Source organism: Saccharopolyspora hordei, from assembly GCF_013410345.1.
Lineage (GTDB): Bacteria > Actinomycetota > Actinomycetes > Mycobacteriales > Pseudonocardiaceae > Saccharopolyspora > Saccharopolyspora hordei.
Genome location: NZ_JACCFJ010000001.1, coordinates 1 through 114,875 on the forward strand (window position 1 = coordinate 1; position 114,875 = coordinate 114,875).

Consider the following 114,875-nt stretch of genomic DNA (forward strand, 5'->3'; position numbering starts at 1 on the left):
GGTCGGGTCCGGGACCGGCACCGAGGACAGCAGCGCCTGGGTGTACGGGTGCTGCGGGTGCTCGTAGATCTGCTCGTCGGTGCCGACCTCCACCATCTTGCCCAGGTACATCACCGCCACCCGGTCGGACAGGTGGCGCACCACCCCGAGGTCGTGGGCGATGAAGATGTACGACAGGCCGAACTCCTTCTGGAGGTCGCCGAGCAGGTTCATCACCTGCGCCTGGATGGAGACGTCCAGCGCGGACACCGGCTCGTCGCAGACGATCACCTTCGGCCGCAGCGCCAGCGCCCGCGCGATGCCGATGCGCTGCCGCTGACCGCCGGAGAACTGGTGCGGGTAGCGCTGGATGTGCTCGGGGTTGAGCCCCACCACCTCCAGCAGCTCCTGCACCTTGCGCCGCCGCTCGCCCTTCGGCGCCACCTCGGGGTGGATCTCGAAGGGCTCGCCGACGATGTCGCCGACGGTGCGCCGCGGGTTCAGCGAGGTGTACGGGTCCTGCAGCACGATCTGCAGGTCGCGCCGCAGCTTGCGCAGCTCCGACCCGCGCATCTTGAACATGTCGCGGCCCTCGAACAGCGCGCTGCCGCTGGTCGGCTTCTCCAGCCGCATCAGCACCTGCGCCAGGGTCGACTTGCCGCAACCCGACTCGCCGACCACGCCGAGGGTCTCGCCCTTGTGCAGGTCGAACGAGACGCCGTCGACGGCCCGCACGTGCCCGATGGTCCGCTTGAACAGCACGCCCTGCGTCACCGGGAAGTGCTTGACCAGGTCCTTCACCTGGAGGATCGGCTCAGCCACGGCTCATCATCTCCTCCGCGAAGTGGCAGGCGCTGATCCGCCCCAACCCCAGCTGGTGGTACTCCGGGACCTCGGTGCCGCACCGCTCCTCGGCGCGCGGGCAGCGCGGGTGGAACGGGCAGCCCGACGGTACCGCCAGCAGGTTCGGCGGCAGGCCCTTGATGGTCTCCAGCTCCTGGCCCTTGAGGTCCAGCCGCGGGATCGACCTCATCAGCCCCTCGGTGTAGGGGTGGCCCGGCTGCTTGTACAGCGAGTACGCGTCGGAGGACTCCACGATCCGCCCCGCGTACATCACCACGATCCGGTCCGCGACCTCGGCGACCACGCCCAGGTCGTGGGTGATCAGGATCAGCCCCATGCCGCGCTCGCGGCGCAGCTCGTCGAGCAGGTCCATGATCTGCGCCTGCACCGTGACGTCCAGCGCGGTGGTCGGCTCGTCGGCGATCAGCAGGTCCGGGTCCAGGGCCAGCGACATCGCGATCATGGCGCGCTGCCGCATGCCGCCGGAGAACTGGTGCGGGAACTCCTTCACGCGCTGCTTGGCGTTCGGGATCTTCACCTGGTCCAGCAGCTCGACCGCCCGGGCCATGGCGTCCTTGCGGGACATCCCGCGCCGCATCCGGAGCTGCTCGGCGATCTGGAACCCGACCGTGTAGACCGGGTTCAGCGCCGACAGCGCGTCCTGGAAGATCATCGCCATCGACTCGCCGCGCAGCTCGCGCCGCCGCTCGTCGGAGGCCGTGAGCAGCTCCTCACCGCGGTAGCGGATCGCGCCCCCGGTGACGGCCCCCGGCGGGACGTCCAGGATGCCCATGACGGTCTGGACGGTGACGCTCTTGCCGGACCCGGACTCCCCCAGGACGGCCAGCGTCTCGCCCGCGTCGACGTGGTAGCTGACGCCGTTGAGGACCTTGGCCACCCCGTCGCGGGTGCGGAACTCCACGTGCAGGTCGTCGACCTCCAGCAGGCGCTCCCCCGCGGTCTTGTCGTCCACAGTAGACAAAGGGTCTCTCCTACTTCTGCTTCGGGTCGAGCGCGTCGCGCACGGCGTCCCCGAGCATGACGAACGCCAGCACGGTGACCACCAGGAACGCCGCCGGGAAGAACAGCAGGTGCGGCGAGGTCTGGATGTACTGGCGCGAGTCGGCGATCATCACGCCCCACGACACCACCGGCGACCGCAGGCCCAGACCGAGGAACGACAGCGTCGCCTCGAGCGCGATGAACGTCCCGAGCGCGATCGTGGCGTACACCAGGACCGGTGCCAGGCAGTTCGGCAGCATGTGCCGCAGGATGATCCGCACCGGCCCGGCGCCCAGGGCGCGCGCGGCCTTGACGTAGTCCTGGTTGACCGCCGAGATCGCCGCGGAGCGCATGATCCGCATCGAGATCGGCCAGGACAGGATGGAGATCGACAGGATCACCAGCGACGTGATCTTGAAGGTGTCGGGGACCTCGGTGGCCGGGTTCAGCGTGGTCAGGATGACGATCGCGCCGAGCACGAACGGCAGGCCCAGGAAGATCTCGCCGAACCGGGACAGCAGGCTGTCCAGCCACCCGCCGAAGTAGCCGGCGATCAGGCCGATCACCGACCCGAGCAGCACCGTCAGCAGGGTCGCCATGACGCCGACGATGATCGAGGCGCGGGCGCCGTAGATGCACCGGGCGAAGATGTCCCGCCCCTGCGTGTCGTAGCCGAACCAGGCCTCGGCCGACGGCTCCTGCCGGGACCGCGACAGGTCCATGTGGTTGGGGTCGACCGAGGTGAACAGCTGCGGGAAGAAGGCCATCACCAGCAGCACGAAGATGATCACCATCGAGGCCAGGAAGATCGGCCGGCGGCGCAGGTCGCGCCAGGCGTCGCTCCACAGCCCGCGCGGCTTCTCGGTCTTGCCCGTGGGCTCGGCCACCGCGGCCGCCGGCTCGGTCGGAGCCGGTTCTGAGGTCAGACTGGAGGTGCCTTGTTCAGTCATATCGGATCCTCGGGTCGAGAACCGCGTAGAGCATGTCCACGAGCAGGTTCATCAGCAGGTACACCAGGACCAGCAGGGTCACGATGCCGACGACCGTGGTGCCTTCCTTGGTGAGGATGGCCTTGTAGACCAGACCGCCGATGCCCCGGATGTTGAAGATGCCTTCGGTGACGATGGCACCGCCCATGAGCGCGCCGAGCTCGGTGCCCAGGAAGGTGATCACCGGGATCAGCGAGTTGCGCAGCAGGTGGATGCCGACGACCCGCTTGGGCTCGAGCCCCTTGGCCACGGCGGTGCGCACGTAGTCGGCCCGCTTGTTCTCCATCAGGCTGGTGCGGGTCAACCGCGCCACGTAGGCCATCGAGGTGCTGCCCAGCACGAAGCCCGGCACGATCAACTCGCCCCAGGTGGCCTGCGAGCTCACGCTCGGCTTGATGATGCCGAGCTCGGTGCCCAGCACGACCTGCAGGATGAAGCCGGTGACGAACACCGGCAGCGAGATGAGGAACAGGGTCGAGACCAGCACGAGGTTGTCGGCGAAGCCGCGACCGCGCAGACCGGTCAGGATGCCCGCGCCGATGCCGATCAGCGCCGCGAAGGCCAGTGCCACGATGGCCAGCCGCAGGGTGATCGGGTAGGCGTCGGCGACCAGCTGGTTGACCGGGATGCCCGAGTAGGTCTCCCCGAAGTCGCCCTGCAGGATCTGCCCGAGGTACTTGAAGTACTGGACGATGATCGGGTCGTCCAGGTTGTACTTCTCGGTCATCTCCGCGATGTACGCGGGCGGGCACGGCCGGTCCCCGCAGCGGCCGGCGAACGGATCGCCGGGCAACGCCCAGATGAGGGCGTAGATGATGAACGTCGTCCCGATGAAAACCGGGATCAGCTGCAGCAGCCGCCGCAGCACGTAGCGTCCCACGTGAACCTCCTCCAGGACGCAAGCCGGGTCCGACCCGTGCGGGCCGGACCCGGACTCACCCGATCAGGACTTGAGCTTGACGGTCTCGAAGTTGAGCGTCCGGTCAAAGGTCACGGTCGCACCATCGAGCCGCTCGGACCAGCCGACCGAGGCCTTCTGGTTCCAAAGCGGGATGGACGGCATGTCCTTGGCCAGGACCTTCTCCGCCTCGCCGTAGAGCCGGTTGGCCTCGTCCTCGGTGGGCGCCTGGTCCGCGCGGTCCATCGCGGCGTCGAACTCCGGGCTGGAGTAGCGCATGTAGTTGGACGACGCAGCCGTGCGGTAGATCTTGCCCAGGAAGGTCTCCGCCGCCGGGTAGTCACCCAGCCAGCCGAAGCGGAACGGCCCGTTGTGCGCGTTCTCGTCGTGCATCTTCAGGAACTCGGAGAACGTTGGGACCGGGTTAAAGACGCAGTCCACGCCCAGGTTGTTCTTGATCTGGCCGCAGATGGCCTCGATCCACTCCTTGTGGCCACCGTCGGAGTTCGAGGTGATGGTGATCGGCCCCTGGAAGCCGGTCTCGGCCAGCAGCTGCTTGGCCTTCTCCGGGTTGAACTCGCACCACTCACCGCAGCCGCCGTCCTGGTAGCCCGGGATGACGCCGCCCGGCACCCAGCCGTTGGCCGGCTCGTAGGTGTTCTGGAAGACGGTCGAGGTGATCTGCTTGCGGTCGATCGCCATCGAGATGGCCTGCCGCACCCGCGGGTCCTTGTACTTGTCGTCGTACAGCGGCACCTGGAGCGCGTTGTTGCTCAGGATCGGCTTCGACTCGCCACGGCCCTGCAGGTCGGTCTTCCACTTGTCACCGACCATCGCCGACGGCGGCAGCTGGTCGATGAAGTCGAGGTTGCCCGAGACCAGGTCCTGGTAGGCCGTCTCCAGCTCGTTGTAGATGCGGAACTCGATGCCGTTGATCTGCGGCTTGTACTTGCCCGCGTACTGGTCGTACTTGCTCAGCTTGATGTAGGCGTTCGGCTGCCGCTCCTCGAACTTGAACGGGCCGTTGCCGATCGGGTGCTCCTCGAACGCCTTCGGGTCCTGGAAGAAGCTCTCCGGCAGCGGCGAGAACGCGGTGTAACCGAGCATCACCGGGAAGGTGGCGAACGGCGCCTTGAGGGTGACCTCGAAGTTCAGGTCGTCGATCACCTTCAGGCCGGACATCTCCGTGGCCGTGGGCGGCGGGCCGCTGCCCTCGGCCTCCTCCCCGCCCGGGTTGACCTCGTCGTAGCCCTGGATGTGCTCGAAGAAGGACGTGGTCGACTGGCCGTTGGGCCCGTAGGCGGCGTAGTTCCAGGCCTTCACGAAGCTGTTCGCGGTGACCGGGCTGCCGTCGTGGAAGGTCCAGCCCGGCTTGAGCTTGATCTTGAAGACCTTGTTGTCGGTCGTCTCGATCGACTCGGCGACCTCGTTGTACGGCTCGGAGGTCTTCTCGTCGTACGCAACCAGGCCGGTGAACATCGCCTTGAGCACGTTGCCACCACCGGTCTCGGTGGTGTTGCCCGGCACCAGCGGGTTCTCGGGCTCAGTGGAGTTGACCGAGACGATGCCGTCCTCGGCCGCGCCACCGCCGCCACCGCCGCAGCCACTGGCGAGCAGCCCCACGACGAGTGGGGCCGCGACCCAGGCGGCCAAGCGTCGTTTCCGCATTTAGCGTCCTCCTGTTTCCACGCGCGCCCCGGGCGTCGATTCCCCGAGCATCACGCGCGGCGGATCAATCACCGCCGCGTCAGACGAGCGTAAACATAAGGGAGAACCAGATCACGGCGATGCACTGTCACAAAGCCGTCACTTTCTGATTCGATCCAGAACAGATGTCACCCAGAAGTTGGAAGCAGTTTTCCGCATCCTGAGAACTAGCTGATAGACAGGGCAATACCGTCGAGGATGTCGTGCTCACTGACAGTGACGCCCGTGATGCCCGCCCGCTCGGCCAATTCCTCGGCGAGGACCTTGACCACCAGCGCACCGCCGCCGATCACGTCCACCCGCCCGGGGTGCATCGACCCGATTGCGGCGCGTTCGTCGTGCGACATGCCGAGCAGTTCTTCGGAGATGCGTTCGACCCGATTCTGGGAAATGTGGGAAAGGTGAATTGCCACCGGGTCATATTCCGGGAGGTCTTGCGCGATCGCCGACAACGTGGTCACGGTCCCGGCCACCCCGACCCACGTCGTGGCGCCGGAGCAGTCCACCGCGGCGAACGCCTCGTCGAGCACCTGGCGGGCCACCTTCTCGGCCTCCCGCACCTCGTCCGCGGTGGGCGGGTCGGAGTGCAGGCAGCGCTCGGTCAGCCGCACGCAGCCCACGTCGGCGGAGTGCGCGGCCGCGACGTCGGCGCGCACGCCGTCCCAGGTGCCGACCACGACCTCGGTGGACCCGCCGCCGACGTCGGTGACGACGAACGGGCCGTCCAGCGGGTCCAGGTCCCCGACCGCCCCGGTGAACGACAGCCGGGCCTCCTCCTCGCCGCTGATCACCTCCGCGTCGACGCCGAGCACCTCCCGCACCATCGCGAAGAAGTCCTCGCGGTTGGACGCGTCGCGGGTCGCCGAGGTCGCCACCATCCGCACCCGCTCGACGCCCTTGCGGGCGGCCATCGCGGCGTAGTCGACCAGCGCCGCCCGGGTCCGCTCCAGCGCCTCCTCGGCGAGCCGGCCGGTGGCGTCCACGCCCTGGCCGAGGCGGACGATCCGCATCCCGCGGTAGATGTCGCGCAGATCGCGGCGCCCGTCGTCGTGCTCCGTCACATCGGCTACCAGCAGCCGGATCGAGTTCGTCCCGCAGTCGATCGCCGCCACCCGTGACATCCGAGTCCTCCTCCGCGTCGCGCAGCCCGACGTCCACGCTACTTGCCGGGACGCGGGCAGGTGCCCGGGCCTCAGGCCACCGGGACCGTGCACGTGGCGACGACGCCCGGGGAGCCGTTCACGTACACCTCCTGGCCCGGCGCCACGGCCGCGGGATCGGTGGTGCCCGGCGCGATCGCCGCGCCGGGGGCCGGTGGGGCGAGCGCGAACTCGCCGCGCCCCAGGACCGCCGGATCGCAGGCGCCCAACGACTCGACCGGCCGTTCGCCCGTTGGGGGCACCGGCTCGGTGACGGTCGGTGACGTCGAATCGGCCCCGGTCGTGGGTTCAGCCGACGGTGTGCCGGTGCTCGGCGGCGGGGTCCCCGGCTCGGTCCCCGACGACGGCGGCGCGGTGGACGACGGCGGGGTCCCGGGCTCGGACGGCGGCTCGCCGGGCGCGGTGGACGACGGTGGTGGCGTCGTCGACGACGGCGGCGCACCGGGGGTCGACGACGGCGGCGCGGTCGGCCCCGGCGTGCTCGGGTCGAGCGGCGGGGTGAGCTCCGGCAGCGTCGGTTCCGGGACGGGCGGGAGGTTCACCTCCTCCGGCTTCGGCAGCAGCCCGCCGGGCGCCGGCTCCCCGGACGGTGCCGGGGCGGCGGGCGGGAGCGGAGGCCGCTCGGCCGGCGGTACGGGGGCGGCCGGCGGCGCGGGAGCGGGTGGCGGTGCGGCCGGGGCGGCCAGCACCGCGGGCCCGTCGGGCAGCCGATCCCCGGCGAGCACGTCGTCGACCTCCGGCGCCAGCTCCGACGGCGTCGGCGTCACGCCGCCGTCGTAGGCCGCCGCCCAGACCAGCACCGTGCGGACGTAGCTCTCGGAGTGGTTGTAGCGGAACACCGCCGACACCAGGTCCCGCGCCCGGCGCAGGTCCCCGCCCCCGCTGCACAGGTAGTCCCCGGCCGCGGCGGTCGCGTCGTGGACGTTGTGCGGGCTCGCCGTGCCGTCGGCGTTGCCGTCCACCGCGTACTTCCGCCACGTCGACGGGATGAACTGCATCGGCCCGACCGCGCGGTCCCACACCGGGTCGCCGTCGAGCCGACCGCCGTCGGTGTCCGGGACCGCCGCGATCCCCGGACCGCCGGACAACCGCGGGCCGAGGATGGCGCGCGCCGTGGTGCCGGCCGCGTCGACGCGGCCGGCGCGGGCGTGCCCCGACTCGACGCGGCCGATCGCGGCCAGCACCGACCACCGCAGCCCGCAGCCCGGGTTGCGGTGGTTCGCCGCGTCGGCGGCCCGGTGGTAGGCGGTGAGCACGACCTCCGGGATGCCGAGCGGCCCGGTGGGCAGGTCGAGCGCCGGCTCGCCCTCGGCCAGCTCGCGCGGGTCGTCCGCCTGCTCCAGCAGGTCCGGGCCGGGGCGCGGGGCGCGGGGCAGGCTGCCGGTCACGCCCAGCTCGCGCAGGTCCGCCTCCGGCGGGTCCTGCTGCTCGCTCACGAAGGAGCTCGACGCCGCCACCAGCGTCAGCGGGAGCAGCACGGCAGGAGCGAGCGCGGTGATCGCGACCCACCTCCGCGCCCGGTCCTTCGCCACCCCGCCGAACCGCGAGACCGTGTCCTGCTTGCCGTGGCGCTTGCTGCGAGACGTCACCAGTCCATCCCCCGACGTGGACCAACACCCCAGAAATGCGAATGGCCTCCTGGATACACCAGCCGGGAGCGGATCGCCGGACGGCGAGCCGGGACGTCACCCGGACGACTGGCGGTGGCCGACCGCTGCTCCGACCGGGCGGTCCGGTCCGCTGTCTACCGGTCCCGGCGACGATCTGCCTACGCTGCGCGGCATGACGCTCATCGACGAGTCGCGCGTGCACAGCACCCACCAGGTGACCAACCAGCCACCGCCGCTGTCCGGATTCGACCCGCTCGCCTGCGACCCGGCGCTGGGTGCGGCGCTCACCCGCTACGCCGTCGGGGACCTCACCGCGCTGGCGAAGGAGGCGGGATCGGAAGAGGCCCGTGAGCACGGCAGGCTCGCCAACGAGAACCCGCCGCAGCTGCGCACCCACGACCGCTACGGCCACCGCGTCGACGAGGTCGAGTTCCACCCGTCCTGGCACTGGCTGATGTCGCGCGCGGTCGAGCACGGCCTGCACGCCGCGCCGTGGACGTCCGGCCCCGGCGCGCACCTGCGCCGAGCCGCCGGCTTCTACCTGTGGTCGCAGGTCGAGGCCGGGCACGGCTGCCCGATCTCGATGACCTACTCGGCGGTGCCCGCGCTGCGCTACCAGCCGGAGCTGGCCGCCGAGCTGGTGCCGAAGCTCGCGGCACCGCACTACGACCACGGGTTGCGCCCGATCGCGGAGAAGGCCGGGCTGCTGGCCGGCATGTCGATGACCGAGAAGCAGGGCGGCTCGGACGTGCGGGCCAACACCACGACCGCCGAACCGCTCGCCGACGGCACCTACCGGCTCGTCGGGCACAAGTGGTTCACCTCGGCGCCGATGAACGACGTGTTCCTCACCCTGGCGCAGGCGCCCGGCGGGTTGAGCTGCTTCCTGGTGCCGCGGGTGCTGCCGGACGGCAGCCGCAACGAGATCCGCGTCCAGCGGCTCAAGGACAAGCTGGGCAACAAGTCCAACGCCTCGGCCGAGATCGAGTACACCGGCGCGATCGGGCACCTCATCGGCGAGGAGGGCCGGGGCGTCCGCTGCATCATCGAGATGGTGTCGATGACCCGGCTCGACTGCGTCCTGGGCTCAGCGGCCAACGTCCGGCTCGCGCTGTCCGAAGCGGCGCACCACGTGCAGCACCGCAGCGCCTTCGGCGAGCGCCTGGTGGACCTGCCGCTGATGCAGAACGTGCTGGCCGACCTGGCGCTGGAGTCCGAGGCGGCGACGACGCTGGCGATGCGGCTGGCCGCCGCGGTGGAGCAGGGCGAGCACGACCTGCTGCGCCTGGCGCTGCCCGCGACGAAGTACTACGTCTGCAAGCGCGCCCCCGCGGTCGTCGCGGAAGCGCTGGAGTGCCTGGGCGGCAACGGCTACGTCGAGGAGTCCGGCATGCCGCGGCTGTACCGGGAAGCGCCGCTGATGTCGATCTGGGAGGGCTCGGGCAACGTCACCGCCCTCGACCTGCTGCGCGCGCTGGCCAAGCAACCGGCCGCGCGGGACGCCGTCGAGGCGGAGCTGGACGCGGCGTCCGGCGCGGACCGGCACTTCGACGACGCGCTGCGCCGCCTGCGCGCCGAGCTCGACGACCCGTCCCCGGGCAAGGCCCGGGCCCTGGCGGAGCTGCTGGCCCTGACCCTGCAGTCCGCGCTGCTGCTGCGGCACGCCCCGTCGCACGTCGCGGAGGCCTTCACCGCCACCCGGCTCGGCGCCGCCGGACGCACCTTCGGCTCCACCCCGATCGCGGGCGCCCGCACCCTGCTGGAGCGCGTCGCGCCGAACCGCTGACCCGCCGTGGGCCGCGCCCCGTCGCGCAGGCGGGGCGCGGTCAGCGGTTGAGCAGGGAGCGGTGCTCCGGCCAGCGCTCGGCGATGAGCTCGACGGCCTCGTCGCCGAACGGGTTCACCCCGGGCCCCTTGGCCAGCGCGTGCGCGACGTGCACGTGGAGGCACTTGACCCGCCCCGGCATGCCGCCCGCGCTGACCTCGGTGCCCAGCGGCTCCAGGGCGTCGCGCTCGGCGAGGTAGGACTCGTGCGCGCGGCGGTACTGCGCGGCCAGCTCCTCGTCGGTGGCCAGCCGGGCCTGCATCTCGCGCATCACGCCCTCGGCCTCGAGGGTCGAGGCGTGCGACACGAGCTGCGGCGAGGTCAAGTAGTACAGCGTCGGGAAGGGGGTCCCGTCCTCCAGCCGCGGCCAGGTCTGCACCACCGTCGGCTCGCCCGCGGCGTCCCGCGCGGCGATCGCGTGCAGGCCGCGCGGCGGGCGGCCCAGCTGCCGGCGGACGCACTCCCGGTCGGCCTCGCTGACCGTCGCGTCCGGTTTCACCGTCACGATTCCTTCCCCATGAGCGAGTTCCAGAGCTCTTCGTACCACGGCAGGCCGTCGTCGACGGACTCCGCCGGGGGTGGTGGCGTGGTCGGCGCGGTGGGCACCTCCACGATGTACGGCGTCTCGCCGGGCCGGACGTAGCCGAGCCGGGCCCGCGCCTCGGCCTCCAGCTGGGCCGGGTCGGTGAGCTCCTGCTTGCGCTTCTCCAGCTCGTTGACCTGCTGCACCAGGGCGGCGCGCTGCTGCTCCTGCGCCTCCAGCTCGGCGCGCTGGCTCAGGTAGGTGCGCAGCGGCACCGACACGCTCAGCGCCATCACGCAGAACAGCATCGCCAGCCCGGCGGCCCGCCTCGTCGAGGAGAGCTTGAACGCGCCTGCGGTGCTCGACCGGGGGCGGCGGGACCGGGACGCCGACTGCCGCCCCGGTCTCCCGCCCGACTTCCCCGCGGTCCCGCGGCGGGCGCGCTCGGTCCGGCGCTGCGCCGGGGTGCCCCCCTGGCGGCGCCGCCGCGGATCCGGTGCGCGCCCGACCGGCATGGCTCAGCTCTCCGGGCTGAACCGCGGGAACGCCAGCTCGCCCGCGTAGCGGGCCGCGTCACCGAGGGCCTCCTCGATGCGCAGCAGCTGGTTGTACTTGGCAACCCGCTCGCTGCGGGCCGGAGCACCGGTCTTGATCTGGCCGCAGCCGGTGGCCACCGCCAGGTCGGCGATCGTGGTGTCCTCGGTCTCGCCGGAGCGGTGGCTCATCATGCTCTTGTAGCCGCACGAGGTGGCCAGGGCGACCGCGTCCAGCGTCTCCGACAGGGTGCCGATCTGGTTGACCTTGACCAGCAGCGCGTTCGCCGCACCCCGCGAGATGCCCTCCTCCAGGCGCTCCGGGTTGGTCACGAACAGGTCGTCACCGACCAGCTGGACCTGGTCGCCGACCTGCTCGGTCAGGCTGGACCAGCCGTCCCAGTCGTCCTCCGACAGCGGGTCCTCGATGGAGACCAGCGGGTAGGCGCCGAGCAGCTCCTGGTAGTACTCCGCCATCTGGTCGGCGGTGCGCTGGGAGCCCTCGAAGCTGTAGGTGCCGTCGGCGAAGAACTCGGTGGCGGCGACGTCCAGCGCCAGCACGATGTCGCGGCCCAGCTTGTACCCGGCCTTCTCCACCGCGGAGGCGATCAGGTCCAGCGCCTCGCGGTTGTTCGGCAGGTCGGGGGCGAAACCGCCCTCGTCGCCCAGGCCGGTGGCCAGGCCCTTGGACTTGAGCACCGACTTCAGCGCGTGGTAGGTCTCCGCGCCCCAGCGCAGCGCTTCCGAGAAGGTGTCCGCACCGATCGGCGCGATCATGAACTCCTGGATGTCGACGCCGGTGTCGGCGTGCGCACCACCGTTGAGGATGTTCATCATCGGCACCGGCAGCACGTGGGCGTTCGGGCCGCCGACGTAGCGGAACAGCTCCAGGCCCGAGGCCTCCGCGGCGGCCTTGGCGACCGCGAGCGACACGCCCAGGACCGCGTTGGCGCCCAGGCGGGACTTGGCCGGCGTGCCGTCCAGGTCGACCAGCTTCTGGTCGACGACGCGCTGCTCGGTGGCGTCGAGCCCGACCAGCTCCGGCCCGATCTCGTCCAGCACCGCCGCGACCGCGTTCTCCACGCCCTTGCCGCCGTAGCGGCCGGCGTCGCCGTCGCGCAGCTCGACGGCCTCGTGCTCGCCGGTCGAAGCGCCCGAGGGGACCGCGGCGCGGCTGAGCGTGCCGTCCTCCAGTGCCACCTCGACCTCGACGGTGGGGTTCCCGCGGGAGTCCAGGATCTCGCGGGCACCGACCTGCTCGATGATCGCCACGTGTGCTCCTAACCAGCTTTCGAACTATGGACGAAGCGGGCCGCCCCGACGTTCCCGGCGAACCGGCCGGGCGCCCGACGACCGCCTACGAGCCTAACCGGGCCGCTAGCACGACCGCCGGAGACTCGCACGCCTGTCGATCGCGACGGCCGCGGCGCGGGCGCCGACCAGCGCCCAAGACCATCCGGTCGGACGTCTCGGAACACCGCTCTGGCACGTAACGTTGTCCCCGCCATGACGACCGAAGGCACCGTCGGAGCGTTCCGCCGAGCGGAGGAACTGCTCGCGCAACGCCGTCCGCTCGAGGCGCTCCGCGTCCTCGAGCCGGTCCTCGAGGTCGACGCGGACAAGCCGAGCGTCCAGCTGCTGCTCGGCCGCGCGTACTACTTCTCCGCCCAGCTGCGCCGCGCCGAGCGCGCCTTCCTGCGGGTGCTGGAGTTCGACCCGTCCGACCACTACGCGCGGCTGGTGCTGGGCCGCACGTTGCAACGGCTGGGTCGCCTGCACGAGGCGCGGGCCCAGATCCGGCTGGCCGCGACGATGTGCCCGACGCCCGCCTACCAGGAAGCCCTCGGCGAGATCAACGCGCACATCGCGGCCCGCGGCTGAGCGGTCAGCGGCGGCGGTTGCCCGCTTCGGCGTAGGACTCGGCGAGGGCGAACACCTTCTGGGCGTACTCCACCGAGTTGTTGTAGGACAGCACCCCGGACCACCAGCCGCTGCCGGTGGTCATGTCGCGACCGCCGACGCAGAGGTAGCGGGCGGCGGCCACCGCGGCGTCGTCCAGGTTCTGCGGGTCGCCGATGCCGTCGCCGTTGCCGTCGGTGGCCCACTTCCGCCAGGTCGACGGGATGAACTGCATCGGCCCGACCGCCCGGTCGTGCACCGGGTCGCCGTCGAGCAGGCCGCGGTCGGTGTCCGGGATCTCGCGGACCCCGGGAGCGCCGTTGAGCGGCACGCCGACGATCGGCTTGGAGGGCCGGCCGTCCTCGCGGAGCAACCGGCCGGCGTAGCGCCCGTGGTTGGACTCCACGCGACCGATGCCCGCCAGCGTCGCCCAGGAGATCCGGCAGCCGGGCTGGTGCTGGCGCATCGCCAGGTCCGCGTTGACGTAGGAGACGATGGCGCGCGCCGGGACGTCCACCTCGGTCGCCACCTCGTCGGCCCACGCGCGCACCGGGTCCGCGCCCGGTTCGAGCTGCGCCGGGTCCACCCCGAGGACCGGCTGCGGCAGCGGTTCCTCCAGCGGCGGCGCGGTCGACCCGGGCTGCACCGGCGCGGGCTCGGGTTCCCGCTCCACCGGCGGGCCGGCCCACGGCGCGGCCGGCGGCGCACCGAGGACGTTGACCAGGCCGACGCCGACGACCGTCGCGGCGAGCAGGCCGCACGCGGTGACCAACCGCCCCAGGGCTGCGACGACGCCCGACGTGGCTCTGATCACCCGGACAGGCTACTCGGCGGTAGGCCCGTTGATCCAGACTCCGTTCGATCGGTCACCGGACGCCGCGGACCTACTCACCGCTGAGCGCGGCGACCCGGTGGCTGGACCTGCCGTAGTGGTCGGCCCAGTCCAGCACCTGCTGGCCGTAGGAGCGGCTCCGGTTGTAGACCAGCAGCGCCTGCCAGAACCCGTCCTCCTCGCGCAGGTCACCGCCGACCTCGCAGAGGTAGCGGCCCGCGGCGAGCGCCGCGTCGTCGATGTCCTGCGGGTCGGCCACGCCGTCGCCGTCGGCGTCGACCTGCCAGTCGCTCCAGGTGGTGGGGATGAACTGCAGCGGGCCGACCGCCCGGTCCCACACCTGGTCGCTGTCGAGCTCCCCGCCGTCGGTGTCCGGGATCCGCTTGACGCCGTCGCTGCCGTCCAGCGGCAGCCCGACGATCGGCCGGCTCGGGCGGCCGGTCCGGTCCAGCCGGGCGCCGCCGTACCGGCCGTGGTTGGACTCGACGGCGCCGATCCCGGCCAGCAGCGTCCAGGTCAGCCCGCAGTCGGGGACGCTCTCCTCGAGGGCACGCTGCACGTAGCCGTAGGCCTGCAGCGCGGCGCGCGGGACGTTGAGCTCGTCGGCCAGCGACTCGGACCAGTCGGCGAGCTGGTCCTGCGGCCGTTGCGACGGCGGCCGCGGCGGGCTGTCCGGCGGCAGCAGCTCCACCTCGGGCGGGGCGGTGCCGGGGTCCGGTGGTGCGCTGGCCGGCGGCGGGGAGACCATGTCCAGCGCCCGCGGCGACACCGGGAGCGAGCACGAGGCCACCAGGGTGAGCGCAGGGCACACCAACAGCCAGAGCCGACGCGGCACGAACCTTCCTCCTCCGCACACCCGGGTGGTCACGGGGCGCCGACCCGAGCGGACCGCCCGACCGTGGACATCGCCGCCGTCGCCGCGTTCGTCACCCGGCACCGCGGGCCAGTGTGCGTCACGACTCAGCCCGCGCGGCGACCGGGGCGGACGGGTCGGACATGAGCTCGCGCCAGTCGTCGGCGCTGAGCTCCGCCGGTTCCCGGCCGGACTCGCGGGCCCGCCGCTCGGCCGCGCGCACCCGCTCGGCGAACGCCAGCGCCACCGCGCGCAGCTCGTCCTCCGGGTCGCCGCCGGCGAGCCGGGTCCGCGCGGCGAGGTCGAACAGCGCCTCACCCGGAGCGTCCCCGCGCGGCAGCACCTCCGCGGGGATCCCGGCGCGCTCGGCGCGCTGCACCAGCTTGGCGGCCAGCGCCACCGCGGGCTGGCCCAGCGCCACTCCGTCCACGATGGACTCGCGCTGCTTCTCCTGCTGCTTGAGCTCTTCCCAGCGGGCGTGCTGGGACTCGGCGTCCAGCACCGCCTCGCCGTCGCCGAAGACGTGCGGGTGCCGCGACACGAGCTTGCTGACCAGCCGCTCGGCGACGGTGTCGATGTCGAACGGGTCGGTCGCGTCCTCGGCGGCGACCCGCGCGTGGAACAGCACCTGCAGCAGCACGTCGCCGAGCTCCTCGCGCAGCGCTTCCCGGTCGCGGTCGGCGATGGCGTCGAGCAGTTCGTAGGTCTCCTCGACGAGGTACTTGCGCAGCGAGTCGTGGTCCTGCTCGGCGTCCCACGGGCAGCCGCCCGGCGAGCGCAGCCGGTCCATCACGGTCACCGCGTCCAGCAGCTCCACGCCGGGCGGGGCGGTCGCCCGGACCACCCGGGCACCGGCGGCGCGCAGCGCTTCGGCGTCGGTGCAGCCGAGGTCGCCGACGAACAGCACGACGGGCTCGCGCTCGGCCTGCGCCAGCAGGTCTTCGGGCGGTTCCGGCGCGCCGAGCGCCTCCCGCGCGGCGGGCGCGAGACCGGGCTCGGCGTAGACGGCGGCGCCGCGCAGCAGCGGCACGGCCGCGGCGGGGACGACGTCCCCGAGCCGGTCGTCGACCAGGACCACCGCTGTGCCTTCGGCCACCCGCGTGTCGCTCATGGGTGCGATTGTCCCAAGGCTCGCGCGGCCCGGTGACCGCTCCCTCCGCGGACCGGTCACCGGGCCGCGGGCGTCACGACTGCTGGGCGTGCGGCAGGAAGCGGAAACCGGTGGTCTCGCCCTCGCTCGGCACCGCCGCCATGCTCACCGGGTCCCACACCCCGTAGCGCGGGCTGAGCTCCACCCCGACGCGGTCGGCGGTGATGCCGAGCAGGTGCGTGCCGAACTGCTGGAGCGCCTCCTCGGCCGCGCTGCCGGCCAGCTGCGGCGGGGCGGCGGGGTCGACCGCGCGGTCCTTGATCCGCGCCACCAGCCACTGCCCGCTGTTCGGCGTCTGCTCGAAGGCGAGCACGGTGCCGGGCGCGGCGCCGAACAGCGGCGTGGCGGCCGCCAGCTGCAGGCTCTCCGCCGGGCGGAGCCTCTGGTCGGTGCCGGACAGCAGCCCGGCCGCCTTGTCCTCGGCGACCAGCTGCGCGGCCTGCTCCGGCCCTTGCGCCATGCGCCGGGCCTTCTCCTCGGCCTCCCGCCGGTTGCTGGCCGACGTGAGGTCGAAGGTCACCGTGAGCCGGTCGATGTACTTGCGGCCCAGTTCCGCGGTCAGCAGCTGGGTGCGGACCATCTCCCCGGCCTCGTGCGGACCGTAGATCATGCCCTCGGTGGCCGCCTCCGGTCCGCCGAGCTGCCGGATCCGCTCCGCGACCTGCTGGTCGGTCACCCGGAGCCGCTCCTCGCGCGCGACGCGCTCGACCAGCTCCTCCCGCACCAGCTGCCCGGCGAGCTGGCGCCCGAGGTCGTCGAGCGCGCCCTGCTGCTCCAGCCTCGTCCTGATGTCGGGCTGCCGGTCGAGCAGCTCGGTGAACCAGCTCTGCACCTCGGTGACCGGGATCCGGGTGTCACCGACGATCGCGGCGGCACCGGCGTGGCTGGGCCCGGAACCGCATCCGGCGAGCAGCAGTCCGGCCGCGACGATCGAAGCGAAGAAGCGCCCGTGGCGCGTGCGGAAGCTCACACCCGAACCTTCTCACGAGATGATCTCCAGGTGAAGCCGATCCGGCGATTCCGCTGGTCGGTTCACGCTCCAGAGCGGCCGGACCGCGTGCCGGGTCAGCGGCCGAGGGGACCCGCGGCCATGGTGACGACGACCTTCTCGCCGACGACCACGACCTCGGGGTCGACGCCGGTGGTCGACTCGGCGGTGCCGGGCGAGGTGTCGTTCACCGCCCCGCGGAGAACGGGTCTCCGGGACGGCTACCGGGAGCCCTGCCGGCGCGGGCCGATCGGGGCGCTGGTGATGGAGCGGAGGGCGTCGGCCAGCCGCTCGCGGTGCTCGGCCAGGACGTCCGGGTCCACCCCGTCCGCCGTGAGGACCACCAGCTCGTCGGTCGCCTCGCGCAGGGCCGCGCTCACCGCGGCCGCCAGCATCCGGACCTCCAGAGCTTCCCTCGGCGCGCCCAGGCGCTCGGCGAGGACGTCGACGAAGGTCGGCTCCGCGCGCTCCCGCAGCACCAGGTAGAGCGCGCGCAGCGTGGGCTCGTCGTGGGTCATCCGGATGATCTGCAGGACCGCTTCGACGTCGGTCTGCGAGGACTCGGGCACCAGCGTGTAGGCCTGCCGCAGGTGCTCGGCCAGCTCCAGCTCGGGCGGCCAGCTGCGCAGCACGTCCTGGAAGGCGTCGATCGTCTTGGTCAGCAGCGGCTCGACGCAGCTCTCCTTGGTGTGGAAGTGGCGCCACAGCGTCCGCTCGGACACGCCCGCGACCTTCGCGATCTGCTCGCCCGAGGTCGCCGCCACGCCCTGCTCGCGGAACAACCGGACGGCGTGGCGGGAGATCTCGAGGCGCTGCTGCTGGCGGCGCTCCTCGCTCACCGGAGGGCGCCCACGGCGGGCCGGCGGCGGGACCATCGGCACCTCCCACGGGCGGTTCGGCGTTGACACACCTTACCCGACCGGAGGATTATTGACAGTACCTGCCAAAAAATAATCACGCGGGATCCCAGGAGATGCCATGAGCGTTGCCGCCGAACGTCTGCAGTTGCCCCTCACGAGGCCGAACGTGCTCGACCTCGCTCCCCTCTACGAGGTGCTGCGCCGTGAGGCGCCGATCGCCCCGGTCACCACTCCCGCCGGAGACCCCGCGTGGCTGGTCACGCGCTACGACGAGGTCAAGCAGCTGCTCGGCGACAAGCGGCTCGGGCGGTCCCACCCGGAGCCCGAGCGCGCCTCGCGCATCACCACGGCGGCCGTGCAGGACGGGCCCACCGGCAACTACGAGACCGAGGAGGCCGACCACAAGCGGATGCGCCGGCTGCTCACCCCGGCGTTCTCCGCCAAGCGGATGCGGATGCTGTCCGGTCACGTGCAGGAGCTGGTCGACGGCTACCTCGACCAGCTCGACGCCGAGCGCGCCACCGCGCCGGGCGGCGTCGTCGACCTGCACACCGGGCTCGCGTTCCCGCTGCCGGTCGCGGTCATCTGCCGCCTGCTGGGCGTGCCGGAGAGCGACCGGGAGCACTTCCACGCGCTGTCCGAGCGGATGGCCAGCCCGGGTGAGGGCAACGAGGCGCACGAGGCGCGCGCGGAGTTCAGCCGCTACATGGTGGGCCTCGCCGAGGCCAAGCGCCGCGAGCCGGGCGAGGACGTCATCTCCGACCTGGTGCGCGCCCAGAGCGAGGACGAGACCTACGACTACGACGAGATGATCCGGCTGTGCGTCGGGCTGCTCTTCGCCGGGCACGAGACCACCGTCAACCGCATCGGCCTGGGCGTGCTGTTCCTGATGAAGCACCGGGAGCAGTGGGAGAAGCTGACCGCCGACCCGGACGGGCGGGTGGACGCCACCGTCGAGGAGATCATGCGGCTGGGCGCCCCCGGCGACCTCGGCCTGCTGCGCTACGCGCACACCGACCTCGACGTCGCCGGGGTGACCATCCGCACCGGGGACGCCGTGATCCTGTCGATCAACTCCGCCAACCGCGACGAGGGCGCCTACGCCGACGCCGAGTCCTTCGACCCCGACCGCGCCGAGCGCAGCCACCTCGGCTTCGGGCACGGCGCGCACTTCTGCATCGGCGCCAGCCTCGCCCGCACCGAGCTGCGCGTCGTGTTCAAGACCCTGGCCCAGCGCACGCCGGGCCTGCGCCTGGCCAAGGACATGGACGAGCTGCCGGTGCGCCCCACCATCACCGGCGGTGTCGCCGAGCTGCCGGTGACGTGGTGAGATCCGGACCCGAGACCGAGGAGGACCCCATGAAGGTGACCGTGGACCAGGACAAGTGCGTCGGCTCCGGCCAGTGCGTGCTGACCTCGGAGGCCGTGTTCGACCAGCGCGACGAGGACGGCATCGTCGTGCTGCTCGACCCGACCCCGCCGGAGGAGCTGGCCGAGGACGTGCGCCAGGCGGCCGCGATCTGCCCGGCCGCCGCCATCACCGTCGAGGAGTGACGGACCGGGGGTGACGGGCACCTCCCACCGCCGGTGGGAGGTGCCCCTCCCGGGTCAGCGGGTGTCGTCCGGCTCGTCGGCGACGGGGCCGACCTCCAGCTGGAACTCGCCGTGGCGCTCGGTCCCGGCGATGACCGCCTGCTCCAGCACCTCCGCGCCCTTGAGCTCGCGCTGCATCATCGGGTCCTCGCGCAGGTCCTTCATCAGCGCGACGCACAGCAGCACCATCACCACCGCGAACGGCGCGGACGCCAGGAACGTCAGGTTCTGGATGCCGCTGAGCGCGTCCTCACCACCGATGACCAGCATGATCGCGGCCACCGCACCGGTCGCGGCACCCCAGAACACCACGATCCACCGCGCCGGTTCCATCGAGCCGCGCTGGGACAGCGTGCCCATCACCACCGAGGCGGCGTCCGCGCCGGAGACGAAGAAGATCGCCACCAGGACCATCACCAGCACCGTGGTGATGACCGACAGCGGCAGCGTGTCCAGCACCGCGAAGGTCTGCGCCTCCTCGCCGTCGCTGCGGAAGACGTCCACCCCGCGCTGCTGCACGTTGATCGAACTGCCGCCGAAGATGGCGAACCAGACCAGGCTGACCACGCTGGGCACCATGATCACGCCGCCGACGAACTGGCGGATGGTGCGGCCGCGGCTGATCCGGGCGATGAACATGCCGACGAACGGCGTCCAGGAGATCCACCACGCCCAGTAGAAGATCGTCCAGCTGGACAGCCAGTCGTTCATCGCGGCACCGCCGGTGGCACCGGAGCGGGACGCCATCGACCCGAAGTCGCGGAGGTAGACGCCGAGCGAGGTGGGCAGCAGGTCCAGGATGAACACCGTCGGGCCGACGACGAACACGAAGACCGCCAGCAGCGCCGCCAGCACCATGTTGATGTTGGACAGCCACTGGATGCCCTTGGCCACGCCCGACACCGCGGAAGCGATGAAGCACACCGTCAGCACCACGATGATGAGCACCAGCACGGTGTTGCCGACCGAGCCGATCCAGCCCGCGGCCTGCATGCCGCTGCGGATCTGCAGCGTGCCCAAGCCGAGCGAGGCCGCCGAGCCGAACAGCGTCGCGAACAGCGCGAGGACGTCGATCAGCTTGCCGATCGGGCCCTCCGCGCCCCGCTTGCCGATCAGCGGTGTGAACACCGCGCTGATCAGCTGCTTGCGGCCGCGGCGGAAGCTGCCGTAGGCGATGGCCAGCCCGACCACCGCGTAGATCGCCCACGGGTGCAGCGTCCAGTGGAACAGCGACGTCGCCATCGCCGTCTCCACCGCCTCGTCGCTGAGCGGCTGCACCGTGCCGGGCGGTGGCTTCACGAAGTGCGCCAGCGGCTCGGCGACGCCGAAGAACATCAGGCCGATGCCCATGCCGGCGCTGAACATCATGGCGATCCACGACACGGTGCGGAACTCCGGCTGCTCGCCGTCCTCACCGAGCGGGATCGCGCCGTAGCGGCTGAACGCCAGCCACAGCGCGAACACCACGAACCCGGTGGAGGCGAGCACGAAGCCCCAGCCGATGTTGGTGACCAGCCAGGACAGCAGCGAGTTGGACACCACTGCCAGCGACTCGGTGGACACCGCGCCCCAGCCGACGAAGACCACCGTGATGACCGCGGTGACGCCGAAGACCAGCCAATCGATGCGGTGTCCGGCGCGGGCGCGCGGGGACTGCGAGATGCGTGCGCCGGATTCGTCCGGTTCAACGGCCTTCCTGGACATGATCCGCGCCTCCTCCTGGCCGATGAAGGGCCGGATCAACGGTCACGCCACCCGCGAGCCACGGCAACTCAAGGCGCCCAGCACCACCGGGAGAGGCCGCCCCGCACCCCGTCGCAGGTCAGGCGGCGGGGGCGGGGACCTTCGTGAGGTCGTCCAGGAACGTGGTGCACCACTCCAGCAGGGCGTCGTCGCGCAGCGGCGGGGCGCCCATGCGGCCGCCGGCCGCGCCTTCCGTCGGGCGCGGCACCGACACCGTGCGCACCGCGGGCTTGTAGTGGGCCTTCGGGTACAGGCGCTTGAGCCGCACCTGCTTGGAGTCGGCCAGCTCCAGCGGCGCCAGCCGCAACGACGTGCCCTGCAGCGTCACCTCGCGGACGCCGTGCTCGCGGCAGCGCTGCCGGAACCGCGCCACCGCCAGCAGCCGCTCCACCGGTTCCGGCAGCGGCCCGTAGCGGTCCTCCAGCTCGGAGCGCACCGCCGCCAGCGCGTCCTCGTCGGCGGCCGCGGCGACCTTGCGGTAGGCCTCCAGCCGCAGCCGCTCCCCCGGCACGTAGTCGTGCGGGATGTGCGCGTCGACCGGCAGGTCCACCCGGACCTCGGTGAGCTCCTCCTCGGTCTCGCCGGGCTCGGCACCGGCGTGCTTGCGGAAGGCCTCCACGGCCTCGCCGACCAGCCGCACGTACAGGTCGAAGCCCACGCCGGCGATGTGCCCGGACTGCTCGGCGCCGAGGATGTTGCCCGCGCCGCGAATCTCCAGGTCCTTCATCGCCACCGCCATGCCCGCGCCCAGCTCGGAGTTCTGCGCGATGGTCGCCAGCCGGTCGTGCGCGGTGTCGGTCAGCGGCTTGTCCGGCGGGTACAGGAAGTACGCGTACCCGCGCTCCCGCGCGCGCCCGACGCGGCCGCGCAGCTGGTGCAGCTGGGCGAGGCCGAGCAGGTCGGAGCGGTCCACGATGAGCGTGTTGGCGTTGGAGATGTCCAGGCCGGTCTCGACGATCGTGGTGCACACCAGCACGTCGTGCTCGCGCTCCCAGAACCCCTGGATGATCTTCTCCAGCCGGTCCTCGTTCATCTGCCCGTGCGCGGTGACGATCCGCGCCTCCGGCACCAGCTCGCGCAGGTGCCGCGCCACCTTCTCGATGTCGTTCACCCGGTTGTGGACGAAGAACACCTGGCCGTCGCGCAGCAGCTCGCGGCGGATGGCCGCGGCGACCTGCTTCTCGTCGTAGGCGCCGACGTAGGTGAGCACCGGGTGCCGCTCCTCCGGCGGGGTGAGGATGGTCGACATCTCGCGGATGCCCGCCATGCTCATCTCCAGCGTCCGCGGGATGGGCGTCGCGGACATGGTCAGCACGTCCACGTGCGTGCGCAGGGCCTTGATGTGCTCCTTGTGCTCGACGCCGAAGCGCTGCTCCTCGTCGACGATGACCAGGCCCAGGTCCTTGTAGCGCACGCCGGTCTGCAGCAGCCGGTGCGTGCCGATGACGATGTCGACCTCGCCGTCGGCCAGGCCCTTGATCGTCTGGTCGGCCTCCAGCGGGTCGGTGAACCGGGACAGGCCCTTGATGCTCACCGGGAACGAGCGCATCCGGTCGGTGAAGGTGTTGAGGTGCTGCTGCGCCAGCAGCGTGGTCGGCACCAGCACGGCCACCTGCTTGCCGTCCTGCACCGCCTTGAACGCCGCGCGCACCGCGATCTCGGTCTTGCCGTAGCCGACGTCGCCGCAGATCACCCGGTCCATCGGCACCGGGCGCTCCATGTCGGCCTTGACCTCGTCGATCGCGGCCAGCTGGTCCCCGGTCTCGGTGTAGGGGAAGGCGTCCTCCAGCTCCCGCTGCCACGGCGTGTCCGGGCCGAAGGCGTGGCCGGGCGAGGACTGCCGCGCCGCGTAGAGCTGCACCAGCTCCGCGGCGATCTCCTTGACCGCCTTGCGGGCCTTGGCCTTGGTGTTCTTCCAGTCCGAGCCGCCGAGCTTGTTCAGCGTCGGGGTCTCGCCGCCGACGTAGCGGCTGACCTCGTCCAGCTGGTCGGTGGGCACGAACAGCCGGTCGCCGGGCTGGCCGCGCTTGCTCGCCGCGTACTCCAGGACCAGGTACTCGCGGGTGGCGCCGCCGACGGTGCGCTGCACCATCTCCACGTACTTGCCGATGCCGTGCTGCTCGTGCACCACGAAGTCGCCGGGCTTGAGCGCCAGCGGGTCGACCGCGTTGCGCCGCCGCGACGGCATCCGCCGCATGTCCCGGGTGGACGTCCCGCCGCGACCACCGGTGAGGTCCGCCTCGGTGAGCACCACCAGCCCGACGTCGGGCGCGGCGAAGCCGTCCTCCAGACCGCCGCGCACCACGGTGACGACCCCGGTGCCGGGTTCGGCGTCCAGGCCTCCCTCGGCCAGGCGGGCGGGCAGCTCCGCCTCACGCAGCTGCTGCGCCGCGCGCTGCGCGGTGCCCGCACCGGCCACCACCAGCAGCGCCGCGCCGCCCGAGGCGGTGTGCGCGCGCAGGTCCGCGAAGGCGCGCTCGATCTCGCCGCGGTAGGCCTCCACCTGCTTCAGCGACAGCCGGACGGTCTCGTCGTCCTCGGCCTCCTCGCTGGTCAGCTGGGTCAGCGGCCACCACGGGAGACCGAGGGACACGGTGTGCTCGGCGACCTCGGCCAGGCTGCGGTAGGCCGACGCGCCGAGGTCGATCGGCGCCTGGCCGCCGTCCGCGGCGACCATCCAGGAGGCCTCCAGGAACTCCTGGCCGGTGCGCACCAGGTCGGCGGCGCGGGCGTGGATCTTCTCCGGGTCGGCCAGCACCACGTGCGTGCCCGCGGGCAGCAGGTCCGTGAGCAGCTGCATCTCGCCTTCGCACAGCGCCGGGATGAGCGCTTCCATGCCCTCGACCGGGGCGCCGCCGGCGATCGTGCCGAGCATCTCCGCGAGGTGGGAGTCGGTCTGGTGCTGCTCGGCGAGCTTCGCCGCGCGCTCCGCGACCTGCTCGTCGATCAGCAGCTCCCGGCAGGCCGGGGCGAACAGCTCGGTGTCCTGCGCGCCCGGCAGCGAGCGCTGGTCGGCGACCGAGAACGGGCGGATCTCGGTGACCTCGTCACCCCAGAACTCCACCCGCAGCGGGTGCTCCTCGGTCGGCGGGAAGACGTCGACGATGCCGCCGCGCACCGCGAACTCGCCGCGCTTCTCCACCATGTCGACCCGGTCGTAGGCGAGCGCGGCGAGCTGTTCGACGAGCTCCTCGAAGTCGTGCTCGGCGCCGACCGACAGCCGCACCGGGCGCAGCTCCCCCAGACCCGGGGCGATCGGCTGGATCAGGCTCCGCACCGTGGTCACCAGGACCCGGACCGGCCCGTCGGCGTGCTCCTCGGGGTGCGCGAGGCGGCGCAGCACCGACAGCCGCCGGCCGACCGTGTCCGCGCGCGGGGACAGCCGTTCGTGCGGCAGCGTCTCCCAGGACGGGAAGACCTCGACACCGCCCGGACCGAGCAGGTCGGAGACCGCGGCGGCGGCTTCCTCGGCTTCCCGGCCGGTGGCGGTGACCAGCAGCACCGGACGGCCGGCGCCGTCCTCGGCCGCCAGCGCCGCAGCGGCCAGCGAGCGTGCCGCGACCGGTCCCTCCAGGACCAGGCGCGGGCGGTCTGCTGCCTCGACGAGCTGCTGGAAAGCAGGGTCGCGCAGCACGACGGAGAGCAATCCGCGCAGGGGACCGGCCTGGCTCATGGAGCTACCTCGCAGCAGAGATCGCGAAATGCGGACACACCCCTGCCCGGGAACGGCGCCACGCCGGGAGGGGCGACGGCATCCAGACTACGACCCGGGCCCGACACCGGACACGATGACCCGAGGCACACGCCGACCCGGCACCCGCGCGCGGTGCCCGGTGTCACACTGGTCCCGTGCTGCTGCGCCGACTCCTCCCACCGCTGCTGGTCCTCGGCCTCGTGAGCTGCGGCGCCGACAGCGTGAGCCGCCCCGCCCCGGCCACCACCGCACCGCCGGAGACCGGCGCGCAGCTGCGCGTCGAGGTGGTCGCCGGCGGCCTCGAACACCCGTGGGACATCGGCTTCCTGCCGGACGGGACCGCGCTGGTCACCCAGCGGCCCGGCCGGCTCGCGCTGCTGGCCGACCACCGCGCCGGCGCGCTGGTGCACCCGGTGCAGGCGGACTTCGGCGACGTGCTGGCCACCGGTGAGGGCGGGCTGATGGGCCTGCTGGTGCACCCCGACTTCGCCGCCGACCGGCAGTTCACCACCTGCCAGACCCACCAGGTGGGCGGGAACGCGGTGGACGTCCGGCTGGTCACCTGGCGGCTGTCTGAGGACGGAGCCCGCGCGGACCGGGTCGGGGACCTGCTCACCGGGCTGCCGGTCAACCCCAGCGGGCGGCACTCGGGCTGCCGCCTCGCGCTCGCCGCGGACGGCGCGCTGCTGGTGGGCACCGGCGACACCGCGCGCCCCACCGTCGCCCAGGACCGCACCTCGCTGGGCGGCAAGGTGCTGCGGCTCGACCTCCACACCGGGGCGCCGCTGCCGGACAACCCGTTCGCCGCCGCGCCCGACCCGCGCGAACGGCTGGTGCACACGCTGGGCCACCGCAACGTGCAGGGGCTCGCGGTGCGGCCGGACGGGCAGGTGTTCAGCGCGGAGCACGGCCCCGACGTCGACGACGAGGTCAACCTGCTGCGCCCCGGCGCGAACCACGGCTGGGACCCGTCGCGGGGCGGGACGGTGGTGGGGTCCTACGACGAGTCGGTCCCGATGACCGACCTGCGGCGCTTCCCGGACGCGGTCCCGGCCGTCTGGTCCTCGGGCGACGACACCGAGGCGATCTGCGGGGCGGCGTTCCTGAGCGGCCCGCAGTGGGGCCGCCTCGACGGGGCGCTCGCGGTCACCGCGCTCAAGGGCAGCAAGCTCCTGCTGCTCGCGGTGCAGCCGGACGGCACGGTCCGGGAGGTGCTGGTGCCGCCGGAGCTGGACGGCACCTTCGGCCGCCTCCGGGCGGCCCGCACCGGCCCCGACGGCGCCCTCTACGTCTCGACCTCCAACGGCGACGACGAGGTCGTGCGCATCAGCCCGTCCTGACCCGAGCACCACTCCTGGTCCGGTTCACCGGGGATCAGCCGTCCGACTCCCACTGGGATCGCGACCACCCGCGCGGGCGGAGGCCGGTGGTGGGGTCACTTGGTGCTCAGGCGGGGCTTGTGCTCCAGGTTGGACAAGCCGTTCCAGGCGAGGTTGACCAGGTGGGCGGCCACCTCCTCCTTCTTCGGCTTGCGGGCCTCCAGCCACCACTGGCCGGTCAGCGCCACCATGCCCACCAGGGCCTGGCTGTAGAGCGGGGCCAGCTTCGCCTCGTAGCCGCGGGCGCTGAACTGCAGCGCGAGGATGTGCTCCACCTGGCTGGCGATGTCGTTGAGCAGGCTGGAGAAGGTGCCGCTGTTGCTGGCCACCGGGGAGTCCCGGACCAGCACGCGGAAGCCGTCGGTGTTGCCGTCGATGTAGTCCAGCAGCGCCCGGGCCGCCTGCTCCAGCAGGTCGCGGGGGTGCCCCGCCGACAGCGCGGAGACGACCAGGTCCAGCAGCGAGCGCATCTCGCGGTCCACCACGACCGCGTACACGCCCTCCTTGCCGCCGAAGTGCTCGTAGACGACGGGCTTGGACACGCCGGCGCGGTGCGCGATCTCCTCGATGGAGGTGCCGTCGAAGCCCTTCTCCGCGAACAGCGCGCGCGCCACGTCGAGCAGCTGCTGGCGGCGTTCCTTCCCGGTCATCCGCACCCGTGCCGTGCGGCCCGAGGTCTGCGCTACCGGTTCGGGCGCGTTCCGCCCGCGTCGTCGTGGAGCCACTCGCACCACCCTAGGTCTCGACGCTGGTCGCCGTGTGCCGCCCCACGAAGAAGGGCCCGCGCGACCACCGCCGCGCAGGCCCCCGTGGACGCCCGCCGATCAGCCCTTGTACTCGGTCACCGCGATGCGGGCGAGGCGCTTCTCGTTGGGCCAGCGGACCTTCCAGGCCCAGCCGACCTTCTCGAGGAACCAGATCACCCGCGCCGAGATGTCCAGTTGACCACGCAGCACGCCGTGCCGGGCGCAGGTCGGGTCGGCGTGGTGGGAGTTGTGCCAGGACTCCCCGAAGGACAGGATCGCCAGCGGCCAGAAGTTCGCCGCCTTGTCCCGGCTCTTGAACGGGCGCTCACCGATCATGTGGCAGATCGAGTTCACCGACCACGTGATGTGGTGCAGGAACGACACGCGCACCAGACCGGCCCAGAAGAAGGCCGTCGCCGCGCCCCACCAGGACCAGGTGATCAACCCGCCCAGCAGCGCGGGCAGCAGGAAGCTCAGCGCCGTCCACAGCGGGAACAGCTTGTTCAGCACCACCAGCGTGCGGTCCTTGCGGAGGTCCGGCGCGAACCGGTCCTCGTTGGTCATCTCGCGCTTGAGCATCCAGCCCATGTGCGAGTGCCAGAAGCCCTTGACCAGCGCGAAGGCCGAGGTGCCGAAGAGCCACGGCGAGTGCGGGTCGCCCTCCCGGTCGGAGAAGGCGTGGTGCCTGCGGTGGTCGGCGACCCAGGTGATCACCGGCCCCTGCACCGCCATCATCCCGGCGATGGCCAGGGCGATCCGCACCCCGCGGTTGGCCTTGAACGACCCGTGGGTGAAGTAGCGGTGGAAGCCGACGGTGACGCCCAGACCGCTGATCACCCAGAACACCACGGCCAGGGTGATGTCGAGCCACCCGATGCCCCAGCCCCACAGCACGGGGACGGAGGCGATCAGCGCGGCCATCGGGATCAGCAGGAACGCGTACACGAGGGACGCGCGTCCGGCCGACTGCGACCCCGATGTCAACGGTTTGGGTCCGGAGCCGGCCTGCGGAGGAGCAGTGCGCTCGGAGACTGCGGTCATGCTCAATACCTCAGATGTCTTGGGGAGGTGAGGAACAGCGTCTTCGCTGGGAAGCAGGCCCCGCGACACCTCCACCTACGGGACCGTAACCTACGCAAGCGTAAGTTGTCCGATGCAGAATCGTCACCCCCCAGCGGCAAATTCACGGTGTGTCGCACCCGTCCGGGCGTGTCCCACCCACCGAGCATCACCCGATCGGATCGATCAACTGCGCAACCGCACGCCGTCCGGGTACGTCCCACGTACGTGTCAGGACGCACCGGAACCCCGAACTCCGCAAGCCCACCGCGTTCCCGCTGCGACCGCCGTGTCACGATGTCGCCCGGGCACCACCGCCTGCCGTCCTGGGCCGGTAAGCTCGGGCAGCGGTGCCGGGCAGCCGGCACCGGGAGGCGACGACGCCCGATCCGCCGTGGTGTAAAGGCAGCACCTCGGATTTTGGTTCCGATGGTCCAGGTTCGAATCCTGGCGGCGGAGCGAGCGGTCCTCCCGGGCCCGTCGCCGCGCGCGATGGGCACCACCCGGGAGGCAGGGTGAACAGGGGGTGTGCGCCGCTGCGCGACGACTCGACCGCCGTGCGGGAGGAACCGGCGACCACGCTGAGCGAGGTGTCCGACGCGTGGTTGGTCGGGCGTGCGCGCGAACTCAACGCCGTCGGCCAGCACAGCGACCCCGCCGGGCAGCGCAGCACCATCCGCGAGGCCGACAACCTGCTCGCCGAGGCCCAGCGCCGCGGTGAACCCCGCATCGTCGCCCAGCTCCTGCGGCACTGCGCCTCGATGCGGCTGGCCACGCCCGGCATGGTCGAGACCGCCGACCCGCTGCTGGACGAACTGCTCACCCACTCCCGCCGGCACGGCCTGGACGTGCTGCAGGCCGACGCGCGCGCCCTCCGCGGCCGCCGCGCGCTGCAGAACGGCAGCGAGGACACCGCGCTCACCGAGATCGCGCACGGGCTGGCCATGCTCGACGAGGAGCTGGTGCCCGACCGCACGCTCGGCCGCCGGTCCTGGGAGCGGCTGCTGGCCACCGCGCTCATCGACACCGGCCTGGTGCTCACCCAGCTCGGCGTCTACGAGATGGCCGACGAGGTGATGGCCCGCGCCCACCAGCGGATCCGGGAGAGCGGCGGGCCGCACGAGATCGCGGTGCACATGATCAACCGGTGCCGGATGCTGCTCGGCTGGGGGCTGCGGCTGGAGCGCATCGGCCAGGACGAGGAGGCCGCCGCCCGGTTCGCCACCGCCTCGGCCATCGCGGTGGCCGTCGAGGGACCCTGGCGCGAGTCGCTGTTCCCCCGCGTGTCCGACCGTCCGGCCGCCGAGCAGATGCCGGTGCTCGGCGCCGCGCACGCGCTCGCGCAGCCGCACGCCGAGCACATCGAGCGGCTGGAGGTGCTGCGCACGCTGGACCGCGCCATCCACCCGCGGGAGAAGATCGTCGTCGCGATCGCGCTGTCCCGCTGCCTCACCCAGGCCGGCCAGGGCGAGCGCGCGGTGCGCGTGCTGGCCGAGACCCGGGCCGACCTGGACACCGACACCTCGGAGCCGACGCTGCGCATCTCGCTGGCCCGCGAGTACGCGCTGCTGACCGACCTGGACAGCGCCGACGTGCACGAGGCCCTGCGCGAGTACGCGGTGGAGCTGGAGAACGAGCTGTGGACCATGCGCCAGGCGCGGCTGTCCACCCTGGTCACCCGGCTGGAGAACTCGCGGCTGAGCCACAAGCACGACGCCATCACCCGGCAGGCGCTGCAGGACCCGCTCACCGGCCTGTCCAACCGGCGCGCGCTGGACGACCGGCTGGAGGCGCTGCTCAACGACCCGGACGCCGACCCGCTGGCGGTGGCGCTGGTCGACCTCGACGGCTTCAAGGGCGTCAACGACCAGTGCTCGCACGCCGAGGGCGATGACGTGCTGCGCACCGTCGCGGCGACCCTGCGCGACACGCTGCGCACCGACGACTTCGTCGCGCGCTACGGCGGTGACGAGTTCGTCGTGCTGCTGCCCGGGGCCACGCTCGGCGCGGCCGAGGCCGCGCTGCAGCGCACCGTGGAAGCGGTGGACCGGCTGCCCGATGACCTCATCCACGGGGTCACGCTGTCCATCGGCGTCGTCGCGATGCGCCCGCAGGAGTCGGCGGCGCAGGTGCTGGCCCGCGCGGACGCGGCGATGTACCAGGCCAAGCGCGGCGGCGGCAACCGCGTGGCGGCGCTCGCCGGCGGCGCGATCCCGCCGCCGGACCGCCCCTCGGAAGATCACTCCGTGTGGATCCCGCCGGACGCGCTCTGACCCGATCGCGTGGCACGTGACGGAGAACTCCGCTCCCCGGAAGTGCCCACCGCGCGTCGCCCGAAGGGGGTGGGACGGGCCACCCGCACGCCGCTCACCAGGGACGTCGAAGATCACGTTCGTGCAGCTCGCGGCATATGTCTGACCTCGGCGCAGGTCCGTTCGGCGGTACCATCACTCGCGCCGGAAGTCCTGCAGGGGCGCTGGACCGGCGAGCGCACCGGTCCGGTTACCCTTCACCCGCTCGGACGCAACAGGCACTGCCGGCCACCTCGAGCCGCACAGAGATCAAGGGAGAGCGCTGATGCTCCAGGGCGACACCGCCCAGCCCTCCTCCCACCGCGCCGACGCACATCCGGAACCGGTCAGCACCGTCGTGCTCGCCGCCGGCGAGGGCACCCGGATGCGGTCGGCCACCCCGAAGGTGCTGCACCGGCTCGCCGGGAGACCGCTGGTCGAGCACGCGGTGCGCGCCGCGGCCGGCGTCGACCCGGAGTCACTGGTCGTCGTGCTGGGGCACGGCCGCGAGGCCGTCGCCGAGCACCTCGACGGCCTGGCCCGGGCGCTCGACCGCCCGATCACCACCGCGGTCCAGGAGGAGCAGCTCGGCACCGGGCACGCGGTGGCCTGCGGCCTCGACGCGCTCCCGCCCGGGACCACCGGCACGGTGCTGGTCAGCTACGGCGACGTGCCGCTGCTGGACAGCGACACCCTGGGCGCGCTGCTCGCCGAGCACACCGGCTCCGGCAACGCGGTCACGGTGCTCACCGCCGTCGTCGACGACCCCACCGGGTACGGCCGGGTGCTGCGCGACGCCCACGGCCGCGTCACCGGGATCGTCGAGCAGAAGGACGCCACCCCGGAGCAGGCCGAGATCACCGAGATCAACTCCGGTGTCTACGCCTTCGACGCGGAGGTGCTCCGGGACGCGCTCACCCGGCTGTCCACCGACAACGCCCAGGGCGAGCTCTACCTGACCGACGTGCTGTCCATCGCGCGCACCGACGGGCGACCGGTGGGCGCGCTGGTGTGCGCCGACCCGTGGCTGGTCGAGGGCGTCAACGACCGGACCCAGCTGGCCCGGCTCGGCGCCGAGCTCAACCGGCGCCTGCTCGAGGGCTGGATGCGCGCGGGCGTCACGATCACGGACCCCGGTTCGGTCTGGCTGGACTGCGACGTGGTGCTGGCGCGCGACGTGCTGGTCGAGCCGGGCGTGCAGCTGCGCGGCGGGACCACCGTCGGCGAGGGCGCGACCATCGGGCCGGACACCACGCTCACCGGCTGCACCGTGCACCCCGGCGCCACCGTGGTGCGCACCCACGGCGAGGGCGCCGAGGTCGGGCCGGGCGCGACCGTCGGTCCGTTCGCGTACCTGCGGCCCGGCACCCGGCTCGCCGCGAAGGGCAAGATCGGCACCTTCGTGGAGACCAAGAACGCCGAGATCGGTGCAGGCACGAAGGTCCCGCACCTGACCTACGTGGGCGACGCGACGATCGGTGAGCACACCAACATCGGCGCGGCCACCATCTTCGTCAACTACGACGGGGTGAACAAGCACCACACCGTGGTCGGGTCGCACGCCCGCACCGGTGCGGACAACACGTTCGTCGCCCCGGTCCGGATCGGCGACGGCGCCTACACGGCCGCCGGTTCGACGATCACCCAAGATGTCCCGCCGGGGGCGATGGCGGTCGCTCGCGGCAGGCAACGCAACGTCGAGGGCTGGGTGGCCAGGCGGCGTCCCGGCACCCCGGCGGACGAGGCCGCACAGAAGGCCTTGGCGGAGGAACCGACCACCAATCCGACGGAAGACGCCCAACGACGGACGTCGAACGGGGAGGGACGATGACCGTGAGTGCCATGTCTGCGACCCCGAAGAAGAGCCTCAAGCTCTTCTCCGGTAGCAGTCACCCGGAACTTGCCGAGGAGGTGGCCAAGCAGCTCGACGTAACGGTCACGCCCCAGGCTGCCTACAAGTTCGCCAACGGCGAGATCTTCGTGCGCTACGACGAATCCGTCCGCGGTTGCGACGCGTTCGTCATCCAGTCGCACTGCAACCCGCTCAACGACGCCATCATGGAGCAGCTGATCATGGTGGACGCGCTCAAGCGCGCCAGCGCCAAGCGCATCACCGTGGTCATGCCGTTCTACGGCTACGCCCGGCAGGACAAGAAGCACAAGGGCCGCGAGCCGATCTCGGCGCGGCTGATGGCCGACCTGTTCAAGACCGCCGGCGCCGACCGGATCATGGCGGTGGACCTGCACACCGACCAGATCCAGGGCTTCTTCGACGGCCCGGTCGACCACCTGATGGCCCAGAAGCTGCTGGCCAGCTACATCCGCGAGACCTACGAGGGCGAGCAGATCACCGTGGTCTCCCCTGACTCCGGCCGCGTCCGGGTGGCGGAGAAGTGGGCCGACGACCTGGGCGGCACCCCGCTGGCGTTCATCCACAAGACCCGCGACCCCAGCAAGCCGAACCAGGTGGTCGCCAACCGCGTCGTGGGTGACGTCGAGGGCCGGCTGTGCGTGCTGGTCGACGACATGATCGACACCGGCGGCACGATCACCAAGGCCACCGAGCAGCTGCTGGCCGCGGGCGCCAAGGACGTGATCATCGCGGCGACGCACGCGGTGCTGTCCGGCCCGGCGGTGGAGCGGCTGTCCTCGTGCGGCGCGAAGGAGGTCGTGCTGACCAACACGCTGCCGATCCCGGAGGAGCGTCGGTTCCCGAACCTCACCGTGCTGTCGATCGCCCCGCTCGTCGCCGAGGCGATCCACCAGGTCTTCGAGGACGGCTCGGTCACCAGCCTCTTCGACGGCCGCGCCTGACCGGCACCACGCCACAGGCCGAACGGCCCCGGGCCCACCTCAGTGGACCCGGGGCCGTCGCCGTTCCAGGCTCCGCTCCGTACTCCCCTCCCCGCCCGATCGTCCCGGGGGGCACGCGATCCCGATGGGACCGGACGTCCGATCCCAGGGGGATCGCGACGACGTCACCCCTCGCCGCGCGTCGGACCCCGACACACCGCCGCACGTCCGCCGGGCGGGTGTCCCGCCACCGGGGGCGCGCCCCCGGCCCGGGCGTCAGACGGCGGTGACGACCTCGTCGTAGTCGAGGCGGGGGAGGCGGGGGAACCAGGCGTTCTCGCCCGGCTTGCCGATGTTGACCACCACCAGGACCTGCTGCGTGCCGTCCGGGAAGAACTCCTCGTTGATGCCCGCCGCGTCGAAGCCGGTCATCGGGCCCGCCGCCAGGCCGGCCGCCCGCACGCCGAGGATGAAGTAGGCGACCTGCAGGCTGGCGTTGAGCTTGGCGTTCTCCGCGCGGAAGTCGTCGTCGGCGAAGATCTCCTTGGCTTCTGGCTTGTGCGGGAACACCTTCGGCAGCTTCTCGTGGAAGTCCAGGTCGGCGGCCAAGATCGCCACCAGCGGGGCCTGCTCGGTCTTGGCCCGGTTGCCCTCCGCCAGGTGCGGCAGCAGGCGCTGCTTGCCCTCCTCGGAGCGCACCAGCACGATCCGCAGCGGCTGCTGGTTCATCGACGTCGGGCCCCACTTGACCAGGTCGTAGATGGCCTGCACCTGCTCGTCGGACACCGGCTCGTCGGTGAACGTGTTCGCCGTGCGGGCCTCGCGGAACAGCAGGTCCTGCGCCTCGGCACCGAGCGCGAGCTGGGCGTGGTCGACAACGGTCATGATCGCTTCTCCCCAAGGTCTGTCGCGGGTGGGCCGCCCCCGCGAGCGGCCCACCCCCGACAACATCCTTGAAGCTTCAAATGTTCCGCATGGTGGTACGGGTCACTCGAAGACACCGACCAGCTCGTTGAACGCCACCCCGATGAACAGCGCCAGGCACAGCACCAGCAGCGCGTTCGACAGCCACCGCGACCGGTGCGCGTCGGGCATCATCGTCTTCGAGTTCAGCAGCACCAGCAGCGTCCCGGCCAAGAACGGCATGAACAGCGCGCCCAGCACGCCGTAGACCACGGTCAGCTGGAACGGCTTGCCCAGGAACAGCAGCAGCATCGGCGGGAAGGTCAACCACAGCAGGTACAACCGGTAGGCCGGGCTGTGCATCCCCGCCTTGTGGTCGTAGTCCTCCGCGGTCTCCGGCGGCGCCTCCTTGGGCAGCCGCCAGGTGCGCCACCAGTCGGCGAACAGCAGGCTGACGCCGTTCCACACGCCGATCACCGAGCTGAACGCGACCGCGAAGAAGCCCACCAGGAACGGGATCCGGGCCCACTGCCCGTAGTCCTGCGCCAGCGTGTCGCCCAGCTGCAGCAGTCCCTTGTCGCCGCTGGTGAGGTCGTGCCCGAGCAGGATCTCGGCACCGACCACGAGCATCGCGACCACGAAGATCCCGGTGGTGATGTAGCCGACGGCGTTGTCGGTGCGCATGAACGGCAGCCAGCGCGGGGTCCGCCACCCCTTGGCGAAGGTCCAGTAGCCGTAGGCGGCCATGGTGATCGTGCCGCCGACACCGCCCATCAGGCCGAGCACGTAGGCGACCGAACCGCCCGGCAGCGTCGGGACCAGACCGGCCCCCAGCTCCAGCAGGTTCGGCCCGACCAGCACCGCCGTGCCCACCACGGTCACGAACATGACGCCGACCAGCACCGTCATGACCTTCTCGAGCAGCGCGTAGCGGCCGAACCAGACGAGCACGAGCCCGAGCAGACCGCAGACGATCGCCCACCCGGAGACCGGCAGCACCGGGAACAGCGCGTTCAGCGGCAGCGCCGAGGCGGACATCGCGGTGGCGCCGTAGACGAAGCCCCACACCACCGCGTAGAGCCCGAAGTAGCCGACGGCCCAGCGGCCCAGGGTGCGCCACCCGGCGAGCATGGTGCGGCCGGAGGCCAGGTGCCACCGCCCCACGGCTTCGCCCAGCGCCAGCTTGAACACCGTGCCCAGCACGACCGCCCAGAACAGCGCGTACCCGTAGCGGGACCCGGCGACGAGGGTGGCGACCAGGTCACCGGCGCCGACGCCGGTGGCCGCGGCCATGATGCCGGGCCCGACCTGCTTGAGCTTGGCCTTCCAGGTCGGGTCGGGCGCGGCGACGCCCGAGGAGTTCGCGTCAGCAGACATGCCGGGAAAGCTAACCCGGAACACCTGCGCCCGACCGTTCCAGCGACCGAACCGTGACGTCACCGGGCGGGGCGGTGACCGACCGTGCCGGACCGCTGGCAGAGCGCGGACGACCAGGCCGTTCCCGGACCGTGCGACCGCGGAGCCGGCGCCGCGGGACCGCCGGGACCACCGGGGTGAACTACGCTCCCGGCACCCCGCCGCGCCGGGTGCCCCGTGCGGAGTCGGCACCCCGTGCCCGTTTAGACTGTTCGGGTTGCCTCGGCGAGGTCGGGCGTTCCGCCCGGCGTGATCGGCGCGGTGGCACGGTGGCGGCCGACCCCTCCGGTCGGCGCACTGATGTCGCTCACACCCCGAGGTGCCGAACCCTCCCGGCACCGCGTCGATCCGCTCCGTAGCGCGCCCCACCGCCGCAGGCCAGCGACCCATCCACGTTCGCCCGACGTCATGAGGAGTGCACCACCGTGTCCGAGGTACGTATCGCCGTCGAACAGCGCACCGAGTTCGGCAAGGGTGCCGCCCGCCGCACCCGCCGTGCCGGCAAGATCCCCGCGGTCCTCTACGGCCACGGCTCCGACCCGAAGCACCTGTCCCTGCCGTCCGTCGAGTTCGCCCGCGCCATCCGCGAGAACGGGCACAACGCGGTCCTCACGCTCGACGTGGCCGGTGGTGACAGCGAGCTCGCGCTGACCAAGACCATCACCACCCACCCGATCAAGAACTACATCGAGCACGTCGACCTGCTGCTCGTCCAGCGCGGCGAGAAGGTCACCGTCTCGGTGCCGGTCGTGCTGACCGGCGAGGCCGGCCCGGGCACCCTGGTCAGCCAGGAGACCACCGAGGTCGAGGTCGAGGCCGAGGCCCTGCACATCCCGGAGCAGCTGGAGCTGTCCATCGAGGGCGCCGAGGTCGGCACGCAGCTGCACGCCTCCGACATCAAGCTGCCGGCGGGCGTGGCCCTGCAGACCGACGCTGAGACGATGGTCGTCAACGTCACCGAGGCCGCCGCGGCGCTGGCCGAGGAGACCGAGGTCGAGGGCGAGGGCTCCGAGGAGACCGCCTCCGAGGAGTGAGCCCCGCCGTCGGGCGCGTCGCGCGCTGCCCCGCGATCGGGTGGGGCAGCGCGCAGCGCCGGTGACCTGTCTGCCGAACCCTGCCGCGCGGCCGGACGAACTCCGGCTCCTCCGGCGGACGAGAGCCGCGCGGTTCGAGCAGAATGGGGTGCGACCTGCGCAGTCGGCGCACCCCCAGGTAGAGCAGGAGACTTCCCACCGTGACTTCCCCGGACGCGGTCTCGCTGGTCGTCGGGCTCGGCAACCCCGGCCCGCGCTACGCCGGCAACCGGCACAACATCGGCTTCCTGGTGGCCGACGAGCTCGCCGACCGGGTCGGCGGGAAGTTCAAGGCGCACAAGTCCGGTTCCGAGGTCGTCGAGGGGCGGCTCGCCGGGGCGCGCGTCGTGCTGGCGAAGCCGCGCTCGTTCATGAACCTCTCCGGCGGTCCGGTGGCCGGCGCGGTGAAGTTCTACAAGGTGCCGCCCGAGTCGCTCGTGGTCGTCCACGACGAGCTGGACCTGCCGTTCGGCACCATCCGCCTCAAGCGCGGTGGCGGCGAGAACGGCCACAACGGCCTCCGCTCGATCACCAAGTCCCTCGGCACCCGCGACTACGTGCGGGTGCGCTTCGGCATCGGCCGCCCGCCCGGCCGGATGGACCCGGCCGACTACGTGCTCAAGGACTTCTCCACCGTCGAGCGCAAGGAACTGGCGTACTTCATCGACGTCTGCGCCGACGCGGTCGAGGTGCTGGTCACCAAGGGCCTGGAAGCCGCCCAGAACCAGTTCCACTGACCCGCCGGACGCGTCGGGTCGAGGAAGGTGAAGTGCTCGTCGACCACGGTCGGCTCCCGGCCGCGGCGGCGACAGCGGACAGCTGACTCCGGTGCAGGACCCGGCCCTGACCACCGCTGTGATCGTGGGGCGCGGCGCGCTCGCCAGCCGTGTCCCGTGGCCGAGTCGACCAGGTACGGCATGTCGTCGGTGACGACCTGTGCGCTCATGCGGAGGTCGCGCCAGAGGTGCCGAGGAGTCGCCGGGGTCGACCGGGCGCGGAGGTCCGTCCCCCGGCCCGGCCGTCCGGCATCAGCTGTGGAAGAGCTCGACCAGCACCCACAGCGCGATGCGGACCAGGACGGTGAGCAGCGTCCGAGGCCTGCTCAGGCGCTCCTCGCGTGCCCGGCGGCGGCTGCTCCGGACACTCCGTCGTCGCGGTCGTTCACCATGTCGTGCCATCCGGCATCCCTCCTCGGAGGTGACTCGTCACCCGCCGGGACCCGGTCCGGTCCCGACGGGTGCGCACGCCGCCGGGATCGGCACACCTTCAACCCTAGGAACCCGGAACGCCAGCTCTCGGCCCACGCTGTCGCGCGGAGGCGCCGCGCGGTGCGGCGCCTCCGCGATCGGGACGCCGGGGATCAGCTCGCGGGGACGAGGGACGCCGCGGCGGCGCGGCGGAGCTTGCCGGACGGGGTCTTCGGCAGCGACCCCGGCGAGAGCACCACGACCGCCGACGGCCGGGCGCCGACCGCGTCGAGGACGCGGGCCGCGACCTCCTTGCGCAGCCGCTTCTCCGCCTCCTCGTCACCGGCCAGGCGGGACTCCAGCACCACGGCGAACCGCTCGCGCCGGCTCCCGGCCTCCTGCCGTACCGCGGCGGCGTTGCCCGCGCGCACGCCCTCGACCTCGCAGGCGGCCCGCTCGATGTCCACCGGGTAGATGTTGCGGCCGCCCATGATGATCACGTCCTTGCGGCGGCCGCAGATCACCACCTGACCGTCCACCAGGTACCCGTCGTCCCCGGTGTCCAACCAGCCCTCGCTGTCCTGAGTGGACAGCGGCCCCTCGGTGGTGAGGTAGCCCGGCGTCACCGCCGCGCCGCGGATGCGCAGCCGCCCGACCTGCCGGTCGCCGAGCTCGCGGCCCTCGTCGTCGACCACGTCGACCTCCAGGCCCGGCAGCGGTCGGCCGAGCAGCGCGAACTGCCGCGCCCGCGCGGTGTCCGGAGCCACCGGTTCGGCCCGCCGCTGCTGCTCCAGGGCGTCGGCGTCGACGGTGTCGACCTCCACGCCGCGCCCGAGCGGCGCGAACGAGACCGCCAGCGTCGCCTCGGCCATGCCGTAGGCGCACACCATGCTCGTCGAGTCGAGCCCGAACCGGGCGCCCGCCTCGGTGAAGGTCCGCACCGCCGCGGGGTCGATGGGTTCGGCGCCGTTGAGCGTGAACCGGACGCTGGAGAGGTCGAACTCGCCGTCGTCCGCGCGCGCCAGCCGGCGCCCGACGATCGCGTAGGCGAAGTTCGGCGCCGCCGTCACGGTGCCGCGGTGCTTGGTGATGAGCTCGGGCCACAGCAGGGGCCGGGCGAGGAAGTCGGCCGGGGTGACCTTGACCGCCGACATGCCGATGGCCATCGGCACGGTCAGGCAGCCGACCATGCCCATGTCGTGGAACAGCGGCAGCCAGGACACCGCCACGTCGCGCTCGGCGTCCAGCTCGGCGGCCTCCACCATTGCCAGCAGGTTCGCGTGCAGGTTGGCGTGGGTGATCCGCACCGCCTTGGGCTCCGCGGTGGAGCCGCTGGTCAGCTGGAGCAGCGCGGTGGCGTCCTCCGGGACGTCGACCGGTCCGGCCAGCGGCGCGGCGCCGGACCCGGCGAGCTCGGCCAGGTGGCGGTGCGCGATGGAGTTCTCCTGCAGCATCGCGGAGAGGTCCTCGAAGGGCGGCCCCAGCAGCACCAGCCGCGCCCCGATCATCGTGAGCACGCGCACGGTGTCCTCGGCCCAGACCGCGAGGTCCGTGCGCGGCGTCGGCTGGTGCAGCATGGTCACGCTGCCGCCGCCGAGCCACACCGCCTGCACGGCGGGTGCGATCAGTCCCGGGTCGGCGGCGAGGATCGCGACGGCGGTACCGGGTTCGAGGTCGTCACCCAACGCGCCGGCGATCCGCCGCGCGTCGTCGTGCACCTGCCCCCACGTGCGGAACCAGGGCTCCTCGGGCTCTCCGGTGGTGAGCCCGCGTCCGCCCTCGCCGGTGTTGGCCCGGGCGGACGCCACCAGTGTCTCCACGAACCGACTCATGCGACGGAGCTTACGTTCCCGGCTCCCGTGGCACGATCGCGTGACGGGCCGGGATCAGCCCAGCTGCTCGGCGAGCTCCATCCAGCGGGCCTCGACGTCGTCCTTCTCCTGGTGCAGCGCGCGCAGCTCGACGTTGAGCTCGGCCAGCCGCTCCGGGTCCGTCGCGGCCTCCGCGAGCTTCTCGTGCAGCGCCTGCTCGCGGTCGGCGAGCTTGTCGAGCTGCCGCTCGCAGCGCGCGAGCTCCTTGCGGGCGGCGTGCTCCTCCGCGCCCGACAGACCGCGCGGCTTCGGAGCGTCGGTGGCCTGCTTGCCGACGTCCTCCTCGGCCGCCAGCAACGACTTCCGGCGCGCCAGGTACTCGTCGATGCCGCCGGGCAGGTGCGTGAGCTTGCCGTCGCCGAACAGCGCGTAGACGCTGTCGCACACCCGCTCCACCAGGTACCGGTCGTGCGAGACGACCACCAGGGTGCCCGCCCAGCCGTCGAGCAGGTCCTCCAGCTGCTGCAGGGTGTCGATGTCCAGGTCGTTGGTCGGCTCGTCCAGCACCAGCACGTTCGGCTCGCCCATGAGCAGGCGGGCCAGCTGCAGCCGGCGGCGCTCCCCGCCGGAGAGGTCCTCGACCGGCGTCCACTGCCGGCCCTTGCCGAACCCGAACCGCTCCCCCAGCTGCGAGGCGGTCAGCTCGTGCTTGCCGAGGGTGACCCGCTCGGCGACGTCCTCGATCGCCTCCCGCACCCGCCAGTGCCCGGGCAGGTCGTGCAGCTCCTGCGTGAGGTGGGCCAGGCGCACCGTCTTGCCCTCGATGCGCTTGCCCGCGTCCGGCTCGCGCTCGCCGGCGAGCAGCTTGAGCAGCGTCGTCTTGCCGGAACCGTTGACGCCGACCACGCCCAGCCGGTCGCCCGGACCGATCCGCCAGGTCACGCCGTCCAGCAAGGTCCGGTCGCCGACCCGCAGGTCGACGTCCTCCAGCTCCAGCACGGTCTTGCCCAGCCGCCGCTTGGCGAAGGCGACCAGCTCCGCGGAGTCGCGCGGCTCCGGCACGTCGGAGATCAGCGCCTCGGCCGCCTCCACCCGGTAGCGCGGCTTGGACGTGCGGGCCTTGGCACCGCGCTGCAACCAGGCGAGCTCCTTGCGGGCGAGGTTCTGCCGCTTCTCCTCCGCGGCCTGCGCGATGCGGGCGCGCTCGGCACGGGCGAAGACCCAGTCCGCGTAGCCGCCCTCGTACTGCTCGACGCGGCCGTCGACGACCTCCCAGGTCCGGGTGCAGACGGTGTCCAGGAACCAGCGGTCGTGGGTGACCACCACGAGCGCGCACTTGCGCTCCAGCAGGTGGTCGGCCAGCCAGCGCACCCCCTCGACGTCGAGGTGGTTGGTGGGCTCGTCCAGCACCAGCAGGTCGATGTCGCGGACCAGCGCGGCGGCCAGCGCGACGCGGCGGCGCTCCCCGCCGGAGAAGTCCTCGACCGGGGTGTCCAGCCCGAGCCGGGTCATGCCGAGCCCGGCGAGCACGGAGCGCACCGTGGCGTCGGCGGCCCACTCGTGCTCAGCGGCGAAGCCGAGCGGGTCGAGCACCGCGCCGCGCACGGTCGCGCCCTCGGGCAGCTCGGTGCGCTGGGTGACCACGGCCATCCGCAGGTCGCGCCCGTGGCTCACCCGGCCCTCGTCGGGTTCGGCGAGGCCGGCGAGCACCTCCAGCAGCGTGGTCTTGCCGCCGCCGTTGAGCCCGACGACCCCGATCCGGTCGCCCGCGGAGACGCCCAGGGACACCCCGTCCAGCAGTGGGCGCACGCCGTAGCTCTTGTGGACCGATTCGAGATTGACCAGGTTCACCATCGAGTGTTCGTCTACTCCATCGACTGCGTTGCGCGGTCGCGCGCGACCGCGGCGTGCGGGGTGCGCTGCGAGGTCAGGCGTGGACCTGGGGCGGCGTGGGGCGGTGGGCCGGTTCCTCGGTCACGAGCTTGGCGCCCGGCACCGGGCCGTGCGCCACCCGGACGGTCCGGCACACGCCCGCGCCGGAGAGCTCCGCGGCCACGCGCACCGCCGAGTCCGCGTCCGTGCACAGGAACGCGCAGGTGGGGCCGGAGCCCGAGACGATGCCCGCGAGCGCGCCCGCCTGCACGCCCGCGCGGAGCGTGCGGCGCAGGCCCGGGCGCAGCGACACCGCGGCGGCCTGCAGGTCGTTGCCCAGCAGCAGCGCGAGCTGGCGGGGGTCGCCGGAGGCCAGCGCCTCCAGCAGCGGCTCGACCTCGCCGACCCGGTTCGGCCGGGTCTCCTCCCGCAGCCGGTCGAGTTCGGTGTAGACGGCGGGGGTGCTCAGCCCGCGCCGGTCGAGCGCAATCACCCAGTGGAAGGTGTGCCGGGCCAGCACCGGCACCAGCCGCTCGCCGCGCCCGGTGCCCAGCGCGGTCCCGCCCTGCAGCGCGAACGGGACGTCGCTGCCCAGTTTCGCGGCCAGCTCGCTGAGCTCGTCGCGCCCCAGCTCGAGGCGCCAGAGCTGGTTGAGCGCCAGCAGCGTGGCGGCCGCGTCCGCGCTGCCCCCGGCCATGCCCCCGGCGACCGGGATGCCCTTGTTGATCGACAGCCGCACCCCGGGCTCCTCCGGGTCGCGGCCGCTGTGCTCGGCGAGCAGCTGCACCGCCTTCCACGCCAGGTTGCTGGCGCCGGTGGGCACCGAGTCGGCGCCCTCGCCGTGCACGTCGATGCCGGGTTCCTCGGCGACCAGCACGGTCACCTCGTCGGTCATCGACAGCGCCTGGAAGACGGTGACCAGTTCGTGGTAGCCGTCCGGTCGGGCGTCACCGACCGACAGGTGCAGGTTCACCTTCGCCGGGACGCGGACGGTGATGGGGGTAGGAACCACGGAGAGCACTCCTAGAGCGTACGTGCCCGAGGAACCCCGCCGCCGACTTCCCTGCGCAACACGCCCGTCCCGGCGGACTCGTCGGCCGCACCACAGCAGCGGAGGGCACCGCCCGGGCCGTGGCCCGGAGGGTGCCCTCCCACCGCTGTCCGCTGGTCAGTCGGCCGGGACGACGGCGACGCCGCCCCACTTCTCGTTGATGAAGTTCTTGACCTCCGGCGAGCGCAGCAGCTCGGCCAGCTTCTGGATCCGCGGGTCCTCCGCCAGGGCCGGGGTGGTCACCAGACCGTTGGCGTAGGGGTTGTTCTCCGCGCTCTCCACGAGCACCGGGTCCTTCAGGTTCGCCTTGATCGCGTAGTTGCCGTTGACCACCGCGGCGGCCGCGTCGTCCACCGAGCGCGGCAGCTGGTCCGGCGAGAGGTCCTTGAAGTCGATGTTCTTCGGGTTCTCCGCGATCGCGGCCTCCAACCGGGTGCCGACCGCGGCGTCCGGCTTGAGCTTGATCAGCCCGCCCTGCTCCAGCAGCTTGAGGCCGCGGAACTGGTTGGCCGGGTCGTTGGACAGCGTCACGGTCGCGCCGTCGGGGATCTCCTGCAGCGACTCGTGCTGCTTGGAGTACACCGCCAGCGGTTCCAGGTGCACCGGCGCGACCCACGCGAAGTCACCACCGCGCTGCTTGCGGTACTCGTCGAGGTACGGGACGTGCTGGAAGTAGTTCGCCTCCAGCTCGCCGTGCGCCACGGCCTCGTTGGGCCGGTTGTAGTCGTCGAACTTGACGATCTCGATGTCGATCCCGGCCTTCTCGGCGAGGTTGTCCTTGACGTACTCGAGGATCTCGCCGTGCGGGGTCGGGCTGACCGCGACCCGGATCGGGGCGTTGGGGTCCTCGGCGGCCGAGGGGCCGCCACCGCAGGCGGCGAGCGCCACACCGACGGCGGCCACCAGGGCAGCGAAGCGCAGACGCATCAGGGCAGTGTCCTTTCTGGACGTCAGAACGGGACGGGGTCCCGAACGAGGAGGGAGAGGGGATCAGCCGTCGCGGAGGATCAGCCGGCCGCGGTGCGACGGCGGTCGACCGCCTTGGCCGTGAGGTCGGTGATCAGCTGCATGCCGAAGGCGAGCACCGCGAGCACCAGGACCGAGCCGTAGAGCAGCCGGTCGTCGTAGCCCTGGTAGCCGTCCTGGATCGCCGTGGTGCCCAGGCCACCGCCGCCGATCGCGCCCGCCATCGCGGCGTAGCCGATCAGCGCCACCGCGGTGACGCCGACCGCACCGACCAGCGCGGCCCGCGCTTCGCCGAGCAGCACGGTCCACACGATCCGCAGGCGGCTGGATCCCGTGGTGATCGCGGCCTCCACGACGGTGAAGCTCACCTCGCGCAACGCGTTCTGGGTCAACCGCGCGAAGAACGGGATCGCGCCGATGGTCAGCGGCACGATCACCGCGGTGCTGCCGATCGACGTGCCGATCAGCAGCCGGGTGAACGACGCCAGCACCACCAGCAGCACCACGAACGGCACCGAGCGCACGACATCGACCACGATGCCGAGCACCCGGTACAGCGCGGGCCTCGGGTTCAGCCCGACCGGCGAGCTCAGGTGCAGCAGCACACCGAGCGGCAGCCCACCGAGGACCGCCAGCAGGGTGGACACCAACACCATGTAGAGCGTGCCGAGCGTGGCCTCACCGAGGATCTCGAAGACCTCCGACCAGGGGGTCACATCACTCACGCAGCGACTCCGTCAACGCACACGGGAGCGCGCCGCACGTGCGCGTCGCGCTCGACCATCCACTTCAGCGCGGCCTCGGCGCGCTCGCCGCTCAGGCCGACCTTGAACTTCGCGACCGGCGTGTCCCCGAGGCGGGTCAGCCCGCCGCCGAGGATCGCCAGCTCGACACCGAACCGGCTCGCCGCCTCCGGCAGCAGCGCGCCCACCGCGGCGAAGCCGACCAGCACGACCTCGGCGACCACGTCGTGGCGGCCGTCGGTCGGGCGCAGCGGCTCGGCCTGGTCGGTGGCGGGCAGCAGCGTCGAGCTCACCCGGCTGTCCGGCGCGGCGACCAGGTCCAGCACCTTGCCGTGCTCCACCACGCGGCCGCCTTCCAGCACCGCGACGTCATCGGCGATCTTGCGCACCACCGCCATGTCGTGGGTCACCACGAGCACGGTGACGCCCAGCTCCGCGCGGGCGCGGTCCAGCACGGTGAGCACCGAGTCGGTGGTGCCGGGGTCCAGCGCGGACGTCGGTTCGTCGGCCAGCAGCACCGAGGGCTTGGCGGCCAGCGCCCGCGCGACCGCGATCCGCTGCCGCTGCCCGCCGGAGAGCTGGTCGGGGTAGACCGAGGCCTTGTCGGTCAGGCCGACGAGGTCCAGCAGCTCGCCGACGCGGCTGCGCCGCTCCGGCCCGGACATCCCGGCCGCCTCCAGCGGCAGCGCGATGTTGCCCGCCGCGGTGCGCTGCCGGAGCAGCGAATCACCTTGCGGCACCACGCCGATCTGCCGGCGCGCGGCGCGCAGCGCCTTGCCGCTGAGGGAGACGAGGTCGGTGCCGTCCACCCGGATGGCACCCGAGTCCGGCTTCTCGAGCAGCGCGATGCACCGAGCGAGGGTGGACTTGCCTGCGCCGCTGGGGCCGACCACGCCGCACACCGCGCCGGCCGGAACCTCCATGGTGACGCCGTCGAGGGCGCGCACCGTGCCGTTGTTCTGCTGGAAGGACTTGGTCAGGTTCTCGACTGTGATCACGATCGGCTCCAGATCAGCTCGCGTCGGGCCGCGCTCAGCACGGAGCAGCGGGCCAGGGGCTCCGGGTGGAGGGAAGGGGCTGGGTCACCTCTCGCGACGACAGGCGGAGGTCGTGCGCCGCCCGTGGTCGATGACGCGACGCTGCGTGAGGAGCATCCGGATGCGGCTGGAGGACGGGGCCGGTGTCCGGGTGGGGCTCGCGGCAGCGAGCAGCGCGTTGGAATCCACAGCTACTCCATCGGTCCTGGCGTTAGCACCTGCCCGTCCGGGTGGTTGCTGCGGCGTCACTGAGCCAGGTCTCTCGGCCGCTCGGGATGGATTTCCCGGACAGTAGAACCCACTGGCGGATTCCGGCGCAAGTTGATAGTCGTCACTTTCCGAAACAGTTTGCAACGTCACACATCCGGACGAGCGGGAATTTCTTCCCCGGACCCGGTGTTCCGGTGACTCCCAGTAGCAAGATTGCGGCGATCCGCAAGCGCCCGGACGGGTGGTTCAGGAGGCGTCCTCCGCCGCCGCGGCCTCCGCGATCCGCGCGAAGTCAGCGATGCGCAACTGCTCCCCGCGGGTCGTCGGGTCGATGCCCGCCGCCCGCAGCACGGCCTCCGCGCGCGCGGCCGAACCGGCCCACCCGGCCAGCGCGCCGCGCAGCGTCTTGCGCCGCTGCGCGAACGCGGCGTCCACCACGCGGAAGACCTCCGCGCGCGGTGCGCTCGACGGCGGCTCCACGCGCCGGAACGCCACCAGCCCGGAGTCCACGTTGGGCACCGGCCAGAACACCGTGCGCGGCACCGGACCGGCGCGCCGCACCTCGGCGAACCAGGCGAGCTTGACGCTCGGCACGCCGTAGACGCGCCCACCGGGCCGCGCGGACATCCGGTCGGCGACCTCGGCCTGCACCATGACCAGCCCGTGCCGCAGGCTCGGCAGCTCGGCCAGCAGGTGCAGCACGACCGGCACGGCGACGTTGTAGGGCAGGTTGGCGACCAGCGCGGTCGGCGGCGCCGGGAAGTCCGCGGCGCGCACGCGCAGCGCGTCCGCCTCGAGCACCGTGAGCCGGTCGCGCAGCGCCGGGGCGAACTCGGCCGCGGTGCGCGGCAACCGGGCGGCGAGCGCCGGGTCGATCTCGACGGCGGTCACCGCGCCGGCGGCGGGCAGCAGGGCCAGCGTCAGCGAGCCGAGCCCGGGCCCGACCTCCAGAACGACGTCCTCGGAGGTCACCGACGCCGAGGCCACGATGCGCCGCACCGTGTTCGGGTCGTGCACGAAGTTCTGCCCGAGCTTCTTCGTCGGGCGGATGCTCAGCTCCTCGGCCAGCCGACGCACGTCGGCGGGGCCGAGCAGCGCCGCCTGCTGGTCGTCCACGTCGACGAACGTACCCGCACGCCACTGCGGCCCTCGCGACCAGGTGGGCCGGGAGCGCGAACGCCCTGGCGCCGTGGGCACGGCACCAGGGCGTGCAGTCCGGGCGGCCTGCCCGCACGCGCGGGCAGCGCCGCGATCAGCTCAGGCCGAGCTTCGAGGAGCAGTGCGGCCAGGCACCGTAGCCGCCGCGGGAGGAGCGGACCTTCTCCGCGACCGCGATCTGCTGCTCGCGGCTGGCCTGGTGCGGGTACGGGGCGTACTGGTCGCCGCCGTAGGCGTCCCAGGTGGACTTGTTGAACTGGAGGCCGCCGTAGTAGCCGTTGCCGGAATTGGCCGACCAGTTGCCGCTGGCCTCGCACTGCGCCAGCTTGTCCCAGACCGCGCCGTTCGGCGGCTGCTTGCCACCGACGCGCACGACCTTCTCCTGCGCCTCCTTGACGACCTTCTCGCCGACGGTCTCGCGCTTGACCTCTTCGCCGTTCTCGGTCGTCACGCGCATCGTCACGATCTTCTCGCCGGGCACGCCGGGGAACTCGACGCGCTCCTCGCCCTTGAACATCGTGTTGTCGACGATCTCGCGCACCGGCGGCTCGACCGGCATCGTCACGTTGATCACCGTGCTGCTGGTGCGGACGATGCGCACCTCGGCACCGCTGACCAGCCGCTGGTCGCCGCCCGGGGTGACGGTGTCCTCCGGGCCGAGCTGGAGCTCCTGCTCCTTGACCAGCTCGTCGACGGTGGCGGCGGTGGTGGTCAGCCGCCGCGGCTCGCCGTCGCCGTCGATGAGGGTGATGTCCTTGCTGGTCTTGATGACCAGCTCCATGCCCTCGTGCGGGACCACCATGTTGCGGTCGGCGGAGATCCAGGCGCCCTCGGTGGACACCCCGAGCTGGCTCAGCGCCTGCCCGACGGTGACCGAGCGGACCCACTCCTCGCGGACCTCGCCGTCGATGTTGACCTTGAGCAGGCGCCCGCGGTCGAGGGTGATCGTGTCGCCGTGGCCGACCTTGGCCTGCGGCGAGGGGCTCAGCGCGTCGTGCTGGCCGACCTGGATGCCCTCGTCCTCGAGGACCTCGCCGACGGTGTCCTCGTAGGTGTTGATGGTGCGCTCTTGGCCGTCGATCTCGACGGTCACCGACTTGTCCATCGCGGCGGCCGCGCCGCCGGTGCCGGTGAGGGTGAGCAGCACGCCGGCGACCGCGCCCTTGAGGAAGCGCCGCTTCCAGTCGGTGATCGCCTCGACGACCTCCTGCGGAGGTTCCCCGTCCTCCTCGGCCTCCGGCAGCACGTCGGGGAGGACCAGCGGCGGCAGGACGGTGGTCTCGGCGTTGATCAGCCGGATGACCTCGTCGACGTCGATCTCGGCGGTCGCGAGCACGTCCTCGGCGTCCGGGCCGAGCGCGTCGTAGATGTCCGCCGGGGTGATCTCCAGCGCACCGGGCGGGAAGCTCGGGTGGTCCTCGGCCGGGTAGCGCTCGTGCTGGGGCCGGTCGAGCAGACCGACCGCGGTGCGCGGCTCAGCGGCCTGGACCGGGGTGAACCAGTCCGTAGCAGAGTCGAAGGAATCGGCCCAGTAGCCGTCGTTCCGGGGGTGACTGGGCTCGCCGCGTCCGTTCACAGGGTCGTTACCTCCCGAAGGCGGAAGTCGCGCTGGTGCAGGAGGAGCGTCGCGTCATGTCGTCGCTCAACCCCTTCGCTCCTGCAGGCGCACAACCTTCGTGCTTCGTGTCTGTATCCGACTCCCGCAAGCCAACTGCCGTCCTAGCCGACCGCCAGCTCCGTTGCTCGCGGCCCGCTTCCCCGACGTACACCGGCGAGACTAACGGGCGTTCCCCATGACTGGTTGTCATCGGTTACGAGGCCGAGACTCTAGCGTGACCAAGCGGGCCCGCCAAGGAGCCCGATCACGCCTGTGACCTGAGTTACGCCTTTTTGCCAGGCAACCAACCACGATCAGTAAGCAAAATCGCGCGAATTTGCCCCGTTCGGAGGTACCGCAGCGTGTGCGTTAACTGATCCGCCCGACGAATGAGGTGACATAACACACGAGACCGACACCGCTTGTCAAGCTCGCGGAACGGCCCTCTGAAGAGGGCGGTCGGGCCCCGACGCAACGAGCCCGGCCCGAGCGCTCTGCGTGCTCGGGCCGGGCTTCCCCTCCCCTCACCGTGGGATCTGCACCCCAAGGCGAGTCGATCCCCTCATCTCGGAAGTCCGAGCTTCCGCGCGCACGCGGGCCACGCGCCGTAGCCCCCGCGGTCCGCGCGCACCACCTCGGCGATGGCGATCTGCTGCTCCCGCGTCGCGCGGTGCGGGTACGCGTCGAACCGCTCACCGCCGTACGCGGCCCAGGTCGCGCGGCTGAACTGCAAGCCGCCGTAGTAGCCGTTGCCGGTGTTGATCGACCAGTTCCCACCGGACTCGCACTGCGCCAGCCGGTCCCAGACACCCACGGCCTCCGCTGTGCCGGGCGACACGGCCGTCACCGACACCGCACCGGACAGCGCGAGGGCCGCCGCTGCGGTCGACGTCGCGAAACCACGGAACCTCATCGCAATCCTGACTGCCGCACCTCCGGGCAGGAGGCCTCCGCCGACACCGGCGGAGCTCGGGGGGCGCCTCCACCCCGGCTTCCACAGTGGACGGTAGGCACGGCGCGGCGGACCGCAAGGCGAGCGCGGTCGGAGCCGCGTTACCAGGACGCGGACGGTAGGGAGTTGCGGGCTCGGGTTACACCTGGTCGAGCCCGAAGAGCCGCTCGGCGGTGGCGGTCGTCGCTACGACGAGTTCTTCCAGCGTCACACCACGGAGTTCAGCGAGGTCCCTGAGGGTGTAATTGACGCAGTAGGGCTCGTTCGGCTGGCCCCGGAACGGGTGCGGGGTGAGGAACGGCGCGTCCGTCTCCACCACCATCTGCTCCAGCGGCACCAGCTGCGCCGCCTCGCGCAGCGGCCCGGCGTTGCGGAAGGTCGCGGTCCCGGCGAACGAGCACACGTAGCCGGCGTCCACACAGGCCCGCGCGAACTCGGCGTCCCCGGAGAAGCAGTGCAGGACCACCTTCTCGGGAGCGCCTTCCTCGGCGAGGATCCGCAGGACGTCCTGGTGGGCGTCCCGGTCGTGGATCATCAACGGCTTGCCGCTGCGCTTGGCCAGGTCGATGTGCCAGCGGAACGCCTCCTGCTGCGGCTCCGGCGGCGAGAAGTCCCAGTAGTAGTCGAGCCCGGTCTCCCCGACCGCGACCACCCGCGGGTGCTGGACCAGCTCCTCCAGCACGCGGCGGTCGTCGTCGGTGAAGTCCTTGGTGCGGGTCGGGTGCAGCGCCACCGCGGCGAACACCCGGTCGTCCCAGGTCGCCGCCTCGACGGCCCACTGCGCGGAGGCGATGTCGTCGGCGACGGTGACCACCCGGCCGACGCCGGCGGCCGCGGCGCGGTCCACCGCGGCGCGCACCTCCTCCGGCGTCTTCGCGCCGCAGGCGTCCAGGTGGGTGTGCGCGTCCACCGCGGAGGCGGGCAGCGCCTCCGGCACCGGCGGCAGCTCCCGCTTGCGGTTCCGCTTGCTCATCGCACCTCTCCCACGCGGGTCACCGCAGTCCTGGGGCGACTGCGGGGCTCGCAGATCCATCCGGACGCGCGCGAGGGGCACCCGCGGGCGGCGGATGCCCCTCGGCTCGCCGGGCTCAGCTCTCGATCGGGGCCCACTCCGGGCCGGTCTCGGCCAGCTTCGGGTCCAGCTTGGCGAACAGCGGCGTCGGCTTGCTCAGCGGACGGCCGACCTCGATGTCGGTGGACCCCCACCGCGCCTGCTCGGCCGCGTAGTCGCCCATCAGCACCGGGTACTCGATGCTCTCGTCGTCCAGGTCGGCCACCTCGCGCAGCTCCGGCTGCGCCGACCAGACCCCGGTGCCGCCCAGCAGCTCGTGCACCTTCTGCGCCGAGTGCGGCAGGAACGGCGTGAGCAGCGTGTTGGCGTCCGAGACCACCTGCAGCGCGGTGTGCAAGACCGCGTCGCGCCGGTCCGGGTCGTCCTTGAGCTTCCAGGGCTCCTGGTCGGACAGGTACTTGTTGGCCGCCGACACCACGCGCATCGCCTCCTGCGCGGCGGCCTTGAACCGGGACCGCTCCAGGTGCCCGCCGACGGTGTCGAAGGCGTTGCGGGCCAGCGCCTTCAGCTCCTCGTCCGCGGGCTGCGGCGCGGTCGGGGCCGGGACGGCGCCGTTGTTCTTCGCCGCCATCGAGATGGAGCGGTTGACCAGGTTGCCCCACTCGTTGGCCAGCTCGAAGTTGATGCGGCGGACGAACTCGTCCCAGGTGAAGTCGGTGTCCTGGTTCTCCGGGCCGGCCACCGAGATGAAGTAGCGCAGGGTGTCCGGACCGAACTCGCGCAGGAAGTCCCGCACGTAGATCACCGTGCCGCGGGAGGTGGAGAACTTCGACCCGCTCATGGTGAGGAACTCGCTGGAGACGATCTCGTCCGGCAGGTTCAGCTCACCGAACGGGCCGACCGTCCCACCCTTGTCGCCCTGACCGTTGTGGCCCATCAGCAGCGTCGGCCAGATCTGGGCGTGGAAGGTGATGTTGTCCTTGCCCATGAAGTAGTAGCCCTTGGCCGACGGGTCGGTCCACCACTGCTTCCAGGCGTCCGCGTCCCCGGTGCGGCGGGCCCACTCGACGCTGGCCGACAGGTAGCCGATGACCGCGTCGAACCACACGTAGAACCGCTTCATCGGCTGGTCGCGCCAGCCGTCCAGCGGGATCGGCACGCCCCAGTCCAGGTCGCGGCTGATCGCGCGCGGGCGCATGTCCTCGACCAGGTTCTGCGCGAACTTGAGCACGTTCGGCCGCCAGCCGGTGCGGGTGGACAGCCACTTGCCCAGCGATTCGGTGAACGCGGGCAGGTCCAGGAACAGGTGCTCGGTCTCGACGAACTCGGGCTTCTCGCCGTTGACCCGCGAGACCGGGTTGATCAGGTCGGCCGGGTCGAGCTGGTTGCCGCAGTTGTCGCACTGGTCGCCGCGCGCGCCGTCGTAGCCGCAGATCGGGCAGGTGCCCTCGATGTAGCGGTCGGGCAGCGTGCGGCCGGTGGACGGGCTGATCGCGCCGGTGGTGGTCTTGGGCACCACGTAGCCGTTGCGGTGCAGCGCGAGGAAGAGCTGCTGGACGACCTCGTAGTGGTTGCCCGTGGTGGTGCGGGTGAACAGGTCGTAGGACAGGCCCAGGCCCTGCAGGTCCTGGGCGATCACCCGGTTGTACTTGTCCGCGAGCTGCCGGGTGGTCAGCCCCTCCTTCTCCGCCTGCACCGAGATGGGAGTGCCGTGCTCGTCCGTGCCGGACACCATGAGGACCTGGTTGCCCGCCATTCGCTGGTAGCGCGAGAAGACGTCCGAGGGCACACCGAAGCCGGAGACGTGGCCGATGTGCCGCGGACCGTTGGCGTAGGGCCAAGCCACAGCGGTCAACACAGAGGCACTCATGCCGTCCAGACTACGGTTCACAACGACGTGACCTCGAACGGGTTCCTGGTTCTCCGCGGCGCGCCCTGCCTCGCTCTGCCCGCCGGCGCCGACGTGCCCCCTCACCGCGAGCGCGGGGTCGGTCGGCGCCTGGTCGGCGGGGTGCTCGGTCAGCAGGAGACCGGTTGGGCGTGGGCCGGGTCCAGGGCGTTGCGGACCAGGCGGCCGACGTGGGGGTTGAAGGCCATCGCGACGTGCTCGGACAGGTCGGCCGGGCAGACGTCCTGCAGGACGATGTTCGTCGCGTCCGGTGAGTCCAGGTAGCCGCTGGTGTACGGGGTGACCAGCTCGTCGTACCTGGTCATGATCGTCGTGTACTCGATCCCGGGCACCGCGGCCCCGTCGGCGTTGAGCTCCCGCATGAACTCCGAGTCCGTGAAGAACTGGCGGCACGACCCGCACAGCTCGTCCGGGACCTCGCCGACCACCGGGATCTCCTCGGCCAGCCGGTCGAGCAGCTCGGAGGTGTCGTGCAGGGTGGTGCCGTCGTAGAGCGGGGTGATCGCGACGTAGCGCCGCACCTCCTCCGCGCCACCGAGGAACTTCAGGTAGTACTGCGGCATCACGGTGCCCTCGGAGTGGCCGACCAGGTCGACCCGTTCCGAGCCGGTCGCCTCCAGCACCTGGTCCACGAAGGCGGCGAGCTCGGGCGCGCTCTGCTCCATCGGCGCGAAGCCACCGGTGACCGGCGGCACCAGCGGCGGGCGACCGTAGGTCAGCGCGAACGTGCAGTACCCCTCCGCGACCAGCTCCGGGCCGAGGTACGCCCAGTTCGTGGACGCCGAGCCGCCGAGACCGTGCACCAGCACGACGGGCGTGGGGTGCTCGTCGCTGGGCCGGCAGTCCCAGTCGTTGACGCCGGGCGGCGCCAGATCGGCGGGCTCCGCCGTCGCCGGTGTGGCTGCGGCGGTGACGGCGAGCAGCGCCGCCACCGCGGCCAGGGCACGTCTGGTCCGCATGTCCTACCCCTTCCTCCGCGTGGTCCGCGAAGCTCAACGGGCTCGGACCGGGAGGAGTGACGCGCGCCACTGGCGGCGACACCGACGGGGAGAGGCATGAAAGCGCAGGTCAGCAGCGTTGTGCAGGCGACCCGCGCGCGGAATCGATCCTCACCCGGATGGCCTCAGGCCAGGTCGGCGCGGAAGAGGTCGACGTTGTACGGACCCCACCGGGTCACGGTGAAGTGGACCGCCGGGCCGTCCACCGACCACGGGTGCTGGAAGCCCCCGTAGAGCCCCGGGTGCTGCGCGCCGGACACCAGCACCTCGCCGTCGGTCCACGGGCCCGTCAGCTCCGGGGCGGTGCGCAGCACGATCGCCGCGCGGCGCTCGTCCAGGTGCACCGCGAACCACCGGTCGACGTGGCGGTGGAACTGCACCGACAGCTCCGCCACCGGGGCGCTGAGCACGGGCTGCGCGGCGCGCACGTCCCCGCTCCACCCGGTGCCGGTCCAGTACTCGTACCCGGCCGGGTCCAGCAGGTCGTCGACGCCGACGCGGGCCAGGCGCGCGGCCCCGAACCGGCCGCTCGGGGTGCCGAGCAGGTGCACCCGGCCGTCCACCACCCCGGCGAAGGCGATCATCTGGAACGGGTGGCCGCCGGGGTCGCGGCGCCGGAACCGGCTCCACCAGCGCTGCCCGCTGTTGGGCCACACGGCCGTGGTCGAACGGGTCCAGGTGCGGCCGCCGTCGTCGGAGTGCGCGAGGACTCCGTGGTTGGTGTGCCACACCCCGGGCACCCCCCAGCGGCGCACCGACATGCAGTGCAGGTAGTCGCGGCCGCCGACGGCGATGCCGGAGGTGGGGATGACGGTGTGCTCGCGCACGCTGCGGTCGGCCGGCACGCACTGGCCCGCGGTGCCGTCCGCGCGCGGGACCACCCAGTCGAACCGCAGCCCGGCGTCGAGGTCGGTGCTGGTGGACCGGGCGATGACGTTGGACCGCCAGTCGGCGCGCTTCGGGCCCGCGCCGTGCCCGCCCCACCCGGCGCCGTAGGTGTCGCCGAACGCCACCAGCACCCCGCCGCGGCCGTCGTCCCACATGATCCCCAGGTCCGTGGCGGTGATCCCGAAGCGGCTGGCGGTGCGGTTGCCCGAGTCCTCCCCGGTGATCCGGGCGAGCCGTGTGGCACCCAGCACGCGCACCATGCCACCACGGTAGGTCAGGTCCTCCCTGGTCGGTGCGGTCCTGGGCGTGGTCGGGCGGCGCGGGGCGCACGCCATACTGGCGCCGTGCCCTTCACCCAGCCGTTGGACGGGACGGCGAGCGCCGAGCAGGTGCTCCGCCGGTTGGCGGTGCGCGCGCGCCGCCGCGGCCTCGCCCCGCCCGCGGCGCTGACCGGCGACTGGTTCGGCGGCTCCGCCGTGCTCGCCCCCTCGGTGCGCATCGACGCCACGCCGCCCGAGCTGGCCTTCACCACGGTCGACACCACTCCGGTGCCCGCCGAGCCGGGCCCGGTCGGTGGTGGCTGGATCGGCTACCTCGGCTACGGCCTCACCGACCCCGGTCAGCACGCGCGACCCCGGCGGCTGCCCACCGCCGCGTGGGGGTGGGCCGACCACGTGCTGCGGCGCGACGCGAGCGGCCAGTGGTGGTTCGAGGCCCTGGGTGAGGTGCCGTCCGGGCTGGTCGAGGAGCTCGCCGACCTGCTCGTGTCGGACGACCCGCCGCCGGCGGGCTGGACGGCCGGGCCGGTCCGGCGGCCGGACGCCGACGAGCACGCCAAGGCGGTGCTGGGCTGCGTCGAGGAGATCAGCGCGGGCGAGATCTTCCAGGCCAACGTCTGCAGCCGCTTCGAGGTGCCGTTCCGGGGAGATCCGCTGGAGGTCTTCGCCGCGGGCAGCGCGCGGTTCCGGCCCGCCCGGGCCGCCTGCGTGTCCGGGACGTGGGGCGCGGTCGCGTCGCTGTCGCCGGAGCTGTTCCTGGCCCGGCGCGGGCGGGTCGTGCACTCCAGCCCGATCAAGGGCACGCTGCCGCGCCGCGGTCCGCAGGACGACCGCAACGCCGACCTGCTGCGCGCGTCGGTGAAGGACGTCGCGGAGAACGTGATGATCGTGGACATGGCGCGCAACGACCTGGGGCGGGTCGCCGAGGTCGGGCGGGTCACCGTGCCGCGGTTGCTGGACGTCCAGCCCCACCCGGGGGTGTGGCACCTGGTCTCGGACGTGCGGGCGGAGGTGCCCGAAGAGCTGCCGAACTCGGCGCTGCTGGCCGCGGCGTTCCCGCCCGCGTCGGTGACCGGGGCGCCGAAGGTGCGCGCGCTGGAGGTCATCGCCGAGCTGGAGGCGCAGCCGCGCGACGTCTACTGCGGCGCGGTGGGCATGGTCTCGCCGGTCGCGGGCCTGGAGCTCAACGTGGCGATCCGGACCCTGGAGCTCGCCGACGGCGTGTTCCACCTGGGCGTCGGCGGCGGCATCACCGCGGACTCGGACCCGGACCGCGAGTGGCACGAGGTCCTCACCAAGGCCGCCCCGGCCCTCGACCTCCTCACCCAGACGCCGCACGCCTGACCACCGGCGCAGGTGGCGCGCGCCAGGCCTGGCCCGTCTCCAGGCCCCGGTCGGGGCGCAGTTCCGCTCGGGACGGGCACGCTCCCGGCGCCCGGGAGGTCTGCGGGGAGCTTCCCCGCCTGCGTCAGCGGCGGGCGGCGAGGACCGCGTCGTAGAGCTCCTTCTTGCGGACGCCCGCGAGCTCGGCGACCTCGGCCACCGCGTCCTTGAGCCGCACGCCCTCGGCGGCCCGCTGCTCCACCTGCGCCACGAGGTCCGCCGGGTCGGTGGTCTCCGGCTCGGCCCCGCCGAGCACCACGGTGATCTCGCCGCGCACGCCCTCGGCGGCCCAGGCCGCCAGCTCCGCGAGGGTGCCGCGCCGGACCTCCTCGTAGGTCTTGGTCAGCTCACGGCAGACCGCCGCCCGCCGCTCCCCGCCGAGCACGTCCACCGCGTCGGCCAGCGCCTCGGCGAGCCGGTGCGGCGCCTCGAAGAACACGCAGGTGCGCTCCTCGGTCGTCAGCCGGCGGAACCAGCGGCGCCGCTCGCCCTGCTTGCGCGGCGGGAAGCCGTCGAAGCAGAAGCGGTCGGACGGCAGCCCGGACAGCGCCAGCGCGGTGGTGACCGCGGACGGCCCCGGCAGGCAGGTCACCGGCAGCTGCTCGGCGATGCACGCCGTGACCAGCCGGTACCCGGGGTCGGACACGCTGGGCATGCCGGCGTCGGTGACCAGCAGGACGGTGCGCCCCTCGCGCAGCGCGTCGAGCAGCATCGGGGCGCGCGCCGACTCGACCCCTTCGTAGTAACTGACCACCTTGCCGGTCGGTGCCACGCCGAGCGCGCTGGCCAGCGCTCGCACCCGCCGGGTGTCCTCGGCGGCGACGACGTCGGCCGAGCCGAGCGCCTCGACCAGCCGCGGCGAGGCGTCGCGGACGTCGCCGAGCGGGGTGGCGGCGAGCAGGAGCGTGCCGGAGTCCATGACGGCCAAGCCTAATGACGCCCAGACCCCCGCCCCGGCCCGCCCGGCAGGCGGGGTCCGGCGACGACCACAGCACCGCGCCCCACCGGTGACGGCGCCGACACGCCCGCCGCGCCACGCGACGACGTGGTGGGAGACCTCCTCCCACCCCACCCCGGTACTGGGGTGATCCGCCCGTCGCCGGTCCTGGGACGGCCGGTGTCTCCTACGATCGGGGGCCGTGAGCGTCCTCGTCCCCAGCACCGGTGGCCGCAGCGCCGACGACCTGGTCCACGTCGGCCGCACGCCCCCGGCGCGGCAGCCGGGCGAGACCGACCCCCTGCCGCTGCTGGACGTGACGATGCCGACCGACCGGGCCCGGAGCTGGCTGGTGACGCTCGCGATCACCCTGGTCGCCGGGATCGTGCGGCTGTGGGACCTCGGGCACGCGACCAACGAGGGCACCCCGGTCTTCGACGAGAAGCACTACGTGCCGCAGGCGTGGCAGATGCTGCGCAACGGCGGCTACGAGGACAACCCGGGCTACGAGCTCGTCGCACACCCGCCGGTGGGCAAGCAGCTGATCGCGGTCGGCGAGTGGCTGCTCGGCTACAACCCGTGGGGCTGGCGGATCATGGCCGCGCTGACCGGCACGTTCATGGTGCTGCTGGTCGTGCGCATCGCCCGCCGGATGACGCGGTCCACCCTGCTCGGCGCGCTGGCCGGGATCCTGCTGATCTGCGACGGGCTCAGCCACGTGCAGTCCCGGGTCGGCATGCTCGACATCTTCCAGGCGATGTTCCTGCTGGCCGCGTTCGCCTGCCTGCTGGTGGACCGCGACCAGGTGCGCAGCCGGATGTGGCAGGTCTGCGCGGACGGCCGGCTGGGCGACAGCGTCTGGGGACCGCGGCTGGGGTTCCGCTGGTGGCGGTTCGGCGCCGGGCTGCTGCTCGGGCTGGCCTGCGGCGTCAAGTGGAACGGCATCTACTACATCATGGCGTTCGGCCTGCTCAGCGTGGTCTGGGACGCGCTGGCCAGGCGGGCGGCCGGGGTTCGGCGCCCGTGGCGGGCCGCGCTGGTGCGCGACACCGCGCCCGCGCTGTGGTCGCTGGTGGCGATCCCGCTGCTGACGTACTTCGGGACGTGGGCGCTGTGGTTCGCCAGCGAGACCGCCACCGACCGGCACGCCGTGCTGCTCAACGACGACGTGGGCTTCGGCTTCCTGCCGGACCCGCTGCGGTCGCTGCTGTACTACCAGCTCAACGTGCTGGACTTCCACACCCACCTGGTGACGCCGAAGGACCCGCACCCGTGGGAGTCCAAGCCGTGGGCGTGGCCGATGGGCATGCGCCCGATGCTCTACTACTACGAGTCCGGGATGCCGGGCTGCGGCCGGGCCAGCTGCGTCGAGGCGACGATGCTCATCGGCACCCCGGCGATGTGGTGGCTGGCGCTGCCGGTCGCGGGCTGGGCGGTCTGGCGCGCGACGAGCCGGATGGACTGGCGCTACGCCGCGGTGCTGGTCGGCTACGGCGCCGGCTACCTGCCGTGGTTCATCAACCTGGACCGGCAGATGTACTACTTCTACGCCACGCCGCTGGTCCCGTTCCTGGTGCTGGGCATCGTGCTGGTGCTGGGCGAGGTGCTGGGCAGCCGCCGGGACCACTTCGAGCGCCGCCGCACCGGGCTGCTGGCGGTCGCGCTGTACGTGGGCCTGGTGGTGGCCAACTTCATCTGGCTGTGGCCGATCCTCAACGGCGAGCCCATCACCCCGGAGCGCTGGCAGGCCGAGCTCTGGCTGCCGTCCTGGCGCTGACGCCTCAGCCGCGCGGCTCCCAGCGGAACCAGGCGCGGGCGAGCACCGCCAGCACCGCGGTCCAGGCCAGCAGGGCACCGGCGGCCGGGAGCGCGTCGACCAGCTCCGCACCGGTCATCGCGACCCGCACCAGGTCCACCACGCCACCGCTGGGCACCACGAGCGCGAACGGTGTGTCGCTCATCGACACCCACACCGCTCCGCCGATGAGCACCACGAACCACGGCATGGTGGTGATCTGCGCCTGCTCCGAGCTCGCGGTCCAGCCGCTGGTGGCCGCGCCCGCCACCAGCGACATCGCGGTCCCGAGCAGCACCGCGAGCAGCAGCGGCAGCAGGTTGGCCGGGGCGGGCGCCCCGAGGGCGATCGCGAGGCCCACCACCACGACCGTCTGCGCCAGTCCGAGCAGGACCACCGGCAGCAGCAGCCCGGCCAGCACCCCGGCGTCCGGCAGCTCCCCGCTGCGCAGCCGCTTCAGGTACCGGTCCTCGCGGCGGCCGGCCAGCGCCGCGGTCGTGGTGAAGTAGACGGTGAAGCCCTGCACGGCCAGCACCTGCAAGCCCAGCACCACCGACCAGGCGAGCGGCCCGGCGTCGGCGGGCACGCGGTGGGCCAGCACGATCCCGAGCAGCAGCGGCACGGTCGTCGCGCTGACCAGCACGGCCTTGTTCCGCGCCAGCAGCTTCCACTCGGTGCGCCCGAGGGCGAGGACGGCCGACGTCATGCGACCAGCACCTCCTCCCGGACGCCGCGGAAGACGTCCTCCAGCGTGGCGTGGTGGGCGCGCAGACCGCGCAGCTCCACGCGACCGTCCGCCCAGGTCAGCAGGGTGTGCAGGTCCCGTTGCAGGTCGGGGGTGCGGACCTCGACGCGGGTGCCGGTCACCTCCGCCGTCCCGACCAGCGGGGGCAGGGCCGTGCCGCGCTGGACGTCGAAGCCGATCCGCGCGCGGTGCGCGGCGAGCACGTCGACCAAGCGCCCGGACACCGCGATCCGCCCCTCGTGCATGATCGCCAGCCGGTGCGCGAGCCGTTCGGCCTCCTCCAGGTAGTGCGTGGTGAGCAGCACCGTGGTGCCGCGCGCGAGCAGCCCGCGCACCAGGTCCCAGGTGGCGCGGCGGGACTCCGGGTCCATGCCGGTGGTCGGTTCGTCGAGGAACAGCAGGTCCGGTTCGCCGAGCAGCGCCAGCGCCAGGTCGAGGCGCCGGCGTTCGCCGCCGGAGAGCTGCCGGACCCGCACGTCGCGCCGCCCGGCCAGCCCGACCGCCGCCAACGTACCGTCCACATCGGACGGACGCGTGGTGAGCGCGCCGCCCAGCCGCGCGGTCTCCAGCACGGTCAGGTCCCCGGCGAAGCCGCCTTCCTGCAGCATGATCCCGGTCCGGCGGCGGATCGAGCGGTCCTGCCACGGATCGCGCCCGAACACCCGCACCACCCCGCTGCTGGGCTCGCGGTGGCCTTCGACGGTCTCCATCGTGGTCGTCTTGCCCGCGCCGTTGGTGCCGAGCAGCGCGAACAGCTCACCCGCCTGCACCTCGAAGTCGATGCCGCGGACCGCTTCGTGCTGCCCGTACCGGCAGCGCAGGTCCCGCACGCTGATCACTGGTGTCGTCATGGCCCCAGCCTCGCCGGACGGGCCGGGCGCCGGTAGCGCGTTGCGTCAGCGATGGCGGTGTTCGGTGTCAGCAGGATCGATGACTGATGTCATTCCGGCCGGGCGAGCGCCACCGATGGACGATGCTGGACGGGTGAACGCCACACCCGAGTTCGACCCCCGGCGCATCCGGCGGCTGCGCCGGTACACGTGGTGGTCGATCGTGCCGATGCAGCCGCTGTACGCGCTGGCCCCGCTGCTGCTGCTCGTGGCCGGGGCGTCGGAGGGCCGCTACAGCACCGTCGAGGTCGTGCTGCTGGGGCTGGCCGCGGTGCTGGCCGCGGTCGACGGGACGTGGATGTCCCTCAGCCTCATGCAGGGCCTCGGGCACGGCAAGCACCGGCCCGCGCTGCACGCGGTGGTGTTCGCGGGCGCGCTGGGCGCGATGGCCTACACGATGCACAAGGACGGCAGCGGACCGCTGTGGTCGATGGTGGTCAGCGGTCTGGCCGGGGTGCACGTCTCGGCCGCGCCGTACCGGCTGCGCTGGCCGCTGGCGATCGGCATGACGCTGCTGGTCGCGGTGGTCGGCACCGTCGCCAGCTCCCCGGCGGAGCCGCTGCTCGGGCTGGTCCGCGGGCTCGTCATCGCGTTGGTGGTGGCGGTGATCATGGTGGTGGTGCTGGCCTCGGTGTGGTTCTGGGACATCGTGCTCGAGCTCGACCGGGCCCGGACGGTCAGCGCCGAGCTGGCGGTGGCCAACGAGCGGTTGCGGTTCGCCGCCGACCTGCACGACGTCCAGGGCCACCACCTGCAGGTGATCGCGTTGAAGGGCGAGCTGGTCGAGCGGCTGGTCGGCGTGGACGACGAGACGGCGCGCGCCACGGCGGCCGAGATCGCCGAGCTCGCGCGGACCGCGCTGAGGGACACCCGCGACGTGGTGCACGGCTACCGGCACACGGAGCTGACCGCGGAACTGGAGAACGCGCGGGAGATACTGGAGGCCGCGGGTGTGCGGACCACGGTGGACGGTGGTGCGGCGCTCGTGCCGCCACCGCTGCAACCGCTGTTCGGCGCGCTGGTGCGCGAGGGTACGACGAACGTGCTGCGGCACTCCCGCGCGGAGCGCTGCGAGCTGCGCATCACCGCCGACGGACCGAACACCAGCATCGTGCTGCGCAACGACCGGCCGAAGCCGCCGAACGGCGAGGCGGGGTCGGGCATCGAGGGACTGCGCCAGCGGTTCCGCGCCCTGGGCGGTCACGTCGAGGGGTGCCTGGTGGACGGTTGGTTCGAGCTGCGCGGCACCGCCGCGGAACCGGGGAGGACGTCGTGATCCGAGTGGTGCTGGCCGACGACGAGGACCTGATCCGGGGTGCGCTGGCGGCGCTGCTGGACCTGGAGCCGGACGTGTCGGTCGTCGCCCAGTGCGGCAACGGTGCCGAGGCGGTCCGCGCGGTGCGCGAGCACGCGCCGGACATCGCGGTGCTCGACCTGGAGATGCCCGAGGTCGACGGGGTGCAGGCCACCCGCGAGCTGGGTGGGGAGGTGCCGGTCGTGCTGGTCACCCGGCACGCGCGTCCCGGCGTGCTCAAGCGCGCCCTGGAGGCGGGGATCCGCGGGTTCGTCCCCAAGACCACGCCCGCGTCCCGCCTGGCGGCGATCCTGCGCGACGTGCACGACGGCGGGCGCTACATCGACCCGGAGATCGCGGCCAGCGCGCTGACCAGCGGCGCCTGCCCGCTCACCGACCGGGAGCTGGAGCTGCTCACCCACACCCTGCAGGGCGGCACGATCGCCACCATCGCGGCGGAGGTGCACCTGGCCCCGGGGACGGTCCGCAACTACCTGTCGTCGGCGATGACGAAGCTGGGCGTCTCGACCCGCCACGAAGCGGCCCGCCGCGCCTGGCAGGAGGGCTGGATCTGACTCACCCGCCCGAGCTGCGCATCCGCGAGCCGCCCTGAACGCGGCCCCGCGATCCCCATCGGGATCGGACGTCCGGGTTCGATGGGGATCGCGGGGTGGGGTCGGGACTGGCCCGGTCAGGCGAGGTCGGTGAGGGTCTTGCGGAGGGCGGCGACCGCGTCGACCAGCTCCTCCGGCCGGGCCGAGAGCGGCGGGCGGGCGCGCAGCGAGTCCGGACCCGACGGGAGGAAGAGGGTCCGGTGGCGGTCCCGGGCGATCGCCAGCGCCCGGTCCCGCTGGGCCGGGTCACGGAAGCTGATCGCGCACATCAGGCCGCGCCCGCGCGGGTGCTTGACCAGGGACGGGAACTCGGCGGCCAGGTCGCGGAGCTCGCCGAGCAGCAGCTCACCCATCTGCCGGCTGTGCTCGAACAGGCCCTCGGCCTCGACGACCTCCAGGATCCGCGTCGCGCGCACCATGTCGACCAGCGACCCGCCCCAGGTGGAGCTGATCCGGCTGGGCTCGCGGAACGCGTTGTCGGCGATCTCCAGCACCCGCCGGCCGCCCATCACGCCGCACACCTGCAGCCGCTTGCCGAACGCCACCAGGTCGGGTTCCAGCCCGAGCGCCTGGTGCGCCCACGCCTGCCCGGTGAGCATGCCGGTCTGCACCTCGTCGGCGACGGTGAGCACGTCGTGCTCGCGGCACAGCTCCTGCACCGCCTGCAGGAACTGCGGCCGCAGGTGCCGGTCGCCGCCCTCGCCCTGGATGGGCTCGTAGACGAAGCAGGCGACCTCCCGGCCGTAGCGGCGCAGCGCGGCGCGGGCGGCGTCGAGCGCCACCTCCTCCTCCGGCAGCAGCCCGGCGCTGTCCCACCGCTCGCCCGGCTCGATCGCCGGGCTCGGGATGCGCGGCCAGTCGAACATCGGGTAGTCGCGGACCTTCGCCGGGTCGGTGTTGGTCAGCGACAGCGTGTAGCCGCTGCGGCCGTGGAACGCCCGCTCCAGGTGCAGCACGCGGGAGCCGCGGACGGCGATCCCGTTGCGGGCGTTGCGCTTGGTCTTCCAGTCGAAGGCGACCTTGAGCGCGTTCTCCACCGCGAGGGTGCCGCCGTCGATGAAGAACAGCAGCGGCAGCTCGTCGATGCCGACCACGCGCGTGAAGGTCTCCGCGAACCGGGCCTGCTCGACGGTGGCGAAGTCCGGGTTCGACGGCTTGACCCGCCCGGCGCGCACCAGCGCCGCCTCGAACTCCGCGGTGCGCAGGCCGGGGTGGCCGTGCCCGAGCGGCGCGGAGCTGAAGAACATCGTCAGGTCCAGGTACTCGGTGCCGTCGCGCACGTCGCGGAGGCGGCAGCCGTCGCCCGCGTCGAGGTCCACGACGATGTCCATCAGGTCCCCGGTGACCTGCGCCTTCAGGGACTCCACCACGTCCCCCGCGGACGCGCGGGGAGCGGGTACGTCGGTCGGTGCCACGTCGCGAACGGTCTCGTGCTGAGCGGTCATCATCGGCCTCCCGGACCCGTGTCACACCATCTTCACGAGAAGAATTGCATCCGCAGCGCCCTCTAGACAACATACTTCCGTCATAAGTGGGTGCAGGCAGAAGATCTTCTTTCGCTGCACCCTCCCGGCGTCACCCGTCCGGACCTGCCGGGGGCGGCTCTCCACCCCTGCGCCCGGGTGGCGACCGAGGAACCTGCACGGGAGTACCGGACCGCCCGCTACGACCGCTGCCGATCGCGTCCGCGATGTCCGTCGAGGCGCCGCGCACCACCAGGGCGAGGAGACGTCCCGCCCTCGACCGAGGGTCAGCGGTCCACGGAGGACGAGCGGCGCCTGCTCCCCGGCGCCGTCGAGCGCCGGGTCGACGCCCCGCGGCGCGAGCGTGCGGACCCGCTCCACCAGGCCGTCGCCGTAGGTGACCGGGATGGCGCCCGAGGAGCGCAGGGAGTCGTGGTTGCCCTCGCTCGCCGTGCCGGTCACCGTGGCGCCCCGGGCGACGGCCAGCTGCACCGCGACGGTGCCGACCCCGCCTGCCGCCGCGTGCACCAGCAGCGTCTCGCCCTCCCGGACGCCGAGCACCTCCAGCGCGGTGTGCGCGGTCTGGCCGCACCCGGACAGCCCGCCGCCCTCCTCGAACGTCATCGTGTCCGGCTTGCCCACGACCCGGTCGGTCGGCCCCACGACGAACTCGGCGCAGGAGGCCAGCACCGCGAAGCCCACCGCCTCGGTGCCGACCGGGAACCCGGTGGCGTCGGGCCCGGTCTCGTCGACCACCCCGGAGAACTCGTTGCCCAGCACGGTCGGCGAGCCCACCCCCGCCCCGAGCGGCGCCCTGCCCTGCCGGACCGCGCAGTCGTGGGGCTGCACCCCGGCGGCCCGCACCCGGATGCGGGTCGGGCAGCTCCGCCATCCGCAGCACCCCCGGCCCGCCCGGCTCGTCGACCACGATCGCCCGAACGTCCGTCCCCCTGGGTCGTCGTCGGCCCCACCAGCGTGCGACTTCGACCCGACTGGAGGTCAACCCACGACGTCGAGCACCTCGACCTCGCCCTCCGGGGTGAGCTCCAGGATCGGGATCCGCCGCCCCACCGCGTCACCGGTCACCGGGTCGAACTGGAAGCTCCCGCCCGCGCCGGCCACCACGTGCTCCGCGTCGTTCATCAGGTACAGCTGCGGCAGGACGTCGGACGGGGCGGGCAGGTGCAGCCCCTGGCCGATGGCCGCGCGGGACGCCTGCGCCGCCGCGAGGACCGCGTCGTGCTGCATGATCGCCCACCCGTTGCGCAGGTCCGCCTCGGGGAAGCCGTTGTTGCGGAACTCGGCCTCGAACCGCTGGTACACCTCGCGTTCCGGGTTCCACCGCGGGTCTTCCAGCGCCTTCGGCTCGGCCAGTCCGGTGTAGACGACCGAGACCGGGGCGTCGTTCGGCCCGGGCGGGCCCAGCGAGACCTGGAGGTCGCTGGCGTCGGAGGCCGTCACCACGGTGACCGCGCGGTCGGTGGCGCAGCCGCGCTGCCGGAGCTGGGCGACGAAGTCCGGCAGCAGGATGGCGCGCCCCGCGTAGAAGAACACGTCGGGCGGGTTGCTGCCGCACAGCCGCCCCGCGATGGAGTTGAACTGGGCGACGATCCCGGGCGTGCGCGGAACGCCGGAGTAGGGCATCCACGACGGCCGGCCGCCGCCCCAGTAGGCGCTGAAGTACCGCTCGAACCCTTCCCGCAGCGTCCGGGTGTAGAAGTCCGCCGGGTTGGTGTCCGCGACGACCAGGGCCCGGTGCAGGTCCGGCCGGTGCTGCGGGAGGAACTCGGCGAGCGCGGCGAGCTGGGCGTCGTTGCTGGAGTTGACCCGCACCAGCCCGTACGCGCCGGTGCCGGTGGTGTTCAGCCCGTCGGCGGTGATCACCGACCCGACCGCGGGGATGCCGGCCGCGGCCAGCTCCCGAGCGCCGTCCACGGTCTGCTGCACGCTGACGCCGAGGCCGGTCACCGCGACCAGCGGCTGCGGGTCGTCGACCAGCTGCTCGAGCTCGCCGACCACGGGTCGCCACGCCTGCTCGCGGCTGCCCTCGTTCGCCAGCACCAGGCGGACCTTGAGGTCGTACCCGCGGTTGGCCTGCACCTGCGCCACGTGCGCGCCTTCCAGCAGCGCGCGGATCTGGTCGGTGGACAGCAGGCCGTTCGGCGGCTGGCCGCGCTCGCTCGGCAGCGGGATCGGCACCAGCACCGCGATGGTGACGCCGCGCTGACCGGCCACCCGCCGGTTCTCCTGGTGGATCTTCTCGGTCACCGCGTCGAAGTCCGGGTGGAAGGAGGTGGACCCGTCGCTGATGCCGACGCACTCGCCGCCGTCGTCCCACAGGTCCCCGCCGCACGGGACCGCGATCGGGTAGAGCAGTGCGCCGAGCACCACGACCGCGACCACCGCGGCGGTGATCAGCTTGACCCGCCGACGGCGCCGTCCGCGGCTGGACAGACCGGCGGTGATCCGTCTGGTGCCGGTCCGCCGTCCTGGTTCCTGCGAGATGAGCACGACAGGTCTCCTCCGGTCTCGGTCAGCGGATCTGCTCGGCGTCGCGGCGGTACTTCTGCCCGTCCTCCAGCAGCGCCGCCATGTCGTCGGAGTGCGGTGCGACGCGGTCGTAGGCGTCGGCGACGGTGAGCTTCAGCAGCCGCAGCCCTTCCTCGAGCAGCGGGTCGTTCTCCAGCCACCGGGCGGGCACGAGCTTGGCGAGCGAGGCCAGCGGCTCGTCCAGGTCCCGGGCCCACGCGGACAGCTCCTGCACGTGGCGCAGCGGCGGGACCGAGGGGTCCACCCGGTTCGGCGCGGACACGACGGTCTCCAGCAGCGTCCGCCACTCGGCCACCGGCAGGTCGCCGAGCAGCTCCGCCAGCCGTCGCGTGACGGCCTCCACCTCGCCGATCGCCAGGTCGTGGTGCAGTTCCTCGGCCACCGCAGGCTCGCGGCGCTGCCCCTTCGCCCCGGCGTCGCGGAAGAACTCGTGCACCGCCGCCCACGACGCCGGGTGGTCCGCCGGGCGCGCCGCGAGCCGCTGCAGCAGCAGGCGTCTCAGCACGCGCGGCAGCACCGCTGGGCCGCCCGGCTCGTCCTGGAACCACAACGACGGCGCGAGGACGTCGTCGAGCTCCCCGGCGCTGGCGGTGAGCAGACCGCTCGTGGCGCGGAGGTGCCGCGCCCGCTCCAGGTCCGGGGCCGCCGAGCAGGTCACCAGGTCTGCGCGGGCGGCGTCGGAGAGACCGGTGAGGAACGGCTCCAGGATCCGGTCCGCGACGGTGCGGTCACCCGACGCCGTCCCGAGCAGGGCGTGCAGGTCGAGCCGGCGGTCGGCGTCCGCGAACGCCCGGACCAGCAGGGCGGTGGAACCGGGGTGGCCGTCGGTGAACCGGTGCACGGCGGCGGCGACGCTGCGGTGGTCGCGCACGCCCGTGCCGGCCACCAGCCGCGCCACCTCGGCGCGCGTGAAGTTCCGCAGCCGCACCGGGTACCAGTTCCGCTCGTCGCCGACGCCGCCGTGCCACTGGGTGTAGTCGTCGTAGCCGGCGTCCTCGGCGGTGGGCAGCGAGGGGATGTTCGCCCAGGTCTGCGTGCTGCTGCGGCTGGTCGCCACCACGGTGAGCGGGTCCGCGGCGCTGCCGCCGGTGGGCCGTTCGACCTCGCGCACGCTGTCGCGCGCCCGGACCAGCCCGTCGAGGAACCGGCGACCGGCCGGGGTGTCGATGTTGTCGAGCAGCACCGCGCAGTTCAGCGTCCTGCGGTCGACGTACCGGCCGCGGTGGAACTCCGCCCGCAGGTCGGCGAGGAACGCCGACCACAGCAGCTCTTCGGCGTACAGGGCCTGCTGGTCGTTCTCCGGCCGGTTCGTCATGAGGTTGAGGTCGACCAGCTCGTCGATCGGGTCGCGGTCGAGCCGCCGGTCCTGGTGCCCGTACCAGTGCTGTCCGGTCCCGAGCACCACGCGACGTCCCCAGCGCCAGGACAGCAGTCCCTTGATCACGAGGTCCGGCAGGAGCTTCGCGATGGAGCCGGGGACCGGCACCTGTCCGAGCAGGCCCAACGTGGCCAGGTCGTCGGCGATCTCGCCGAGCGTCGACCGGAGCTCCTCGATGTTGCGGTGCGCTTCCAGCGCCTGCACCACCTGCTTGCGCGCCGTGCCGCGGTTCAGGCGGTTGAGCTGTTGCACGATCACGACCTGTCCGGCGGTGAACCGGGGGAACGCCAGCCGACCGAACCGGCGGTGCTCCTCGCTGAGCTGGAACACCAGCGCGGACAGCCGCTGCCAGACCGGTGTCCCCGGAGCGGTGTCGAGGTCTTGACGCGCGTGCGGGATGTCCAGCGCGGTGTCGAGCTCGTCGACCAGCCGCGTCTTGCCGCTGCTGCGGGGGCCGGTGAAGACCAGCACGGGCACCCACCGGCTCTGCGGCACGCCTCGGCCGTCCTCGGGGCGGGCCAGGAACTCCTCGACCAGGTCCAGCTCGTGCTCCATGGCGGTCTCCGTCCGCGTCGCTCCTCGGCTGGTCCAGCGAACCGGAAGCGGTGCCCGGCCCACCAGGCCGGGACGCCGGTTCCGGACGATCCGGATCCTCCGGAAACCGTCCGGAACAACCGTTTTCGCTGATCGCAGCCGTGGAGCGGTCCGACGGCGCTACTGTGTCCGACGAACACCCGGACTCTCCGGAACGGGGTGCGGAGGAAGGTGGGAGGCCCCGGAGTGCAGGACGTCGGTGAGGGGACCGAGCCGCTGGACCCGGACCGCTGCACGACGCGCGAGGAGTTCACCGCGCTGCTGAACGAGGCCCGGCACCGCGCCGGCCTGTCCTACGCCGGGGTGGAACGCAGGGCCCGGAGCCTCCCGCCGCGGGACGGGCACCAACCCAGCCTGGCGCGCAGCACGCTCAGCGACATGCTCACCGGCAAGCGCGCCCCGAACAAGACGAACCTGGAGATCTACCTCCTGGTCTGCGGGGTCCCCGAGAAGGACCTGCCGCGCTGGATGGAAGCCCGGCGGCGGGTCTGGGAGGCCACCCCCGAGCCGACGCGGAAGCCCGCGCCGACGTACCACCTCCGCACCGTTCTCGTGACCGCGGTCGGCGCGCTGCTGCTCGGCGCGGCCGTGGGAGCGGGCGGCCTGTCCCTGCTGTCCCCCGACCCCGCCCGCGGCAGCGCGGGCCCGCTGGTGCCGCTCGAGGTGCGCACCCACGACTGGACGCACTGGAGCCCGGACCCGCGGAACGAGACCCGCGCCGGCGAGGTCTGGCCCGGCAGGCACGGGTTCGTCTGCTGGACCGTGGGCACGCGCTACACCTGGCACGACGCGACGGGCACCGACCGGACCAGCAGCGACACCTGGCTGCGCCTCGCCACCGACTACTACGGCAACCGCGGCGTCTACGTCAGCGACCTGGCGGTGGCGACGGAACCCGAGGCCCCCAAGCGCGTGCTGCCCCAGTGCGACTGAGCGCTCAGGCAGGGTCCTTCGAGGCCGCGTCGATGACCTCGTCGAGCACCTCGCGGGTCCCGGTCAGCTCGGCGATCCGCCGGTCGATGCGCTCCCGCTCGGCGACGAGCTCGGCGACCAGCCGCGGGGTGGCGGTCGCGGCGGGCACAAACGTCCCCGGCATGATCAGCGTCCCCTACACGGTCGAGCTCAACTGGTCCTGGACCATGCGCAGGAAGTCGGGGCCGGTGAGGCCGCGGCCGAACAGGATGAGGTCGGTACGCCCAGCTGCGCGAGGACTCCGAGCACAGCGGCCGCGTCCTGTGCCTGGCCCTGCACCCCTTCGTCATCGGCCAACCGTTCCGCCACGCTACCTCGACCAGGCCCTGGAACACCTGGCCGCCCAACCAGAAGCCTGGCTCACCACCAGCGACGACATCACCGCGCACTACCTGGGGAGGCGGTGAGCGGCCGAGTCCACTTGGGACAGATCCACCTGGTGCTCCGGTCCACGATCAGGTCCGGGCCTCGGTCCGCGGGTTCGCCGCGCTGCGGCGCAGCAGGACGGGGGCGCCGAGCAGGACCGGTACGGCGATGAGGAGGCAGATGACGGTGGCGGTGCCCCCGACTCCGGTGCTGGCCAGCAGGACCGGCGCGGTCAGGGCGCCGACCATCTCGAAGGCGTCCATGAGCGGGATGAAGGTCGCGTAGAACCGGCCGGTCATCTCCGGGGGCAACCGCTTCTGCACCTCGGCGAAGTAGACCACGGTGGCGACGGACTCCAGGAATCCCGCGGCCACCATGCAGAGGAGCGCGAGCGGGAGCCGGTCGACCCACGGCAGCGCCAGCCAGGCCAGTCCTTCGAGGACGTTGCCGACGAAGTACAGCCTGCCGGGGTGGAAGCGGCCCAGCGCGGTGCTCAGCAGCGCGCCGAGGACGCCTCCGGTGCCCATCGCGGCGACCAGCCAGCCGTTCGAACCGGGGTGGTCGGCGAAGTGGTCCTTCGCCAGGCCTGCGGTGAAGACCTCGCCGACCGCGACCGCGGCCCCGTAGGTGAACGCCGTGAGCACCACCGCGCACAGCATCCGGTCGCCGGCGAGGGCACGCACCAGGACCACCGGGCCAGTGACGAACATCTGCCGCAGCTCGTCGCGCACGCCCCCGCTGGCTCCCTCCCGTGCCGGGCGGTTCGGCAAGCCCCACACCAGCAGCCCGGAGAGCACGGTGATCCCGCCTTGGGCGGGGAAGCTCGCTTCGACGCCGACCGTCGCGATGAGCAGCCCGACGAGCAGCGGCCCGACGATGGAGCTCAACCGCTCCGCGGTGACGATCACCGCGTTGCCGCGGGTCTCCTCGCCCTCCTCGATCACCACTGGCCGCAGCGCCATCCGCGCGGGCAGCCCGAAGGTGTACACGACCCCGGCGGCGAACATGAGCAGCTGCAGCTGCGCCAGGGACTGGGTGAGCGGCACCGACGCGACGACCACCGCGTTCACGAGGGCCGTGGACCACGCGACCACGCGCGGCTCCCACCTGTCCACGACGTGACCGACGACGATCCCGAACACGACGTTGGGCACCAGGCGCGCGGCGAGCGCCAGCCCGGACTCCCACCCCAGGCCGTATCTGTCGATGACGAAGAACGGGACCGCGACGACCAGCATCGACCCGGCGAGCCGGTGGAGCAGCACAGACGCCGCGAGCCGCGCGAGCGGCCGGTGGTCACGCAAGAACGCCCACAACGATCCCGGGCGGACCCGGCTCCCCGTCTCCCCCACAGCCCTCACCGATCGTCGCCACGCAGACCGCTCCGCGCCCCCGTCACGTCCAGCGGACCTGCACGCCCCCAGTGCACCGACGTCGGCCGCGCCCCCGCGCGGGCCACGCGCCCGACGGCTCCATGATGGCCGGTCACGGGTCACCTGTCGCGCGAATTTCTCGGCACGGTGCCGAGGAAGGCAGGCGCGGACGATCGGAGCCGCAACAACGAGAAGGGCCACCCGCGGTGCGGGTGGCCCTTCGTCTGTGGGCCTAACGCTTCAGAACACGAACACCCTAACGGCGGAAGGCCCTGAGATCAGGATCAAGCCGGTGGGTACTCGTCGCGTGTTCTCGGGCGGTGGTGCCCAGTGAACCGCGAAGAGATCATCACCGGACTAACCGACGCCCAGGCCGATGGGCTGGCCTGCGTCATCTGTGGACTGGACTACCTACTCACTCGTGGCTCCGTGTCCGTTCCTGTCGGCCGGTCGATGACCGGCTCACAGGTGTTCGTCTGCATCGACCGCTGCGCCGAGCTGGCCGGAGTCGACCCGACGACGATGGGTCGCCGTGCGGGCGGTGGTCGCCGATGACCGCCGCCACCGAGTCAAACGCCCAGACTCCTCGCGGGGATCGGGCGCTGTGGTTGCAGTGCGCCTGCACCGCGTTGGTTGCGCTGGGCGCTGCCTATGCCTCGTACCGGCACGGCCGGGAGTTCGCGTGCGGTTCGGCGCGGACGAGATCACAGCGGCGATCTGGCCGCTGATCGTGGACGGCATGTTGATGACAGCCACGGTGGAGCTGTGGAAGACCGGACACCACGCACGCAGGCGCGGCGGCGGTCAGTGGTCGGCGTGGCTGTTGTTCCTGTTCGGGGTCTCCCTCTCGCTCTGCGCCAACGTGGCCGCCGCGCCGGAGCTGAGTGTGCTGGCGGTCGCGGTTGCCGCCTGCCCGCCGCTGGCATTGCTGCTGTCGGTCGAGCTGCTGAACCGCGCGCTCAAGCGCCGCCACGCCGAGACCACCAACGAGACCCGAAACGAGACCACCGAGACCGGCGACGGGACCGAACGGCCGGTAAGGCTCTCGCTGGTCTCGGGCCAGTCCCGCCAGCAGACCCAGCCGACAGCGGAACAACGGATGTGGGCCTACTACCAGACCGAGTGGACCAAGGGCCGCACGCCGACCGGCGCGGAGCTGGACCGGATCGCCGGAACGAACAACTATGGCCGCCGAATCCTGCGGCGTTGGAAGGGCGAGGGACGGATATCCGGTGGGGCTGCGCTGACGCGGGACGAGAGGAAGGCGATCGGGGCTTAGAGTGACCTTGTGGGCTTCCTCGAAACGAACGGCGCTCCTCTGATCACGGATGGTGGTTTGGCGACCGAGCTTGAGGCGCGCGGGCATGATCTCTCGGACCCTTTGTGGTCGGCGCGGTTGTTGGTGGACGCTCCCGAGGAGATCAAGGCCGCTCACCTGGCGTTCTTCCGCGCGGGCGCCATGATCGCGACGACGGCGAGCTACCAGGCATCCTTCGATGGCTTCCGGAGCGGGGCATCGGGGGAATGACGCTGGTCGGTTGTTGCGGCGCAGCGTCGAGCTGGCGCAGGCTGCCCGCGCTGAGATGGCCGATGACGGGCGTGAGCGGTGGGTGGCGGCCTCGCTCGGCCCGTATGGTGCAGCCTTGGCCGATGGGTCGGAGTATCGGGGCCGCTACGGGTTGAGCGTGGCTGAGTTGGCGGCATGGCACCGTCCCCGCCTGGAGGTGCTGGCGGACGCGGGGCCGGATGTGCTGGCGCTGGAGACGGTGCCGGACATCGACGAGGCGGAAGCGTTGGTGATCGTGGTTTCCGGGATCGGCATTCCTGCGTGGCTGACATACAACATCGATGGGGATCGCACGCGCGCCGGGCAACCGATGGCGGAGGCGTTCGCGCTCGCCAGAGATGTGCCGGAGGTTGTGGCAGTGGGCGTCAACTGTTGTGCCCCGTCCGACGTGCCAGCCGCGATCGCCACGGCACGTGAAGTGACCGGGAAGCCGGTGATCGTCTATCCGAACAGCGGCGAGGGCTGGGATGCGCAGCGCCGGACGTGGCTGGGACCGTCGCGGTATTCCGCAGTGCAAGCCCGGCAGTGGGTGGCTGACGGTGCACGGATCGTGGGCGGGTGTTGCCGAGTGCGCCCGGCTGATATCGGCAACATCGCTCGGGCTGTGGTCGGCGCGGGTTAGTGCCCGTATCCGGCGTCGACCAGGATGCTCCGGAGCTGGCAGGCTGCGTCGCGGACTGAGGGCTTGGCGTGGGTGACGTCGAGCTGATCGAGCGCGCCCAAGAGGGTGGTTGCGGTTCGGGTTGAGCCGACCTCGTCGACGTAAGGCATGACGCGCTCGATCGTTTGGTCTGCGTCCCGCCACGCTTGCGCACGAATCTGCGCGTTGAGCAGGGAGGCGAGGTGGTTGTAGCGGCGTCGCACTTCACGGCCTGGGGTGACCTCGATGGAGGCTTGGAAGGTGTCGGCCGCCTGGTTCCAGTCGGCCGAGTCCGCCTGGATCATGGCTTCGTGCCAGGCCAACTCTTGGTCGTTGATCCACCAGGCCCATGCCGGGTCGTCGTCGCGTACACCGTCCAGGTACAGGGAGTGGGCTTGGCGGAACGTGCGTTCGGCCGTGGTCTCGTCACCTGCCAGCGCCAGTGCGCGGGCTTCGCGGGTCCGAAAGAGGGCTTCCAGCCGGGGCGAGAGCGTGTTGGTTTCCAGCACCATGCGCGCGATACGCAGGGCTTCCACGGGACGGCCGAGGTGACCGGCGTGCATGGACATGTTCTGCAAGATCAGCAGCTCCATGCTGTGGTCCCCGGCCAAGCGGGACAGGTGCAGGGCTTCGTGGTTGATGCGGCGCACGAGATCGTGTTTGCCCGCGTCGTAGAGCAGCCACCCCGTGACTTCGCCGAGTTCGCCGGCTGCGGCGTACAGGTCGCGTTCGATGCTGGGGTCGCACTGGCTGGCCCCGAGTTTGCGGTGAACCGAGCGGAAGAGCTGGAGGGCGACCCCCGGAGGACTGGTCGCCGCCGAACTGGATATCGAGGTCAACAAGCTCGCCGATGCGGCTACGCAGCGTTTCGACGTAACCGCTGTCGAGCCGGACGGAAGGCGTGGGGGGATCGACCAGTCCCACAGTGTCGATCATTGGTGACGCAGGCGCGGGAGCGGCGTGCCCGTTCGTGCTCAGCGATTTGGCGCGCGCTCGGGCCTGCGCGAGTCGTGTTTGCTGTTCCTGCTGATCGTGGGCTTGTTTGGCAGCTACCAGGTCGTGGAAGGCCGCCAGTAGCACGCCGTCTGCCCCTACCGCGTCGTCGCACGCTTGCCAGAACCGTTCGTCGGCGCGGGCGCGTCCCTTCTCGATGTGGGTCACCGTCGTGCGGTCGCAGAACGCGGCCTTGGCCAGTTGCCTTTGGGTCAGGTCGGCGGCCTGCCGGAACGCGGCGAGCTGTTCGCCCAGGGCGCGACGCTGCTGGGCGATGGTCTCGGGTTCGCGGGCCATGTCGATCACTCTTCCGAGTGTCCATGGGGGTGCTGACTAGATCAGCATAACGGCTGGTGGCTGCCGGTGTGGCTGTTGCACGCACATCGTGACGCACATCCGGACCCACCCGGTTCCCTGATCGTCAAGGCACCTGGTGTTGGGAAACGCCCGACCCCCGACCGGGCACATCGAGCGCAACCCCGATCGAGTAGCGCTCGGTGGCTCCCCGCCCCAGCGCCAGGTGCCGCCCAAGACCGCGAACGCAAGAGACGGGAGTGGGTGGCTGGACATGGCAACTCTTCTGGCGGTCACGCCGGAGCCGAGCACCGGTGAGCGCCGCGCCGTGCCGGAACCGGTATTGCTCTACGAGCTGATCTGCTTGGCGCTACTGCTGCATCGGCCCGGTGGTGCGAGACCGGACACCCATTGCGACCAATGCGGCAAGCCGTGGCCGTGTTCGCAAGTGCGGCTGGCCTGTCGGCTTCGGGAGGGGTTCTGAAGCCATGAACGAGTTCAGCTATGGGCCGTTGGATCAACGTATCGGGGAGTTGGAGCGCCTGTTGTCGACGCCGCCGATCTTCCGATCGGTGCCCACCGGACGTCCCGTGGTGTATGGCTACATCCGTTCAAGCCATCGTCGTGCCCGGTATGTCCGTGCCTGCCGAAGAGTGCTGGAGCGGTTCTGCTGGCAAGAGCGGCTGCGGCTGTGTGGGGTGTTCGTCGACTACGGCATCGCGGGCGACGTGGTGATCCGCCCAGGGCTTTCCGGATTGTGCGATGTATTGCGGCTGCCAGATTCGTTTGCGGCGGTCACCATCAGCGCCGCGCACCTGGCGTCGGACGCGACGATTGCTGACGCGCTCACGCATCGTCTCCGGGCAACCGGCGCACGGTTGCTGGTCGTTCGCCCGAAGCCGCCTCCCGAGTGTGACGCAAGCGCGGAATCCTCCGGTGGCTCCGACACCGGGCAACGGGCGGAATCGAACCGCGTGCGCGACATCTGACGTGCGTGCTCGCGGTCTCGACGTGATGTGCCGTGAACGGCTGGGCATGCCTTGCGCTGACACCCCTCGCGGCGTTGCTGCTGTGGATCGCGTGGTGGTCCTGGTCGGCCTGGCGCAAAGAGGTCCGCGCGGCCAAGGCCGCTGCACACTTCGCCCGGTTCTACCTACCCTCGGAAACCGCTGAGCCCGTGCGGACAGCGATGGGTAAGCACCACCTTTCCGAACCGGACGACACGCCGGGCTGGCCCACCGTCGACCCGGACGAGCCGGTGGAGGAAGTCACCCCCGTACGGCCGTATGTCCAGGACCTTCTGTCCACCTCGGTGATGCCACGGCTGGTCCTCGCCGATGACACCCCCACCCTCCCGAGCGCGGTCACGCGGGCAGGTCTGGAGGCGCTGGAAATCGGCAGCTCCGACGACCCAGAACACGATAAGTATTCGCAGCAATCTCCCCAGTTACGACAAGATCGACGACCACAGGGACCGGGGCGTGACGACGTACGCGCCCACCCGCCGAAAGGACGCCATGCTCTCGACGACCAGTGACAAGACGCCTCGCACCGTGCTCGTCACCGGGGCCGCCGGTCTCATCGGCGTGCCCGTGGTGAGATGCCTTCGCGCCCAGGGCTTTCGTGTCGTGGCAGTAGACGACGGCAGCGCCGGAACCCTGCACCGGCTGGACGAATTCGCCGACAGCGCCGAGGTACGCGTTCGGGTCCTCAATATTCGCCATCGTGCTGAGTTCATTCGACTGATGATGACCGCACGTCCGTGGGGTGTGATGCATCTGGCCGCACGGCACTTCATCCCTGACTGCGAGACATCGCCCGCCGAAACCTTGGACATCAACGTCATGGGCACACAGAACGTGTTGGATGCCTGCGCCGTCCGTCCGCCGCAACGGCTGCTGTTCGCGTCGACCGCTGACGTGTACGCGCCGAGCGAGAGCCCGCATGGCGAGGACGATCGCGTGGGACCGCAGGGCGTGTACGGCTGGTCCAAACTGCTGGGCGAACGGTTGGTGTGCGATCAGGCCCACCGGCTCGGCCACTGCGAATCCGTGGTAGCGCGGCTGTTCAATGTGTACGGTCCTGGCGATCCACATCCCCACCTGCTGCCCGAGATTCTGCGGCAGGCGCGACGCGGACGGGTTCTGCATCTCGGGGACCTCGACGAGGCACGTGACTTCGTTTACGTCGATGACGTTGCTGAGGCATTGGTCGTCTTGCTGCGCAGGGCTGAGCCGGCTGTCGTCAACGTCGGCACGGGGACTCCGGTGTCTGGTCGTGAACTGGTGGACCTGGTTGCCAGCCTGACCGGCCGACACCTGGAAACACGGGTGGACTCGACCCGGCTCCGTCGCCGCTCACGGCCGGTGTCGTGCGCCAATGCGAACCGCTTGCGCGAGATCGTGCCGTGGTGGCCGCGCACGTCGTTGCATGAGGGCATCCAACACGCGATCACGGCTGATCTGCGCGCGGGTATCGACGAGCCGGAGGGAAAGGCATCGTGAGCATTACGGTTCCAAGCCTTGTCTTTTTGCTGGACACGCCGAATGTGTGGCGCGGTCAAGCCTTGGCGGGCACACCCGCCCGAACCTTGGCGCTCGCCGAACACAGCCATCGAGCGGGTGCCGCCGTCACGATGGTGCTGTGTGATAGAGGCGCGGACTACGGAACCGCAGCCGACTGGCCGTTCGATCTCGCGTTGGTGCACCCGAACGACTTTTACACCCCCAACGCGCTTGCCGGACTGCTCGACCTCGCCACGGTGGACTTTGTTGTTCTGTGCGAGGCCGAATCGCTGGTGTCAATCGGGCGTGACCTGGCCCGACTGCTTGATGCGCGGCTGGTTTACGACGTGCACGACGATGATGCCGCCGTCGCGGCCAGCCTGGGCGAACCTGCGGAGACCGTCGAGGGCCACGCGACGATACAGCGTGTCGCGCTGCGCACAGCCGACAATGTGATCGTCTCGACCCGCAACGAGACCACGATGGCGGCCACCACAGGCGTGCCGAGCGTCCGAACAGCCTTGCTGCCCAATGGCGCGGACCCGCAGCAGCGCCACTGTTGGGGGCCGGATGCCAACGCCGCGACGCTGGTGTTTCTCGGCAACCTCTACTATCAGCCCAACGCCCGAGCGGTCGACGCGATCCGCAGTACGATCCTTCCCGCGCTCCATGCTGACGATCTCGATGTTCGGGTCCGGGTCATCGGCCGCGGGCCTGCCGAACTGACACACGATGGCAGCGGAATCGAGTTCACTGGCCGCGTGGATACGATCAACGACGGTCTTCGAGGGACGACGCTGGCTCTCGCCCCGCTCACAGCCGGGTCGGGCGCGAAGATGAAGGTCCTGGACTATCTCGCCGCCGGACTGCCTGTCCTGGGCACTAGCGAAGCCGTGACCGGACTACCGCCCAACCATCCCGGTGTGGTCGTGGAGGACGCTCTCAGCCAGTGGCCTGCCCGGATCGCCGCGCTGATGCGCGATCCCACCGCTCTCGGCGAGATCGGCCGAGCCGGCCGCCGCTGCGTCGAGGGGGAGTTGTCCTGGCAACGTATCGGCGCTGATCTGGTGCGGCAGGGTCGAGCCTGGCTCACCACGCTGCCACCGGGGCCGAGCCCTGCCATCGACAACCACTGCGCGGGCGTGCCCCGTTGGCTGATCGAACACGCCGATCAAGACGCCCTCGGGGACCCGCAAACCACTCGGCCCGGACAACCCCGTTGGCTCCGGCGACAGACAACCGGAACCGCAGCGGAAGGACGCCGATGAGCACTCGACTCCTCAACCTCGGCCCCTGCACCTGCTCCGTCGTCGCGCCCGAACCGGTCCACGAGGCGATGCGTCACTACGTGAGCCCGTTCCTCGTGCCCACCCTGGACGGCGAGCCGGACATCACGGTGTCGATCAGCTGCGACTCGGCTGCTGTCGCCGACGCCCGGAGATCACTGGCCGACCAGCCCGCCACCGCCCTGCGCACCAGCCACCCTGATCAGCGCTATCGAGCCTGGATCACCGAGGGGCACGAAGTCCTGCTTCCCGAATACGCGCCGGACCACGTGATCACCGCGACGCCTGATCTGTTGGTCATCGCCGCCGAACAGCCCAGGGTGGCGGCCAGCATCGGCACTCGCGTGGTGCGGCAACTCCTCATGCGTGGAGGCGAAATCCAGGCAGGTCGCTGCGTGCACGCCGCAGCGGTCGACATCGACGGCCACGGCGTGCTCATCGGTGGGCATCCCGGTTCAGGCAAGACCACCGTGCTGACACACCTCATCGAAGACCACGGCGCGCACCCAGTCGCCAACGACCGCGCCGTGCTCATCCCGAGGCGTGGTCGCCAATGGCAGGCCATCGGCGTTCCGCTGGCGTGGCGCTTCACCCCAGAGGGCATCGGCAGCTCTCCCACCCTGGCCAACGCCCTCACCGACTTCGAGCCCGTCCGGGGACGACACCTCGTCGACGGCAAAATCGAACTCACACCGTGGGAAGTCTCCCGGCTGGTAGGCCGCCCGACGCTGCCAATTACCGAGATACAGCGGATCGTGATCCTCACGCGCTCGCCCTCGACACCCGTAATGAACCCGGATAGCGGATTCGTCCAGCAGCATCTCGACTTCAGCGTGGAAGACTTCTTCGCGGAAGACTGGCTTAACCTGCGTCCCCGCCTCGCCCGAAACGCCGAAGTTTCCGCTAGGGATAGTGAGTTCTGGCTCCGCCTTGCCGAGACGATGCCGGTTCTCGCGCTGACCTGGACCGATCCGAGCGAGTTACCGGACGTGGCCGCAGCGGCTTATCACGGGACGCAGCGGTGAGGGGATGCGTGCTGGCCGGAGTCTGGGGCGCGGGAAAAACCTCGGTCTATCAGCGCACCGTCGCGCGGCTCGTCAAGGACGGATGCCAAACACTGATCACGATGCCGCAAGCGGCGACCATCACCACCCACACCTACACACCCGGCCAGCAACACGAGCACGCGGCCAACATCCTGTCGTGGCTGGAAGCCTTGACAGCCTTCCTCGAAGAGATCGACCGACGATTTCACGCCAGTACCCTGCCCCGTCATCGTTTCGCGGCCGCGTGGACACCGACCTGCGTGCTGGAAGGGCTCGGCTTTGACGCCCCGATGTACGGGCTACCGCTGGACCGCGCCGTTCTCCGGGACCTTGAACAGCGCCTTGGCGCTCTCGGCCTGCACCTGGTGCTCCTGCGCGTCCCTGATCACCGCATCCGCGCTCAATGCGTGGAATCCACGCGCTTGCAACGTGGCGCGAAATGGGCACGCTACTTGGAAGGCTTCGGCACCACCGATGCCGCGCGAGCCGAGCACATCAGGCGTGCGCAAGACGACTTGATGGCCTGGGCAAGGACCTCGCCCTTGCCGCTGTGCGTCATCGACACGGCCAAACAGGACTGGGACGCCTACGCCTGCCGAGTCGCCGACCTGCTCATGGCCTGATCGACGCCCAGACGTGAGCGGCACCGTCCGAGCGGACCCATGCCCGTAGCCGACGCAGGTAGTCCTCTCGCATTTCATGATCAGCAACCCGTATCCAGTACTGCACGCCGGTCAACAGTTCCAATCCCGTCGCGACGGACAGCCGCTCCGACCAGCGTTCCGGCCACGTACCGGCCGACCGGTAACCATCGGCGAAGGCATCGGCCCATGCTGGTCGTTCGGCGAACATCCACATAGCTGGCTTGACGAAATCCATGACCGGATCGACCCACCGGACATGCTCAAGATCGAGCAGGATTCGGAACCGGCCCTTGTCATCCACCAGGATGTTCGGCAAGTACACGTCCAAGTGCGCCACGGCTGGGCGCACGTGTGGCGACACGTCGTCGGCCAACCGGCACAGCAAGCCAATTCCGGCCTCAACCAACGCCAACGGTGCCCCGTCCAGACTCCGATAGGCGTCACGCAGCCACGCGGCTCGCCCCGCGACCACCGCACCCCACGAGGCAGGACCCACACCAAGCCCGCCGACAGCATCACCGAAGCCACCGACCGGAACCTGATGCAGCCGAGCCAGCGCCGCTCCGGTATCGCGCATCAACGCAACCGCCCTATCGGCATCCACCGAGGGCAACGTTTCTTCGGCATCCACGCCCGGCAGGTACTCGAACACCGTCAGCGGTTGCCCACCCACGGCAGGGCAGGAGTCAGTGAAGGCCAGCACAGGAGGGACGAGAACGCCGTGCTCCCAGACCCGCCGATGCTCGGCGAGCCGTTCCATGAACCCGTCGCGCGGACAGCCAAGCAGCACCTTGCCGACCAGCCGGCCGCGCGGCGACTCCAGCACCCACGACACATGGCTTCGGCCACGGCGAAGGGCACGAACGGGGCGAACCGGAGCGGCTTCCGGCAACACCTCCGCCACACCCGCTGCGACATCCTCAACGGTAAGCTCCGAGATCGCCACGATACGCAACCCTAGAGGCAGCGACCGACAGGAAAGGCACGCATGAGCGCCGCGACCACCGAGATCATCGCCAGGGCCGTCATCCGCCGCGACGGTCAACTTCTCCTGGTGCGTCAGCGCACCAAGTCCTGGTCGTTTCTGCCCGGCGGCCACGTCGAACCGGGTGAGCGGGTGGAAGTCGCCCTCGTGCGCGAACTCGCCGAAGAACTCGGCACCGACGCCAAGATCACGGGCTTCGTCGGGGCTGTCGAACACGGCTACATCGAGGACGGCGTGACCCACCACGAAATAAACCTCGTCTTCGAGGTGTCCATCGACGCCGCAGAGCCGGTCAGCCAGGAAGACCACCTGGAGTTTCACTGGTTGCCTCTTGACCAACTCGCCGACACCGACGTCCGGCCCGGCGCGCTGAAGAACGCCCTCGTCGCCGCTGGGGAGGACCGCACGCCCTTCTGGCACGGCTGGAACGGCTGAACCGCGCGACCTGCCGCCCACAGCGGAACAACATCGCTGGTCACGCCCCTGCAAGGGCGGAATGCTCGTCGCCCAACTTCCTTGGGAATAACTATCCCTCGGGCCGGGCGAGGTGGGAGAGTCGCGAGTAACGCGAGGCCCGGAGCCCCACCCGACGCGGGTGCACCGGGCTCACTTCCACCCGTAGCCGCAGATCGACCGGCACCGGCGAGCCTAACGAGCTGCGCTGCTCCGTGCGCGTGAACGTGCGGGTGTTGGTGTCCAAAATCGGGCCGTCAATTGCCTCTCCTGTAGTGCTTGGGTTCTTGGCACACTGGAGGAGGCCGGTGATCATGCTCGCGCGTTGGCGACGGGCGACCGACAGCCACCACACCACCAACCCTGAAGTGTGTCGTTGGTCACATTTTTCTTGATCGCGTCCCATGAGGGCCGTTTTTCCGGACTTCAGGGGCGTCCAGGGTTCCTTTGACCGAGGGGTGGTGTCGATGGCTGACCGCAGACACAAGGAGGCTCACGCCCGCGCGGCTGGCGCGGCGGGTGGGGCTGCGGATGGGACGACGGGTGCGGTGCGTCCCAGGGCCGCAGGGGCATCCGCAGGGGGTGTTGTTCCTAACTCCGCAGGTCGGAGCGGGGACAAGGCGCGCGGCGCGGGTGTCCGACTGATTGGTCACAATCAGTCTCAGTTCACGTCTGCCGCGCGGGGGCGCCGCCGCAGGGCGGCGGGCGGAGAGCCGGACGGGGCGCTGTGGGCGAAGCTGACGCCTCGGGATCGTCTGGTGCTGGAACTGGTTGCTGAACATCATGTTTTGACCACGGAGCAGCTTCGCGCGTTGGTGTTTCCGTCGATGTCGCGGGCACAGCATCGCTTGCTGCACTTGGCTGATTTGGGCGTGTTGTGGCGCACGCAGCCGTATCGCGCTGACGGTGGCTCGAAGCCGTTTCACTACCTGCTGGGCTATCGCGGCGCGGAGCTGCGCGCCGCCCAGGACGGCACGAGTCCGCCGCGTCCGTCCACGCACGCGGATCGGCTGCGCCGCATCCTCGAATCGCCCAGGCTGGGCCACTTGTTGGGGGTGAATCAGTTCTTCGCTGAGCTGGCCGACTACTCCCGCCGTGCCGGGCTCGGCGGGTTCGCCGCCGATGAGCGAGATTTCGGCCGCGAGGGTCTGCACACGTGGCGCTCCGAGGAGTCGATTACCGAGTTCTACGGCAACAAGATCACCCCGGACGGCTACGGCTGCTGGCACGAAAACGGCCGCTGGCTGGGGTTCTTCCTGGAACACGACACCGGCACCGAACCCCTGCGCCGTGTCGCGGACAAGATCGACCGCTACACCGGCTCCGGCAAGCCCTACACCGACCGTTTCGATGTGGCGCGGCGATTGGCGGGCATGGTGCTGATCTGGACCACCAGCGCCCGCCGCGAACAGGGCTTGCGAAAAGCCTTGCAGGCCAAGTATTCCCCCGTCCCCGTGGCGACCGCGTCCCGCGAGCACGGCCACCTGGACGGCCCGGCGGGCGAGGTGTGGTCCGTGGTCACCGCCGTGCCCGAGCAAGCCCGGCGGGTGCGATTGGGCGAGCTGCCCACCGTGATCGGCGGCACCACGGACGACGGCACTCCCAGGGTGCTCGCCGAGTTGGCCACACGCCCGCCGTCACCGCTCGACGATGACGATGACGACGAGGGCGCCTACCTCGACGGCGTCACCGACGAGATGCGCGAGGCCAACCGGCGCGGGCTCGACGTCGGCGACATCGTGCTCACCGACCCCGATCTCGACGAGGACACCACCAGCCATAGGACGCCCACGCGGCAACCGTGGCAGCGGTGGCGGCGTCCCGCCTGACTCCTTGACAACGCGACACGGTCGTCTGTGCTCTTTGGTCGACCCGCCCCGTGTCTCGCCCCGCGCGAGACCATGATCGAGACACCGAGACCGGGAAAACGAGACGAGACCCGCAGTCTCGCCCCGGTCTCGCCGGTGGTCTCGCTGATCGTGGGCGGTGAGAGCCCACAACTCCGGCCGGTGATCGCTGGCCCCGACGGGTGCCCGAAGTGCAGTCGGGGAGTCGAAGCCCACCGGCCTTGTTCAGCCTGGAACCGCCAGCCACCACAGCGCGCGTCATGGCGCGTGCCCGCACCCCTGGAAAGCCTGACACGGCATGGGATTCGGGTGATCCGGCTGGCGTGTGCCCGCTGCGTCGACGGTCACCCCTTGCTGCCGACCAGCGCCCCGCGAACTCCCGCCCACGATGCGGGCTCGCGGGCACCCGGAGGTGCCCTATGTGCCCCCACAACCCCGAAAACCGCCCCGATCACACCGACAGCGCAGGTGATGCGGACAGCAATGTCGTGCCGCTTCGCCGCAGGCCAGGCCGCGCCGGCGTTACGGTGGAACGGATCGAGACCGAGCCGATGACCGCCGAAGAATACCGCCGCGCGGTCATCGCACTCGCCGCTTTGATCAGTGAGGTGATCTCAGTGAGAAGTGGGGCGTGGGGTCCTGGTAGAAGAAGGTCTCACCACAAGATCGTTCTTCGCAGAGGCCAGGACCCCACGTGATCACCTATCGTGCCACGCTCGATGTCGCTGACGAACTCGCCCTCTACCTCAGCCGGCTGCTGGTGGCCGAACGCCGGCGCCGCGGCACCCGGCGCGGGCGGCGGGTGTTGACGCCGTTCCAGCAGGCCGTACTCGGGTTGCGGTGGTTTCGTCACCGGACTCCGATCCCGGTGTTGGCCCGGGATCACCGCATCTCACGGGCCACCGGTTACCGCTACATCGACGAGGTCATCACGGTGCTGGCGGCTCAGGCCCCTGACCTGCACCAAGCCCTGATGGATGCGGCGCGGCGCGGGGTGCCGCACGTCATCCTCGACGGCACCCTGATCACCTGTGACCGGCTGGGTGAGAAGACCGTCAGCAAAAAGGGCCGCCAGGTCCACCGGTGGTTCTCCGGCAAGCACCAGCGTCACGGCGGCACCGTCCTACTGCTGACCGACCACACCGGCTTCCCGCTGTGGTCCTCCCCCGTCGAGCCAGGCAGGGTGCACGATCTCACCGCCGCCGAACACCACGTGCTCGGAGCGCTGTACTGGGCCGCCTCCCAGCTGCGGTTGCCGACCCTGGCCGACGGCGGATTCCAAGGCGCCGGGATCGGAGTGCACACCCCGGTCAAACACAGCAAAAGCGCCCCCCGACGCAGCCCGCTGCACCCCGACAACCGCACCTACAACACCCTGCTCACAAGCCTCCGAGCCCAAGGCGAACGCGGCATCGCGCTGTTGACCCAACGCTGGCGCACCCTGCAACACATCACCACCAGCCCCCGCAAAATCACCGCCATCCTCCAAGCCGCCCTCACCCTCACCCACCACGAACACAACCAACCCCACTGAGATCACCTCAATCGAAACACACTGGTACGAACACGGACCGACCGGTAATCGGGTAGAATTCAAACACAAATTCCCCAACGAGTAAGGACGACGCTGAGACCGTGGATATCGACCAGTTCCTCCTCACGGCCGCCCGCTACCGGCTGGACATGGCCGACGCGGACGAGCTGATCGCCGCCGCGACCGACCTCGCCGACGTCCCCGACGCGCCGAAGGACCTCCTGGAGATCTCCGCACTCACGCCGGTCGATACTCGTCGAGAAGATCTTCAACCATTGGTCGACCAGGTACTGGTCAGTCTCGGCGCGCAGCGCCTCGACGATCGAGCCGCCGCCACGACCGTGGCCCGCGGCGTCGCCACCGCCATCCGTACCGAGCAGGTCGAACCTTATGACGGGGCACGGCAACTGTGGCGCCTCGCACGCAAAGTCCCGGCCGTCGAGCCGTTGCTGACCGGGTTCATTCACCTTGCAAGCGAGTGGGAAGACGTGTCTGATCAGCGCGCCGAGATCGATGCCGACATCAAAAGCGAAGCAAGCAAACTCGAACAGCCCTGATCACACCAGTTCGCGCGCCCACCCGCGTCACGTGATCAAGGCACCGCCACGCACGGGACAGTGAGACTCCGCATATCGCTTCATTCCCAGTAGTGCTCCTAGCTAGCCGAGCTGCTGAAACTGGTTCCGTCCGGCCACGGTTACCGGCCTCGACTACGTCCGCGACCGGGAAAACACGATCGCCTCGCTGGACGTCACCGACCAGGACTGAGCGGTTTTGTCGCCGACCTGCCGCGAGCCCGTTCTGGAAGCACCACGAAAAAGACCCTGCCGGAGATTTCGGCAGGGTCTTGGGGCAATTCGGTCACCCCCGTCTAGGTTTCGAGTGCCTCAGCGATCGTCGGGACTCCCCTCACCCAGGAAGAGCGGGCCGGTCATGCGCACACGGCCATGTCCGGGGTGGTGTCCTGGTCGAACTCACCTCCGACGACACCATCGATGAAGGCAACAACCTCTCCCTCGGTGAAGAACAACTCGACGGTCCCACCGCTTCGACGGAAGACGTACGTCTCGCCGTTCCACACGACCTCCAAGCACGTGCCACCGAACTTGCCCTCCCGAACAGCGCCCAGGAAGGTGTCGCCCCCTTCGGTTCGTACAGCAGTCAGGAAGGTGTCGAACTCCTCAGCGCCGAAGACGAGCCTGCAATCGTCGGACGCGCCGAAGGCGGTCTTGTCGTCGCGCATCTCGACCCACTCGTCCCGGCGGGCCACACGGACGCAGCTCTTGTCGGGCTCACTACGGGTGGCTTTCCGGAAGTCCCGCTCGGTGAACTGCGGCCGTCGGTTGGTGCTCATGTGAAGTCTCCCTAGATGGTCGAGGTCGTCCGCTATGTTGCGTATTCGCTCGATAGCGCCTTCAGGAAGGCGCGACTCTCGTCGAAGCGCAGCGCGGCGTTGGTCAGCCGAGCCCACGCTGACTCGTGCGCGTCGAGTGCCCGCTGATCATCGAGATACCGAGGGTCACCAACACCTTCGGTGTACGCGACTTCGATGGGGCCGGCCGCTCCAGGGGATGGCACCCGAAGCAACCCAAACCGGGTGCCGATCGGAGAGCGACGCCCTGGGGCTGCCTTGAACGGCATGATCTGCAGCATCATGTTCGGCCGATTGGACAGCTCGATGAGATGTTCGATCTGTTCGCGCATCACATCCTCTAGAGCCCATTCTCGACGCAGGCATGACTCGCTCATGACGACCTGAGTTCGGGGCGGCTCCGGCGGCACTACGCCAGCATCCGCTTCACCCCGGCGTTCATCGACGACGTCCGCTCCCAGGTCGACACCGTCATCCGCGAACAGGAGAAATCCGCACGACTGCTGCATAAGCAACTATCCGGTCAGCTCGCCGAACTCGACACCCAGGAGGAAAACTTGATCGACCTCGCAGCCGACGGCACCTTGCCGCAAACCAAGGTCAAAGCCAAGCTGCGCAACATCGAACGCCAGCGCAAGCACCTCACCAGCCGCCTGGACACCGCCAGCGCCGACCTCACCGACAGCGCCCGGCTCATCGAGGCCAGCCTCCAGCTCCTCGAAAACCCCCACGAGCTGTACCGGCGCTGCACCGAGCAGCAGCGCCGCCTGCTCAACCAGGCGATCTTCCACGGCCTCTACATCGAGGACGAGGAGATCACCCACGGCGATCTCCATGAACCCTTCGGGCAGCTCCACGCCCTCCAGCGCACGCGAACCGCCGGGCGCGACAGCGACAAGAGCGCACCGGCCATCCCGCAGCCCCGAAACAGCAAGAAGGCCACCCGCAAATCGGGTGGCCCATCCTCGCTATTCGGCGTTGAGATCCTGCTCCAAGACCTCAACGCAGGCAGAGGTTCTAATAACAACCCCAACGTGGAGCTGAGGGGAATCGAACCCCTGACCTTCTCGATGCGAACGAGACGCGCTACCAACTGCGCTACAGCCCCGTGCCTCGGAGACCCAGCCCCTCGGCGTTGTTGTTGTCAGTACTCTAGCAACCCCGGAACCCGGGGCTGACAGCACCCCCCCCTCTTCGCCGCAGGGGTCACTCCCCGGCCGCGCGGCGGTAGGGCTCCCAGGTGCGTTCGTCCAGCTCGTCGAAGAAGGGGTCCTCGTCGTCGATCTCCACGCGGACCGCGTGCGCGACGTGGCGGGACTCGCGGCGCTCGACGTCGGCGACCTCCGCGACCTCCTCGTACTCGTCGTCGCGGTAGTCCTCGTCGTCGTACTCGTCCTCGTGGTCGACGTCGCGCTCGCCGTTGAGGCGGGCGAGGCGGCGGGCGCGCACGTCCTCCTCGATGCGGACCTGGCGGCGCAGGTAGGTGAGGTAGCCGACGATCACCAGGTCGGTCGCGCCGTGCGCCCACCACAGGACCGGCCACACCAGGCCCGCGAGCACCGCCGTCGTGACGGCGACTGCGAGCATGACGAGCACGATCCGCTGCCGGCGGGCGTACTTCGCGCGGGCCGCCAGCGCCGCCGCCTCCGGGTCGAACCCGCCGCGGCCGGGCCGGTAGCGACGCCCGGCGCGGACGTCGTCGCTGTGCACCCGGCGCCACGCGGTGTCCTGCTCCTCGACCGCGTCGTCCAGCTCGGTGTCAGACATCCCGGCTCCCTCCCGCCTGTCGGTACTCGCGGCTCCGGGCGCCGCCGGACGCCGACCGCTGCCGCGTCGGACCACCCTCGCGGCCAGCGCGGAGTCGGTGGTCTTGGACACTTCCTGGCGGCGGCGGGCGAACATCGGCACCAGCACCACCAGCCACGCCGCCGCCAGCGCAGCGAAGATCAACGAACTGGGCATGCCTCGCCACCTCCCCCTGGCCACCGGCAGCACACGAGTCTGCGTCCGCCACGCTAGCCACATCCGTCACTCCTGTGTTGGCGCCACGCCGAAAATTGTGTGGTTCGCCGCACCCCGGACGGTCCCACGGCGAGCACAGCCCGTGACGGAACGACTCTGACGCGTGTCAGCACGACACCGCCGAACGCAGCCGGTCAACCGCCCGATCGGCCCAACCGGGCTGCGCGGACCGGAGGCCCCCGCGGTGACCGCGCGTGATCGGCGGGTTCAGGGACGGGAAGCGCCGCCGCTGCGGACCAGCCGCGCCACCGCGCCCTCCTGGAGCTCCTCCGCGGTCAGCGCGTACACGTAGTGGTCCCGCCAGTCGCCGGCCACGTCGAGGTAGCGCTTGAACAGCCCCTCGCGGCGGAACCCGGACTTCTCCAGCACCCGGACGCTCGGCTGGTTCTCCGGCCGCACCGTGGCCTCCAGCCGGTGCAGCCCCACCGGGCCGAAGCAGTGGTCGACGGCGAGCGCCACCGCGGCCGTGGCCACCCCGCCCCCGGCCAGCTGCTCGGCGACCCAGTAGCCGATCCACCCGGAGCGCAGTGCGCCGCGCACGATGTTGCCGATGGTCAGCTGACCGGCGAACTCGCCGTCCACGGTGATGCTGAACGGCAGCGCCTGGCCGCGGCGGGCCATGCCGCGCAGCGCCGCCCACTGCGCGGGCCAGGCCGTCGTGGCGTTGCGCTCCTGCCAGCCCCCGATCGCCGTGGGCTCCCACTGCTGCAGGTAGGCGGGGTCGTGCAGCCGGGCACGGCTCCACGCCGAGGCGTCGCGCAGCCGCGGGGGACGCAGCGCGACCGCACCGCGCGCGGTGATCAGCGGCCCGAGCCGGGCCGGCCAGCCGGGGTGGCGGCCGACCGGGAACCCAGCGTCGTCGGTGGGCGGCATCGTCGGCTCAGCCGCGCTGTGACAGGAAGCGGACCTGGACCTCTTCGCCGGCAGCCACCTCGGTGACCTCCTCGTCCACCACCACCAGGCAGTTCGCCTCGGCCAGCGAGGCGAGCAGGTGCGACCCCGAGGTGCCCAGCGGCTGCACCAGGTAGGAGCCGTTCTGCGGATCGCGCAGCAGCTGGCCGCGCAGGAAGCCTCGCCGGCCCTTCGTGGAGGTGATCGGCGAGAGCAGCTCGGCCGTCACGGTGCGGCGGTGCGGGTTCTGCTTGCCCAGCGCGGTGCGGATCAGCGGCCGCACCAGCACCTCGAACGCCACGAGCGCGCTCACCGGGTTGCTGGGCAGCGCGAAGGTGGGGATCTCGTCCGGGCCCAGGCGGCCGAAGCCCTGCACCGAGCCGGGCTGCATCGCGACCCGGCTCACGTCGAGCTCCCCCAGGTCGGCCAGCGCCGCCCGGACCTCGGCGCCCTGCGTGCCACCGACGCCGCCGGCGATCACCACGATCTCCGACAGCAGCAGCCGCCCCTCGACGACCTCGCGCAGCCGCCGCGGGTCGCTGCTCATGATGCCGACGCGGGTCACCTCGGCGCCGGCGTCGCGCGCGGCCGCGGCCAGCGCGTAGGAGTTGACGTCGTAGACCTGGCCCTGGCCGGGCGTGCGGTCGACGTCCACCAGCTCCTCGCCCACGGAGATCACCGACACGCGGGGCCGCGGGTGCACCAGGACCTTGTCCCGCCCCACCGCGGCGAGCAGGCCCACCTGCGCGGGGCCGATCGGTGCGCCGCGGCGCACCGCCACGTCACCGGTCTGCACGTCCTCGCCGGTGCGGCGCACGAACGCCGCCGAGGGCACCGACCGGCGCACGGTGACCTTCGCCGGGTGCTCGTCGGTGTACTCCAGCGGCACGACCGCGTCGGCCAGCGTCGGCAGCGGCGCACCGGTGTCCACCCGGACCGCCTGGCCCGGCTGCAACCGCCGCGGCTGCCGGGAGCCGACCGGGATCTCGCCGACCACCGGCATCAGGATCGGCTCCTCGCTGGCGGCCTGCACGTCCACGCTGCGCACCGCGTACCCGTCCACCGCGGCCTGGTCGAATCCGGGCAGCGCCTGTTCGGCGACGACCTCCTCAGCGCACAGCAGCCCCTGCGCCTCGGAGATCGCCACGCGGACCGGCGCGGGCCGGACAGCCGCCGTGAGCACGCGTGCGAGTTGCTCGTCCACTGTCCGCATGGCCTCGTCCTCTTCCCGTGCACCGAGCCGCCGCCCGGCGTGGCTGTAGGTCACGTCCTGTCCCGGCGGAAGTGGCCGCTCGCACCGCAGCGAGCGCTCAGGGCCGCCCGGAGGACGTCTGGTCCTTCCCCTCGATCCGCTCGACGAGCCAGGACCGCAGGTCCGGCCCGTACTCGGGATCCTCCAGCGCGAAGTCCACCGCAGCTTTCAGGAAACCGCCAGGATTTCCCAAGTCGTGTCGCCCACCTCGATGGACGACCACGTGCACCGGGTGTCCCTCGGAGATCAACAACGCTACGGCATCGGTGAGCTGCAGCTCACCTCCGGCACCCGGCTCGATGCGACGCAGCGCGTCGAAGACCGCCCGGTCCAGCAGGTAGCGGCCCGCCGCCGCGAAGGTGGACGGCGCCTCCTCCGGGGCGGGCTTCTCGACCATGCCCCGGACCTGCTTGACGTCGGCGTCGTCGGTGTCGGTGACGTCGAAGACGCCGTAGGCGGAGATCTGCTCCCGCGGCACGTCGACGGCGCACAGCACGCTGCCGCCGAACCGGTTGCGGACCTCGGCCATCCGCCGCAGCACGCCGGTCGGCAGCACCAGGTCGTCGGGGAGCAGCACGGCGACCGCGTCGTCGTCCTCGCCCAGGTTCGGCTCCGCGCAGCCCACCGCGTGGCCGAGCCCGAGCGCCTGCTCCTGCACCGCGGTCTCCGCGGAGAGCAGGCCGGGCGCGCGCCGGACCTTCTCCAGCAGCGCGTCCTTGCCGCGTTCCGCGAGGGTCCGCTCCAGCTCGGGTTGGGGTGTGAAGTAGTCGACGACCGCGGCCTTGTCGGGCGAGGTCACGATGACCAGGCGTTGTGCGCCGGCCTCGGCCGCCTCGGCGGCGACCAGTTCGATCCCGGGGGTGTCCACGACCGGGAGCAACTCCTTGGGCACCGCCTTCGTGGCCGGCAGGAACCTGGTTCCTAGGCCTGCTGCGGGCACGATGGCGGTCCGGAACGCGTTGGGCGTGCTCGTCGGGCTGCTCATGGCCAGGGAGCCTATCGGGCAAACCTACAGTGGACCTGTGAGCTCGCCGGACGAATCCCTTGCGACGAAGGACGCGTGGCGCCGCAGGCTGCTGCAGCAGCGCCGCGACGTGGACGAAGCCACCCGCACGGCGGACGCCGAGGCGCTCCAGGAGGCGGCGCTGGCCTGGCTCGCCGAGCACCGGTACCGGACGGTCGCCGCCTACGTCCCGGTCGGCGAGGAGCCCGGCTCGCCGGAGCTGCTGGAGGCGCTGCGCGGCGCCGGGCTGCGGGTGCTGCTGCCGGTGGTGCACCGCCGGGAGCCGCTGCAGTGGGCCGACTACACCGGGCCGGACTCGCTGCGCCGCGCCGGTTTCGACCTGCTGGAACCCGCGGGCCCGCGGCTGGGTGCCGAGGCCGTCGCGGAGGCCGAGGCGCTGCTGGTGCCCGCGCTCGCGGTGGACCGGCGGGGCGTGCGGCTGGGGCGCGGCGCGGGCTACTACGACCGGTCGCTGCCGTTGGCCGCGCCGGGTGCGCCGCTGATCGGCGTGGTCCGGGACGAGGAGTTCGTGGCCGAGCTGCCCGGGGAGCCGCACGACGTGCGGATGACCGGGGTGCTGACGCCGCGGCGGGGGGTCGTGGCGCTACCCGTGTGACACAGACCTGTTTGCGCTGGACACCTCTTCTGGAGCATCATCGTGTTAGCACTCTTGTAGGTCGAGTGCCAGGACGAGAAGCCGGAGGTTCACGGCCGTGCCCACTTACCAGTACGCCTGCACCGAGTGTGATCACCGGTTCGAGCAGGTGCAGTCGTTCAGCGAGGACTCCCTGACCGAGTGCCCGAAGTGCACCGGCCGTCTCCGCAAGCTGTTCAACGCCGTGGGCATCGTCTTCAAGGGCTCCGGCTTCTACCGCACCGACAACCGCTCGTCGGGCTCGTCGTCGAGCTCCTCGTCGAGCTCGAACGGCAGCTCCTCCTCGAGCGACTCGTCGTCGAGCAGCTCCTCGTCCACGACGGCTGCCGCTTCCTGACGTCCCGCGCCGACCGCGGACCGCGGTCGGCGACGGTGCGCTCGCTGTGATCACCCGGCGATCGTTCGTGTGATCTCCAGTTGTCCACAGCGGACCGGGTCATCCACAGATTCCCGGAACCCGCTTCCGGCGCGCCCTGCCGCTCCGCAGCATTCGGAGGAGACCGACCTCCCCGGACGCGAGCGGAGCAGACCATGCCGCCGAAGGACCGCCTCAACGCCACACCGCGCGACCGCCTCGCCGCGCTCCTGCGCAGCCGGCGCGGGGTCCTGCTGCTGCGCAGGTCGGTCGCGCTCGCGCTGCTGCTGCTCGCGGCCGTGCTCGCGGTGCAGCACCCCGGCTCCCCGAGCGACGGCGTGCCGGTGCTCGTCGCCGCGCGCGACCTGCCGCCCGGCCGCGTGCTGTCCGACGTGGACGTCGCGCGCCGCGAGGTCCCCGCGGAGCTGGTGCCGAGCGGCGCGCTGCACGACCCCTCCGCCGCGCTCGGCAAGACGCTGAGCGCGGCCGCGCACCAGGGCGAACCGCTCACCGACGCGCGCTTCCACGGCCCGACCGTCGCGTCCGGTGCGGCGGGAACGGTGTCGGTGCCGGTCCGGCTCGCCGACCCCGAGGTGGCCGACTTCCTCGCCCCCGGCAGACGGGTGGACGTCATCACCGCAGCCGACCGACCAGGCGGCGGCGCGGTGCTGGCCGAGAACGCCCGGGTGGTCGCCGTCCAGCCCGCCCCAGAACGGCACGACCGGGGTCGGCTCATCTTCGTCGGCCTGCCCGAGCAGCTCGCCGGGGCGGTGGCCGCCGCATCCCTCAACCAGACGGTGACCGTTGCTCTGCGCTGAGTAGCATGATCGGCCGATCATCCGAACGATTCGACGCTCATCCGCCCGTGGTCGGCGTCGAACCCCCTGCGCCGAGAGGAGCTGGACGCGTGCTCAAGGGCTTCAAGGACTTCCTGATGCGCGGCAACGTGGTCGACCTGGCGGTCGCGGTCGTGGTGGGCAGCGCCTTCACCGCGCTCGTCACGTCCTTCACCACGAGCATCATCAAGCCGATCATCGCGGCCACCGGCGGTGGCAACGTCACCGGCCTGAGCATCCAGCTGCGCGAGGGCAACCAGGCCTCGATCATCGACTTCGCCGCGGTGATCAACTCGGTGATCACCTTCTTCATCACCGCCGCGGTGGTGTACTTCCTGTTCGTGCTGCCGATGAAGACGATCAACGAGCGGCGCAAGAAGGGCCAGGAGGAGACGCCGGCGGACCCGACCGACGTCGAACTGCTGCTGGAGATCCGCGACCTGCTGCGCGCCCAGCAGGGCCTGCCCCCGGTCACGGGCCTGGCCAGCCAGGCGGAGAAGGCGGAGGCCAAGGCGTCGGCCTCCACCAACGGCGCGACGAAGTAGCCGTCGCGCCCCGGTTCAGCGGGGTTCGTGGTGCGGCGGCCGGTTCTCCCGGTACCAGCGCTCCTCGTCGTCAGCGGGGGTGCGGTCCGGCCGGTCGTCCGCGGTGGTCTCCGGCAGCACGTCGCCGAAGATCTCCGCGAGCGTGCGCCGCCGCTCCCGCTCGGCGCGATCGCCGTCCAACTCCGGTCCTCCCCTGGCTGGTGCCGTTGTTCCACCCCATCATCCCTGCTCCGGGACGGTGGCGGCGAGCCCACCGTCGGCCGGTGTGACGTGGACTACAGTGGAAGCACGAGGTCCGCACGCCGCGGGGCCGCGCCGCGCGCGGCTCACCGGGCGCCAGCCGCGAGGGGCGAGAAGATGGGTTTGCTGGACAAGGCCAAGGACCTGGCGAACCAGGCCAAGGGCAAGGCCGAGGAGCTCGCCGAGAAGGCGGGCCCGAGCGCCGTGAAGGGACTCGACGCCGCCAAGACCAGCCTGGACAAGGCGACCGGCGGCAAGTACCACGACAAGATCGAATCCGTGAGCGGCAAGGTCGAGGGCCTGCTCAAGCACGGGAAGGGGCCCGGGGACACCGGCCCCGGAGGGGACGGCCAGACACCGAAGACGTCCTGACCTGCGCAGGCGGTGGCGGCTCTGGAGCGGAGCCGCCACCGTTCGTGCGTCGGTCAGGCCGTTTCCAAGCCGGACAGCTGTTCGATCACGTGGGCCACGAGCGGGGTCAGCGTGGCCATGCCGTCGCGGACCGCGGCGCGGGAGCCCGCGAGGTTGACCACCAGCGTGCTGCCGGAGACCCCGACCAGCCCGCGCGACACCCCCGCGTCGACCGCGCCCGCCGCCAGGCCCGAGGCCCGGAGGGCTTCGGCGATGCCCGGGATCGGCCGGTCCAGCACACCGGCCGTGGCGTCCGGCGTGACGTCCCGCGGCGACACACCGGTGCCACCAACGGTGATCACCACGTCCACGCCGCCGATCACCGCGGTGTTCAGTGCGTTGCGGATGTCCACCGTCTCCCCGGCCACCGCGACGGTGCCGTCCACGATGAAGCCCGCTTCCTCCAGCAACTCGGTCACCAGCGGACCGATGTTGTCCTCCTGCTCGCCCTGTGCCACCCGGTCGTCCACCACGACCACCAGGGCCCGTCCCAAACGCTGCGCGCTGCGTTCCATGCAGGCAACCGTAGTGCCAAGGGGGGGCCCGGTCAGGTCCTCGGCGCTCGTGAGCCCGGTCAACCGCCGCTGCACGACACCTGTTCCGTCGGACATGGTCCTCCTGATCGCGAAGAGAAGTCTGCGGTCCCGCAGCGGTCCTGCCGCAGGCCGACGCCGGGAATCGTTCGGTTGCCCCCGCAGGGACAACGTCCCAGGGGTGCGGAACGGTTCCGGGCGGTCGCGAACGCGCCGCCGACCGCTCCGAGGCGGAGGGGCAGGGCCACGGGCGGTCGACGGCGAGGGGACGCGGCCCGGCTGGTGGGCCGGGCCGCGCGTCCGGTCACCGCTGCCCGACGAGCGTGGCGTCCACGGTGCGCTCCCCGCCGACCCCGCTGAGGGTGATCGTCACGCGGTCGCCCGGCGCGTGCGAGCGGACCGCGGCCACCAGCGAATCGGGGTCCTGGATCAGCCGGTCGTCCACCTTGGTGATCAGGTCACCTTCGCGGACGCCGGCCTGTTCGGCGGGGCCACCGGGCACGACGTTGCGAACCAGTGCTCCCGGCTGGTCGCCGACGCCGATCAGCACACCGAGCGTGGTCTGGGTGGCCGAACCGTGGTCCTTCAGTTCCGTGGCGATGCGCCACGCCTGGTCGATCGGGATCGCGAAGCCGAGGCCGACCGAGCCGGCCTGGCTCTGGCTGTTCCCGGGGCTGTAGATCGCCGAGTTGATGCCGACCACGTTGCCGTCCATGTCGACCAGCGGCCCACCGGAGTTGCCCGGGTTGATCGCCGCGTCGGTCTGCAACGCGTTCAGCACGGTGTCCTCGCTGCCGTTCTCGCCGCCCGCGCGCACCGGCCGGTCCTTGGCGCTGATGATGCCGCTGGTGACGGTGCCGGACAGGCCGAACGGCGAACCGATGGCCACGACCGGCGCCCCCACCGGAAGGTCGTCGCTGCGGCCCAGCTCGGCCGGGGTGACCCCGGTGATGTCGGCCTTGACCACCGCGAGGTCGGACTTCGGGTCGGTGCCCACCACCCGGACCTTCGCGGTGCGGCCGTCGTGGAACATCGCGGTGAGCCGGCTGCCCGCGCCACCGCTGTCCACCACGTGGTTGTTGGTCAGGATGTAGCCGTCGTCGCTGATCACGATGCCGGAACCCTCGCCGGCGCCGCGCGCGGTGACCAGCTGCAGCTGGACGACGCTGGGCAGCACCTTGTCGGCGACCTGCTGCACCGAGCCCTGCGGGGCGGTGCTGACGCTGCGCGCCGGGCGCTGCTGGTCCAGCGAGCTGACGCTGGGGGCCCTGTCGCCGCCGAACTGGTAGCCGACGTAACCGCCGACACCGCCGCCGACCAGCCCGCACACCAGGGCCAGCGCGGCCACGCCCGCGACGAGCCCGCCGCGGCGGCCGGAGGACTGCTGCGGCAGCACCGCGGTGTGCCCCCAGGGCTGCTGCTGCGTCGCGTGCGGCTGCGCTCCCTGCGCCGCGTACGACTGCTGGTCCTGGGACGGCTGCGCCGCGTACGCGGGCTGGCCCTCGGGTGGCCGCGCGTACGGGTTCTCGGGGTCCGGTCGCTGCGCGTGCGGCTGCTGCGACGGCACCCCGGCTGGTGACGTGTCGCCAGTGCCAGCCGAGCTGCTCTCCGGCCGCGGCGTCGGTTCTTCCGGCTGGTCGCCGGAACCCGGGGTGTGATCGGTCATGACTCCACTCTGCTCCACGCGGCTGAGAAGTGCCTGAGACCCCCCTGTGGACCCGGTGTCAGCAGCTGATCACCTCTGTGAGGTCCACCGCACCGGCCGCTCAGCGGAGGCGGTCGGCGATCTGCTCCGGGGTCACGTCGTTGATCCACACTCCCATGCCGGACTCCGAGCCCGCCAGGTACTTCAGCTTGTCCGCGGAGCGGCGCACCGAGAAGACCTCCAGGCGCAGCCAGGACAGGTCGCGGCCGACGCGCACCGGCGCCTGGTGCCAGGCGGCGATGTAGGGCAGCGGGGTGTCGTAGAGGCGGTCGAGGCGGCGCAGCACGTCGAGGTAGGTCTTCGCGAGGTCGTCGCGCTCCTCGTCGGTGAGCGCCGGGATGTCCGGGACCTTGCGGTGCGGCACGAGGTGCACCTCGACCGGCCAGCGCGCCGCGGCCGGGACGTAGGCGGTCCAGTGCTCGGAGTCGACCACCACCCGCCGCCCGGAGGCGCGTTCCGCGGCGAGCACGTCGCCCTGCACGTGCCGGCCGTGCAGTGACAGGTACTCGTCGGCGACGCGCAGCGCCTTCCCGGTCTTCGGCGTGACGAACGGGTAGCCGTAGACCTGCCCGTGCGGGTGGTGCAGCGTGACGCCGATCTCCTCGCCGCGGTTCTCGAAGCAGAAGACCTGCTCCACGCCGGGGACCTCGGACAGCGCGGTGGTCCGGTCGGCCCACACGTCGACGACGGTGCGGGCCTGGGCGGGGCTGAGCGCGCTGAACGAGGAGCTGTGGTCGGAGGTGAAGCAGACGACCTCGCACCGGCCGCGCGCCGGCGCGGAGGGCACCATCGGCATGCCCTCCACAGTGGACTCCTCGCCGGGGATCCCGGTGGCGAACGACGGGAACTGGTTCTCGAAGACCACCACGTCGTAGTCGGGTTCCGGGATCTCGGTGGGCCGCCCGGGACTGCTGGGGCACAGCGGGCACAGCTCGGCCGGGGGCTTGTAGGTGCGCGACTGCCGGTGCGCGGCGATCGCCACCCACTCGCCGGTCAGCGGGTCCCGCCGCATCTCCGACGCCGGTGCCTGCGGGGGCAGCTCGCGGGTGTCGACGGCGTCCCGCACCGTCTCCGGGTCGCTGTCGAAGTAGATGATCTCGCGGCCGTCGGCCAGTCGTCGTGCCGTGCGCTTCACAGTTCCGCCTCTCCGGGGTGCACAGTGGCGGTCAGGTCCAGGGCCTGTCCGTGCCTGCTCATCACGACTCCTCGGCACCTCCCGTGTCCGCCAGCAGCAGTTCCGCGTGCTCGGACACCAGCTGGCGGGCTTCCTCGGGCAGGCCCTGGTCGCTGATGAGCACGTCGACCTCGTCGAAGTCGACGATCGTGGAGATGCCGACGGTCGACCACTTGGAGCTGTCGGCGACCACCACCAGCCGCCCGGCCGCCTCGGCCAGCGCCCGGTTGGTCTCCCCCTCGTTGAGGTTCGGGGTGGTGAAGCCCGCGCGGGCGGCCATCCCGTGCACGCCGAGGAACACCATGTCCAGGTGCAGCGAGCGCAGCGCCTGCACCGCGACCGGCCCGACCAGCGCGTCCGACGGGGTCCGCACGCCGCCGGTGAGCACCACGGTGCGGTCGGTGCGCCCGCGCCGCTGCAGTGCGTCGGCCACCCGCACGGAGTTGGTGACCACGGTCAGGTCGGCGACGTCGTCGAGGTGGCGGGCCAGCGTCCAGGTGGTGGTGCCCGCGGACAGCCCGATCGCCGTGCCGGGCCGGACCTGCTGCGCGGCGAGCGCGGCGATGGCCTCCTTCTCCGCGAGCTGCCGCACCGACTTGGCCTCGAACCCGGGCTCGTCGGTGCTGCGGCCGGTCACCGAGGTCGCGCCGCCGTAGACCTTCTCGACCAGGCCGCGGCGGGCCAGCGCGTCGAGGTCGCGGCGGATGGTCATGTCGGACACACCCAGCCGCAGCACCAGGTCGGCGACCTGCACCGCACCGGTGCGCCGCACCTCGTCGAGGATCACTTCCTGCCGTTGCCGCGCGAGCACGCTCGTCCTCTCCGGTCCACGAACGAACAAGAACCAACATTACCTGAACGAGTGACACGCGGGAGCGTGGTGTGACCAGTCGATCACGACCAGGAGCAGACCGGGGAGCCCGACCACGCTGCGACCTGCGGCGTTGTGACCTCCCGGCCGCGGTCCGGCGACGCCACCGGGCACCGCGGCCTGCTCACCACCTCACCGCACCAGCACAGCCCGGTGCGGAGTTGCCGCACCGCTGTTCATTGCTGTTCGGTCTGCGGCGGGCCGCCCGGCAGCGACATGCGCAGCAGCGCACCGCCCTCCGGCGCTTCCCCGGCCCACACCGAGCCGCCGTGCCGCTCCGCGACCTGCTTGACGATCGACAGCCCCAGCCCCGAGCCCGGCAGCGTCCGCGCGTCCGACGAGCGGTAGAAGCGCTCGAACACGTACGGCCGGTCCGCCGGGGCGATGCCGGGACCGCTGTCGGCGACCTCCAGGACGACCTGCCCGGACGCCGGGTCGGGCAGCAGCTCGACCCGCACCCGCCCCTCCTCGGGACTCCACTTCGCGGCGTTGTCCAGCAGGTTCAGCACCGCGCGCTCCAGCGCCGTGGCGTCGCCCATCATCTCCCAGGGCGCCAGCCGCACGTCGAACTCGGTGCGCGGCGCGCGCCGCCGCGCCCGGCTCAGCGCCCGCTCCACCACGTCCACCAGGTCCACCGGCTCGTGCACCGCCTGCGGGGTGTCCTCCCGCGCCAGCTCCACCAGGTCGCCCACCAGCGCGGACAGCTCCGTCACCTGGGCCTGGACGTCGGCGAGCATCTCCTCCCGGTCCTCCTCCGACAGGCTCGGCGCGCCCGGCCGGGACGAGGCCATGAGCAGTTCCAGGTTGGTGCGCAGCGAGGTCAGCGGGGTGCGCAGCTCGTGCCCCGCGTCGGCGACGAGCCTGCGCTGCCGCTCCTGCGACTCCGCCAGCGCGCTGAGCATGCCGTTGAAGCTGGTCGTCAGCCGGGACAGCTCGTCGTCGCCCTCGACCGGGATCGGCCGCAGGTCCCCGGTGAGCGCGACGCGCTCGGCCGCGGCGGTCAACCGCTGCACCGGGCGCAACCCGGCGCGCGCCACCGCCGTCCCGGCCGCCGCGGCGAGCAGGATGCCGGCCCCGCCCATGACCACCAGCACCACGCTGAGCTGGGCGAGCGTGCGCTGGGTGGGGTCCAGCGAGGTGGACATGACCAGCGCGGCGCCCTGCCCGGCCGGCACCGCCACCACGCGGCTGTTGGTCTCCTGGTCGGTGCGCCGGGACTGCGGCACCTGCCCGCGCGCCACCGCCAGCTCGGCGAAGCTCAGCGGCGGCCGCTGGCCCTTCGGGCCGAACTGGAACCCGTCCGCGCTCAGCACGGTGATCTTGAAGTTCGTCGCGTTGAAGAACGCCACCGGCACCTGCTGCAGGTCCGAGGTGCGCACCAGCGGTCCCTCGGCGGCCTCCACCGCGCGCTCGACCAGGTTGTCGTCGAGCTGCTGGTAGAGGCTGTCGCGCACGGTCACGAAGGCGGCGACCGACACCAGCGCGACGGCACCGGCCACGCAGACCGCCGCCAGCCAGGTGACGCGGTTGCGCAGCGAGACGCGCTGGAAGCGACCTCGGGGCTGGGCCTCGGCGAGGTCCGGTGGGGGTGGGGCGGGGACCGTCACGGCGGCGTCTCGCGGAGGACGTAACCGACACCGCGGACCGTGTGGATCAGCCGCGACTCCCCGTCGGCCTCGGTCTTGCGGCGCAAGTACCCGATGTAGACCTCCAGGGCGTTGCCCGAGGTCGGGAAGTCGTAGCCCCACACGTCCTCGAGGAGGCGGCTGCGGGTCAGCACCTGCTTGGGGTGCGCCATGAGCAGCTCGAGCAGGGCGAACTCGGTGCGGGTGAGGCTGATCGGGCGGTCGCCGCGGCGGACCTCGCGGGTGCCGGGGTCCAGCTCCAGGTCGGCGAAGCGCAGCGCGGCCGGGTGCTCGTCCTGGCCGGTGTCCGACGGGCCGGCGCGGCGCAGCAGCGCGCGCAACCGGGCGAGCAGCTCTTCGAGCGCGAAGGGCTTGGGCAGGTAGTCGTCGGCTCCCGCGTCGAGCCCGGCGACCCGGTCGGAGACCGCGTCGCGGGCGGTGAGCACCAGGATCGGCAGGTCGTCGCCGGTGCTGCGCAGCCGCCGGGCCACCTCCAGCCCGTCCAGCCGGGGCATCATCACGTCGAGCACCATGGCGTCGGGTCGGTTGGCCGCCAGCTGGTCCAGGGCCTGTTGACCGTCCGCGGCGAGCTCCACCTGGTAGCCGTTGAACTGCAAGGACCGGCGCAGGGACTCCCGCACGGCACGATCGTCGTCGACGACGAGGATGCGCATGAGCACAGTCTTACCCCTGGTCCTGAGAACGAGCTGAGAGGCGTCCACCCCGTCGCCGGGCGCGGTGACGACCGTCTCACCACCGATCACCTGGGGTGACCAGCGCGGACCCGGCGGGTCACCGGCGAGGCGGCGATCACGGCGGAGATCGTCACCCTCCCCCGCTGCGCTGGGCCTCCCCGAGGCAGGATGACCACGATGAGGACGACCGGACGCAAGCAGTTCACCGACACCGCCCCCGCAGCCGACCTCTACGAGGTCATCAACCGCCGCCGGGACGTGCGCCGCGAGTTCACCGGCGAGGAGGTCCCCGAGCCCGTGCTGCGCCGGGTGCTCAGCGCCGCGCACAGCGCGCCCAGCGTCGGGCTGTCCCAGCCGTGGGACTTCGTGCTGGTCCGCGACGAGTCCACCCGCCGCGCCTTCCGCGAGCACGTGCTGGCCGAGCGCAGCGTCTTCGCCGCCCAGCTGGACGAGGAGCGCGCCGCCACGTTCGCCAAGATCAAGGTCGAGGGCATCGTGGAGTCCTCGCTCGGCATCGCCGTCACCTACGACCCCAGCCGCGGCGCGCCGCAGGTCCTCGGCCGGCACGCGATCGCCGACGCCGGCCTGTACTCGGTGTGCCTGGCCATCCAGAACCTGTGGCTGGCGGCCACCGCCGAGGGCCTGGGCGTGGGCTGGGTCAGCTTCTACCGCGAGGAGTTCCTGCGCCGGCTGCTCGGCATCCCGGCCGGGGTGCGTCCCGTCGCGTGGTTGTGCGTGGGCCCGGTGCGCTCGCTCGCCGACGTGCCTGACCTGGAACGGCACGGGTGGCGGCAGCGACTGCCACTCGAGGCCGTCGTGCACTACGACAAGTACGACAGCGGTCGCAACCGGTAGCCTGGGGCGACACGACCGCCACGCGGTCCCACCACGAGGTTCGCTCCTGCGAGGAAGCGGTGCAGCACGATGACCCGCTGATGGTCGGCCACATCCCGGCCCAGGACCGCCAGGTGCGGTCCTTGCTGGACTCCGGCCGCTTCGCCGAGGCCGAGGCGGCCTTCGACGAGCTGATCGCCGCGGGGGCGAACCGGGTCGCCGAGCAGTGGAACCGGGCCGCCGTGCTGGTGCACCGAGCGACCCTGGCCTGGCGCCTGAAGCACATCCCGCTGGCCCTGGAGCTGCTCGCCGAGGGGTGGACCGAGCTCGACGTGGACCGGCCCGAGGGGCCGGCCGCTGCGCACACCGTCAGCATGCTCGGCTACCTGCTGGAGACCATCGGCCACCGCGGCCCGGCGCTGGAGATGATGGCGCTGTCGGTGCAGCTGGCCCGCGACTCCGGCGACCCGGCGACGCTGGCGCACTGCCTGTGCCGCGAGGGCAACGCCCGGATCTTCCGCGCCACCTCCCTCCCCACGGAGGAGCGGGCCACGCAGTTCGTCCTGGCCCGCGACCTGTTCGAGGAGTCGCGGTCGCTGGCCCGGCCCGGCCAGGTCAGGCGCTCGGCGATGGCGGGCCTGGCGCGGGCGCTGGTCGGCATCGGCGACCGGGAGACCGCCGAGCGCGTCGCCCAGGAGGCCCTGGCGCTGGCCCGCGCCGCCGACGACTGGTTCAGCTCGTCGGTGGCGAACTGGGTGCTCGCGGTGGTGCGCCGCCAGCAGAACCAGCTGGAGGAGGCCCGCACGCTCGCCAGCCGCGCACTGGACGCCGCGGAGACCATCCGCGACACCATGCTGATGATGCAGTTCTCGCTCGACCTGGCGACGATCTGCGACGCCCTGGCCGACCCGGTCGGCGAGGCCGCCGCGCTGCGTCGCACCGTCTCGGCGAGCTGGGCGGCGGTCGAGGCGCTCCGCGAGGGCCTCGGCCAGGCGCTGGAGCAGCGCCGGGTGGCCGTGCAGGCCCAGCGCATGGCGCTGGCCGCGCGCGAGGCCGCGCTGCGCGACCCGCTGACCGGCCTGACCAACCGGCTCGGGCTGGAGCGCCGGGCTCCGCTGCTGCTGGAGCAGACCGCGGCCGCGGGGCGGGTGCCGTGGCTGGTGCTGCTCGACGTCGACTGGTTCAAGGACGTCAACGACCTGGCCGGGCACACGGCTGGTGACGTCGTGCTCCAGGAGGTCGCGCACCTGCTGCGCCGCGAGTGCCGCGCCGACGACCTGGTCTGCCGCTGGGCCGGGGACGAGTTCGTGGTGCTGCTGGTCGGCTCCAGCGAGGACTCCCAGGAGGCCGGGCCGGTGGTCGCCGAGCGCATCCGCGCCGCGGTGCACAACCACGACTGGCGCCTGGTGCTGGGCCGGATCACCAAGGCACCGACGGTGAGCATCGGCGTGGCGGCCGGACCGGCGACGCTGGAGCACCTGTTCGCGGCCGCGGACATCGCCCTGTACCGGGCGAAGCGGGCCGGGCGCAACCGCGTGGAGATCGACGAGAGCCCGGCGACCGACTCCCCGACCACGGCGTGACGGGCGCGGTGGAGCCGTTCACCCCTCGCTGATCTCGCGCCGCGCCCGCTGGAAGTCCTCGACGGCCGCAGCGTGCTCGCCGCGGGCCTGCAGCACCTCGCCGCGGGCCTGCAGCGCAGCGGCGAGGACCCGCCGGTGGCCGGAACCCTCCGCCACGGCAACGGCTTCCGCGCACTCGACCAGTGCGTCGTCGACCTCACCGCGCTCGACGAGCAGCCGACCGCGCAGGCCGCGCATCCGCGCCTCGGCGACGGGATCTGCGAGCGCCACCGCGGAGGCGACCCCCGCGGACAGCGCTTCCAAGGTGTCGCCGGCGTGCTCGCCCTGCTCGTGCAGCGCCCACAGCGGCCCGTCGCACAACGCGATGACGTCGGTGTGGCACCCGCTCTCGGCGGCCAACCGGACCATGCCGACCAGGTTGACGCGCTCGCTGCGCAGCCACTCCAGCGCCGTCTCCCGGCTGAACGGGTTCTCCCCGTCGAGCTCGTCGTCGACGACGCGGAACCGGCCCGGTCCCGTCACCGCCCGGTCGGCGAAGGCGCCCTGCCGCCGGTACCAGGCGAGGAGGCGGCCGAAGTCGTCGTCGCGGTCGACCGCGTCGAGGGGCCCGGCAGCGTGCCCGCTGAGGAGGTCGGGGAGCAGGAACTGCTCCAAGTCGTGCTCGTCCACCAGACAGGTCCTGTGCAGCTCGGTGAGTCGGTCGTCGGCGTGGTCCCGGGGGGACCGGCTAACGCCGCGACCCCCTGGTGGCCGTGCACCGCCTCCGCCCGCACGACGTCGCCCGCAGCACCTGTGTCCACGTCGCCCACACCCCCTCAGCACGATCGGTGACGATCTCCTGACGATACGTGACCGGCCCGGGAGCCATCGTGAACGGCACGACACCAACCGGTGCCGACCCGCCCCGACCGGCCAGGTACTCTCCAAGCAGGCCCTCGTAGCTCAGGGGATAGAGCACCGCTCTCCTAAAGCGGGTGTCGCAGGTTCGAATCCTGCCGGGGGCGCGGAAAGAATTAGCCTGTTGACCTGCGGCGGGACGCCAGATCGATGATCTTGGCTCCGTCCGCAGCATCCCCAGATGGGGGCAAGATGGGGGCAGCGTTAGGAGCCAGCCCCCCGTCCAGGGCCGCGGCGACCGCCGCCCACCGCTCGGGTTCAGCAGCGAGGACGCGCACGGCCTCGGCGATCGCATCGGAACTCAGCCCGTCCGGAGTCGGTTCCGGGCCGCCGATGATGTCGCGCACCTTCGCCCACCGGGCATCCGCCAGGTGCGCGTACCGCATGGTCGTCGTCCAGGACTTGTGCCCCAACAGCGCCGACACCGTCTCGATGCCGGCCCCATCCTGGATCAGCCACGACGCGTACGTGTGCCGCATATCGTGCGGCGTGCCCCCTGCCAGCCCCGCGCGCTCCGCGACGGAATCCCAGTGCCGACGGCGCATGTTCCCGTAGTTCAGTGGCGTTCCAGCCTTGGATGCCAGCAGCAACGCCCCGGTGCAACGTCTCCCACCACGGTGTCGGGCCCGGCACCGCTTCGGCGGATTCCGCTTCACGTAGTCGTCGATGCGGCCAGCGAGCCGCCTGGTGATCGGCACACCTCTGCGACGTCGCCCCTTCGGGTAGGGCTTGATCTCGTTGCTGTGCTTGTCCCAGGCCTCTTGCACCTGGATCACGAGTCGCTTGGTGTCGACGCGTTGCAGGTGCAGCCCGGCGAGTTCACCCCAGCGCAGACCGGTCTCAGTGCCGATGTCGATCAGCAGGTCAAGCAGTTCGCTGTCCTCTGCCGCAACTCCGCGAAACCGCGCCACCTCTGCGCGCGTCATGAAGTACTCGTCGTCGGCGGTGACTGTCTCCAACTTGATCCCCACTCTCGGCGAGACCGTGAGCAGCTTCTCGTCGACCGCTCCCCGCGATCCGGCTGCGCCACGACGCCCCCGCCCGGAAAGACCAGCGCCCCACGTCGACCCCTTGATCGGGTCCGACGTGGGGCGCGTTCGTCATTGCTGGGTGAGCTCGTCGACCAGGCGGTGAAGTTGGCTGGCGAGTTCGGGGTGGTCGCCCATGCTGGTGCGGCGCAGTAGGCGGGCGGCGACGTAGAGCAGCGCGGTGGTGCCGGTCGGGGTGTCGAGCACGTCGGCGAAGGCTGCCCGCACGGTCGCGGCGGTGCGGGGTGAGAGCAGGCTGTAGCAGTACAGCGACGCCGCATCGGTGCCGACCGGGCCGCGGCCCCACAGCTCCCAGTCGAGCACGCCGAGTTCGGGTTGCAGCAGATTCGCCCAGTGCAGATCACCGTGCACGGTTTCCCACTCGGCCACCTCGATCGACAGCCCGAGCGCGTCGTGGACGGCCTTGCGGATCCCGGGTGCGTCCTTGCGGATCCGCGTCGTCGGAGTTGCCCGGAGCACGTCGAGGCTGCGGCGCAGCTCACCCCACCACTCCGCAGGCAGGTCGACCTCGGCCCGCAGCACGTCAGTGTCCGAGCAGCGACGACCCGGCACGTAGGTCATCAGCTCGGCGCGCTGCCGCCGCACCCCGGGGACCTCCCACTCCACGACGTCGAGCACACGGGGTTTTCGGATGCCCGTGATCGCGTTCGCGTCGGCGTTACCGGTCCACCAGTCGCCCTCGGCCCACTGGACTTGCTCAGAAACCACCCGCAGCCACCGGTGCCCGTCCGGGCTGGCGGCCGGGGCGCTGATCGACCGCAGCCGCCACCCGAACACCGGCTCGCCCGTCACCGTCACTCCGAAGTGCTCGGCGGCGCGCGCCAGGTTGGCGCGCATCCATTCGGAGAACTGGCGGTCGGCCTCGGCGACCTCGGCGGCGGTGGGTTCCATCAGTCGATGATGTGCCGCAGGTAGCTGTCTGGGTTGGCCAGGTAGCGCCGCCAGTGGTCGACGAGTTCGAGTTCGTCCCACTTGATCCGCCGGAACCCGTGCTCGCCCACCTCGATGATGTCCGCACCGGGTGTGGCGGCCAGGATCGGCGAGTGCGTCGCGCACACCACCTGCGCGCCGGTCTTGCCCAGCTCGTGCATCAGCCCGACCAGCCGCAGGCACGAGGTGAACGACAGCGCGGCCTCGGGTTCGTCCATCACGTAGAAGCCGGGCTTGGCGAACATCGCCCGGAACACCGCGAGGAAGCCCTCGCCGTGCGACATTTCCGCGGTGTTGTCGTCCCAGTAGCCCGGCACCCCGCCGAGGTTCTCGGTCATCTGGAACGCCGTCTCAGCCCGCAGGAAGAACCCCTGCTTGCGGGAGCGGGGACCGCCGAGCATCCGGGAACCGGCCGCGGTGGTCTCCAGCGTCAGCACCTCACCGAGCGGGGTCTTGGTCGGATTCGGGCGGCCGCGCAGCGCGGCGAGGCGACCGCCGTAGGAATCGAGCTTGAACCCCTCAGCGATCGCCTCGACCAGCGTGGACTTGCCCGAGCCGTTGTCGCCGACGAAGAACGTCACCGGCGCCTCGAACCGCAGCCCCTCATCGACGAGCTCGGCCACGCACGGCACCGTGTATGGCCACCGGCCACGCTCAGCGCGGCCGGGCCGGTTCGCCTCCCTGACGTAGGCGCGTCGGACGAACAACAAGGCTCCCTAGGCGTCGTAGTTCGGCATGCACCCGCCGTTGGGGCCGCAGGGCCCGCTACCAGTGGGCCAGCACTGCGGGTTGCAGGCGGGTCCGCAGTTCGGCCCGCACTGAGGATCGCACGCCGACCTCGGACGGCCAGCGAAGGCGGCCCGCAGTGTCTCGCCGACCTCACCCGCCCGCGGTCCCGCCAGGATGTCGGCGAGCGGACGTTCGCGCACGTTGCCCACCGGCATCCACCGGGAGAACACGCACGGCCACACCTGCCCGCTCGGGGAGATCGCGATCTTGCCGTCGCCGCAGTGCCCGCACAGCTCATCCAGCCCGGCCGCGCCGGTGCGCACTCCGCGGCCGACCTGCCGGAGCCGGTCGTTGCCGATCTCGGTCACGCCGAGCTCGCGCAGCTCGGCCACCGCCTGGTCGCTGCACTGCCCCTCCCACAGGTTCACCACACCAGCCCGCAGCGGGATCGAACGCCGCAGCGCCTCGACGATGTTGGCCTTGGTCCGCTCGTAGGTCCGCCGGCGGGTGATCGCGGCGTGCTCGCCGGGGTCGGTGGAGTAGTACGACGTCGCCAACCGCACGCCAGGCTGAGTGAACACGTCCCACAGCACGGGATGGATGCTGACCATGTTGGTGAACACCTCGACCTCGACGCCCCGGCCGAGCGCGTGGTTGATCAGCACCGGTAATGCCGGGTGCCGGGTCGGCTCACGACCACCACGCCGTCACCCGACCGGACAACTCCGAGAAGCAGCAGGACCGCTTCCACCGCGATGACGACCGGGACGATCCACCGCCCCCACGCCGCCAGCCGGGCCGGCGCCGGGGCGTTCGTTCGCTCCTGCCCGCTTCGCACGCGTTCACCGTGTCATGTCGCCCGGGCCTGGAGGCCCTTTTCTCGGTCCTGCTCGTCCTTCGCCTGGAGGCGTTCACCTGACCGGACCAAACTCCCGGAACCGGCACTGCGTGCTCGACGGCGCACGCCACCGCATTCGCCATCGCGCCAACGCCGGCGGTGACGCCGTCACCCTCCCATCCCCGGTTCCACGAACGGATCAGCAAGGCATGTGACCTGATCCCCGGTGCAGCCCAGCCGACCCGCTCGCCTGGTCTCTCGTACCGCCCACCAGGAAGCGCAACAGCTCAGCGGCCTTCCCGGGGGCGCTGCGGCCAAGCGTGATGCTCAGCGGATCGGCGCCCGCTCCGCGCAGCGAGTTCTCAGTCGGGTTCAGCCGACCGCGTGCACGGGCGGCGCCGCGACTGGCGCGCACATCGATCGCGGTGCCACCACTGTGTTCCGGGGCATGGATCTCTTGATCCTCCCGCACCTCATGAGTTACCGATCAGTAGGACGGTTCATCGCTGCGGTCGACGACGCGGTGTTCACGAGTCGGGCCGGGCGGAGCACTGCCCGCCACCGGTCCCGGGCGGTGGCCCAGCCGTCTCACCCACGCACCTCGAAGGAGTCGCCATGCCCTCGCTCGACCGCCAGGACAACGTCTTCGTCCTCGACCTCGGAGACGGCGAGAACCGCTTCCACCCCGACTGGATCCGAGCGGTCGGTGCCGCGCTCGACGAGGTGGAGAAGGCAGAGGGCCCGCGCGCCCTGGTGACCGCCGCGACGGGGAAGTTCTACTCGAACGGGCTCGACCTGGAGTGGCTGTTCGCCAACGCCGACCACCACCACGACTACGTGGTCTCCGTGCACGAGCTGTTCGCGCGACTGCTGTCGCTGCCGCTCATCACGGTGGCCGCGCTGCAGGGGCACACCTTCGCTGCCGGCGCGATGTTCTCCCTCGCCCACGACTTCCGCGTCATGCGCGCCGACCGCGGCTTCTGGTGCCTGCCCGAAGCCGACATCAACATCCCCTTCACCCCCGGCATGGCCGCCCTCATCCAGGCCCGCCTGGCACCGCAGACCGCGCACGAGGCCATGGTCACCGCCCGCCGCTACGGCGGCACCGACGCCGCGGCCGCAGGCATCGTCGACCGGGCGGTCGCCGAGGACGCCGTGCGCTCCACCGCCATCGAGATCGCCCAGGAACAGGCGGGCAAGGCCGGCGACACCCTCGGCACCATCAAGTCCCGCATGTACGCCCCGGTCCTGGCCACCCTGCGCGACACCACCAACCCGCTCGGCTGAGAACGCCCCGTGCTCCGCGGCCGGGACGGTCGGGCTCCCCGTCCCGACCGTCCCGGCCGCGGCGTGATCAAGCCGACGACGCCGTCCACATCGGACTGCAGGCGAGGCGGGGAGACGTGCTCACCGGGTCAGCTGCGGCACCCTCCGGCAGCGTGTCGCGCACGGTTCCCCGCCCTTGACCCGCCGGAACGTCACGCGTCCGTCGCCGGTGGCTCGCCGCTGTCCGACGGCAGGTCGAGGGTGAGGCCGGTGCCTCGGCACCGCGGGCACGGGCGGCGGCTGGGGACGAACTTCGGCGAGGAGCCGGCGCCGTAGCGGGCCTGGACGGCGGGGACTTCGCGCTCTCCGCCGCAGTGACCGCACTTGTCCCGCGGCCAGCAGGTGCTCGGCAGCGCTTCGGCCAGTCGGACCACCCGCATCCGCAGGTCGCGGAGGCGTTGCGGCTCCTCGTCCGGTCGCGCGTGGCGTCCGGCGACGTCGGCTTCGACGAGCGCGGCCTCGTAGGCGCGCACCGCCTGTTCGACGTCGTGCTGGACTTCGATCTGCTTGCGCATGGTCGTCGGCCCCTCCGTTCGCGGGCTGGTGTCCTCAGCCGGTGGTGATGAGCTCCTGCGGGACCGGCTGGTCGGCGGCCAGGGCGCCGAACAGGGCCTGCGCCTCGTCCCGGTCCCACGTGACGACCGACGCGCCGTCGTCGGTCTCGGCGAAACCGCCGAAGGGCACGGTCGTCGTCACGCCCTCGCCGGAGGCGACGCCGTTCATCGCGAACGCCGAGCCGGCCAGGTGCCACACGTTGTCGCCCTGGCCGACCAGGAACGCACCGGAGGTGTCGAGGACGAGCGGGAACAGCCGCACCGGGTCGAGGTGGACCTCGGGGCTGGAGGCCTTCTCGGTCAGCGCGGCCAGGAACTCCCGCTGCCGCTCCACCCGGTCCAGGTCGCCGCGGGCGGAGGCGCGGGTGCGCACGTGGCCCAGCGCCTGCGGGCCGTCGCGGGTCTGGCAGCCCGCCTCCAGGTCGAGGTCGGCCCTGGGGTCGTGCACCGGTTCCGCCCCGCACGGGTCGACCCCGCCGATGGCGTCGGTCGTGTCGGCGAACCCACCGAGGCCGATCTCGGCGCAGTGGTCGATGCGCACGCCGGTCGAGGCCTCGACCGTCCGCGCCGGCAGCCGGGGGCCGCCGTAGGCGAAGGCCGCGGTGAGCTCGTCCTCGCCCCGGCCGGGGACCGGCACCGAGGAGTCGCGCGGCAGGCTCACCGTGGTGGGCATGCCGTCGCCTTCGGGGACGTGCACGAGCACCACGGTGTCGGTGCGCCGCCCCGCGGCGTCACCGGTGCCGAGCTCGGCCTGGCGCCCGGCGTCGAGCCCTTCCCGGCTGTCCGAGCCCACCAGCAGCCAGTTCGTGCCCGGTCCGTCCGCGGGCCGGTCGCCGTCGGCCGGCAGCGCGTCCTCCCGCTCGAGCGAGAAGTCGACGCAGGCGAGGAAACCGACCAGGGCCGGCACGGGGACCAGGACCGCCCTGCCCGGTCGTCTGCGCCGCACCCGCGGGGGCTCCTGCGCGTGCGGCGGCCGTTGCTGCGTGGAAGTCATCTCGCCGTCCGGGTTCTCCGTTCCCGCGGACCTGTTCCGCGGCCGTGCGGCGGAAGAGCATGACATGACGGCGTCTGTCTGAATAGGACTGGATCCACATCGGGGGACAACGAAGCAGAAACGCGGTGATCACGCCCGAGCAACTGTTCTCCCCCGAATTTCGTTGGTTTCCCGAAACCAACCTGGAGCGCCGCTGGCTGGCACACATTCCTGAACACATTTTGCTTTCAAGCCTGGTCACGCGTGGCGATCATCTCAGGTCATCGCGGCGCCTACGGGGTTGTTCTCCCTCGTCATCCGTGGTCACGATCGGCCGCCATGAGTCATTCCCCGCACCACGCCGGCGGTCCTCACCCGCCGCACCACCACGGCCACCACTCGTCACACGACGGCTGTTTCGATGGTCGCGCAATGGGTGAGCGCGATCGTCGTGGAGACGGATCGGAAACCGTCGCGAACGTGATCCGCGCCGTGGTCGGCGCGGTCGTGTCGGTGTTCGCCCTGCACATCCTCTTCGTCGTGTTCGACGCCAACCAGGGGAACGGGTTCGTTTCCTCCATCTACCTGCTGGCCAAGACGCTCGTGCTGGGCCTGGGCGACGTCTTCACCCCGGACGACGCGTTGCTGGGCGTCGTCCTGAACTACGGCCTGGCCGCCCTGGTCTACCTGGTGGTCGGACAGCTCGTCATCAAGGCCGTCCGGCGCCACTGACCCCGACCTCCGGACGCGAGGGCCGGCATGCCTGTTCCGGCAGCAGCCGGTCCGCGCCGCACCCCCTGATCGTCGCGGCTCCGCGCGGGCTGTGCGGCAGCAGCTCGCTCGCCGCACAGACCCCCGCTGAGCCGCGGTGGGGGCTTGCTTCGTGACCCGGGTCTCGCGATGATCCCGGTGTGCAGGACCACGACGCGGACCACCTGGCAGCGGCCGGGGTCGACATGGATTCGCCCAACGCGGCGCGGATGTACGACTACTACCTCGGCGGCTCCGCCAACTTCGCCGTCGACCGGGATGCCGCCGAGCGGTTCCTCGAGAAGGTGCCCACCGGCCGGAAGTGGGCCTACGCCAACCGCGCGTTCCTCGGCCGGGCCGTGCGGTTCATGGTCGAGCAGGGCATCGACCAGTTCCTCGACCTCGGGTCCGGCATCCCGACCGTGGGCAACGTGCACGAGATCGCGCACAGCGTCGCCCCGGACGCGCGGGTGGCCTACGTGGACCACGAGTCCGTCGCGGTCGCGCACGCCCAGGCGCTCCTCGACGGCGTTCCGCACGTCACCATCACGCAGGCCGACATCCGGGAACCCGAGACCGTGCTCAAGGCGCCCGGTGTGGCCGAGCTGCTGGACTTCAGCCGGCCGGTCGGGGTGCTGGCCGTCGCGATACTGCACTTCGTGCCCGACTCCGACGACCCGGTGGGCGTCATGCGCCGCTACCGGGAGGCGTGCGTGCCGGGCAGCTACCTGGCGCTGTCGCACCTGTCCTCGGTGACCTTCACCGACGACCAGCTCAGCGCCGGCCACGAGATCTACAACCGCACCTCCACCCCCGGGACGCTGCGCAGCCGCGAGCAGATCGCCGAGCTGCTCACCGGGTACGAGCTGGTCGAGCCCGGCCTGGTGCTGCTCCCCGAGTGGCGCCCGGAGGTCCCCGTCGACCCCGCTGAGGCGGCGCAGACCAACAGCTACGCCGCCGTCGGCGTGCTGGAGCGCTGAGCCACCACACGACGAGCGGAGGCTCGGTCCTCGGTGCGCCGGTGGTCACGACTTCTGCGAAACGCCCGAATCCGGCGCGGTTCTCTGCCACGATCACCTTCGGGGGAGTCGGCGCAACCTGCGACCGGCTCGTGTGCACTGACCAGGAGGGGGATGGTGATGTCACGCGCCGTGCGATCCGCGGTCGCCGCGGTGTGCGGGGGTCTGCTGCTCAGCGGGTGCTCGATGAGCTTCTCCGTCGGGCCGCAGGTGGGCAAGGACGCGTTGGAGAAGACGGTGACCGAGCGGCTCACCGAGATGGCCGGGCAGCGGCCCGACTCGGTGACCTGCCCCGGCCCGCTGGCGGCCGAGGTCGGCAAGACCGAGCGGTGCGTGCTGACGGCCGGGGGCGACCGGATCGGGGTGACCGTCACCGTCACCTCCGTCCAGGGCGGCAACGTCAAGTTCGACATCGAGGTCGACGACCAGCCGATGCCGTGACACGCGAGCGGAGGCCCGTGCACGCGCACGGGCCTCCTCGTCCTCAGCCGCAGATCGCGGCGGTGATGACGTCGTTGACCTTCGCCGAGCCGATGTTGGAGTTGGTCACCGTGGCCACGTGGCGACCGTCGGCGGTGACGTCGGTGTGCGAGGCGAAGCCGGGCACCATGCCGTCGTGGCCCCAGGTCACCGCACCGCACGGCAGCGTCCGCTTCAGCAGCCCCAGGCCGACGGCCAGGTCCGGTGCGCCCTCGACGGGCACGGTCGTCCGCATCTCCGCCAGGCTCTCCGGCGAGGTCAGTTCACCGGCGAGGAGCGCCTGGTAGAAGCGGGTGATGTCCTGCTGGGTGGAGATCATGCCGCCCGCCGGGCCGAACAGCGACGGCTCGAAGGCCGTGGCGTCGAGCCACAGGAACAGCGGCGGGACCCGACCGCCGACGTAGCCGTGCACCAGCGGGTCGGGCAGGCTGCGGTCGCCCGCCTCCGGGTAGGTGGTGTCGTGCAGGCCGAGCGGCCGGATGATCCGGTCGGTGATCTCCTGGCCGACCGGGTTCCCGGTGACCGCCTCGACCATCAACCCGAGGATCTCGTAGTTGGTGTTGGAGTAGTGGAACTCCGCGCCCGGCGCGCTCACCGACGGGTGGCGCAGGCCGTCGCGCACCAGCTCCCGCAGCGCGAAGGTGCCGTCCAGGCGCGGGACCGGGGTCGGCAGGTCGTTGGTCGGGATCCCGCTGGTGTGCTGCAGGAGGTGCCGGACGGTGATGACGCTGCCGTCGTGGCCGTTGCCGGTGACCACGCCCGGCAGGTAGCGCTCGATCGGCTCGTCGAGGACCACCTTGCCCTCGTCGACCAGCTGCATCGTCACGACCGCGGTGAACGTCTTGGTCTGGCTGCCGATCCGGTAGTGGTCGGTGGAGGTGATCGGCCGGTCGGTGCCGACCGTGGCGGTCCCCGCCGAGAACTCCCACGACCCGGTGTGGTCTCCGCCGTGCACGCCCGCGCCGGGGCCCACTTCCGCCTGGTAGGCGGTCAACGCGTCCTGGACGTCCGCGGTCTCGGCGTGCGCCGGGAGCGGGAACGCCAGCACGGCCGCGACCGCGGGCCCCACCCACCACGTCTTCCTCATGTCGTCTCCTCGTCGTGCTGTCCCTTCGGCCCCGGAGCGGACTGGCCGCCGCGAGCAGGACCAAGAGGCTCCCGGTCAGTCGGCCAGTTGGCGCAGGGTCTCGGTGAAGTGCTCCCAGGTGGCGTCGAGGTCCGCCGGGCGGGTGTGCGGGCGGCGGAACTCCGCCACGAACTCGGCCAGGTCCATTAGCGTCCAGCGCAACCGGTGGAGCGCCAACGCCTCGGCGTCCACCGCGCGGCCGGTGCGTTCCCCGTAGCGGGCGAGGTCGGCCGGGTCGTCGGAGAGCAGCGACAGGTCGCGCTCGGGGACGGCCAGGCCTGCGGTGTCCCAGTCGACCAGCCGGTAGCCGTCGTCGGTGCGCAGCAGGTTGCCGGGGTGCGGCTCGCCGTGCGTGACGACGTGCGCGGCGCCGCGTTCCTGGACGCGGGCGGCCATCCGGTCGAACTCGGCCAGCCGCGCCCGCACGTGGTCGGCGTGCTCGGCGAGCAGCTCGCCGGCGGGCTCCGCGAACGGCCCGCCCGACCAGGGACCGTCGAGCGCCGCTTCGAGCTCGTCCCGTCCCCACGGGTCCAGGGCGAGGCGCGGTGTCATCGGCGGTGGGGTGCGGGTGTGCAGGCGGGCGAGCAGGTCGATGACCTCGTCCCGCTCCGCCCCGGTCAGCGCCTGCCCGAACTCGCCCGTTTCCCCGTCCACGTGCGGGAAGACGCTGAGCCCGTAGCGGTCGTCCAGCTCGACCACCAGCTCACCGGAGGCTGCGGGGATGGGCGCGACGACGAAGTCCAGCCCGTCCTCGCGCAGGGCCGCAGCCGTGCCCATCGCGCGGCGCACTCCCCGGAGCGCTTCGCGCGCGCCGCGACCGCAGTGCCACTTGCGTTCCAGGTCCGCGACGGTGACGAACCACCGACGACCGTCCACATCGGTCACCCTCCAGTGGTGGTCACCGAACCCGACGGGGAGGTGGACGACGTCCTCGGTCCGGATGCCGAACTCCTCGAGCCCCCGCAGCAGCAGGCCGTCGTCCCACCGTTCCGGAAGGTGCTCCACACCGCGACGCTAGCAGGGCGGGGACGGTGCCCGGTGGGGATTCGCTTCCGCGACGCCACACGTCGCGTGCGCAGTTCAGCGTCAGGGCGTGGTGGTTGACTGGTCGGCATGTCCGAACCACGGCACCTGAACCACGCAGCAGCCGCCCTGACCGGGATCGTCGAGTCCATCGAACCGGGGCAGCTCACCGCACCGACCCCGTGCGCCGACCACTCGGTGCGCGACCTGCTGAACCACCTGCTGTTCTGGGGACCGTCCCTGGAAGGCGGCGCCCGCAAGGAGGTCGTCCCGCCACCCGCGGCGAGCGAGTCGGACGCCGACCTCACCAGCGGGGACTGGAAGGGCGACGTCGTGCGCCAGGTGGAGCGCACGTCCCACGCCTGGAGCACACCCAGCGCGTGGGAGGGCATGACCCACATGGGCAGCCCGAGGCAGATGCC

Annotated in this window: 107 protein-coding genes, 3 tRNA genes, 3 pseudogenes and 1 riboswitch (1 of these 114 running past the window's edge); of the genes and pseudogenes, 42 read left to right on the forward strand and 71 right to left on the reverse strand. The window is 71.7% G+C overall.

Translation table 11 applies throughout. From position 1 onward, the window contains the following. The 7 genes from HNR68_RS00005 to HNR68_RS00035 all read right to left on the reverse strand — a co-directional run. A partial coding sequence (locus HNR68_RS00005; RefSeq protein WP_179716387.1) for an ATP-binding cassette domain-containing protein occupies positions 1-801 on the reverse strand: 801 nt, incomplete at its 3' end. After that, complete coding sequence (locus HNR68_RS00010; protein WP_218888142.1) at positions 794-1,804, reverse strand: ABC transporter ATP-binding protein; 1,011 nt, start codon at positions 1,802-1,804, stop codon at positions 794-796. The genes HNR68_RS00010 and HNR68_RS00005, both read right to left, overlap by 8 nt. A gap of 10 nt (positions 1,805-1,814) precedes the next feature. After that, entirely contained in the window at positions 1,815-2,774 is a 960-nt protein-coding gene (locus tag HNR68_RS00015) for an ABC transporter permease (protein ID WP_179716389.1), read from the reverse strand. Next, positions 2,767-3,693, reverse strand: a complete 927-nt coding sequence (locus tag HNR68_RS00020; protein ID WP_179716391.1) for an ABC transporter permease subunit — start codon at positions 3,691-3,693, stop codon at positions 2,767-2,769. The genes HNR68_RS00015 and HNR68_RS00020 overlap by 8 nt, the downstream gene beginning before the upstream one ends. 63 nt (positions 3,694-3,756) lie before the next feature. Continuing rightward, positions 3,757-5,379, reverse strand: coding sequence for a peptide ABC transporter substrate-binding protein (locus HNR68_RS00025; protein ID WP_179716393.1), 1,623 nt, complete (start codon positions 5,377-5,379; stop codon positions 3,757-3,759). Positions 5,380-5,585: 206 nt separating this feature from the next. Further along, positions 5,586-6,539 carry a Ppx/GppA phosphatase family protein gene (locus HNR68_RS00030; protein ID WP_179716395.1) on the reverse strand — a complete coding sequence of 318 codons (954 nt, stop codon included), beginning with the start codon at positions 6,537-6,539 and terminating at the stop codon, positions 5,586-5,588. A gap of 71 nt (positions 6,540-6,610) precedes the next feature. Further along, positions 6,611-8,167, reverse strand: coding sequence for a lytic transglycosylase domain-containing protein (locus tag HNR68_RS00035; protein ID WP_343049852.1), 1,557 nt, complete (start codon positions 8,165-8,167; stop codon positions 6,611-6,613). A 217-nt stretch (positions 8,168-8,384) separates the two neighbouring features. Between HNR68_RS00035 and HNR68_RS00040 the strand changes: the two genes are divergently transcribed. After that, positions 8,385-9,974, forward strand: coding sequence for an isovaleryl-CoA dehydrogenase (locus tag HNR68_RS00040; RefSeq protein ID WP_179724443.1), 1,590 nt, complete (start codon positions 8,385-8,387; stop codon positions 9,972-9,974). A 40-nt stretch (positions 9,975-10,014) separates the two neighbouring features. Here the strand turns inward: HNR68_RS00040 and HNR68_RS00045 are convergent, their stop codons facing one another. From HNR68_RS00045 to eno, 3 genes are read right to left on the reverse strand one after another with little or no spacing between them, the layout of a single operon-like run. Next, positions 10,015-10,512 carry a DUF501 domain-containing protein gene (locus tag HNR68_RS00045; protein ID WP_380573395.1) on the reverse strand — a complete coding sequence of 166 codons (498 nt, stop codon included), beginning with the start codon at positions 10,510-10,512 and terminating at the stop codon, positions 10,015-10,017. 2 nt (positions 10,513-10,514) lie between these two features. Next, positions 10,515-11,051 carry an FtsB family cell division protein gene (locus HNR68_RS00050; RefSeq protein ID WP_179716399.1) on the reverse strand — a complete coding sequence of 179 codons (537 nt, stop codon included), beginning with the start codon at positions 11,049-11,051 and terminating at the stop codon, positions 10,515-10,517. A 3-nt stretch (positions 11,052-11,054) separates the two neighbouring features. Further along, a complete protein-coding gene (eno, locus tag HNR68_RS00055; protein WP_179716401.1) occupies positions 11,055-12,341 on the reverse strand; it encodes a phosphopyruvate hydratase in 1,287 nt (428 codons plus the stop codon). A 234-nt stretch (positions 12,342-12,575) separates the two neighbouring features. Here eno and HNR68_RS00060 point away from each other — a divergent pair, with 234 nt between their 5' ends. Continuing rightward, positions 12,576-12,950 carry a tetratricopeptide repeat protein gene (locus HNR68_RS00060; protein WP_179716403.1) on the forward strand — a complete coding sequence of 125 codons (375 nt, stop codon included), beginning with the start codon at positions 12,576-12,578 and terminating at the stop codon, positions 12,948-12,950. A 4-nt stretch (positions 12,951-12,954) separates the two neighbouring features. Here HNR68_RS00060 and HNR68_RS00065 read toward each other — a convergent pair whose 3' ends face one another. The 5 genes from HNR68_RS00065 to HNR68_RS00085 form a co-directional block, all read right to left on the reverse strand. Continuing rightward, positions 12,955-13,782, reverse strand: a complete 828-nt coding sequence (locus HNR68_RS00065) for a lytic murein transglycosylase (protein WP_179716405.1) — start codon at positions 13,780-13,782, stop codon at positions 12,955-12,957. 70 nt (positions 13,783-13,852) lie between these two features. Then, positions 13,853-14,635 carry a lytic murein transglycosylase gene (locus HNR68_RS00070; protein ID WP_179716407.1) on the reverse strand — a complete coding sequence of 261 codons (783 nt, stop codon included), beginning with the start codon at positions 14,633-14,635 and terminating at the stop codon, positions 13,853-13,855. A 118-nt stretch (positions 14,636-14,753) separates the two neighbouring features. After that, positions 14,754-15,764 (reverse strand): nucleoside triphosphate pyrophosphohydrolase, encoded by a 1,011-nt coding sequence (locus HNR68_RS00075; RefSeq protein ID WP_179716409.1) that lies wholly within the window; start codon positions 15,762-15,764, stop codon positions 14,754-14,756. A 73-nt stretch (positions 15,765-15,837) separates the two neighbouring features. Next, complete coding sequence (locus HNR68_RS00080) at positions 15,838-16,773, reverse strand: SurA N-terminal domain-containing protein (protein ID WP_179716411.1); 936 nt, start codon at positions 16,771-16,773, stop codon at positions 15,838-15,840. Positions 16,774-17,012: 239 nt separating this feature from the next. Further along, positions 17,013-17,630, reverse strand: coding sequence for a TetR family transcriptional regulator (locus HNR68_RS00085; protein WP_179716413.1), 618 nt, complete (start codon positions 17,628-17,630; stop codon positions 17,013-17,015). Positions 17,631-17,769: 139 nt separating this feature from the next. Here HNR68_RS00085 and HNR68_RS00090 point away from each other — a divergent pair, with 139 nt between their 5' ends. Then, positions 17,770-18,981: a cytochrome P450 gene (locus HNR68_RS00090; RefSeq protein WP_179716414.1), complete on the forward strand. Its 1,212-nt coding sequence runs from the start codon at positions 17,770-17,772 to the stop codon at positions 18,979-18,981. A gap of 29 nt (positions 18,982-19,010) precedes the next feature. Beyond that, positions 19,011-19,205, forward strand: a complete 195-nt coding sequence (locus HNR68_RS00095; protein ID WP_179716415.1) for a ferredoxin — start codon at positions 19,011-19,013, stop codon at positions 19,203-19,205. Between the two features lie 54 nt (positions 19,206-19,259). Here HNR68_RS00095 and HNR68_RS00100 read toward each other — a convergent pair whose 3' ends face one another. Beyond that, positions 19,260-20,948 (reverse strand): BCCT family transporter, encoded by a 1,689-nt coding sequence (locus HNR68_RS00100; RefSeq protein WP_179716416.1) that lies wholly within the window; start codon positions 20,946-20,948, stop codon positions 19,260-19,262. A 118-nt stretch (positions 20,949-21,066) separates the two neighbouring features. After that, positions 21,067-24,660 (reverse strand): transcription-repair coupling factor, encoded by a 3,594-nt coding sequence (gene mfd, locus HNR68_RS00105; protein ID WP_179716417.1) that lies wholly within the window; start codon positions 24,658-24,660, stop codon positions 21,067-21,069. 182 nt (positions 24,661-24,842) lie between these two features. Between mfd and HNR68_RS00110 the strand changes: the two genes are divergently transcribed. Further along, the gene (locus tag HNR68_RS00110) at positions 24,843-26,021 is read left to right on the forward strand and encodes a PQQ-dependent sugar dehydrogenase (protein ID WP_179724446.1); all 1,179 of its coding nucleotides are present in this window, start codon (positions 24,843-24,845) and stop codon (positions 26,019-26,021) included. Positions 26,022-26,116: 95 nt separating this feature from the next. Here HNR68_RS00110 and HNR68_RS00115 read toward each other — a convergent pair whose 3' ends face one another. After that, entirely contained in the window at positions 26,117-26,710 is a 594-nt protein-coding gene (locus tag HNR68_RS00115) for a TetR/AcrR family transcriptional regulator (RefSeq protein WP_179716418.1), read from the reverse strand. 174 nt (positions 26,711-26,884) lie between these two features. Next, a complete protein-coding gene (locus HNR68_RS00120; protein WP_179716419.1) occupies positions 26,885-27,847 on the reverse strand; it encodes an acyl-CoA desaturase in 963 nt (320 codons plus the stop codon). A 406-nt stretch (positions 27,848-28,253) separates the two neighbouring features. On the opposite strand from HNR68_RS00120, the gene HNR68_RS00125 reads away from it, so the two are divergent. The 4 genes from HNR68_RS00125 to HNR68_RS00140 all read left to right on the forward strand — a co-directional run bounded on the left by HNR68_RS00125 (position 28,254) and on the right by HNR68_RS00140 (position 32,970). Then, positions 28,254-28,324 (forward strand) — tRNA-Gln (locus tag HNR68_RS00125). Between the two features lie 56 nt (positions 28,325-28,380). Then, positions 28,381-30,138, forward strand: a complete 1,758-nt coding sequence (locus HNR68_RS00130) for a GGDEF domain-containing protein (RefSeq protein ID WP_380573384.1) — start codon at positions 28,381-28,383, stop codon at positions 30,136-30,138. 304 nt (positions 30,139-30,442) lie between these two features. After that, the gene (glmU, locus tag HNR68_RS00135; RefSeq protein WP_179716420.1) at positions 30,443-31,987 is read left to right on the forward strand and encodes a bifunctional UDP-N-acetylglucosamine diphosphorylase/glucosamine-1-phosphate N-acetyltransferase GlmU; all 1,545 of its coding nucleotides are present in this window, start codon (positions 30,443-30,445) and stop codon (positions 31,985-31,987) included. An 11-nt stretch (positions 31,988-31,998) separates the two neighbouring features. Further along, positions 31,999-32,970: a ribose-phosphate diphosphokinase gene (locus tag HNR68_RS00140; RefSeq protein WP_218888145.1), complete on the forward strand. Its 972-nt coding sequence runs from the start codon at positions 31,999-32,001 to the stop codon at positions 32,968-32,970. A 255-nt stretch (positions 32,971-33,225) separates the two neighbouring features. On the opposite strand, the gene HNR68_RS00145 is transcribed toward HNR68_RS00140, so the two are convergent. Together HNR68_RS00145 and HNR68_RS00150 are read right to left on the reverse strand one after the other, a co-directional pair. Beyond that, positions 33,226-33,834, reverse strand: coding sequence for a malonic semialdehyde reductase (locus tag HNR68_RS00145; RefSeq protein WP_179716423.1), 609 nt, complete (start codon positions 33,832-33,834; stop codon positions 33,226-33,228). A 102-nt stretch (positions 33,835-33,936) separates the two neighbouring features. After that, on the reverse strand, positions 33,937-35,229 hold the full coding sequence (locus tag HNR68_RS00150) for an Nramp family divalent metal transporter (RefSeq protein WP_179716425.1): 1,293 nt from the start codon (positions 35,227-35,229) through the stop codon (positions 33,937-33,939). A gap of 464 nt (positions 35,230-35,693) precedes the next feature. Here HNR68_RS00150 and HNR68_RS00155 point away from each other — a divergent pair, with 464 nt between their 5' ends. Together HNR68_RS00155 and pth are read left to right on the forward strand one after the other, a co-directional pair. Then, positions 35,694-36,302, forward strand: coding sequence for a 50S ribosomal protein L25/general stress protein Ctc (locus tag HNR68_RS00155; protein WP_179716427.1), 609 nt, complete (start codon positions 35,694-35,696; stop codon positions 36,300-36,302). A 200-nt stretch (positions 36,303-36,502) separates the two neighbouring features. Continuing rightward, a complete protein-coding gene (gene pth, locus HNR68_RS00160) occupies positions 36,503-37,078 on the forward strand; it encodes an aminoacyl-tRNA hydrolase (protein ID WP_179716429.1) in 576 nt (191 codons plus the stop codon). 291 nt (positions 37,079-37,369) lie between these two features. On the opposite strand, the gene HNR68_RS00165 is transcribed toward pth, so the two are convergent. From HNR68_RS00165 to HNR68_RS00230, 14 genes and pseudogenes are all read right to left on the reverse strand, one after another. Next, complete coding sequence (locus HNR68_RS00165) at positions 37,370-37,519, reverse strand: hypothetical protein (protein WP_179716431.1); 150 nt, start codon at positions 37,517-37,519, stop codon at positions 37,370-37,372. Positions 37,520-37,701: 182 nt separating this feature from the next. Beyond that, positions 37,702-39,360, reverse strand: a complete 1,659-nt coding sequence (locus tag HNR68_RS00170) for a fatty acyl-AMP ligase (protein ID WP_179716433.1) — start codon at positions 39,358-39,360, stop codon at positions 37,702-37,704. Positions 39,361-39,414: 54 nt separating this feature from the next. Continuing rightward, entirely contained in the window at positions 39,415-41,193 is a 1,779-nt protein-coding gene (locus tag HNR68_RS00175; RefSeq protein ID WP_179716435.1) for an ABC-F family ATP-binding cassette domain-containing protein, read from the reverse strand. Between the two features lie 73 nt (positions 41,194-41,266). After that, positions 41,267-42,223, reverse strand: a complete 957-nt coding sequence (locus HNR68_RS00180) for a 4-(cytidine 5'-diphospho)-2-C-methyl-D-erythritol kinase (protein WP_179716437.1) — start codon at positions 42,221-42,223, stop codon at positions 41,267-41,269. Between the two features lie 156 nt (positions 42,224-42,379). Further along, entirely contained in the window at positions 42,380-43,189 is an 810-nt protein-coding gene (locus tag HNR68_RS00185; protein WP_179716438.1) for a MetQ/NlpA family ABC transporter substrate-binding protein, read from the reverse strand. Positions 43,190-43,269: 80 nt separating this feature from the next. Beyond that, positions 43,270-43,953 (reverse strand): ABC transporter permease subunit, encoded by a 684-nt coding sequence (locus HNR68_RS00190; RefSeq protein WP_179716440.1) that lies wholly within the window; start codon positions 43,951-43,953, stop codon positions 43,270-43,272. After that, a complete protein-coding gene (locus tag HNR68_RS00195; RefSeq protein ID WP_179716442.1) occupies positions 43,950-44,969 on the reverse strand; it encodes an ATP-binding cassette domain-containing protein in 1,020 nt (339 codons plus the stop codon). Before HNR68_RS00195 ends, HNR68_RS00190 begins: the two co-directional genes overlap by 4 nt. A 232-nt stretch (positions 44,970-45,201) precedes the next feature. Next, positions 45,202-45,290: riboswitch (SAM riboswitch) on the reverse strand. A gap of 174 nt (positions 45,291-45,464) precedes the next feature. Next, positions 45,465-46,334 (reverse strand): 16S rRNA (adenine(1518)-N(6)/adenine(1519)-N(6))-dimethyltransferase RsmA, encoded by an 870-nt coding sequence (gene rsmA, locus HNR68_RS00200; RefSeq protein WP_179716444.1) that lies wholly within the window; start codon positions 46,332-46,334, stop codon positions 45,465-45,467. 136 nt (positions 46,335-46,470) lie between these two features. After that, positions 46,471-47,952: a transglycosylase family protein gene (locus HNR68_RS00205; protein ID WP_179716446.1), complete on the reverse strand. Its 1,482-nt coding sequence runs from the start codon at positions 47,950-47,952 to the stop codon at positions 46,471-46,473. Positions 47,953-48,535: 583 nt separating this feature from the next. Further along, positions 48,536-48,781 (reverse strand): annotated as a pseudogene (locus tag HNR68_RS00210) (transglycosylase family protein); the annotation flags it as partial. A gap of 283 nt (positions 48,782-49,064) precedes the next feature. Then, positions 49,065-49,898: a TatD family hydrolase gene (locus tag HNR68_RS00215; protein WP_179716449.1), complete on the reverse strand. Its 834-nt coding sequence runs from the start codon at positions 49,896-49,898 to the stop codon at positions 49,065-49,067. Between the two features lie 115 nt (positions 49,899-50,013). Beyond that, the gene (gene metG, locus HNR68_RS00220) at positions 50,014-51,807 is read right to left on the reverse strand and encodes a methionine--tRNA ligase (RefSeq protein WP_179716451.1); all 1,794 of its coding nucleotides are present in this window, start codon (positions 51,805-51,807) and stop codon (positions 50,014-50,016) included. A gap of 149 nt (positions 51,808-51,956) precedes the next feature. After that, on the reverse strand, positions 51,957-52,805 hold the full coding sequence (locus tag HNR68_RS00225; RefSeq protein WP_179716453.1) for an esterase/lipase family protein: 849 nt from the start codon (positions 52,803-52,805) through the stop codon (positions 51,957-51,959). A gap of 164 nt (positions 52,806-52,969) precedes the next feature. Continuing rightward, complete coding sequence (locus tag HNR68_RS00230; protein WP_179716455.1) at positions 52,970-53,992, reverse strand: glycoside hydrolase family 183 protein; 1,023 nt, start codon at positions 53,990-53,992, stop codon at positions 52,970-52,972. An 84-nt stretch (positions 53,993-54,076) separates the two neighbouring features. On the opposite strand from HNR68_RS00230, the gene HNR68_RS00235 reads away from it, so the two are divergent. Beyond that, complete coding sequence (locus HNR68_RS00235; protein WP_179716457.1) at positions 54,077-55,354, forward strand: aminodeoxychorismate synthase component I; 1,278 nt, start codon at positions 54,077-54,079, stop codon at positions 55,352-55,354. Between the two features lie 124 nt (positions 55,355-55,478). Here HNR68_RS00235 and rsmI read toward each other — a convergent pair whose 3' ends face one another. After that, complete coding sequence (gene rsmI, locus HNR68_RS00240) at positions 55,479-56,312, reverse strand: 16S rRNA (cytidine(1402)-2'-O)-methyltransferase (protein WP_179716459.1); 834 nt, start codon at positions 56,310-56,312, stop codon at positions 55,479-55,481. A gap of 220 nt (positions 56,313-56,532) precedes the next feature. Here rsmI and HNR68_RS00245 point away from each other — a divergent pair, with 220 nt between their 5' ends. Next, positions 56,533-58,107 carry a dolichyl-phosphate-mannose--protein mannosyltransferase gene (locus HNR68_RS00245; protein ID WP_179716461.1) on the forward strand — a complete coding sequence of 525 codons (1,575 nt, stop codon included), beginning with the start codon at positions 56,533-56,535 and terminating at the stop codon, positions 58,105-58,107. A 4-nt stretch (positions 58,108-58,111) separates the two neighbouring features. Here the strand turns inward: HNR68_RS00245 and HNR68_RS00250 are convergent, their stop codons facing one another. Further along, positions 58,112-58,831, reverse strand: a complete 720-nt coding sequence (locus HNR68_RS00250) for an ABC transporter permease (protein ID WP_179716463.1) — start codon at positions 58,829-58,831, stop codon at positions 58,112-58,114. Further along, positions 58,828-59,721 (reverse strand): ABC transporter ATP-binding protein, encoded by an 894-nt coding sequence (locus HNR68_RS00255; RefSeq protein ID WP_179716464.1) that lies wholly within the window; start codon positions 59,719-59,721, stop codon positions 58,828-58,830. The genes HNR68_RS00250 and HNR68_RS00255 overlap by 4 nt, the downstream gene beginning before the upstream one ends. 133 nt (positions 59,722-59,854) lie before the next feature. Here HNR68_RS00255 and HNR68_RS00260 point away from each other — a divergent pair, with 133 nt between their 5' ends. Together HNR68_RS00260 and HNR68_RS00265 are read left to right on the forward strand one after the other, a co-directional pair. Next, a complete protein-coding gene (locus tag HNR68_RS00260) occupies positions 59,855-61,036 on the forward strand; it encodes a sensor histidine kinase (protein ID WP_343049853.1) in 1,182 nt (393 codons plus the stop codon). Then, positions 61,033-61,629 carry a response regulator gene (locus HNR68_RS00265; protein WP_179716465.1) on the forward strand — a complete coding sequence of 199 codons (597 nt, stop codon included), beginning with the start codon at positions 61,033-61,035 and terminating at the stop codon, positions 61,627-61,629. The genes HNR68_RS00260 and HNR68_RS00265 overlap by 4 nt, the downstream gene beginning before the upstream one ends. 116 nt (positions 61,630-61,745) lie before the next feature. On the opposite strand, the gene lat is transcribed toward HNR68_RS00265, so the two are convergent. From lat to HNR68_RS00285, 4 genes are all read right to left on the reverse strand, one after another. Next, positions 61,746-63,083, reverse strand: coding sequence for an L-lysine 6-transaminase (gene lat, locus HNR68_RS00270; protein ID WP_343049854.1), 1,338 nt, complete (start codon positions 63,081-63,083; stop codon positions 61,746-61,748). A 51-nt stretch (positions 63,084-63,134) separates the two neighbouring features. Further along, entirely contained in the window at positions 63,135-63,995 is an 861-nt protein-coding gene (locus HNR68_RS00275) for an alcohol dehydrogenase catalytic domain-containing protein (RefSeq protein WP_380573370.1), read from the reverse strand. 135 nt (positions 63,996-64,130) lie between these two features. Next, on the reverse strand, positions 64,131-65,642 hold the full coding sequence (locus tag HNR68_RS00280) for a type 1 periplasmic-binding domain-containing protein (protein ID WP_179716467.1): 1,512 nt from the start codon (positions 65,640-65,642) through the stop codon (positions 64,131-64,133). 22 nt (positions 65,643-65,664) lie between these two features. After that, entirely contained in the window at positions 65,665-67,614 is a 1,950-nt protein-coding gene (locus HNR68_RS00285; RefSeq protein ID WP_179716468.1) for a hypothetical protein, read from the reverse strand. A 210-nt stretch (positions 67,615-67,824) separates the two neighbouring features. Between HNR68_RS00285 and HNR68_RS00290 the strand changes: the two genes are divergently transcribed. Further along, positions 67,825-68,586 (forward strand): helix-turn-helix domain-containing protein, encoded by a 762-nt coding sequence (locus HNR68_RS00290; RefSeq protein WP_179716469.1) that lies wholly within the window; start codon positions 67,825-67,827, stop codon positions 68,584-68,586. A 4-nt stretch (positions 68,587-68,590) separates the two neighbouring features. Here the strand turns inward: HNR68_RS00290 and HNR68_RS00295 are convergent, their stop codons facing one another. Beyond that, a complete protein-coding gene (locus HNR68_RS00295; RefSeq protein WP_218888147.1) occupies positions 68,591-68,749 on the reverse strand; it encodes a MerR family transcriptional regulator in 159 nt (52 codons plus the stop codon). 331 nt (positions 68,750-69,080) lie between these two features. Next, positions 69,081-70,256 (reverse strand): MFS transporter, encoded by a 1,176-nt coding sequence (locus HNR68_RS00300; protein WP_179716470.1) that lies wholly within the window; start codon positions 70,254-70,256, stop codon positions 69,081-69,083. A 438-nt stretch (positions 70,257-70,694) separates the two neighbouring features. Between HNR68_RS00300 and HNR68_RS00305 the strand changes: the two genes are divergently transcribed. From HNR68_RS00305 to mmuM, 3 genes and pseudogenes are all read left to right on the forward strand, one after another. Further along, on the forward strand, positions 70,695-70,919 hold the full coding sequence (locus HNR68_RS00305) for a hypothetical protein (RefSeq protein ID WP_179716472.1): 225 nt from the start codon (positions 70,695-70,697) through the stop codon (positions 70,917-70,919). A gap of 127 nt (positions 70,920-71,046) precedes the next feature. Then, on the forward strand, positions 71,047-71,643 hold the full coding sequence (locus HNR68_RS00310; RefSeq protein ID WP_343049856.1) for a DUF2637 domain-containing protein: 597 nt from the start codon (positions 71,047-71,049) through the stop codon (positions 71,641-71,643). Positions 71,644-71,652: 9 nt separating this feature from the next. Next, positions 71,653-72,553 (forward strand): annotated as a pseudogene (gene mmuM, locus HNR68_RS00315) (homocysteine S-methyltransferase). On the opposite strand, the gene HNR68_RS27760 reads toward mmuM, so the two are convergent. After that, positions 72,550-73,410 (reverse strand): NsdA family TPR-like regulatory protein, encoded by an 861-nt coding sequence (locus HNR68_RS27760; RefSeq protein ID WP_484592930.1) that lies wholly within the window; start codon positions 73,408-73,410, stop codon positions 72,550-72,552. The pseudogene mmuM and the gene HNR68_RS27760 sit on opposite strands and share 4 nt — an antisense overlap. A gap of 283 nt (positions 73,411-73,693) precedes the next feature. Then, positions 73,694-73,861 (reverse strand): annotated as a pseudogene (locus HNR68_RS27765) (helix-turn-helix transcriptional regulator); the annotation flags it as partial. A 485-nt stretch (positions 73,862-74,346) separates the two neighbouring features. Between HNR68_RS27765 and HNR68_RS00325 the strand changes: the two are divergent. From HNR68_RS00325 to HNR68_RS00345, 6 genes are read left to right on the forward strand one after another with little or no spacing between them, the layout of a single operon-like run. After that, entirely contained in the window at positions 74,347-74,847 is a 501-nt protein-coding gene (locus HNR68_RS00325; protein WP_179716474.1) for a hypothetical protein, read from the forward strand. Positions 74,848-74,879: 32 nt separating this feature from the next. Continuing rightward, a complete protein-coding gene (locus HNR68_RS26575; RefSeq protein WP_246330362.1) occupies positions 74,880-75,395 on the forward strand; it encodes a hypothetical protein in 516 nt (171 codons plus the stop codon). Beyond that, positions 75,376-76,362 carry an NAD-dependent epimerase/dehydratase family protein gene (locus HNR68_RS00330; protein WP_246330363.1) on the forward strand — a complete coding sequence of 329 codons (987 nt, stop codon included), beginning with the start codon at positions 75,376-75,378 and terminating at the stop codon, positions 76,360-76,362. The genes HNR68_RS26575 and HNR68_RS00330 overlap by 20 nt, the downstream gene beginning before the upstream one ends. Continuing rightward, positions 76,359-77,630: a glycosyltransferase gene (locus HNR68_RS00335; protein ID WP_179716478.1), complete on the forward strand. Its 1,272-nt coding sequence runs from the start codon at positions 76,359-76,361 to the stop codon at positions 77,628-77,630. The genes HNR68_RS00330 and HNR68_RS00335 overlap by 4 nt, the downstream gene beginning before the upstream one ends. Further along, the gene (locus HNR68_RS00340) at positions 77,627-78,673 is read left to right on the forward strand and encodes a phosphoenolpyruvate carboxykinase (ATP) (protein WP_179716479.1); all 1,047 of its coding nucleotides are present in this window, start codon (positions 77,627-77,629) and stop codon (positions 78,671-78,673) included. Before HNR68_RS00335 ends, HNR68_RS00340 begins: the two co-directional genes overlap by 4 nt. Positions 78,674-78,681: 8 nt before the next feature. Further along, positions 78,682-79,317 (forward strand): DEAD/DEAH box helicase family protein, encoded by a 636-nt coding sequence (locus HNR68_RS00345; RefSeq protein WP_343049857.1) that lies wholly within the window; start codon positions 78,682-78,684, stop codon positions 79,315-79,317. On the opposite strand, the gene HNR68_RS00350 is transcribed toward HNR68_RS00345, so the two are convergent. After that, a complete protein-coding gene (locus HNR68_RS00350) occupies positions 79,307-80,284 on the reverse strand; it encodes a phosphotransferase (RefSeq protein ID WP_179716481.1) in 978 nt (325 codons plus the stop codon). The genes HNR68_RS00345 and HNR68_RS00350 overlap by 11 nt on opposite strands. A gap of 42 nt (positions 80,285-80,326) precedes the next feature. Between HNR68_RS00350 and HNR68_RS00355 the strand changes: the two genes are divergently transcribed. From HNR68_RS00355 to HNR68_RS00370, 4 genes are all read left to right on the forward strand, one after another. Then, on the forward strand, positions 80,327-80,758 hold the full coding sequence (locus HNR68_RS00355; protein ID WP_179716482.1) for an NUDIX domain-containing protein: 432 nt from the start codon (positions 80,327-80,329) through the stop codon (positions 80,756-80,758). A 776-nt stretch (positions 80,759-81,534) separates the two neighbouring features. After that, positions 81,535-82,605: a replication-relaxation family protein gene (locus tag HNR68_RS00360; RefSeq protein ID WP_343049858.1), complete on the forward strand. Its 1,071-nt coding sequence runs from the start codon at positions 81,535-81,537 to the stop codon at positions 82,603-82,605. A 712-nt stretch (positions 82,606-83,317) separates the two neighbouring features. Further along, complete coding sequence (locus HNR68_RS00365) at positions 83,318-84,157, forward strand: transposase family protein (protein WP_179716484.1); 840 nt, start codon at positions 83,318-83,320, stop codon at positions 84,155-84,157. Positions 84,158-84,258: 101 nt separating this feature from the next. After that, complete coding sequence (locus HNR68_RS00370; protein ID WP_179716485.1) at positions 84,259-84,714, forward strand: hypothetical protein; 456 nt, start codon at positions 84,259-84,261, stop codon at positions 84,712-84,714. 374 nt (positions 84,715-85,088) lie between these two features. Here the strand turns inward: HNR68_RS00370 and HNR68_RS00375 are convergent, their stop codons facing one another. The 8 genes from HNR68_RS00375 to HNR68_RS00410 all read right to left on the reverse strand — a co-directional run bounded on the left by HNR68_RS00375 (position 85,089) and on the right by HNR68_RS00410 (position 90,679). Continuing rightward, positions 85,089-85,511, reverse strand: a complete 423-nt coding sequence (locus HNR68_RS00375) for a DUF397 domain-containing protein (protein WP_179716487.1) — start codon at positions 85,509-85,511, stop codon at positions 85,089-85,091. A 32-nt stretch (positions 85,512-85,543) separates the two neighbouring features. Further along, positions 85,544-86,038, reverse strand: coding sequence for a DUF5753 domain-containing protein (locus HNR68_RS00380; RefSeq protein WP_343049859.1), 495 nt, complete (start codon positions 86,036-86,038; stop codon positions 85,544-85,546). A gap of 6 nt (positions 86,039-86,044) precedes the next feature. Further along, entirely contained in the window at positions 86,045-86,386 is a 342-nt protein-coding gene (locus HNR68_RS00385) for a hypothetical protein (RefSeq protein WP_029719837.1), read from the reverse strand. Between the two features lie 178 nt (positions 86,387-86,564). Further along, a tRNA-Ala gene (locus HNR68_RS00390) sits at positions 86,565-86,637 on the reverse strand. A 98-nt stretch (positions 86,638-86,735) separates the two neighbouring features. Next, a complete protein-coding gene (gene sepX, locus HNR68_RS00395; protein ID WP_179716491.1) occupies positions 86,736-87,491 on the reverse strand; it encodes a divisome protein SepX/GlpR in 756 nt (251 codons plus the stop codon). A gap of 267 nt (positions 87,492-87,758) precedes the next feature. Beyond that, positions 87,759-88,424: a GNAT family N-acetyltransferase gene (locus tag HNR68_RS00400; protein ID WP_179716493.1), complete on the reverse strand. Its 666-nt coding sequence runs from the start codon at positions 88,422-88,424 to the stop codon at positions 87,759-87,761. 7 nt (positions 88,425-88,431) lie between these two features. Next, a complete protein-coding gene (gene glp / locus HNR68_RS00405; RefSeq protein WP_179716495.1) occupies positions 88,432-89,655 on the reverse strand; it encodes a molybdotransferase-like divisome protein Glp in 1,224 nt (407 codons plus the stop codon). Positions 89,656-89,752: 97 nt separating this feature from the next. After that, positions 89,753-90,679 (reverse strand): UTP--glucose-1-phosphate uridylyltransferase, encoded by a 927-nt coding sequence (locus tag HNR68_RS00410; RefSeq protein WP_179716497.1) that lies wholly within the window; start codon positions 90,677-90,679, stop codon positions 89,753-89,755. Positions 90,680-90,716: 37 nt separating this feature from the next. Here HNR68_RS00410 and HNR68_RS00415 point away from each other — a divergent pair, with 37 nt between their 5' ends. From HNR68_RS00415 to mscL, 4 genes are all read left to right on the forward strand, one after another. Beyond that, positions 90,717-91,313 carry a 5-formyltetrahydrofolate cyclo-ligase gene (locus HNR68_RS00415; protein ID WP_343049860.1) on the forward strand — a complete coding sequence of 199 codons (597 nt, stop codon included), beginning with the start codon at positions 90,717-90,719 and terminating at the stop codon, positions 91,311-91,313. A gap of 97 nt (positions 91,314-91,410) precedes the next feature. Beyond that, entirely contained in the window at positions 91,411-91,689 is a 279-nt protein-coding gene (locus tag HNR68_RS00420; protein WP_179716501.1) for an FmdB family zinc ribbon protein, read from the forward strand. A gap of 194 nt (positions 91,690-91,883) precedes the next feature. Further along, entirely contained in the window at positions 91,884-92,525 is a 642-nt protein-coding gene (locus HNR68_RS00425) for an SAF domain-containing protein (protein WP_179716503.1), read from the forward strand. A gap of 89 nt (positions 92,526-92,614) precedes the next feature. Next, positions 92,615-93,088, forward strand: a complete 474-nt coding sequence (gene mscL / locus HNR68_RS00430) for a large conductance mechanosensitive channel protein MscL (RefSeq protein WP_179716505.1) — start codon at positions 92,615-92,617, stop codon at positions 93,086-93,088. A gap of 15 nt (positions 93,089-93,103) precedes the next feature. Here mscL and HNR68_RS00435 read toward each other — a convergent pair whose 3' ends face one another. Then, positions 93,104-93,268, reverse strand: coding sequence for a hypothetical protein (locus tag HNR68_RS00435; protein ID WP_179716507.1), 165 nt, complete (start codon positions 93,266-93,268; stop codon positions 93,104-93,106). A gap of 177 nt (positions 93,269-93,445) precedes the next feature. On the opposite strand from HNR68_RS00435, the gene HNR68_RS00440 reads away from it, so the two are divergent. Beyond that, positions 93,446-93,700 (forward strand): antitoxin, encoded by a 255-nt coding sequence (locus HNR68_RS00440; RefSeq protein ID WP_179716508.1) that lies wholly within the window; start codon positions 93,446-93,448, stop codon positions 93,698-93,700. A 53-nt stretch (positions 93,701-93,753) separates the two neighbouring features. On the opposite strand, the gene HNR68_RS00445 is transcribed toward HNR68_RS00440, so the two are convergent. The 6 genes from HNR68_RS00445 to HNR68_RS00470 all read right to left on the reverse strand — a co-directional run bounded on the left by HNR68_RS00445 (position 93,754) and on the right by HNR68_RS00470 (position 100,321). Then, positions 93,754-94,254: a MogA/MoaB family molybdenum cofactor biosynthesis protein gene (locus HNR68_RS00445; RefSeq protein ID WP_179716510.1), complete on the reverse strand. Its 501-nt coding sequence runs from the start codon at positions 94,252-94,254 to the stop codon at positions 93,754-93,756. Between the two features lie 322 nt (positions 94,255-94,576). Beyond that, positions 94,577-95,938 carry a S1C family serine protease gene (locus HNR68_RS00450; RefSeq protein ID WP_179716512.1) on the reverse strand — a complete coding sequence of 454 codons (1,362 nt, stop codon included), beginning with the start codon at positions 95,936-95,938 and terminating at the stop codon, positions 94,577-94,579. A 100-nt stretch (positions 95,939-96,038) separates the two neighbouring features. Further along, a complete protein-coding gene (gene galT, locus HNR68_RS00455) occupies positions 96,039-97,112 on the reverse strand; it encodes a galactose-1-phosphate uridylyltransferase (protein WP_179716514.1) in 1,074 nt (357 codons plus the stop codon). Positions 97,113-97,173: 61 nt separating this feature from the next. Beyond that, complete coding sequence (locus HNR68_RS00460; protein ID WP_179716516.1) at positions 97,174-97,962, reverse strand: DeoR family transcriptional regulator; 789 nt, start codon at positions 97,960-97,962, stop codon at positions 97,174-97,176. 236 nt (positions 97,963-98,198) lie between these two features. Next, the gene (locus tag HNR68_RS00465) at positions 98,199-99,629 is read right to left on the reverse strand and encodes an ATP-binding protein (protein ID WP_179716518.1); all 1,431 of its coding nucleotides are present in this window, start codon (positions 99,627-99,629) and stop codon (positions 98,199-98,201) included. Next, complete coding sequence (locus tag HNR68_RS00470; protein ID WP_218888150.1) at positions 99,626-100,321, reverse strand: response regulator transcription factor; 696 nt, start codon at positions 100,319-100,321, stop codon at positions 99,626-99,628. Before HNR68_RS00470 ends, HNR68_RS00465 begins: the two co-directional genes overlap by 4 nt. Before the next feature lie 198 nt (positions 100,322-100,519). On the opposite strand from HNR68_RS00470, the gene bluB reads away from it, so the two are divergent. Both bluB and HNR68_RS00480 read left to right on the forward strand, forming a co-directional pair. Then, the gene (gene bluB, locus HNR68_RS00475; protein ID WP_179716522.1) at positions 100,520-101,197 is read left to right on the forward strand and encodes a 5,6-dimethylbenzimidazole synthase; all 678 of its coding nucleotides are present in this window, start codon (positions 100,520-100,522) and stop codon (positions 101,195-101,197) included. 59 nt (positions 101,198-101,256) lie between these two features. Continuing rightward, the gene (locus HNR68_RS00480; RefSeq protein WP_343049861.1) at positions 101,257-102,759 is read left to right on the forward strand and encodes a GGDEF domain-containing protein; all 1,503 of its coding nucleotides are present in this window, start codon (positions 101,257-101,259) and stop codon (positions 102,757-102,759) included. 18 nt (positions 102,760-102,777) lie between these two features. Here the strand turns inward: HNR68_RS00480 and HNR68_RS00485 are convergent, their stop codons facing one another. Beyond that, positions 102,778-103,428 carry a cyclase family protein gene (locus tag HNR68_RS00485; RefSeq protein WP_179716524.1) on the reverse strand — a complete coding sequence of 217 codons (651 nt, stop codon included), beginning with the start codon at positions 103,426-103,428 and terminating at the stop codon, positions 102,778-102,780. Positions 103,429-103,690: 262 nt separating this feature from the next. On the opposite strand from HNR68_RS00485, the gene HNR68_RS00490 reads away from it, so the two are divergent. Beyond that, positions 103,691-103,763, forward strand: a tRNA-Arg gene (locus tag HNR68_RS00490). Positions 103,764-103,772: 9 nt separating this feature from the next. Here the strand turns inward: HNR68_RS00490 and HNR68_RS00495 are convergent. The 4 genes from HNR68_RS00495 to HNR68_RS00510 form a co-directional block, all read right to left on the reverse strand. Then, positions 103,773-104,627, reverse strand: a complete 855-nt coding sequence (locus HNR68_RS00495) for a tyrosine-type recombinase/integrase (protein ID WP_179716526.1) — start codon at positions 104,625-104,627, stop codon at positions 103,773-103,775. Between the two features lie 129 nt (positions 104,628-104,756). Further along, entirely contained in the window at positions 104,757-105,596 is an 840-nt protein-coding gene (locus HNR68_RS00500) for a phosphotransferase (RefSeq protein ID WP_218888151.1), read from the reverse strand. Then, complete coding sequence (locus HNR68_RS00505; RefSeq protein WP_343049862.1) at positions 105,596-106,258, reverse strand: AAA family ATPase; 663 nt, start codon at positions 106,256-106,258, stop codon at positions 105,596-105,598. The genes HNR68_RS00500 and HNR68_RS00505 overlap by 1 nt, the downstream gene beginning before the upstream one ends. A gap of 93 nt (positions 106,259-106,351) precedes the next feature. Beyond that, on the reverse strand, positions 106,352-107,029 hold the full coding sequence (locus HNR68_RS00510; RefSeq protein ID WP_343049863.1) for an SPASM domain-containing protein: 678 nt from the start codon (positions 107,027-107,029) through the stop codon (positions 106,352-106,354). Positions 107,030-107,817: 788 nt separating this feature from the next. Here HNR68_RS00510 and HNR68_RS00515 point away from each other — a divergent pair. Further along, complete coding sequence (locus HNR68_RS00515) at positions 107,818-108,489, forward strand: enoyl-CoA hydratase-related protein (protein WP_179716530.1); 672 nt, start codon at positions 107,818-107,820, stop codon at positions 108,487-108,489. Between the two features lie 191 nt (positions 108,490-108,680). Here HNR68_RS00515 and HNR68_RS00520 read toward each other — a convergent pair whose 3' ends face one another. Both HNR68_RS00520 and HNR68_RS00525 read right to left on the reverse strand, forming a co-directional pair. Continuing rightward, positions 108,681-109,043, reverse strand: a complete 363-nt coding sequence (locus tag HNR68_RS00520) for a hypothetical protein (RefSeq protein WP_179716532.1) — start codon at positions 109,041-109,043, stop codon at positions 108,681-108,683. Positions 109,044-109,077: 34 nt separating this feature from the next. After that, positions 109,078-110,076, reverse strand: a complete 999-nt coding sequence (locus tag HNR68_RS00525) for an LCP family protein (protein WP_179716534.1) — start codon at positions 110,074-110,076, stop codon at positions 109,078-109,080. 459 nt (positions 110,077-110,535) lie between these two features. On the opposite strand from HNR68_RS00525, the gene HNR68_RS00530 reads away from it, so the two are divergent. The 3 genes from HNR68_RS00530 (at position 110,536) to HNR68_RS00540 (ending at position 112,265) form a co-directional block, all read left to right on the forward strand. After that, positions 110,536-110,787: a hypothetical protein gene (locus tag HNR68_RS00530; RefSeq protein WP_343049864.1), complete on the forward strand. Its 252-nt coding sequence runs from the start codon at positions 110,536-110,538 to the stop codon at positions 110,785-110,787. Between the two features lie 179 nt (positions 110,788-110,966). After that, positions 110,967-111,785: an SAM-dependent methyltransferase gene (locus tag HNR68_RS00535; protein ID WP_343049865.1), complete on the forward strand. Its 819-nt coding sequence runs from the start codon at positions 110,967-110,969 to the stop codon at positions 111,783-111,785. Positions 111,786-111,944: 159 nt separating this feature from the next. Then, the gene (locus HNR68_RS00540) at positions 111,945-112,265 is read left to right on the forward strand and encodes a DUF4333 domain-containing protein (protein ID WP_179716537.1); all 321 of its coding nucleotides are present in this window, start codon (positions 111,945-111,947) and stop codon (positions 112,263-112,265) included. A gap of 43 nt (positions 112,266-112,308) precedes the next feature. Here the strand turns inward: HNR68_RS00540 and HNR68_RS00545 are convergent, their stop codons facing one another. Beyond that, the gene (locus tag HNR68_RS00545; RefSeq protein WP_179716539.1) at positions 112,309-113,391 is read right to left on the reverse strand and encodes a serine hydrolase domain-containing protein; all 1,083 of its coding nucleotides are present in this window, start codon (positions 113,389-113,391) and stop codon (positions 112,309-112,311) included. Positions 113,392-113,466: 75 nt separating this feature from the next. Beyond that, on the reverse strand, positions 113,467-114,435 hold the full coding sequence (locus HNR68_RS00550) for a phosphotransferase enzyme family protein (RefSeq protein WP_343049866.1): 969 nt from the start codon (positions 114,433-114,435) through the stop codon (positions 113,467-113,469). A 108-nt stretch (positions 114,436-114,543) separates the two neighbouring features. Here HNR68_RS00550 and HNR68_RS00555 point away from each other — a divergent pair, with 108 nt between their 5' ends. Then, a protein-coding gene (locus HNR68_RS00555; RefSeq protein ID WP_179716541.1) for a TIGR03086 family metal-binding protein crosses the window boundary here: on the forward strand, positions 114,544-114,875 show its 5' portion. Its footprint extends 250 nt past the window's final position; the window shows 332 of its 582 coding nt (coding positions 1-332); the start codon lies at positions 114,544-114,546; its stop codon lies beyond the right edge, outside the window.

Coding starts and splice junctions, on each gene's coding strand:
- HNR68_RS00015 (WP_179716389.1), bottom strand. CDS start 2,774: ATGACTGAACAAGGCACCTCCAGTCTGACCTCAGAACCGGCTCCGACC.
- HNR68_RS00025 (WP_179716393.1), bottom strand. CDS start 5,379: ATGCGGAAACGACGCTTGGCCGCCTGGGTCGCGGCCCCACTCGTCGTG.
- HNR68_RS00030 (WP_179716395.1), bottom strand. CDS start 6,539: ATGTCACGGGTGGCGGCGATCGACTGCGGGACGAACTCGATCCGGCTG.
- HNR68_RS00050 (WP_179716399.1), bottom strand. CDS start 11,051: ATGCCGGTCGGGCGCGCACCGGATCCGCGGCGGCGCCGCCAGGGGGGC.
- HNR68_RS00060 (WP_179716403.1), top strand. CDS start 12,576: ATGACGACCGAAGGCACCGTCGGAGCGTTCCGCCGAGCGGAGGAACTG.
- HNR68_RS00075 (WP_179716409.1), bottom strand. CDS start 15,764: ATGAGCGACACGCGGGTGGCCGAAGGCACAGCGGTGGTCCTGGTCGAC.
- HNR68_RS00090 (WP_179716414.1), top strand. CDS start 17,770: ATGAGCGTTGCCGCCGAACGTCTGCAGTTGCCCCTCACGAGGCCGAAC.
- HNR68_RS00095 (WP_179716415.1), top strand. CDS start 19,011: ATGAAGGTGACCGTGGACCAGGACAAGTGCGTCGGCTCCGGCCAGTGC.
- HNR68_RS00100 (WP_179716416.1), bottom strand. CDS start 20,948: ATGTCCAGGAAGGCCGTTGAACCGGACGAATCCGGCGCACGCATCTCG.
- mfd (WP_179716417.1), bottom strand. CDS start 24,660: ATGAGCCAGGCCGGTCCCCTGCGCGGATTGCTCTCCGTCGTGCTGCGC.
- HNR68_RS00115 (WP_179716418.1), bottom strand. CDS start 26,710: ATGACCGGGAAGGAACGCCGCCAGCAGCTGCTCGACGTGGCGCGCGCG.
- HNR68_RS00120 (WP_179716419.1), bottom strand. CDS start 27,847: ATGACCGCAGTCTCCGAGCGCACTGCTCCTCCGCAGGCCGGCTCCGGA.
- glmU (WP_179716420.1), top strand. CDS start 30,443: ATGCTCCAGGGCGACACCGCCCAGCCCTCCTCCCACCGCGCCGACGCA.
- HNR68_RS00140 (WP_218888145.1), top strand. CDS start 31,999: ATGTCTGCGACCCCGAAGAAGAGCCTCAAGCTCTTCTCCGGTAGCAGT.
- HNR68_RS00145 (WP_179716423.1), bottom strand. CDS start 33,834: ATGACCGTTGTCGACCACGCCCAGCTCGCGCTCGGTGCCGAGGCGCAG.
- HNR68_RS00150 (WP_179716425.1), bottom strand. CDS start 35,229: ATGTCTGCTGACGCGAACTCCTCGGGCGTCGCCGCGCCCGACCCGACC.
- HNR68_RS00165 (WP_179716431.1), bottom strand. CDS start 37,519: ATGGCACGACATGGTGAACGACCGCGACGACGGAGTGTCCGGAGCAGC.
- HNR68_RS00170 (WP_179716433.1), bottom strand. CDS start 39,360: ATGAGTCGGTTCGTGGAGACACTGGTGGCGTCCGCCCGGGCCAACACC.
- HNR68_RS00175 (WP_179716435.1), bottom strand. CDS start 41,193: ATGGTGAACCTGGTCAATCTCGAATCGGTCCACAAGAGCTACGGCGTG.
- HNR68_RS00185 (WP_179716438.1), bottom strand. CDS start 43,189: ATGCGTCTGCGCTTCGCTGCCCTGGTGGCCGCCGTCGGTGTGGCGCTC.
- HNR68_RS00215 (WP_179716449.1), bottom strand. CDS start 49,898: ATGAGCAAGCGGAACCGCAAGCGGGAGCTGCCGCCGGTGCCGGAGGCG.
- metG (WP_179716451.1), bottom strand. CDS start 51,807: ATGAGTGCCTCTGTGTTGACCGCTGTGGCTTGGCCCTACGCCAACGGT.
- HNR68_RS00225 (WP_179716453.1), bottom strand. CDS start 52,805: ATGCGGACCAGACGTGCCCTGGCCGCGGTGGCGGCGCTGCTCGCCGTC.
- HNR68_RS00230 (WP_179716455.1), bottom strand. CDS start 53,992: ATGGTGCGCGTGCTGGGTGCCACACGGCTCGCCCGGATCACCGGGGAG.
- rsmI (WP_179716459.1), bottom strand. CDS start 56,312: ATGGACTCCGGCACGCTCCTGCTCGCCGCCACCCCGCTCGGCGACGTC.
- HNR68_RS00250 (WP_179716463.1), bottom strand. CDS start 58,831: ATGACGTCGGCCGTCCTCGCCCTCGGGCGCACCGAGTGGAAGCTGCTG.
- HNR68_RS00255 (WP_179716464.1), bottom strand. CDS start 59,721: ATGACGACACCAGTGATCAGCGTGCGGGACCTGCGCTGCCGGTACGGG.
- HNR68_RS00285 (WP_179716468.1), bottom strand. CDS start 67,614: ATGGAGCACGAGCTGGACCTGGTCGAGGAGTTCCTGGCCCGCCCCGAG.
- HNR68_RS00295 (WP_218888147.1), bottom strand. CDS start 68,749: ATGCCGGGGACGTTTGTGCCCGCCGCGACCGCCACCCCGCGGCTGGTC.
- HNR68_RS00325 (WP_179716474.1), top strand. CDS start 74,347: ATGAACGAGTTCAGCTATGGGCCGTTGGATCAACGTATCGGGGAGTTG.
- HNR68_RS00330 (WP_246330363.1), top strand. CDS start 75,376: ATGCTCTCGACGACCAGTGACAAGACGCCTCGCACCGTGCTCGTCACC.
- HNR68_RS00340 (WP_179716479.1), top strand. CDS start 77,627: ATGAGCACTCGACTCCTCAACCTCGGCCCCTGCACCTGCTCCGTCGTC.
- HNR68_RS00355 (WP_179716482.1), top strand. CDS start 80,327: ATGAGCGCCGCGACCACCGAGATCATCGCCAGGGCCGTCATCCGCCGC.
- HNR68_RS00375 (WP_179716487.1), bottom strand. CDS start 85,511: ATGAGCACCAACCGACGGCCGCAGTTCACCGAGCGGGACTTCCGGAAA.
- HNR68_RS00380 (WP_343049859.1), bottom strand. CDS start 86,038: ATGCAGCAGTCGTGCGGATTTCTCCTGTTCGCGGATGACGGTGTCGAC.
- sepX (WP_179716491.1), bottom strand. CDS start 87,491: ATGCCCAGTTCGTTGATCTTCGCTGCGCTGGCGGCGGCGTGGCTGGTG.
- HNR68_RS00400 (WP_179716493.1), bottom strand. CDS start 88,424: ATGCCGCCCACCGACGACGCTGGGTTCCCGGTCGGCCGCCACCCCGGC.
- glp (WP_179716495.1), bottom strand. CDS start 89,655: ATGCGGACAGTGGACGAGCAACTCGCACGCGTGCTCACGGCGGCTGTC.
- HNR68_RS00410 (WP_179716497.1), bottom strand. CDS start 90,679: ATGAGCAGCCCGACGAGCACGCCCAACGCGTTCCGGACCGCCATCGTG.
- HNR68_RS00425 (WP_179716503.1), top strand. CDS start 91,884: ATGCCGCCGAAGGACCGCCTCAACGCCACACCGCGCGACCGCCTCGCC.
- HNR68_RS00440 (WP_179716508.1), top strand. CDS start 93,446: ATGGGTTTGCTGGACAAGGCCAAGGACCTGGCGAACCAGGCCAAGGGC.
- HNR68_RS00445 (WP_179716510.1), bottom strand. CDS start 94,254: ATGGAACGCAGCGCGCAGCGTTTGGGACGGGCCCTGGTGGTCGTGGTG.
- HNR68_RS00450 (WP_179716512.1), bottom strand. CDS start 95,938: ATGACCGATCACACCCCGGGTTCCGGCGACCAGCCGGAAGAACCGACG.
- HNR68_RS00470 (WP_218888150.1), bottom strand. CDS start 100,321: ATGCGCATCCTCGTCGTCGACGACGATCGTGCCGTGCGGGAGTCCCTG.
- bluB (WP_179716522.1), top strand. CDS start 100,520: ATGAGGACGACCGGACGCAAGCAGTTCACCGACACCGCCCCCGCAGCC.
- HNR68_RS00500 (WP_218888151.1), bottom strand. CDS start 105,596: ATGGAACCCACCGCCGCCGAGGTCGCCGAGGCCGACCGCCAGTTCTCC.
- HNR68_RS00515 (WP_179716530.1), top strand. CDS start 107,818: ATGCCCTCGCTCGACCGCCAGGACAACGTCTTCGTCCTCGACCTCGGA.
- HNR68_RS00520 (WP_179716532.1), bottom strand. CDS start 109,043: ATGCGCAAGCAGATCGAAGTCCAGCACGACGTCGAACAGGCGGTGCGC.
- HNR68_RS00525 (WP_179716534.1), bottom strand. CDS start 110,076: ATGACTTCCACGCAGCAACGGCCGCCGCACGCGCAGGAGCCCCCGCGG.
- HNR68_RS00540 (WP_179716537.1), top strand. CDS start 111,945: ATGTCACGCGCCGTGCGATCCGCGGTCGCCGCGGTGTGCGGGGGTCTG.
- HNR68_RS00545 (WP_179716539.1), bottom strand. CDS start 113,391: ATGAGGAAGACGTGGTGGGTGGGGCCCGCGGTCGCGGCCGTGCTGGCG.